Source organism: Gordonia sp. JH63 (assembly GCF_009856645.1).
In the GTDB taxonomy this organism is placed as follows: Bacteria; Actinomycetota; Actinomycetes; order Mycobacteriales; family Mycobacteriaceae; genus Gordonia; species Gordonia hongkongensis.
Window position 1 is genome coordinate 1,893,678 of the sequence record NZ_CP047235.1, and the last position, 115,343, is coordinate 2,009,020.

The window sequence follows — 115,343 nt, forward strand, 5'->3', positions numbered from 1 at the left end:
AGAACGCGACTGGCAGGCCGTTGAGGTAGAGCACCACATCGAAACGACGCTGGTGTTCTGAGTTGCGCACGGTCACCTGCTGGACCGCGAGCATCTCGTTGTCCTCCGGGCGGGCACCGATCAGGCGGATGGTTGGTGTCTGCTCGAGGCCCTCGTGGTCGACGTAGGAAATACCTCGGTAGCCTTTGACGAGAATCTCGTGCAGCCGACGGTTCTCGGCGAGCGGGTCTCCGGACTCAGGAGCCAGGATGCCCGCGCGGGCCTGAACCAGATACTCGTGAGGTACACCGGGATTCAGCTCCCGCATCTTCGCGAGGAGTCGCTCGGGGAGGACGATATCGTCCCACGACTTGCGACCATTCTCGGTGCCCGGTGCGATCTCGGAGCCGTGTGTCGGCTGCCACTCCTGGTCGGCCAGCCATTCGAGTGCCAACGTCTCCCATTCGGATTCGGGGAATACGCTCATCTGGTGATCCTTTGACTGTCAACTGGGGTGGCTGGCTCTGCTGTTATCGGTGTGCAGTGGTCAGACGACGTCTTCGATGTCGCCCTCGATGTCCTTGACCGTCACCTTGCCAGACATCAGGAGGGGGAGCAGTTTGTCGCGGGTGTGGGCGAGCGCCAGATTTTCCATATGAAGCGAAGAGATCTGGTATGACAACGCCTCGATTTGCGGACCGACGGAGTCGATACGGTCTTGATGGGGAATTCTCACCGGCTCATCGAGGTGTCGTCGTTGGATGTGCCCCATTGTCGTCGCTTTGTCGGCTGCGACTGCTCGGAACTCCTCTAGCTTTTCGCGAAGTGCGTGTTCGACTAACCACTGGGGACGTCCGTTGACCGGTATCACCTTGAAGATGTGCTGGTTGACGACGGCCTCTGGCCGGTGCCACCGGGCCACAGTCAACGAACCTGACCAGGCGAACAATAGGTCGCCGGGTCTGGCGATATTGTCCTGTGGTACTTCTATATCGTTGTAGACGGTCGACCTGCCGATTCCGGAGTTCAATTCCGCGATTCTGATGACTACGCGTCCGGTACCAGTCGCGTTCTTGGTGTATGCGCGGCCATTTACGAAGCGGGCGAGACTCGAGAGGGCAACAAGTTCGTGCTCGACTTTGTGGGTGGTGCTTCGCCATATCGATGTGGAGAGCTCAGCGCTGAGTGAGATCGTCCGCTCATTCGCTGTAATCTTGTCGTCGAGGGCGCCGAGGACTTCGGCAATCGCACGCTGGTCGTCGAGCGAAGGGATCTCGACTTCCCACTCCGGCATTGTTGCGAGGCCGATTCGAGGTACCGTCGCTCCGTGGATCGTGTGAGTCGCGATGATGTGCTGGAATCCCGGGCTGAGGTAGAGGTAGAGCAGATATCGTGGCACTATCAGCCCAGGGTCGGGGCGTAATAGCGCCATTCTTCTGCCAAGACATGCCTCAACTCCCGGTGGCATGAGCGCTGCCTCACCCAGCCGAGTCTCGTATGAGAACAACAGATCGTTCTCGCGTGGCGTTACTCGTCTCGTCCATTTGGCGAAGTCGTCGTCGGACACGTGATCCGACTCCGAGAGGTCGAGGCGGCCAGACTTCAGGCTAGAAATGTTGAGGAAATATGGCCCCGCACTCACTCGCGTAGGAGTCGCATGCGGTCCGTCGAAAAGCTGGCCAAGGTCGCCCCACTGAAAGCGTTTCGAATCACCCATCAACCCGCTCCATCTGCTGACGCACAACCTTCTCGAGTCTCGATGACTCATCGAGGGCTGCAAACAACTCGGTCTTCAGCCGGACGATCTTTTCGTCGATCGGCTCGCTGTCATCCTCGACTTCAGCCGCGCCCACGTACCGCCCCGGCGTGAGCGCATAGCCCGCTGCCTTGATCTCTTCAAGCGTCGCGGACTTGCAGAATCCGGGGATGTCCTCGTATTTCACCCCCTTCTTCGCCGCCGATGCCGATCCGCGCCACGCGTGGAATGTGTCGCCGATCTTGACGATCTCCTCGTCGGTCAACGCACGCTCGGCACGGTCGATCATGTATCCCATGTCCCGAGCGTCGATGAACAACACTTGCCCGCTTCTGTCTGCAGAACCCTGCTTGCCCTTCGTCTTGTCCTTCGCGAAGAACCAGAGGCACACCGGGATCCCGGTGCTGCGGAACAGCTGCGTCGGCAGAGCGATCATGCACGACACCAGGTCGGCATCCACGATCTGGGCGCGTATCTCGCCCTCTCCGTTGTTGTTCGACGACATCGAACCGTTTGCCAGAACCACGCCCGCCTTGCCGCCAGGAGCCAGCTTCGACAAAATGTGCTGCAACCACGCGTAGTTGGCGTTCTTCGCCGGCGGAACCCCGTACCGCCAGCGGGGATCCTCCTCGTTCCGGGACCAGTCCTTGATGTTGAACGGCGGATTGGCCATCACATAGTCCATCTGGAGATCAGCATGCTGGTCCCGAGCGAAGGTGTCGCCCCACCGGGCGCCGAGGCCATTGTTGTCGATGCCGTGGATCGCGAGGTTCATCTTCGCCATCCGCCAGGTCTCCTCGATGGCCTCCTGGCCATACACCGAAACCTGCTTGGGGTCACCGTCGTGTTCATAGATGAACTGCTCGGTCTGCACGAACATGCCACCCGAGCCGCAGCACGGGTCGTAGACGCGTCCCTTCGTTGGCTCGAGGACCTCGACGATCACCCGGACGACGCTGCGCGGGGTGAAGAACTCTCCGCCCCTCTTGCCCTCGGCGCGAGCGAAGTTGCCCAGGAAGTACTCGTAGACCTCACCCATCAGGTCGCGAGCCTTGTGCTCACCCTGGCGGCTGAACCGGGCGCTGTTGAACAGGTCGACAAGCTCGCCCAGACGACGCTGATCGATGTTGTCGCGGTTGTAGATCCGGGGGAGCGTACCCGCGAGCGACTTGTTGGCGGCGATGACCGCGTCCATCGCCTCGTCGATCAGTTGGCCGATGTTCTTGTCTGGCGAGCCGTCGTCGGAGGTCAGACCCTTCGCGTTGGCGGCCAAGAACGACCAGCGAGCGATTGGTGGGACCACGAAGACGCCAGCACCCTGGTACTCGCCGGCATCGTCGATGACATCCGCGATCTGCGACTCGTCGAAGCCGTCCGCGGCCAGCTCACGCCGGATGTCCTCTCGGCGTTCGTCGTACGCGTCCGAGACGTACTTGAGGAAGACCAAACCGAGGATCACGTCCTTGTACTGGCTCGCCGACAGCGAACCGCGGAGCTTGTCGGCCGCCTTCCACAGGGTGTCCTTGAGCTCTTTCATCGTCGACGGAGCCGACGGCTCTGCCTTGCGCCTCGCGGCCATTGGGTAATTCCTCTCTATCGAAGCTGTTGTGGGGCTGGGGAGATGGTCATCGACCGCCATCCGGATTCCGCTGTAGTTGTCACGGCTGCTATGCCAGGTGTGGTTTCTTCGGTGTCCAAGGAGATGTCGCCGGCGGCGACGCCGTCGATGAGTGCGACAGTCAGATCCTTGGCGGCCGCCACCTTTCGCTCGACGGCGCGCTGGTAGTCCGCGACGTCGGCGAGAGCTCGTTCGAGTTGGTCGGACTCGGTGGAGGTGAGCCCGGGTACACGCCAGGTCTGCCACTCGGAGCCGGGTTCGCATCGCGAATTGATGATCGCCGCGAGCGTGTGGGGACCGAGCGGCGCCCGCGGGTCGATTCGCAGGAGCTTCGCGGGAGCCTTCACCAGCGACCCGCCCACGTTGTCGATGACCGCGTGTGGGACGGGCTTCTCGACGAAGACGATGTCCCCTGGGTCGGTTCGTCGGGCGCGTGGGTAGCGTTGTGCTGCATCGAACGGATCGAGTCGGAGTGTTCCCTCGGGTAAGACCACCACGGTTCCATCAGGGTCGGCATCCGACTCGTCGAACCGGTTTCCTGAGCGCACCGTGATGAGCTTGCTCTCCTGCAACTCGGCGAGCGACTGATCGTGCGTGCGGAACCGCCCGGACTCTGCCTTGATGAGGACGTCCACCGTGCGTGCGGGAGTCGACGTCTGCAGCGTGGCGTGATGGACACGGTCAGCGTGGTCAGCGAGCGCGCGGGATCGGAGGCGAGGCGCACTGGTCCCGCGGGGAACGACCGTGCCGCTTCCCCGGATCGCGATCAATTCGCGCGACCGGAAATACCGGTGGGCGCGCCTGGCATCCCGGTCGAGGATCGCGGTGACGTCACTGGCGAGGTCGCCCAGGTCGTCGACGCTGAACCTGTCCAGTTCGGCGGTGCCGATGAGGTCCGAGTCCGTCCCGCCCCGACAGATCCACAAAGCCTGGCTCTGCCGATGTGCCTCGCGCCAGAGACCGCGCGGAAGGCGTAGTGCCGCAACGACGCTGCCGAGCTTGAGTGTCTCGGATCGGCGGATCTGCAAGTCGCCGGCGAGGTGATCGGTGAGCGCGGCCGCCGGTGCCATGAAAACCGCGACGTCGCCGTCCCGCAGATCGAGAAGGAGTGCATCCACAGCTTCGAGCACATCGGACACCTCGGACCCGATGAGCGAGGCGACAACTGCGCCTCGTGCCTGTACAGAGGTGCTCACGTCGACTCTCGCGATCGCCGCTCGCCGCCGGAGATCCCGAGCCTCGCTGTCGGTGCCCCGGACGACCAGCTCCGACGCCAGGTCGGCGCACGCGAGCGCCAGGGTCGGGTCGCCGGCCGGAACGATGGACACATCTGCGTCGAGGTGCGCCACTGCGGCGCCGACAACTCCGCGGACGAGACCCAGAGCGTCGGGGGTCAGGTCGCGTACGCCGCGTGCTCTGCCCAACCGCCCTCGCTCCAGACGCGTCAGCGCATCAGGTGTGCCGAGGGAGGCGTCGACGAGCTGCTCGGTGAACCGCACCGAATCCGATGTTGCCGTGAACGCGTCGATTTCGCGTCGGATCAGTTGATCGTCAGGGTCGACTCGCGCGGCCGCAGTGGTCAGTTCGCCGTGTGATGCATCCGCGAAGTCGACTCCTGACAACGCGTACAGAGCCAGTAGGCAAACGACATCGTCGAACCGGACGTGCTCCGGCACTGCCAGGGCGTCGACGTCCAGATGCTGTTCGGCGCGGTTCTTGCCACGACCCGTTCGGTCGAGCCACTCCACGATCTCGGTGCGGTCGAAATGTTCGATGCCACCGATCGTCGAGACCGCAGTAGGGAAGGGGAACGACTCGCCGCGCACGATCGGGCGTTTGCGCCACTGGCTGACTGCCGGCCGCGTTACTCTCGCCAGGTCGGCGATGTCCTGCATCGTCAGTGTGGTCATTGCGGTCACCTCCTCGCCCTTGTCGACTGCTCATCGTTTCCCCGGAGAACACTACCCAGCCGGCACTTGTACAGAGTTCGTTCTACTGTTAAGGCGGCTTAACAGTGAAATAGTATCGGCAAAGGTCGGCTCTGGCGCAGTCTGTGTTCGGCAGCCGATCCCCTTGGTCGGCCAGACCAGGAGGAGCTGAAATGACCGAACCGAAAGCACCCGCACACTTTGATGAACTGGCCGCAGCTGTCGTCATCGAAGGGGTGACACTCCGAGACAAAGACGTTGTCCGCGAAGCGCAGCGATGGACCACCGGCGAACGCGGGCCGATCGTCGAAGACCAGGCGACCCTCGTCGAGGCCGACCTCGGTGATTTCGTTGCCAAGGCGATCACCATTGGTTCTCACGCCCTGTCGGCGACCGGCGACGCCCAGGAATCGCGTGCCCTCGAGCGCATGATCACCGAACTCGGTGAGAGGGCTGCGTCGTCGACGGCAGAGGCCGCTTCGATGACCGACCGCAGCGTGAAAGCCGCGTCGGAGGCCGTCAGCAAGGCTGCCGCGGAAGCGCAGAAGACCCTTCGCGAGGCCGACGAGGCAACTCGCAAGTCACTCTCGGACGCCATTGCACTGATGCGCCGCGAGAGCGAAACCGAACTCAAACGGCTATTCGGAGGTACCGACCCGGAGGTCGTCGACCGCTTCGCGCCACTGCTCGAACGTTTTGCCGCGAACCTCGACAAACGAGCCGCCGAGAACACCAGCGAACTGCTCGCCAAGGCGGCCAAACAGTTCGATCCTGCCGACCCGACATCTCCCATGGCCAAGCACACCGCAGACCTCGCCAAGCGTCAGGACGCTCTGACTGCCCAACTCGCAGAACAGCACTCGGCGGTTGCCCTACGGCTCGACGAGGTGGTCACGGCGTTGAAGGTAGCCGAGGCGAAAGCGTCGGTCAGCAAGGTGTCCCCGATCAAGGGGAGCACCTACGAGGCCGAGATCCATCAGGTTCTCCACCAGGTCGCCGCCGGCCTGGGAGATGAGTACCTCGAAACCGGTGCCGTCGTCGGCTCGGTCGTTCGCTGCAAGAAGGGCGACGGCGTGCTGGTCGTCGACGGCGGAGACGCGCGCGTCGTCGTCGAGGTGACCGACTCGAAGCGGGATCATTGGGGGGCGTACTTCGACGAAGCCGAACGAAACCGGAACGCCACTGCCGCGATCGGCCTGGTCCGGTCCGTGGAACAGAACTGCGGTGAGACGATCCGCGTGCTCGGTCGGCGTCGAATCGTGCTCGCTTTCGACCCGACTGCCGATGACCCTGACCTCATGCGTGCGGTCGTCATGCTCCTGCGGACCGCATCCCTGGCTGCGGCCACCAGGTCGGGCGCGCAGGAGATCAACACCGCGGAGGAGAAGATCACCGCCGCAGTCAAACAACTCGAAAAGATCGACGAGATCAAGAAGTCTGCCGGTGCGATCGCGAACAACGTGCGCAAGATCGAGAACACCTGCGGGGCTGTCTACTCGGCCATCGACCGACTGCTGGCCGACGCCCTGAACGCGCTGGCGGGCGTGGATTCTGACGACTCGGCAATCGCCACCGAACGCGGCGTCGCGTGATGCCGGAGCCTGTCCGACTCCCCGACGCGATGGCGCCTCCGGCCGTTGACTGTTCCGTCAACACAGGGTGGTATCCGCTTCTGGTCCGTCTCCATCGTCAACTCACCGCCGTCACCGACGATTTCACCTACATGCAGATCAAGGAGAAGTTCGGGGTCCTGCGCTGCTACGTGAATTACGGAGACTCGGTCGACCAATTCACCCGCGGCGTCTGCGAGCTCCTCATCGACGCCAGCGAGGACGAGTCCAGCACGATCTGCGAACTGTGTGGCCGGCGCGGACGAATCCGAACCGGCATGGCCCGCGTCCGGACCGCATGCGAGACGTGCTTCCGAGGAGCAGATGTGCAGTAGGCCCGCACCGCCTGTCGGGCGACCGGACGAATGCCTGGTCCGCCCTGTCAATCACCCGGGTGAACTCCGGCCGACACGCACACAGCGCTGTGTCCGCGGCGTCACCTGGAACCATCGCTACACAAGGAGAAATGAAATGCGCAAGATCATCCGCACTGCCCTCATCAGCGTCGGAGCCGTCATCCCCGCACTCGCAATCGCGGTCCCTGCCGAGGCCGTGATCACCGACCAGTACGACCGCGTGAAGACCGTATTCTGCTCGTCCGAGCGGTACGGCAACGACGTCGAATACGACAACGGCAACCGCCACTACGATCAGCGGGTCCAGCTGTCGGAGCGAAACAACGGACTGTGGTGCGGGTCGTCGAGCTTCACCGAGTACAAGGAGTACGGCCAGTACATCTCGGCAGACATCCAGAACGACAACGCGAGCTACGTGTACTGCGCCATCTGGATCAACGGGCAGATCGCTGAACGCGACGAGGACCGCTCCGAGTACGGCGCTTGGGCCATGTGCTGATCGAAGCCTGCTCGACCGGGGCGCCCTTGTCTGGACGTGTAGTCCGTCCGTACCAATTTGAGCCGCGGGCCATCCGTTGAGCGCGCTGTCCGTATCGAGCCGTGGGACGATGCCGTGTCTGTCGGTACTGAGAAAGGGTCGCACATGCGTCGGATCGTGCTGGGAATCATCGGGATCGCCGCTCTGGGTGTGATCACAGGGTGTGCGGAGGAGCAGGCGCCTGCGCCGGAGACGGTGACCGCAACCGTCACCGCCACTCAGGCCACCAGCTCCACGACCGCGGTCTCCACCGGTGCCGCCGCATACTCGTCGGGGACCAGTGCTGAAGCGAGTGCCGACGTCGATGCGATCCGGTCTGTGAAGCTGGAGTTCTACAGCGGGGACAAAGTGGGAGACAAGATGATCCAGCTCAATCGACGCGGCGGTACGAGCTTCCCGGGAGTGAGCTGGACGTCGCGGTCGGAGGACGGCGACCTCGAGTCGGATGACTGTGCGGTGGTGATCGATGTGACCGGTCCAGGCGATGTCGATGAACGGTACCGGAGCGATGAATGCAGCGGCGGGCGGACGTTCAGCCAGATGCCATCGATCACCGTACCGGGCGACTACCGGATCACGGTGTCGGTGACCCCGCCCATTGGTGGACAGCCGATCGTGGCCACAGAGACGATCAAGGTGATCGGAGTCGGACAGTGAGGTGGGACAATTCACCGGTCCGGAGGACAGACCTGCTTGATCTTGCACCGTAGATTTCGTCCAATGCGTGGAGTCTTCGATCCGCGCACTTCGCGCATCGGAAGGGATGACCAATGAGAAAACGATTGACCGCCACGATGGTTGCGAGCGCTGCGGCACTGACACTCGCGGTGGGCGGAGCAAGTGAAGCATCCGCAGCGCCGACCCAGTGCACCAAGGGTGGGGGCTTCACCTACTCAGATGCGTTGTGCAAGGGCGGAAACGGTTCGTACCAGGCATATGCGGTCTGCTTCAACACAGTCAACCCCAAGCTGTTCGGGAAGAAGTTCGTGCAGAGTTCGTGGCAGAAGGCGAGAAGCGGTAAGACGGCCCGAGTGTGGTGCCCCGCGCCGTATGCCGTCGAGAGCCGTGGCATCGGGTTGCGTAACTGAGTGCACCGCGATCTATAGCCGCTCGGCGCGCACCGGAACCCGATCCCAACGGATCGCGATCCGATCGGGATCGGCCCGGTCCACGACGACCGGGATCGACTGACCAGACCGCGGGCATCGTTTCGCCTGCACGGTGCAGTCGAAGGTGACCAACCTCCCCGTCAGCTGTGGGGCGGTCACGGTGCCGATGATCCGCGCCGAATAGTAGGCGGACTCCACTGCGGTCTCTGGTTGGGCGCACACCTTGACGCGAAGCATCCCCGGCACGGGGTCGGTCATGCGCCGAATGCGCCACCACGTCGCCAGGCCCATGATGCCGCTCTCAGCGAACAACGCGCGAGAGCGGTTGCTCGACAACCAGACCGAGCGCATTCTCGGCAAACCTCGAGACCGGCCCGACGGCGGTGTCGAGCGCCTCGTCGTAGCCGTCGCGGGCCTGGCCCCACAGGCGGCCCGACGAGCCGTTCGGCGTGACCCCGATCAGGGCGATGAGCTCACCGGTGGTGGGGATGCAGATCGCCCAGACGAATCGTGTCTCCGACTCCCAGTCACGCTGCGCCGCAGCGACGAACGCGGCGGGGTCGTCGACCTCGAGATGAGACAACGCCGGGACGTCGGTGATCCGCTCGTCCGCACGAAGCGCACGCAGATACCACGTCCCGGCGTTGATCTCGACTGGTTGCATTGCCTTGTTGTACGCCCGCCCTTCGAGGCTCGTCGCTTGCGCTCCTCGCACCTCAGTATCTGCGGCCTGGCGGCCGTCGTGGGGGTCGAAGAGTTCGTGCTGGTCACCGGCGCGTGGGGGGTTGATAGTGGAGGGGTGGGATGCGGTGACCTTGAATTCCTCCCTTGTGCCGAAGAGCCAGTACCTCAGTGTGAGGCGCGGGGCCTGCCACGGGAATCGTGGATTGTTGCTACGAGCACGCGGATTAGACTCCTGCATTTGTTTGCCCCGTCCGCAGCCCACTTCCGAGGACTCGAAAGGAAACCGAGATGGAAGTGCTGCATCCCCGATGCGCCGGGATGGATGTCTCCAAAAAGGATGTGAAAGTCTGTGTCCGCCTGGCTAGTCCGGGCCGAAAGACCGTGCAAGATACCACGACCTGGTCGTCGATGAGCGGCGACATTCTGCGGCTGCGGGACTATCTGATCGCCGAGCAGGTGACGTGTGTGGTCATGGAAGCCACCGGCGACTACTGGAAACCGTTCTACTACCTCCTCGAAGACGCCCCGTTCGAGGTGATGCTGGTCAACGCCCACGACGCCAAGAACCTCCCGGGCCGCAAAACCGATGTGTCGGATGCGGCGTGGCTGGCGCAGCTGGCCGCCCACGGGCTGTTGCGGGCCTCGTTCGTGCCGCCCGAACCGATCCGACGGTTACGCGATCTGACCCGCACCCGCACCGCGATCACCCGCGAACGCGGCCGCGAGATTCAACGGTTGGAGAAAGTCCTCGAAGACGCCGGCATCAAACTGTCGGTGGTGGTCTCCGATATCAACGGGGTCTCGTCACGATTCATGTTGCAGGCGCTGGTCAAGGGTGAACGCGATCCCGCCGTGTTGGCGGAGTTGTCGGTGAAACAACTCCGCCGCAAAATCCCCGCGTTGACCCAGGCGTTGCAGGGCCGCTTCACCGACCACCACGCGTTCCTGGTCGAGTTGCATCTGGATTTCATCACCGAACACACCACCCGGATCGACGCGTTGACCGAGCGCATCGAGAAGGTGATGGCGCCGTTTCAAGCCAAACGCGACCTGATCTGCACGATCCCGGGTATCTCCACCACCACCGCCGATGTGATCATCGCCGAGACCGGCGGCCAGATGGCCCAGTTCCCCACACCAGGCCATTTGGCCTCGTGGGCGGGAGTCTGCCCCGGCCAGCACCAATCCGCCGGACGGGTCAAAAACGTCAAAACCCGCCCCGGTAACCGTCACCTCAAAGGTGCTCTCGGGGCTACAGCGTTATCGATCGCCAGCCACAAAGGCACGTTCCTCAACGCCAAGTACCGGCGCCTGGTCCGCTCTCGCGGCAAACCCAAAGCGATCGTCGCCCTCGAGCACACCCTGCTCACCGTGGTCTGGATCATGCTCACCGACAACGTCGTCTACGACGAACCCGGCCCCGACTACCACCAGCAACGCCACCCCGAACGCACCAAGAACCGCGCCATTTACGACCTACACAAACTCGGATACGACGTCACCATCACACCCCACGGAGCGGCCTGAGCAGCCACCTCACCTAACTCTTCGGATTAGGGAGCAGGGGCGCTCGCACCTCAGGCAGCGAGGGAGCGGTGTGTCTTACTTCAGCTCGAGCAGCACCGTGCCCTGGGTGACGGCAGCGCCGGCCTCGATGGTGAGGCCGGTGACGACGCCGTCCTTGTGGGCGGTGACCGGGTTCTCCATCTTCATGGCCTCGAGGACGACGACCAGATCGCCGGCGGCGACCTCCTGGCCCTCCTCGACGGCGACCTTGACGACGGTGCCCTGCATCGGAGCGGCCACGGCGTCGCCGGAAACGGCTGCGCCGCCGCCCTTCTTGCGCGAACGTGCCTTCGGCTTCTTGCGGACGACGCCGTTGGCCGAGCCGCCACCGCCACCGAGGGCGAGATCGCCGGGCAGCGACACCTCGACGCGACGGCCGCCGACCTCGACGACGACGTTCTGCCGCGGGGCGGCCTCGTCCTCTTCGATGGGCTCGCCGTCGGTGTACGGCTCGATCGGGTTGTCCCAATCGGTCTCGATCCACTTGGTGTAGACGTCGAACTTCTCGCCGTCGCCGATGAAGGCGGGATTGGAGACGATGTGCCGGTGGAACGGGATGACCGTCGCCAGGCCCTCGACCTCGAACTCGGCCAGTGCACGACGCGAACGCTCCAGCGCCTGCTCGCGGGTCTCGCCGGTGACGATCAGCTTGGCCAGCATCGAGTCGAACTGGCCGCCGATGACGTCACCCTCGACGACGCCGGAGTCGACGCGGACGCCGGGGCCGGTCGGCTCCTTGTAGACCGAGATCGGTCCCGGGGCGGGCAGGAAGTTGCGGCCGGCGTCCTCACCGTTGATGCGGAACTCGAAAGCGTGGCCGCGCGGGGTCGGGTCCTCGGTGAACTCCAGCTTCTCGCCGTTGGCGATGCGGAACTGCTGACGCACCAGGTCGATGCCCGCGGTCTCCTCGGTGACCGGGTGCTCCACCTGCAGGCGGGTGTTGACCTCGAGGAACGAGACCAGCCCGTCGCTGCCGACCAGGAACTCGACCGTGCCGGCGCCGTAGTAGCCGGCCTCGCGGCAGATGGCCTTGGCGGACTCGTGGATCTTGGTGCGCTGCTCGTCGGTCAGGAACGGGGCCGGGGCCTCCTCGACCAGCTTCTGGAATCGACGCTGCAGCGAGCAGTCGCGGGTGCCGGCGACGATGACGTTGCCGTGCTGGTCGGCGATGACCTGGGCCTCGACGTGGCGGGCCTTGTCGAGGTAGCGCTCGACGAAGCACTCGCCGCGACCGAACGCCGCGACGGCCTCGCGGGTGGCCGACTCGAACAGATGCGGGATCTCCTCGATCGTGTACGCGACCTTCATGCCACGTCCACCGCCGCCGAATGCCGCCTTGATGGCGACCGGCACGCCGTGCTCCTGGGCGAAGGCGACGACCTCGTCGGCGTCCTTCACCGGATCCTTGGTGCCGGGGGCCATCGGTGCGTCGGCCTTGAGCGCGATGTGGCGCGCGGTCACCTTGTCGCCGAGGTCGCGGATCGACTGCGGGGACGGACCGATCCAGATCAGCCCAGCGTCGATGACGGCCTGCGCGAAGTCGCCGTTCTCGGACAGGAAGCCGTAACCCGGGTGGATCGCGTCGGCGCCGGACTTCTTGGCCGCGTCGAGGATCTTGTCGAAGACCAGGTACGACTCCGCCGATGTCTGCCCGCCCAGTGCGAAAGCCTCGTCGGCGAGTTTGACGAACAGTGCGTTCGCGTCGGGCTCGGCGTACACCGCGACGCTCGCGATGCCTGCATCCCGGGCGGCGCGGATCACGCGGACAGCGATTTCGCCACGGTTGGCGATGAGGACCTTGCTGATTGCGGACGGAGTGTTCGCAGAGGTACTGGGCACTTGTTCTCCTGGGCCTTACTCGTACTCAGGTGCACGACGCGGTAGCGCACGCGACACGTTTGGCGGACGTCGGTCAAGTCTGGCGGCCCGCCGTCACCGGCCGGGATGTGGACGGCGAGGGCGATGCGACACCTTCGCGATGCAGGTGTCGCGACCTTCCGGGCAATACCCTAGCCCACCGAGCAATCGTTCGGTGGAGCCCTGGGTCACAACGCCGGAGAGAATGTGCTCGCATCACCGAGGCGTCGGACCAGTTCGGCGAAAGCACGCAGGTAGGCGTGGACGGGACCACCTGTCGAGTCGATCGCCCAACCGTCTTCGGAACGGGCCTTGGCGGCGGGAAATGTGACGTTTCCCTCATGTTGTGCACCCGGGGTGTTCGCCGAGGCGGCGACGCCGAGCTCACGCAGCGGCGACTCGCGCGGGAACCGGGCGGAGTACCGCAGCCCCGACGGGGTGCGGTTGATCCAGATGTACACCTCGTCGGGCGAGTAGCTGTGACTGCGGAGGACCTTCGCACGCCCCGCGTCGGCGGCCCCGGCGCCCGGCGCATAGCGCGTGTCGATGAACGAGATGACGAACCGCGGGCCACCCTCGTGCCCGATCAGATCGGCCACCCGCAGGAACGGCAGCGAAGCGCCCTGACGCCCGTGCTTGAGCGCGGCGGTGGATCGGACGACGGCCTGGTCGAACGTCGGGGAGTCGGACATGTCCAGACAGAAGGGAGCGACCCCGACGAACCAGCCGAGGGAGGTCAGCCAGCGGGCGTCGTCGCGCGTGTGCCGCGGCAGCACACACCGGAACTGCCGATCGCCGGTCAGTTCGTGGTGCACGACGGCGAAGGCCGCCAGCACTCCGGCGGTCAGCGTGCCGCCGGCCTCCGAGCAGATCGCGGTGAACCGGTTGGCCGTCGCGTCGTCGGCGATGACGCCCCACAGGGACTCCTGGGGGAGCGCTGTGTCCGCGGTGCGATGGTCAGCGGTCGCCTCGTCGGAGACGCGATCGTCGGGGGTGTGATCGTCTCGGATCGGTTCGGCCGTGTACAGGCCGGGCATGTCACCGTTGCCGGCGGCCAGGAAGGCCGACCACAGCCCGACGGCCGGGTGGTCGCGACCGGTCTGGTCTGCGAGCCGGCGCTCCTCGGCGCTGAAGTCGACATAGCTGCCGACCTCGGGCAGATTCGCGCCACGGTGCTCGCGGGCCGCCCGGTACATCGACACCAGTTCCTGCTGGGCCATGATCAGCGAGTACCCGTCGACCAGCGAGTGATCGGCGGCGAAGAGGAGCGTGAACGAGCGTTCGCGTCCGACCGTCGCGAACCGGTAGGCCGGCCAGTGCAGCGGTGCGGTGGCGCGATCGAACGAGCCCGCCAGTTGCTCGACGAGCGGACCCGACTCGGCGTACCAGCCGACCCGGCCCATCTTGAGTTTCACGGTTCCCGGCGCGGTGGTCAGCCGCTGCAGGCCGGAGCCCTTGATCACGACGTGACTACGCAGCACCTCGTGCCGGTCGATCCACTGGGTCAGCACCGACCGGATGGCTGGAATCGACAGCGGCTCGTCGAACTCGATGCTCAACCCGAGCCAGGCCTCACGTCCGCCCTCGCGACGCGTGCGGACCCGGTACTCGAACGCCGCCCGCAGATGCTGCTCGTGATTATGCGAGGTCAGGCGCGAGTCGTAGTCCCAATTACCCAGTCCGCCCGGCACATACGGCGTCCACTCGACGAGACCGCCGGGCGCGATGGGTTCGTCGCGGATCTGGATGAACTTCATGCCCCGGGCGTGTCGGGCACCTGGGCGCGAACCTGCGCCTTGATGCGGCCCAGCATGCCCGCCATACCCCGCAGGCGCAGCGGACTCACGGCGCTGCCGAGTCCCAGGTCGTAATAGAAATCCGATGGCACGTCGAGGATTTCGCGCGCCGACGCGGTGTCGAGTCCCTGATGCAGGATGGCGGCGAAACCGCGGGTCGTCGGCGCCTCGCGCGGAGCGCTGAAATACAGCCGCACCGACGACGGGTCCGCGGCGTCGACGGACAGAAAGACCGGCGACTGGCACTCGGGTACCGGTTCCATCGCATCCTGCTCGAGATGCGCCGGTATGTCCGGCAATTCGCCGGCGAACTCGAGCAGGAGCGTGACCTTGTCGGAGTCGCCGAGTGCGCCGAAGTCGTCGACGATCTCGGCCAGGGCTGGAGGCAGACTCATCGTGCGGTCGGGTTCACTCGGTGCCGGGAACGGCGCCCGGCTCCTCGCCGACGGCGATCGGCACGCGCACCGCGTTGCCCCACTCGGTCCACGATCCGTCGTAGTTGCGGACCGCGGTGTGCCCCAGCAGATGTGTCAGCACGAACCAGGTGTGGCTCGACCGCTCACCGATGCGGCAGTAGGCGATCGTGGGCGTCTTCGGGTCGAGCCCGGCGTAGATCTCGTCGAGTTCGGCGCGGCTGCGGAAACGGCCGTCGGGGGCGGCGGACTTCGCCCACGGGATCGAGATGGCGGTCGGGATGTGCCCGCCGCGCAGCGCGCCCTCCTCCGGGTAGTCCGGCATGTGCGTGCGCTCGCCGGTGTACTCCTGCGGAGAACGGACGTCGACGAGGGGCTCGGTGCCCAGGGCCTCCAGGACCTGCGGCGCGAACGCGCGGATCTTGGCGTCGTCGCGCTCGACCACCGGGTAGTCCGACCGCGGGTAATCAGGGACGTCGAAGGAGGTGTCACGGTCCTCGGCCATCCAGGCGTCGCGGCCACCGTCGAGCAGGCGGACGTCCTCGTGGCCGAACAAGGTGAAGACCCACAGCGCGTAGGCGGCCCACCAGTTGCTCTTGTCGCCGTAGATCACGACAGTGTCGTCGCGTTCGATTCCCTTGCTGCGCATCAGTTCCGCGAACTGCTCGCCGTTGATGTAGTCGCGCGTGACCGGGTCGTTGAGATGAAGGTGCCAGTCGATCTTCTGAGCGGTCGGGATGTGGCCGATGTCGTAGAGCAGCACATCCTCGTCGGACTCGATGATCTTGAGTCCTTTGGCGCCGAGATGCGCCGACAGCCACTGGGTCGTCACCAGCCGCTCGGGGTGGGCGTAGTCGGCGAAGGCCGGATTCGGGTCGGTGTCAACGCTCACGGTGCTCTCCAGCTCGCTGTTCGGACGTTCCGCGTGGATCACGCGCGGACCATCTGCGGTCCCGCTGATAAAGCGTAGGGCATCGGCCGGACCGTGCTTCGATCAGACGACAAACGCCAGGTGAAGCGGGTCCCGCCTGCTACGTTCGCCGAATGATCGATCGACGCGGGCCCCTCGCGATGCGGTGGGCGGTCGCTCTGGCCGCCGTGGTGACACTGACCGTCGGAAGCGGATGCGCACTCATCCCGTCCGAGGATTCCGGGGAGTCCCGTCCGTCGTCCGCGTCGACGAGCAGCGCACCGAGTCCGACGCCGTCGCGCTCACCGGACCCGACCGGCGACGCCGACGCGGCGCAGTGCCGGCCCGACGACTGCCCGAAGTTGCCGACGCCGACCGCGGAACTCATGACCAGCGGGGTCACCCCGGCCAACGTGGACACCGCGGTGCCCGACTACCTGACCACGCTCCTCGACGACCTCGACCAGACATGGGGTGGGTGGTTCGACGAACTGGGCTGGGGCGACCCGGCACCGGGACGGGTGCTGATCGAGTCCGGCACCTCCTTCGCCACGGAGTGCATTGCCGGCGACGAGGATTCGGACCCCGTACCGATCCCGTCCGACGAGGCGAACGCGTTCTTCTGTGGAGTGGACACCGAACCGAACGGAGAGGGCACCCCGACCGAGGGCAGCATCGTGCTCCCGGTCGACACCTTCGCGGCCATCTGGGACGGCAACGTCTTCGGGGTGCCGTCGCCGATCGTCGGCGACTTCACCGCGGCGATCGTGGTCGCGCACGAGTACGGCCACAACGTCGTGTTCCGGATGGCCGAGGCGTTCGACATCCCCGACAGCCGTCTCCCGGCCGGCAAGAACAGCGAGCTCATCGCCGACTGCCTGGCCGCGAACTGGGGTGCAACCGCCTACCAGCGTGATGCGCTCGGTGCGCGGGAGATCCTGCAGGTCGCGACGCTGCTGCCGATCATCGGCGACACCGGCGGCGCCTCCGGACACGGCTCGGCGCGCGAACGTGCGGTGGCGTTGACGGTCGGACTGACCGGCCCGCAGTTCAACCGCCAGGGTCAGCCGGTCGACTGCATCGAGCGGTACTGGCCGGAATTCTTCGAGGTGGAGTAGGGCCACCTCAGGGAGCGGGTCGTCGTCAGTGGCGCCAGAAGTCGGTGACCGAGAGCCCGACGTCGGCCAGGAGGGTGCGGACCAGCGGCAGGCCGATACCGATGACCGATGACGGGTCGCCCTCGATGCGCTCGACCAGCCAGCCACCGAGACCGTCGAGGGTGAAGGCGCCGGCCACCTGCAGGGGTTCACCGCTGGCGACATACCGCTCGATGACGTGGTCGTCGGCGGCGGCGAAATGGATCGTGGTGGAGCTCGTCCCGCCGGCGGTCGCGGGCCGGTCGAGGCGGATCAGGTGATGGCCGGTCAGCAGGTCCGCGCTACGACCGCCCATCTCCGACCACTGCGCGACGGCGCGTTCGGGGGTGTGCGGTTTGCCGAGCAGCCGGCCGCCCAGATGGAGCATCGAGTCGCAGCCGATGACGGCCACGGGGCTGCCGGACCCGGCGAGTTCGGCGATCTCCGGAAGTGCCGCAACGGCTTCCGCCTTCGCGCGGGCGAGTTCGGCGACCACCACACCGGCCGGTGTGGAATCGGGGAGCGCGGCGAGGAGCGCATCCTCGTCGACATCCGACACCCGCACGACCGGCTCGACGCCTGCCGCCCGAAGGATGCGGAGCCGGGCAGGGGAGGCCGAACCGAGTACGAAGATCGGGCCGGGAGTACCCGGCCCGATCTCGGATTCGGATGTCATCGTCAGTAACGCAGGTTGGTGAAGCTTCCCGGACCGCCCCACTGCGGACGCAGCCGGTCGATCGGGTGGCCCCAGTCGTTCCGGGTCTCGGGCTCGGCCGAACCGCCGCCCGAACCGGCGCCGGCGAGGACGGTCACCAGCACGGCGAGGTCCTCGTCGGTCGGATTGCCGCCGACGACCGTCAGGAACGGACGCTCGGACTTCGTGGAGTCTTCGCTCACGGAATTCTCGCTCTCGGAACTGACCGCTGGTGTCACAGGGGGATGTTGCCGTGCTTCTTGGGCGGCAGGTTGACCATCTTGCGCTCGAGCAGCTTGAGCGCGGTGGCGATCTGACCGCGGGTGTGGCTCGGCGGGATCACCGCGTCCACGTACCCGCGGGCGGCCGCGACATACGGGTTGACGAGGGTGTCCTCGTACTCCTCCTGCAGCTGCAGACGCAGTGCGTCGACGTCCTCGCCCTTGGCGGCCGCGTCCTTGAGCTGGCTGCGATACACGAACCCGACCGCACCCGAGGCGCCCATGACGGCAATCTGGGCGGTGGGCCACGCCAGGTTCACGTCGGCACCCATGTGCTTGGAGCCCATGACGTCGTACGCGCCGCCGTAGGCCTTCCGGGTGATGACGGTGATCTTGCCGACCGTCGCCTCGCCGTAGGCGTAGAGCAGCTTCGCGCCGCGACGGATGATGCCGCGGTACTCCTGATCGGTGCCGGGAAGGAAGCCCGGGACGTCGACCAGGGTGACGATGGGGATGTTGAAGGCGTCGCAGGTGCGCACGAACCGGGCGGCCTTCTCCGAGGCGTCGATGTCGAGGCAGCCGGCGAACTGCGTCGGCTGGTTGGCGACGATGCCGACGCTGCGGCCGTCCACCCGGCCGTAGCCGATGATGATGTTCGTCGCGTACTCGGCCTGCACCTCGAGGAACTCGTCGTCGTCGAGGATGCGACGGATGACCTCGTGCATGTCGTAGGGCTGGTTCGGCGAATCCGGGATCAGCGTGTCGAGCTCGAGGTCCTCTTCGGTGAGGGTGTCCTCGATGGAACCGGCGGCCGGCTGCGCGACGGGCAGACGCGGGGCATCGGCGCGGTTGTTGCTCGGCAGGTAGCTCAGGAGTTCCTTGACGTACTCCAGGGCGTCCTCTTCGTCGGAGGCGACGTAGTGCGCGGTGCCCGACTTCGACATGTGCGTGTGGGCGCCGCCGAGCTCCTCCATCGTCACCTCTTCACCGGTGACCGTCTTGATGACGTCCGGACCGGTGATGAACATCTGGCTGGTCTGGTCGACCATGACCACGAAGTCGGTGAGCGCGGGGGAGTACACGTGACCGCCGGCCGCGGCGCCCATGATCAGCGAGATCTGCGGGATGACACCGGAAGCACGCACGTTGCGGTGGAAGATCTCGCCGTAGAGGCCGAGCGAGACCACGCCCTCCTGGATGCGGGCGCCGGCGCCGTCGTTGATGCCGATCAGGGGGCGACCGGTCTTGATCGCGAGGTCCATGACCTTGACGATCTTCTCGCCGTAGACCTCGCCGAGGCTGCCGCCGAAGACGGTGGAATCCTGCGAGAAGACGCAGACCTCGCGACCGTCGATGGTGCCGTAACCCGAGACGACGCCGTCGCCGAGCGGGCGGCGCTCGGCGAGTCCGAAGTTGGTGCTGCGGTGCCGGGCGAGGGCGTCGAGTTCGACGAAGGACCCCTCGTCGAGCAGGTGGGTGATCCGTTCCCGCGCGGTGAGCTTGCCCTTGGCGTGGGTCTTCTCGACGGCGGCCTCACCCACCGGATGCTTGGTCTCCTCGAGACGATTGCGCAGATCGGCGAGCTTTCCCGCCGTCGTGTGGATGTCGGGAGCGGCGGCGTCGTCGCGCGAAGCAGTGGTCATGACTGACGATGCTAACTACCCGAGTGTGAGCCACGTCAACCGGATCAACGTGAGATATCCCTCAGGTTTACGAGCGATCGGTCGGTGGGCACTCGGGTCGACCGTGAAACCGGTGGTATCCGTTCGTGCGGAGGCGGCGGCCAGTAGTTTCGTCAGGTATGAGTCTCGACGCCGATCTGCTCCGCACCCGTCTCACCGGCACCCGCTGGCACCGGATCGAGGTGGTCGAGGCGACCGGTTCGACCAACGCCGACCTCGTCTCGCGCGCCGCCGGCGAATCCGTCGGGGGCACCGTGCGGATCACCACCGACCAGACCGCCGGACGTGGCCGCCACGCCCGCACCTGGACCGCGCCGGCCGGCACGCAGCTGGCCATGTCGGCCGCGCTCGACGTCGCCGACCACACCGAGGACCTGGGCTGGCTGTCGCTGCTGGCCGGACTCGCCGCGGTGCAGGGTGTCGACGACGCGATGGGGATTCGTCCGACGCTCAAATGGCCGAACGACGTGCTGATCGACGGCAAAAAGGTCGCGGGCATCCTCTCGGAATACACCCGCAGCGACCATGCCGCAGGTGGCCCGGGAGGCGTGGCGGTGATCGGCACCGGGCTCAACACCACGATGGCGGAGGACCAGCTGCCGGTCCCGACCGCCACCTCGCTCCGGCTCGCCACCGGCCGCGACGTCCCGCTGACCGAGCTCGCCGCGTCGTACCTGCGGGCGCTCTCCGAGCTGCTCGACCTGTGGCCGCACGACCTGGACGGGCTCGCGGCGCGGTACCGCGACGACAGCGACACCATCGGCCGTCGCGTACGACTGGTCCTGCCCGGCGATCGTGAGGTCGTCGGCACCGCGACCGGTGTCGACTCCTCCGGCCGGATCGTCGTCGACGCCGACGGTGAGCAGGTGGTGGCCGCCGCGGGGGACGTCACCCACCTGCGGCCGGAGTGACTTCGACTCGGCTCGTCGCTCCGCTCCTCGCCGGCTCAGCCGGCGGGGCGCTGGACGCTCTTGCCGGCCATCGCCGGGATGATCGTCAGCGAAGGCAGACCGATCACCAGATGCACGATCGCGGTCTCGATGCCCACCGAGATCTGGTTGTAGGTCAGGATCGGGATCAGCACGGCCGCCACCAGCAGCAGGCCGACGATCCACCGGTAGAACTGATCGGGTGACGGCGTGACCAGGTGCAGCACGTACCAGAGCGCACCCGCGGCGAGCGCGCACAGGAAGCCGACGACGCCGAACCAGAGCTCGCTGGCGGCGACCGGGTTCCACACGCCGAACTTGCCCGACTCGTTCACCTTCTCCACGAATGCGGAGATGATCCACGCTACGAGCCATGCCGCGAGGCCGGTCACCACGCCGGTCATGACCACACCGCCGGCGAACGTGACGGGGTTGATGTCCGGGCCACGACGGGGCTTGGCGGGCTGGCCGGGCCGGCCGTAGCCAGTCTGGCCCCCGTACGGATCCCCCGCATAGGGATCGGCGGCGTACGGATCGCGGGCATACGGATCGTTCTGGCTGCTGTAGGCACGCGACTCGGGTGTGTAACCGGACTCGTAGCGCGCGGTCCGCGGGTCGCGGGGATCCTGGTAGCTCATGGCGTTCTCCTCCCCGACCGGTCGTGGGAGCCGATGGTCGGATCTGGTGTCGGTCGGATCTGGTGTCAGGGCCCTGGCATGCTCACGGCACGAGGACGGCGGCGGTCGGCGTGATTGGCAGTCTACTGCGGCACCCGGCCGTTTATGCTGAGCCGCATGGCCTATCCGCGGGAGAATCTGGCGTCGGGGGAACGCGTCGTCCTCCATCGGCACCCGCACTGGAAATGCCTGCTCGGGCCGTTCCTGTTGTTCGGGCTCCTCACCGCCGCCGCCGGCGTACTCCTCGGCGTCATCACGTCGTCGGGGTTGCGGTCGACGCCGCAGACCGTGCTGCTCATCGCGGTCGCGGCGGTCTGGGCCATCGGCTTCTGCTGGTACTTCGTCCGCCCGCTGATGTATTGGAAGACAACGCATTTCGTGCTCACCGACCGGCGGGTGATGTTCCGCAACGGAATCATCACCCGGTCGGGCATCGACATCCCGATCCGCCGGATCAACACCGTCGAGTTCCGGCACGGCCTCGTCGACCGGATGTTGCGCACCGGCACGCTGGTCATCGAGTCGGCCTCCGACGAACCGCTGTCCTTCGACGACATCCCGCAGGTGGAGAGGGTGCACGCGCTGCTTTACCACGAGGTGCTCGACGTCCACGACGACGACGATCATCCGTGGGACGGACACCGGCGCGATTCCCACGACCAGCCCGCCGACGGTCCCGCGCACCCTGGTGACCGGGCGGAGAACCGGGGGGTCCGCGACCGATGACGACCGTGCTGCTCGCCGAGGACGACGCCGCGATCGCCGAACCGCTCGCGCGGGCGCTGTCGCGTGAGGGTTACGGCTGCGAGGTGGTCTCGACCGGGGCCGATGCCCTGGAGAAGGCCCTCGACACCCGCTTCGAGCTACTCATCCTCGACCTCGGGCTACCGGTGCTCGACGGTCTGGAGGTGTGCCGGCGGGTAAGGGCCCAGCGACCCGCGCTCGCGGTGCTGATGCTGACCGCACGCACCGACGAGGTGGATTTCGTGGTCGGCCTCGACGCCGGCGCCGACGACTACGTCGGCAAGCCGTTCCGCCTGGCCGAGCTGCTGGCGCGGGTGCGCGCCCTCCTGCGGCGTCGCCAGCCCGGCGACGTCGTCCTCGAGGGCGGTGCCCTGCGCCTGGACGCGCGGGCGCGCCGCGTCCTGGTGAACGGACACGACCTCACCCTGGCCAATCGCGAGTTCGACCTGCTGCGCTTCCTCATGGAACGCGCGGGCGAGGTGGTGACGCGCGAGGAGATCCTCACCGAGGTGTGGGGTTCGGCCGATCTGCGGTCGTCGAAGACCCTGGACATGCACATCTCGTGGCTGCGTCGGAAGATCGGCGACGACCGCCACGACCGTCCCCGCCACATCGTGACCGTGCGCGGCGTCGGATTCCGGTTCGACCCCTAGCCCATGCGCCGTCGCCTGCTCACGACCATGATCGCCGTCCTGCTGGCGGTCGGCGGGCTGCTGGGCATCCCGCTGAGTGTCGTCGCGTGGTGGTGGGTGGCCGACAACGCGCACCAGGACCTCGACAACCGGCTGAAGGTCATCGCAGACCAGTTGATCCGGCAGGAGGGGGCCGACGGCCGGATCCCGCCGGAGTCCCTCGACCGTGAGGCGTTCCGGCTGCTGCTGCCGCCGAACGGCAGCCTGATCGTCACCTTCCCCGACCCCACCGGCACCCTGCAGCGCACGGTGGTCGGGGCGGACATCAGCGAGCCCCGGCTCTCGGAGTCCATTGCCCTCGGCGCAGCCGGGACGCTGACCCTGTCCATCCCGCGCGACGAGGTGCGCAACGACCAGTTCACCGCGGCCTCGATCGTGGCCGTCATCGTCGTCGCGTCCGTCATCGGCGGCACGCTGGTCGCCGCGGTCACCGCGGGTCGGATCGTCGATCCGCTGACCGATCTCGCCGATCGGGCCGCGACCATGGGTCGGGGCGACTTCCGGACCCAGTGGAAGATGTACGGCATCGCCGAACTCGATCGGGTGTCGCGTGCTCTGGCCGACGCGAACGCCGAACTCGCCCTGCGCCTCGAGCGCGAGCGAGAGGTCGCCGGTGACGCCTCCCACCAGCTGCGCAGCCGCCTCACCGCGATCCAGCTGCGCCTGGAGGAACTCTCCCTGCACGACGACCCCGCGGTCGTCACCGAGGCCGAGGCCGCCCTCGATCAGATCGAGCGGCTCTCCGCCGAACTCGACGAGCTGGTCGAGGCGTCCCGAGCCGACGAACCCGCGCCCGAGTTCGTCGACGTGTCGGACATGCTGACGACGCTGGTCGGGGATTTCCGGCACGCCTTCGAGGCGAGGGGCCGCGAACTGCTGGCGACCTTCGACGGCGTCCCGCACGCGCTGACCGCGAACCCGGGTCGTCTCCGGGAGGCGGTCAGTGTGCTGGTCGACAACGCCCTGCAGCACGGCCGCGGGACCTGCCGGATCCACGTCGGCACCCTGCCCGCGGGCGATCTGGTGCGCATCACCGTCGCCGACGAGGGTGACGGGGTCGCCGACGAGATCGCCGCACACATCTTCCGTCGGGGTTTCTCGGCCGGGCGACGGCCCGGCGCGGGCCGGAGCGGGGTCGGCCTGTCACTCGCGCGGGCATTGATCGAATCCGACGGTGGCCGACTCGAACTGACCGTCCGGCGACCGCCGGTGTTCGCGATCGTCGTGCCCGCGCGGCTCGTCACCGGACGCGATCAGCTCGGCACCGACCGGGGCGACTCCGAACTCGCCGACGAGATCGACGAGAACTCCGGCCGGTCCCCGCGATCGGGCGTCAGGCGTGACCGAGTTCCTCATCGTTGAGCTCGGCGAGCGAGGGGTGCAGGTCGGTCGATCCGGCGTCCCCGCCGCGCAACTGTTCTTCGGGGAAGGCGAACTTGCGCAGTGCCCAGAACCGGAACGCCATCTGCATGAGGTTGCCGATGATGTAGCCGAGCACGAAGTCGATGACCACGATCTCGGACACGCTCAGGTTGGAGCGCATGTCGAAGATGTTGTTGGCGACGAACAGTGGAGCGGCCTGGAGGATGACGCCGATACCGCTGATGGCGAAGAACAGCATCGCCTCGTGGTGACGTTCGCGGCCGCCGCGGTTCTTGAACGCCCACTCGCGATTGAGGATGTAGCTCAGGATGGTGGCCAGGACGCCGGCGATGACCTTGGCGATGACCGGCTTGGTCTCCAGGACCGTGAGGCTCAGGCTGTAGAAGATGGCGAGGTCGAAGACGAAGGTGGTCCCGCCGACCATCGCGAACTTGATCAGTTCGTGGTGCCGCATCACGAGCCGACGGACCGGCGCTGGGAGGCGGGCGATCATCTCGTCGATCAATGGCACAAGATCCGAGTGTACGAAACGAAACCGCCGGGACACGTGCCGGGCGGTTGTGCGAATGATGCCGCATACATGCCACGATGGTGCGCGTGAATTCACGCGAGCAGGTCGGCGGGGCCGTGTCCCCGTCGTCGCAGGTGCCGCCGGTCCCTGAATCGGGGCGCCCGGGCGGCCGGGCGTCGGGGATGCCGACCGTGACGATGATCGGCGGCGGCCAACTCGCTCGGATGACCCACCAGGCCGCCATCGCCCTGGGCCAGTGCCTGCGGGTACTGGCGGCCTCGGAATCCGATCCGGCCGCCCAGGTGAGCGCCGACATCGTCCTGGGGTCGCACGACGACCTCGACGATCTGCGGCGCGCCGCGTCCGGGTCGGTCGCGGTGACCTTCGACCACGAGGGCGTCCCGCTGGCGCACCTGCAGGCACTCGAAGCCGACGGCGTCGCGGTGCTGCCGCCGTCGAAGGCGCTGCATTTCGCGCAGGACAAGCTCGCCATGCGGGTCCGGCTGGCCGAGCTCGGACTGCCCGTGCCCGACTTCGCCGACCTGTCCGGGGACCGGGCCGCGGCCCGGTCTCGTCTGATCGAGTTCGGCGAGGCCAACGACTGGGCCATCGTCGTCAAGGCGGTCCGCGGCGGTTACGACGGCCGCGGGGTGTGGCTCGTCGACGGCGCGGACGACGCTCTCGCGGTCTTCGACGAGTACCCCGACGACGCACCGGCGCTGCTCGCCGAACAGAAGGTGCCGATGCGACGAGAGTTGTCGGCGATGATCGCGCGGTCGCCGTTCGGTCAGGGTGGGGCGTGGCCGGTGGTCGAGACCATCCAGCGCCACGGGCAGTGCGCGGTCGTCCTGGCACCGGCTCCCGGGCTCGACGACGAGGTCGCCGCGCAGGCACAGCAGATGGCGTTGCGGCTGGCCGACGAGCTCGGTGTGGTCGGTGTGATGGCGATGGAACTCTTCGAGACCGTCGACGGCGAGCTGGTCGTCAACGAACTGGCGATGCGTCCGCACAACAGCGGGCACTGGACGATGGACGGCGCGGTGACCTCCCAGTTCGAGCAGCACCTGCGCGCCGTCCTCGACTATCCGCTGGGCAGTACGGCACCGAGTGCGCCGGTGACGGTGATGGCCAACATCCTCGGCGCGGCGGACGCACCGGCGATGTCGATGGACGAGCGGCTGCACCACCTCATGGCCCGGATGCCCGAGGCCAAGGTGCATCTCTACGGCAAGGGCGAGCGACCCGATCGCAAGATCGGGCATGTGAACATCGTCGGGCGCGAAGGGGATTCGCCGGAGTCGGTACGGGAGCGTGCCGAACGCGCGGCCCAGTGGATGTCGCGGGCGACGTGGACCGACGGATGGGATGAACATTCATGAGTGAGACGCAGGGCCCGCGGGTGGGCCTGATCATGGGCAGTGATTCGGACTGGCCGACGATGAAGGCGGCCGCCGAGGCGCTCGCCGAGTTCGACGTGCCGTTCCAGGTGGGTGTCGTCTCGGCTCACCGCACGCCGCAGCGCATGCTCGACTACGCGGCAGGCGCGGCGGGCCACGGCATCGAGGTGATCATCGCGGGCGCCGGTGGCGCCGCGCATCTTCCGGGCATGGTCGCGTCGGCGACCCCGCTGCCGGTGATCGGGGTACCGGTCCCGCTGCGGCATCTCGACGGACTGGATTCGCTGCTGTCGATCGTGCAGATGCCCGCCGGGGTCCCGGTGGCCACGGTGTCGGTCGGCGGCGCCCGCAACGCCGGGCTGCTCGCGGTCAGGATCCTCGCCGCCGCCGACGCCGACCTGCGCGCCCGGATGGTCGAATTCCAGCAGGGGCTCGAGCAGATGGTTCTCGACAAGGACGCGGCGCTCCAGCAGGAACTGTTGGGGGAGTAGGTCTTCCGCCGATCAGATCGTCGGCTGCAGGCCGAGTTTCGCGGTGAAGAAGTCGATGACCCGATCGTAGGCCTCGCGGGTCGGCTGCCCGGGCTCGTCGCGGAGGTCTTCGGTGAGCACCGAATGTGGCCGCGGCAGCATCGAATCCGGGTTCGCGGACTCGTCGGGTAGCTCGATGCCGATGAAGGCGTCGCCGAGGATCTCCCGGAGATACGCGAATCGGGCTCCCGGCACGAGACGGTCGCCCTGGAAACGAAGACCCATCACCTCGAGGCCGCGTGCGCACCGCGCTTGCACCAGAGCGAGATCCGACTCGCTCACGTCGATGGCCCGCGCGCGCCCCGGCAACACCGCGAACGGCAGTGAGGGCTGGGACAGCACCGGGGCGAGCATCCGCTCGTCGGTGGCCATCGCGAGTGCGAACCCGCCGGTGAAACACATCCCGACGGCACCGACCCCGGGGCCGCCGCACCGGTCGTGTTCGCGGGCGGCCAACGCCCGCAGCCACGACGCGACCGGTGACGTCTTGCCGGTGGCCAGGATCGTGAACTCGCGGGTGATGCAGGCCCGGGCGATGGTGCCGAGCATGTTCGTCGCCGAGCCGACCGCGCCGAGGTTGTCCGGGCGAGGATCACGGCCGTCGACGCCGAACAGCGACGGCAGCACCGCGGTGGCGCCCGCCCCGGCCACCCGGCGCGCGACGTCGGCGACCTTGGGGCTGATCCCCGGCATCTCGGCGATGACGATGACGGCGGGACCGCTGCCGAGGCGATGCACCCGGCGGGTGGTCCCGTACAGGGTCACGTCCTCGGCGTCGAAGTCGTCGAGCGGGTCGTCGGCCATCAGATCACGCCGCGTGCAGTGTGCCGAGGAGTGCGGAGTCAAAAAGTCGCGCCGGGATGCGGGCACCCCGGGCGATGTCCGGCGAGTCCGACGGCACCACCCGCGGACCGGTCACCCGGTAGTGCCGGTTCTTGCGGATCAGGCCGAAGGTCCCGGCGGCCCGCACATTGCGGACCCAGTCGGTGTGCCGCCCGTACGTGAGGATGATGGTGAGCCGATCGCCGTCGACCCACGCCATCACCGGGATCGAGTAGTGCCTGCCGGACTTGCGTCCGACGTGCTCGACCATCGCGTACGGAGCCAGTCTGGGCGCCCATTGTCGCTGGATGGGATTGGTCACTCGCTTGTTCAGCCGGGCCACCGCGCGGGGGATTCGCATGTCCCCACTGTGCCCGATCGACGGCGTGCCCGCGGGGTTCACGACAGGATCAGGGTGGCCTTTTCCATCTCGGCGATCGCCGCGAGCCGTTCCGGTGAGGCCGCGGAGACGTGGACGAGGCTGCCGCCCGCCAGCAGAGGTGCCAGGAGGTGGGCGATCACCCGGTCGCCGGAGTACCACGGCCGGGTGGACACCACGCGGGCGCCCGGTCCGATTCCCTCGCGCTCGGCCGTCGCCCGGGCGTCGTCGAGCGCCTCGCCGATGGCGGCGCCCTCGAGGGTGGCCGACGCCGGATAGCGGGAGACGAACTGATCGCCGTGGACGCGGACGACGCTGCCGTAGTCGCCGACGCCGGGCGGCAGGTCGCGCAGCGGCAGCGCGAACGGATCGAGCGAGGCGACCACGATCTCGTCGACGTCGGGATGGCTGTCCAGGCGATCACGGCTGGTGAACACGACCATCGGGTCTTCGGTGGAGTCGAAGTGCACCTCGGCGCCCGCCCAGAGCGCGCCCAGCAGGATGCCGGCCGTCTGCCAGTGCTCCGGGAGATCGACCGCGACGACATCGCCTTCGGCGACCCCGATCTCGTCGCGTAGGTAGTTCGCGGTCTTGGCCGCCCAGTTGCCGAGGGTCGCCGCCGAGAGCTCGGTGCGCTCGCCGGTCGCGTCGTCGTAGTAGGTCAGCAGCGGACGCGAATGATCGGCGACCGCGGCGAAGATCGCGTCGGTGAGAGTGTTCGGAGTCAGTTCACGCACATGGGCCCCTCGTTGCCCGCGGTGATCGGCGGGCGCTTGTTGCCGACGCGCTCGCTCGCCGGGGTGTTGTCGGTCTGGTCGCCGGTGTCGCTGATCGAGCCCGGACCGGCGTAGGTGTTGGTCAGCACCACCTTCAGCTGGTCGTCGGCGAGAGCGGGATCGGCGACGACCTGGGCGCCGCCGAGATCCTTGGCGAGGAGCCGAGCGGCGTCGCTCTCCTCCTTGGCGTACACGATCGAGTCCTTCGTGTCGGCCTTGCCGCTGGAGGTGGCTCCGACCCGGAAACCCTTGTTGGTCAGGATGTTCGCGACATTCGAGGCGAGCCCGTCGATGGTTCCTGCGTTGACCACGTCGACCGTGTAGTCGCCGCGCTGGATGCCCTGCGTCTGCTTCGGTGCCAGCAGGTCACCGGTGAAGGCCTGGACCTCGCGCGGGTCCACCTGGACGACGCTCTGCTGACCGTCCTCGCTCCAGCCCTGCTCGGTCACGATCGGGATGGTCGCGAACTTCACCCGGCCGCCGCTGAGGTCCTTGAGCTGTTCGGCGAACCGGATGATGTCCCAGTCGTCGTCGATGACCACCGACCGCGACACCGCGTTCTGCAGCTCCGACAACTTGCCCGGGTCGGTCAGGGTGTTCGCCGAGATGATCTTCTGCGTCAGCGACGCCATGAACGCCTGCTGGCGGGTGATGCGGTCGAGATCGCCGCGGGGGAGGCCGTGGCGCTGACGCACGAAGCTGAGCGCCTTGGGCCCGTCGAGAGTCTGACGGCCGGCGCGGAACCGCGCGCCCGTGAAGGGATCCCGGACCGCCTCGTTCAGGCAGACGTCGATGCCGCCGGCCGCGTTCGTCAGCAGCACGAAACCAAGCAGGCCCACCTCCGCGTAGTGGTCGACCTGCACGCCGGTCAGGTTGGCGACGGTGTCCACCAACGCCTTCCGGCCCGCCAGGGTGCCCTCGGACTCGGCCTCGCCCTCCGACTTGCCATCGGTGACCGCTTGCGCGCGAACGGTTTCGCGCGTCGTGCCGTAGGCGGCGTTGATCTTGCTCATCCCGACACCGGGCACGTCGACATACGAGTCGCGGGGGATCGAGATCGCGGTCGCCGACGAGCCGTCGTCGGGGATGCGGATCAGCAGGATGGTGTCGGTGTTGGTCGCCACCTCGTCTCCCGACCGCAGGAGTCGGAGTTCCTCCGGCGACAGCAGATTGCCCTTGGCGTCGGTCCGCGAATCGGTGCCCACGAGGAGGATGTCGACGGCCCCGTCTTCGGCGCCACCGCCGAGATCGAGTCCGCCGAGCTGGGTGATGCGGGTCTGCAGATCCGACATCGTGTTCCAGGCGTATCCGGTGCACAACAGCACCGCCACCGAGGCGACCGCGATGAGCGCACGACCCCAGCCGGCCCCCGGGGTCCGGGCACCTTTGCGTCGGCTGTCCGCCGGCGGCTTCGACGGTGGTTCCGGTGTCGACGACGTCGCCGCCGTGCGCCGGTCGCCGGACTTCGGTCCGGTCTGCTTCGGTCCGGCCGATTTCGGTCCGGTCGGCTTCGGGTCGGCGGACTGACGTGCGGTCGGCTTCCGCGGGCTCGTCTTGGGGTCGCCCGGCTTCCGCTCGGACGTCCGCTTCGCGGCCGGGGCCGGGCGGGTGTGGATCTCGCCGGAGGTGCGTCGGACGGGCCGCGGCTCGCCGGGGCGGCGCTGCCGGGTCGGGGTGGGTTCCACGGCTTCTGGCGTGGCTCGTCGACCGCCGGGGGCGCGACGTTCGGAGTTGCGGGGGTCGGCGGCCGGCCGACGCCGGGGGTCGCGGGGTTCGCGTGGATCGGCAGCGCGACGTCGCGGGTCCGGCGGGGGCTGGCGTCGCGCTCGGGGTGGGGGATTGCCCGGTTCACCGGGGAGCGGAGCGGCGCGGCGCGGGGATTCGCGTCCATCTGGTCCACCGTCGTACGGGGGCCGGGCCGGGCGCCTGCGCGCACCGGGCTCCGGGGCGCGCCGATCGCCGGGCATCGGCTGACGCCCGTCCGGACCCGGCCGTGCCGGACGGCGCGGCTGCGCGCGCCGACGCGGGCCGTCGGATGGTGAATCCACTGGTGAGCGGTCCCTTTCGAGGTCGGTACATCGGGTTCGGGGTCGACGCGGCGAGCGTTACGCCTGAGGATGTCGATGCTGATGTGCAAGGCGGGTCGGCTGTTGTGTGCTGTCGCCAGGCTACTGAAGTGATTCGCGAATTCGAGAACGCAACGCCGGTCGTGTGAGTAGCCGTCGTCACGTGTGCCGGCGAGCGCGTCGTCGCGTGGGTACCGCCGGACTCCGGCACGATGGTGCCCATGCGTGTGACGCCGAGCAACCCCACCGTGTACATCGTCGGCGCCGGCGGGCAGCTGGGGACCGCCCTGCAAGCACGGTCGAGCGAAGTTCCCGACGTCGTCGTGCGGTCGCTCACCTCAGCCGACGTCGACATCGCCGACCCGACCTCGGTGGCCGCCGCGCTGGGCGACCTCGGCCCCGACGACATCGTGGTGAACTGCGCGGCCTACACCGACGTCGACGGAGCCGAGGCCGACGCGGAGGGCTCGCGGCGGGTCAACACCACCGGGCCCGAGGTGCTCGCGCGCCGGACCGCCGACGCCGGCGCGTGGTTGGTGCACGTGTCGACCGACTACGTGTTCCCCGGTGCCGCCGCGGAGGGTTCCCGGCCGGTCGAGCGGAACGGATACGAACCCGACGACGTGAGCGGAACGCCCGCGACCGTGTACGGCCGCACCAAACTCGACGGCGAACGCGCCGCACTGTCGGCGGATCCGCGGGCCACCGTCGTGCGGACGGCATGGGTCTACACCGGCGGGCCCGACAGCCGCGACTTCGTCGGCACGATGCGGCGGCTCGAACAGTCGCGGGAGACGGTGTCGGTCGTCGACGACCAGCTCGGGTCCCCGACCTACTCGTACGACCTCGCCGACGGGCTCTGGGAACTCGTCGTCGCGGGCCCCCGCGACGAGGTCTGTGGCGCGGTCCTGCATGCGACGAACTCGGGCACGGCCACCTGGTTCGACGTCGCCCGCGGGGTCTTCGAAGAGGTCGGGGCGCAGCCCGACCGGGTCCTGCCCACGACGACCGCCGAGTTCCCGCGCCCGGCCCCGCGGCCGGCGTTCTCGGTGCTCTCCGGCCACTCCTGGGAGGCCGCCGGCCTCACCCCGCTCCGGCCGTGGCGACCCGCGCTGCACGCGGCGATCGCCGCGTCGGACGCCGACCCCGGTTCGTTACCCTGAGCGGCGTGCCAGTTCAGCCAGCCGTGGTGACGGTGACCTATTTCTCCGGCGATCACCTCGTGACCTTCCTGCGTAGCCTCGACGCGGTCACCGACGTCATGCCGCAGGTCATCATCGCCGACAACGGGTCCGACGACGGCGCGCCCGAGCGGGCCGAGCAGGAGTACGACACGGTCACGCTGGTCCGCACCGGCGGCAACATCGGCTACGGCGGTGCGATGAACCGCGGTGTCGCCGAACTCGACCCGGATGTCGAATTCGTGCTCATCTCCAATCCGGATGTCGAGTGGAAGCCCGGTGCCATCGACGAGCTGATGGCCGCCGCGCAGCGCTGGCCGCGAGCGGGTTCGCTCGGCCCGCTGATCCGCGAACCGGACGGCTCGATCTACCCCTCGGCGCGGCGCGTTCCCGACCTCGTGTCGGGCACCGGACACGCGATCCTCGGCACGGTGTGGAAGTCCAATCCGTGGACCGCGGCCTACCGCGCGGACGACGAGACACCGTCGGAACGCCCGGTGGGGTGGCTGTCGGGCTCGTGCCTGCTCGTTCGGCGCGAGGCCTTCGACGCCATCGGCGGCTTCGACGCCCGCTACTTCATGTACATGGAGGACGTCGATCTCGGCGACCGCCTCGGCAAGGCCGGGTGGCAGAACGTCTATGTGCCGAGCGCGGAGGTCGTGCACACCAAGGGGCACAGCGCCGGCCGGCATCCGGAGAAGATGCTGCCCGCCCACCACCGCAGCGCCTACCGGTTCCAGGCCGACCGCAATCCGGGACCGTGGCGGGCGCCGCTGCGCCTGGCGTTGCGCATCGGCCTGGAGGTCCGATCCCGGCTCGCCGTGCGCGCGGCGCGACGCGCGTCGGCGAGCGAGAACTCCCGATGAATGCTGAAGTGAACACCAGTCACCTCGAGGAAGGACCCGATCCAGTGGACAACTACACCGTGCGTGAGTCGGTGGAAAGACCGTCCGTGGGGGGATCGGACAACATCAGGGAGGACGTCGAGGCCGTCGTCCTCGTCGGCGGGAAGGGAACCCGCCTGCGCCCACTCACCCTGTCGGCGCCGAAACCGATGCTGCCCACCGCCGGGCTGCCGTTCCTGACCCATCTGCTGTCCCGCATCCGGGCGGCCGGTATCCGCGACATCGTGCTCAGCACCTCGTTCAAGGCCGAGGTCTTCAGCGAGTACTACGGCGACGGTTCGAAGCTGGGCCTGCGCATGCGCTATGTCACCGAAGACGAGCCGCTGGGCACCGGCGGTGGTATCCGCAACGTCCTCGACGAACTGACCGCGAGCACGATCGTGGTGTTCAACGGCGACGTCCTCGGTGGCACCGATGTCGGCGACGTCATCGACAGTCACCGCGCCGCCGACGCCGACGTCACCATCCACCTCGTGCGGGTCAGCGACCCCCGCGCGTTCGGCTGCGTCCCGACCGACGCCGACGGCCGGGTCACCGCGTTCCTGGAGAAGACCCAGGACCCGCCGACCGACCAGATCAATGCCGGCACCTATGTGTTCAAGCGCGAGGTCATCGAATCCATCCCGGCCGGCCTGCCGGTGTCGGTCGAGCGTGAGGTGTTCCCCCGGCTGCTCGCCGAGGGCAGTCACGTCCACGCACACGTCGATCACGCGTACTGGCGGGACATGGGTACGCCCGAGGACTTCGTCCGCGGCTCGGCCGACCTCGTCCGCGGAATCGCGCCGTCGCCCGCCCTGGGGGACCGTCGCGGCGAGTCCCTCGTGCACGAAGGCGCGGGAGTGGGCCCGGGTGCCCTTCTGATCGGCGGCACGGTGGTCGGCCGTGGCGCCGAGGTCGGCCCGCGCGCCCGTCTCGACGGCGCGGTCGTCTTCGACGGCGCCGTGATCGAGGCCGGCGCGGTCGTGGAACGGTCGATCATCGGCTTCGGTGCCCGCATCGGGCCGCGTGCGCTGGTCCGGGACACGGTCATCGGCGACGGTGCTGACATCGGCGCCCGTTGCGAGCTGCTGCGCGGCGCCCGGGTGTGGCCGGGAATCGAGATCCCCGACAACGGGATTCGATTCTCGACGGACGTCTAGTCCAGCAGGAGCGCGGCCGACTAGCGGATCTTCGCGGCGGCGAGCACGCCGGGCCCGAGCGGGATGACCACGGGAAGCAGCTGCTCGTCGTCGGCGATCAGCAGGGCCGCCTCGCGGGCCGCCGCCGTCGGCGGTTCGGTGCGGGCCGGGTCGCCGACCGTTCCGTGCGCGGTCGCGTTGTGGACGACCACGACACCTCCCGGTCGCAACATCCGGACGGCCTCGCGCACGAACCGCGGCAGGTCCAGGAGTGGTCCGTCCACGAAGACGAGGTCATAGGACGCGTCGGACAACCGCGGCAGCACCTCGACCGGCGTGCCGTTGATGAGCCGGGTGCGGCCCGGGGCGATGTCGGCGCCGGCGAACGATGCCCGCGCGGCCCGGTGATGTTCGGGCTCGGGATCGATCGTGGTCAGCACGCCGTCGGCCGACATGCCGTTGAGCAGCCAGAGGCCGCTCACCCCGGTGCCGGTCCCGATCTCCACGACGGCGCGCGCATCGGCCGCGCGGGCCAGCAGAGCCAGTAGCGCGCCGACCGCCGGGCTGACCGGTGTCGCGCCGAGCTCCTCGGCGCGAGCGCGGGCGGCGATGACGGCGTCGTCCTCGACGATGGCCGACTCGGCGTAGGCGATCAGGTCGGGGCGTGTGGACGGCGTTGACTCGGTCACGCGTCGAGGTTAGTCCGGGCCCGCGGCGGAACCCGATCCGGCACGCCAGACCTGGGCGAATCCGCTCGCGGCGAGACCGCCGATGCATCCTCAGGCAACACTCAGGCGCCTCATACGGCGGCCACACTCCGATAGGAGAGGGTGAGAGCTGTTCCGGTTGGGGCAGGTCCCGGGAGGTCGGTGTGAACTCCCTGGCAGCTCGGGAATACCCAGCCGGAATCATCCGTTCGTCTTCGGTGAGTGCTTGGGTCACCGGGTGCGTGTTTCACGAGAGAGGAACCGACCACCGACCATGACCGATCCCCGCGATCCTGCCGACGCCGTGCCCGCCGTTCCGGCGGGCACCGCAGGTTTCGACGCCACCGGCGACGAACTGCTCATGCCGTCCTGGGACGACCTGGTCCGCGAACACGCCGACCGCGTCTACCGTCTGGCCTACCGTCTGTCGGGGAATCAGCACGACGCCGAGGACCTCACGCAGGAGACCTTCATCCGGGTCTTCCGCTCGCTGTCGAACTACCGTCCCGGCACCTTCGAGGGCTGGTTGCACCGCATCACCACCAACCTGTTCCTCGACATGGTCCGTCGCCGCAGCAAGATCCGGATGGAAGCCCTGCCCGAGGAGTACGACCGGGTGCCGGCCGACACCCCGGATCCGCAGCAGGTCTTCGACGCGACGAACCTCGACCCCGACCTGCAGCGCGCCCTCGACTCGCTGGCTCCCGACTTCCGCGCGGCCGTGGTGCTGTGTGACATCGAGGGGCTGTCCTACGAGGAGATCTCCGCGACCCTCGGTGTCAAGCTCGGTACCGTCCGCAGCCGCATCCATCGCGGTCGGCAGAGCATCCGCGACGCCCTCGCGGCCCAGGGACACACCAGCAGCCGTTCGGTCGCGCTCGGCTCGCACGCCTGAGGTCGCTGCCGGGAACCCTGCTCCGCCGAGCATCGTTGAGAGTCTCGGATACGCTGAGACGTTGCCTGTGTCACGGGACACGATGCGATCGGAGTCCGCAGTCCGCGGACGCCGCGCGTTCGGGGGACGGCATCGGATGCCGCCGGTCGGTACCGTGGCAGACAGCAGCAGAGCCCAGTGGCAACACAGGATTCATCGTGCGGCGGTTTCGTCGTGGAGAGGGGTGAACGACGATGATGGACGGCGATCGCGGGCGTCCGACCGGAAGTGGCGGTGTCGAACCGCCGACTCCCAACCTTCGTCGCCGGCGGTCCTCCTGGACCCCAGCCAGGTGGAATACGAACACCTGGAGTCCGGCTCCCTCGTCGTTCCTGCCCAACCGCGGCTACCGCGCGCCGGGTACGGCCGGCGGACGCGGCTTCGCACCCACCGAGCACCTGGCCCCCGAGGCGGTTGCCGCCTTCGTCGACGGCGAGCTCGGGATGTCCGCGCATGCGCGGGCCGCTCATCATCTGGCGCTGTGCCCCGAGTGCGTCGCCGCGGTCGAGGCGCAGTCGTTGGCCCGCACCCGACTCCGCGAGTCTGGCCGCGTGTCGATCCCGGACTCCCTCCTCGGTCAGCTCTCCCAGATCCCCACGCGTGAGATCGATCTGAGCTCCGAGCCGCCCCGCCCGGCAGGGTTCGGGCCGACCGTGTCGCCCGATGCGCCGACCGACGGCATCCCCGCGGCCCGCGGCCGCGCCTTCCGTCGCCGGGGCCGGTGACCGTGGCCCCCGACGCCGATTCTCCTGATACCGGTGACGCACAGTTCGCGCGGCGCGCCGAACGGCCCGAGTCACAACGTCTGACGCCGTCGCGGACCCGACACTCGCCCGTGTCGCCGTCCACCGCGCAGGTGTTCGGCCGCCCGTTGGGTGTGCGCGGCTCGTTCGCCACCTCGGATGGCGACAAGCGGCCGCCCGAGCCACAGATCGCACCCCCGGACCCGGTGCTCGCCGAGGCCTTCGGCCGGCCGGCCGGATCGAGCGACACCCTGCAGCGGGATCCGCTCGCAACCTACGGCCAGACCGAGCAGCCGCAGGCGCCGGAGGACCCGTGGCGCGACCCGGAGAGCCCGGCGCGGCTCGACGCACCCGCGCTGGCATCCGCATCGTCGGACATCCCGACCGAGACCGGCCCCAAGCTCGGTGTCCGCGACATCCTGCTCGGCAATCGCCTGAGCTGGGTCGCCCTGGCCACGCTCGCGGTGATCGCGTTGCTGATCGGGCTCGTCGGCGGGCTGATGGGTCGGTACACCGCGGAGGTGGCCGCGCCGCTGACCAGTGACACGGTCGAGTTGTCCACCGAGGACACCGGCGGCGACGCCGGACCGCGGTCGTCCGTGGCCGAGGTGGCCCGGGCGGTGGAGAAGTCGGTCGTCGCCATCGACGTCCGCGCGGCGGGCGCCTACGCGACCGGGTCGGGATTCGTCATCGACAAAGAGGGTTACATCCTCACCAACAACCACGTCATCTCGATGGCCGCGAACGACAAGAGCGCCAAACTGGAGGTCGTGTTCTTCGACCGTCAGCGCGTCCCGGCGCGCATCGTCGGTCGCGATCCCAAGACCGATCTCGCCGTGCTGAAGGTCGACAACGTCGAGAACCCGACGGTCTCGGTACTCGGTACCTCAGGCGACCTGCAGATCGGCGAAGAGGTGGTCGCCTTCGGATCTCCCTTGGGGCTCAACCGAACCGTGACCAGCGGCATCGTCAGCGCGACCGACCGTGCCGTGGCGCTGACGCCCGACGCGGAGTCCGACACCGACGCCGTCATCGACGCCATCCAGACCGACGCGGCGATCAACCCGGGCAACTCGGGCGGTCCGCTGGTCAACGGCGAGGCCCAGGTGGTCGGCATCAACACCGCCGGACGCCTCGGCGCCGGGGGCGGCAACATCGGGCTCGGGTTCGCGATCCCCATCGACGAGGCCAAGCCCATCGCGGAGGCGCTGATCCGCGACGGCCGCGTGAACCACCCGCAGATCGGCGTCAACGCCAGTTCGGTGCGCAACGAGCGCGTGCTGGGCGCACAGGTCCGCAACGTGGTGGCCGGCAGCCCCGCCGAACGCGCGGGCGTACGGGAGAACGACGTGATCACCTCGTTCAACAATCGCGCGATCGAGAGCGCCGACGAGCTGAACGTCGCGATCCGGACCGCGAGCATCGGCGAGTCCGTCCCGTTCCAGTACTGGCGGGCGGGTCGCACGTTCAGCGGTACCATCACTCCGGCGAGCGACTAATCACACCACCGCACAGGTCAGGACGAGGCACATGTTCAGCAGCATCGGATGGGGCGAGATAGCGATCCTGGTGGTCGCGGCACTCGTCATCCTCGGCCCCGAGCGTCTCCCCGGTGCCGTCTCCAGGACGATGCAGTCGGCCAAGAAGGTCCGTGATTACGCGACCGGTGCGAGCAATCAGCTGAAGGACGAGCTGGGTCCCGAATTCGACGACCTGCGCAAGCCGCTCGCCGACCTCAACGAACTGCGGGGTATGACGCCGCGGTCCATCGTCACGAAACACCTTCTCGACGGCGATGATTCACTGTTCCGGCTGAACGAGAGCGCCACGACGGTCGACCGGAAGACCACCCCGGCGGCGCCGGAGATCAAGCCCGTGTCGGCGCCCCTGTCGTTCGAGAAGCAGGAGACCGGGAATCAGGACTCCGCCGGCCCGGCGGGGGCCGCGGCGTCGGACCGCCCGTCGCGGTCGGGGTCGCGTCCCGCCGCGGCCGACTGGGACGCGACCTGACCGGTCAGGAATTCCGGATGGTGTCGAGTCCCAGACTCATACCCGCCAGGCCGCGCTTACGCGCCGCGAGCTTGCCCGCGATGGCGCGCAGGGCGGAGCCGGACGCCGATTCGGGTGCCGACAGCACCACCGGGACACCGGCGTCGCCGCCTTCGCGTAAGGCCGTCTCGAGCGGTACCTGACCCAGCAGGTCGACCTGGGCGCCCACCGCGCGTGTGAGGCGTTGCGCCACCTGCTCGCCGCCGCCGGACCCGAACGGTTCCATGCGGCTGCCGTCGGGCAGTTCCAGCCACGACATGTTCTCGACGACGCCGAGGATCTTCTGCCGCGTCTGCAGGGCGATGGCCCCGGCGCGCTCGGCGACCTCGGCCGCGGCCTGCTGGGGTGTCGTCACCACCAGGATCTCCGCGCCCGGGATGAGCTGCGCGATCGAGATCGCGACGTCACCGGTGCCCGGCGGCAGGTCGAGGAGCAAGACGTCGAGATCGCCCCAGTAGACGTCCGCGAGGAACTGCTGCAGGGCTCGGTGCAGCATGGGACCGCGCCAGGTCACCGGCGTGTTGCCGTCGGTGAACTGTCCGATCGAGATGAAGCGGACGCCGTGGTTGCTCGGCGGCATGATCATGCGCTCGACCTGCGTGGGTTTGGCGTCGCTCCCGAGCATGCGGGGGACCGAGTGGCCATAGATGTCGGCGTCGAGAACGCCGACGGTGAGCCCGCGTTCGGCGAGCGCCGTGGCGAGGTTGACGGTGACGCTCGACTTGCCGACGCCGCCCTTACCCGACGCGACGGCGTAGACGCGGGTCAGTGAGCCGGGCTGGGCGAACGGGATGACCGGCTCGGCCTTGTCCCCGCGGAGCTTCTTGCGCAGCTCGGTGCGCTGCTCGTCGTCCATGACGTCGAGTTCGACGCGGATCGCGCCGACACCCGGGACGTCGGCGACGGCCGTTTCCACGCGCTGGGAGATCTCGGTGCGCATCGGGCACCCCGACGTCGTGAGGTACACCCCGACATCGACGCTCGCGTCGTCGTTGATCGTGACCGATTTGACCATCCCGATGTCGGTGATGGGCTTGCCGATCTCGGGATCCTTGACCTTGCCCAGAGCGGCGCGAACTGCCGATTCCGTGGGCGCGACTCCTGTTGTCATCTGGCCCAGACTACCGGCGGCGCCAGCGGTTCCGGGCGCAGGTCCTCCGGTGGCGCCGTCAGCGGACGGGAACGGGGGCGCTCGCCCCTCCCGGCCTGTTCGGGCCGGCGTTCCCCGCCGGTGCCTGTTGTACCGCCGGGGCCTCCCTCTTGGTGGGCGGGGGAGCGGGCTGGCCCGGGAACAGCGGCGGGATCGACGGCAGGCAGACGATGATGCATGGCGGTGGCGGAGGGCTCGGCCGCCTCGTGGTGGAGGAGGACGACGACGAGGACGACCCGGACTCCGGCCGGCTGGGCTTGCTGGACGAGCTCGAGCTGCTCGACGGCTTGCGCTTCATCTCCGGGATGGGGTCGGTCGGCATCACGCCCGTCGCGTAGGCCCCGGCCCAGCCGAGGACGTTGGCGACATATTCCATCGAGCGGTTGTACCGCAGCACCGCCGACACGCGGGTGCGCTCGTTCATGATGTCGGTGACCCCGGCGCAGAGATACCGGCCGGCCGAGTACGTGGCGTCGAAGATGTTGTTGGGGTCGGGTTTTCCGTCGCCGTTGGCGTCGGAGCCCCACGCTGCCCACGTGCTCGGGATGAACTGCATCGGGCCCATCGCGCGATCGTGTCCGGCGTCGCCGTCGATGCGTCCGCCGTCGGTGTCCTTGATGACCGCGTTGCCGGCCAGCGAGCCGTCGAGGACCGGCCCGGCGATCGGGTTGATCGTCGTGCCGTACTGATCGACCGAGCCGTTGCTCGCATGATTGGACTCGATGCGTCCGATGCCGGCCAGCAGGAACCACGGCAGCTTGCAGGCCGCGCTCTCGGCGGCGACGCGGTTGGCGGCCAGCTTGTAGGCCTGGAGTACGACGCCCGGGATCCCCAGTGGGCCCGAGGGGAGGTCGCTGGCGAGCCGGAACTGCGGCGCCGGCAGCGCGGTCGCGGGCTTCTCCGGCGGCGGCGCGAAGCCGAGGAGTGTGCCCGGCGAACCCGCGACGAGTTCGGCCACGATCACGGGGGCATCGGGCTCGACGACGGCCGACGCGACGTTGCCGCCGGAGGCGCTCGACGTCGCGGTCCCCAGGACCAGCGCACCGACCAGACCGCCGCCGACGACCAGCGTCGCGGCGCGTCGTGGGAACGAGGACGGACGGCGCGGACCACGGCGACGGCGGACGAGGTCGAGGGGCCTCACCGGAGGCCTCCTGCACATCGTGCGGCCCCGGGCCGCTGCCCGGTCCTGTTCACTCCGTTGTCAACACACACTTCTGCCCCCGAGAACGCGGCGATGCCCACCCGCGGCCCAGGTCCAGAGCCGCTCTCATGGATGTGTCGGAGGATCTCGTCGCGTCGTGACAGACGCCGAAATCCGGTCCGAACTGTGACCCACCATACATATGGGTCTGACGTCCCAGACACGAACCCGGCTTTTGGTGTCAGTGATCCTTGGAACCGCGGCGGCCGGATTCGTCGCCGGCGGGGGCGCCGAGCCGTTCGGTGAGTTCGTCGAGCAGGTCGTCGAGTTCTTTGCGCAGGTAGTCGCGCGTGACGGTGTCGCCCACCGCGAGACGGACCGCGGCGAGCTCCCGGGCCAGGAACTCGGTGTCGGCCTTCGTCTGGGCGGACCGCATCCGGTCCTCTTCCAGCGACACCCGGTCGCGGTTCTCCTGCCGGTTCTGGGCCAGCAGGATCAGCGGCGCCGCGTACGCCGCCTGCGTGGAGAACGCGAGGTTCAGCAGGATGAACGGGTACGGGTCCCACTGGATCGACACCGCGACCAGGTTCAGCACGATCCACACGATGACGATGACCGTCTGGATCGCCAGATATCGTCCGGTGCCCAGGAACCGGGCGATCCGCTCGCTGTACATCCCGACGACGTCGGAGTCGAGATTGAACGAGATCGTGCGGCGGGTGCTGGGGGTGTCGAGCTTGCGTCCCGGTTCGCTCATCGGATCCGCACCTGGGGGCCGCCGCCCGATGCCGGTTCCGGGCCGCTCCCGACGCCGTACCCGTCGGCCTCGACGACGTCCTCGGGTTCGGTCTCACGCCAGTCGCGCGGCAGGATCTCGTCGAGCAGGTCGTCGACGCTCACCGCGCCGAGCAGGTGGCCGGCCTCGTCCACGACGGGGCCGCAGACCAGGTTGTAGGTCGCGAAATATCTCGTCATCGTCTCCAGGGAGTCCTCGGGATGGAGTTGGGCGAGGTCGGTGTCCAGGATGCCGCCGACCAGATTCGCGGGCGGTTCCCGGAGCAGGGCCTGTAGATGCACGCATCCGAGGTATTTGCCGGTGGGCGTCGAGGTGGGCGGGCGGACGACGAACACCAGACTCGCCGCGGCCGGCGTCAGGTCGGGGTTGCGGACCCGGGCGAGGGCCTCGGCGATGGTGGTCGATGCGGTGACCACGATCGGCTCCGAGGTCATCACGCCGCCCGCGGTGTCGGGGGAGTGCAGCAGGAGTCGGCGGAGGGGCTCGGACTCCACGGGGTCCATCTCCTCGAGGAAGGCCTCGGCCTCGGTGTCGGGCAGTTCGCCGAGGAGGTCGGCGGCGTCGTCGGGGTCCATCGCCTCGAGGATGTCGACGGCGCGGTCGCGTCCGAGCGCGGCCAGCACCTCTTTCTGGTCGTCGGGCGGCAACTCCTGCAGCACGTCGGCGAGCCGTTCGTCGTCGAGGGCCGCTGCGATCTCGTCGCGACGTTTCGCGGGCAGTTCGCGCAGGGCGTTGGCCACGTCGGCCGGGCGCATGCCCTCGAACTGCAGGAGGGCCTGCGCGACTCCTTGTCCGGGCAGGTTCAGCGAGCTCTGGGTGATGCCCTGCACGCTGGACCACTCCACGACCTGAGTCTCGTGGCGCCGGCGCAGGCCGCGACGTCCCGCCCGGATCGCGACGCGGGAGACGACCCAATCGCGGGTCCGGGTCTTCTCGATCCCGAGGTCGATCACCGTCACGTCGGCGTCGGCGAGCTCGGGGAGATCCGGATCGACGACCCGGACGTGGGTGTCGAGGACCTGTCCGATGGCGAGTGCCTCGCCGGGCCGCAGGTGGAGCCGGCGCAGGCTGACGGTGCCGGTGTTGAGGGCCACGGCCTGGGGCTCGATCGCGGTCACCCGCAGCATCGGCACGAAAATCCTACGCCGAGTGGTCAATTCGACCGCGAGGCCGAGGACGCGCGGTTGCTGCCCGGACATGCGGATCGAGATCACCACGTCGCGGACGCGTCCGATGGACTCGCCGTCGGGACCAAGGACGGCCAACCCGACTAATCTGGCCACGAACACCTTGCTCACCGACGACATGGGAGTAAGGGTAGTGCCATCGGTGCAGCGGAGGCCGACGGCAGACACGAACGCCCACCGGTGGGAGACCAGTCCCACTGTCGGGTCTCACCGCGACGTCCAGCACTGGAGTCTGACAACAGGGAAGGCCCCGATATGACCAATCCCATGCGCCCGAGCCGCGAGACGCCGGGACTCCCCACCCCGCCCAAGGGCTGGCCGATCGGTTCGTACGGAACCTACGCCGAGGCCCAGCGCGCGGTGGACTTCCTCTCCGACGAGAACTTCACCGTCCAGGACGTCACCATCGTGGGCGTCGATCTGATGCAGGTCGAGCGGGTCATCGGCCGGCTGACGTGGGGCAAGGTGATCGGCGGCGGGTTGGTCTCGGGTGCCTGGCTCGGCTTCTTCTTCGGATGTCTGGTGGCGCTCGTCTTCGCCGGCTCGCCCATTGCGCCCATCCTGGTGGGCATCGTCGGCGGCATGGTCTTCGGTGTGATCTCCGCGACCATTCCGTACGCGGCGACCCGGGGCCAGCGGGATTTCGCGTCGACCATGCAGCTGGTCGCCGGCCGCTATGACGTGCTGTGCGACCCGAAAAGCGCAGAGAAGGCGCGCGACATGCTCGCCCGTCTCACCTTCTGACGTCGCCTCCCGCGGTCGGACACGGAGCGATCACAATCGCCCGCGGAATGGCACGCCCATGCCGAATGTGTTGCATGTCACGAATCCTCACGTATAGCGTTGCTCTTCGGACGCTCACGGCGGAGCACCGCTGCGGCGCCGCGTACGACATCGAGGAGGCTGCGTGCGGAGCAGGGTCAGCACGGACGGATCCATCAGCACCGACGGATCTACCAGGCGCGTGAGACGAAAGGTCCTCGCCGCGGCGGTGGCAGCGGTGGCCATGCTGCCCGTGCTGTCCGCATGTGGCTCGGGATATGAAGCGGGCGTACTCAATTTCTATCCGCCGGCCGACGGCGCGGACACCTTCGCCGAGATCGGCGACAAGTGCTCGGCGGATTCCGGTGGTGCGTACAAGGTCGTGACCACCCCGTTGCCCAAGGGCGCCGACGATCAGCGTTTGCAGCTCGCGCGGCGCCTCGCGGGCAACGACAGCGGGCTGGACCTGATGGGCATGGACGTGGTGTGGACGGCCGAATTCGCCGACGCGGGTTGGATGGTGCCGGTGCCGGACGCCATGGCCGCCGAGGTGTCGGCGCGCACCCTGGGTGGTCCGCTCGACACCGCGGTCTGGAAGACCGACGACGACGAGCGGGAACGGCTCTACGCCATCCCGTTCTCCACGAACACCCAATTGCTCTGGTACCGACCGGATGTGCTCGTCGAGGACGTCGACCGCCGGCGCCCGGCGTCGACGTGGAACGGCATGCTCGAGGACGCGCTCGTCAGCGGTCGCAACGGCGGACCGACCTACATCATGGTGCAGGGCAGGCAGTACGAAGGCCTGATGGTGTGGTTCAACTCGGTACTCGCCAGCGCCGGTGGGCAGATCGTCGACCCGGATGACCCCGACAAGGTCACCCTCAACGACACCCCCGAACACCGCGCCGCGACGGTCCGCGCACTGGAGACGCTGAAGCGGGTCGCCACCGCCCCCGGTGCCGATCCGTCGCTGACCAACTCCGACGAGGGCGCCGCGCGGCTCGGCATGGAGAGCGGTGAGGCCCTGTACCAGGTGAACTGGCCGTTCGTCTTCGCCGGGATGCGTGAGAACGCCGTGGCGGGCAGCGTCGCCTTCCTCGACCTCACCGAATACGCGAACCTGTACGCGGACACCGCGAATCCGCCGACCCCGGCGCAGGTGGTCCCGCTCAACCGCGAGATGCGGCGGGTCTTCGACTTCGCGCCCTATCCGGGCTTCGAGGGACTTCCCACGAAGACGACCCTGGGCGGCATCAACATCGCCGTCGCGAGCACCTCGCAACAGCAGGACCTCGCCTACCAGGCCGCCGAGTGCATCACCAGTGAGGCATCGCAGAAGGCGTTCTCGTTCAGTGCGGGTCCGCCGCCGGTCATCGAGTCCATCTACGACGACGCCGATTTCCGCCTCGCGTACCCGATGGCCGACGAGATCAAGCGGCAGCTCGAACCCGAGCACGCTGCTCTGCGGCCGAAATCGCCCGACTATCAAGCAATCTCGACGCTGCTGCAGGCCAAGTTGAGCCCGGTCGGCGCCTGGGAGCCGGAGGCCCTGGTCGACGAGCTCGCCGAAGCGGTCCAGAAGGCCATCGACGGGGAAGGGCTGGTCCCGTGAGCGACAACGACACTCCGCGCAACGACGCCGAGAACGCGGGCGGCAACCCCGACGACGCGGGGTTCCGCGCCGGGCGACACGCCCTCCCGGATGATGCCCCACCCCAAACCGGTCCGATCCCGATCGTCGGCGACACACCTCCGGTGCAGTCCGATCAGGTGTGGACCGCTCCGCCGGGAGGTCGGCACGAGGTGACCGCGGCGTCGTCGCACACCGACCGGCCCACCCCGGATCCCGCGCCCGCCTCGCTGTCGAAGCCGGCGACCGGGACGGGCGGGGGTACCGCGGTGATCGATCGGCCCCGGGCCGACACGCCGCCGGCCGCCCCGCGCAAGCGCAGCGAGGGCAAAACCGCCGAGCGCCGGCTGGCCTTCTGGCTCGTGGCGCCGGCCGCACTGATGATGCTCTTGGTCACCGGATACCCGATCGTGTACGCGGTCTGGCTGTCGCTGAACAAGATGAGCCTCTCGGCGCCGGGGGAACGCGAGTTCGTCTGGTTCGCCAACTACGCCACCGTCCTCACCGACAACTACTGGTGGACGGCCTTTGCCGTCACGGTCGGCATCACGGTCGTGTCGGTACTCATCGAGCTCGTGCTGGGCATGGCGATCGCGCTCGTCATGCACCGGACGATCTTCGGGCGGGGCACCATCCGCACCGTCGTCCTGATCCCGTACGGCATCGTCACCGTGGCGGCGGCGTTCTCCTGGTACTACGCGTGGACGCCGGGCACCGGATATCTCGCCAACCTGCTACCCGACGGCACCGCACCGCTCACCGAGCAGTGGCCGTCGCTGGCGATCATCGTCCTCGCCGAGGTCTGGAAGACGACGCCGTTCATGGCCCTGCTCCTGCTGGCCGGCCTCGCGCTCGTCCCGGACGATCTGCTCAAGGCGGCCCAGGTCGACGGTGCCGGGGCGTGGACGAGACTGTGGCGCATCATCCTTCCGCTGATGAAGCCGGCGATCCTGGTGGCGCTGCTGTTCCGCACACTCGACGCGTTCCGCGTGTTCGACAACATCTACGTCCTCACCAGCGGGTCCAACAACACCTACTCGGTGTCGATGCTGGGTTACGACAATTTGTTCGGCGCCTTCAATCTCGGCGTCGGCTCGGCGATCTCGATTCTGATCTTCATCTGTGTCGCGATCATCGCGTTCGTGTTCATCAAGGGGTTCGGCACCGCCGCACCGGGTTCCGACGACGAGGGGAGGTAAGCCGTTGAATGCGAGCGGAAAGTCCAAGGCCTGGTGGTCGATCGCCAACATCCTGGTGATCCTGTATGCACTCATCCCGCTGCTGTGGATCATCAGCCTGTCCTTCAAGCCGGCGAGCAGCGTGACCGACGGGAAGTTCTGGCCGAGTGAGTTCACCCTCGACAACTACAAGAGCATCTTCGAGACCAGCGCCTTCACCTCGGCGCTGATCAACTCGATCGGCGTGGGTCTGATCACCACGGTGATCGCGGTGCTGCTGGGGACGATGGCGGCCTATGCGGTGGCCCGCCTGGACTTCCCGGGCAAGAAGCTCCTGATCGGTGCCGCGCTGCTGATCGCGATGTTCCCCCAGATCTCGCTGGTGACACCGCTGTTCAACATCGAGCGGGCCATCGGGTTGTTCGACACCTGGCCCGGCCTGATCCTGCCCTACATCACCTTCGCGCTGCCGCTGGCGATCTACACCTTGTCCGCATTCTTCCGCGAGATCCCATGGGAGCTGGAGAAGGCCGCCAAGATGGACGGCGCCACCCCGTGGCAGGCCTTCCGCAAGGTCATCGCACCGCTCGCCGCCCCGGGCGTCGTGACGGCGGCGATCCTGGTGTTCATCTTCGCCTGGAACGACCTGCTCCTGGCCCTGTCGCTGACGTCGACCGAACGGGCGATCACCGCGCCGGTGGCGATCGCGAACTTCACCGGCAGTTCGCAGTTCGAGGAACCGACCGGGTCGATCTCGGCCGCCGCGGTGGTCATCACCATCCCCATCATCATCTTCGTGCTCTTCTTCCAACGTCGAATCGTGGCCGGCCTGACCTCCGGCGCCGTGAAGGGATAACCCATGGCAGACATCGTTCTGGACAACGTCTCCAAGCAGTATCCCGACGGCTCGACCGCCGTACACGGGGTCGACATCGAGATCGCCGACGGCGAGTTCGTGATCCTGGTGGGCCCGTCGGGATGCGGTAAGTCGACGACGCTCAACATGATCGCCGGACTCGAGGACATCTCCGGTGGCGAGCTGCGGATCGGCGGGGAGCGGGTCAACGAGCGCGCACCCAAGGACCGCGACATCGCGATGGTGTTCCAGAGTTACGCGCTGTACCCGCACATGACGGTGCGCGAGAACATCGCCTTCCCACTGACTCTCGCGAAGATGCCGAAGGATCAGGTGGCCGCGAAGGTCGACGAGGCAGCGCGCATCCTCGACCTCGGGCAGTACCTCGACCGCAAGCCGGCCAATCTCTCCGGCGGCCAGCGACAGCGCGTGGCGATGGGCCGGGCGATCGTGCGCTCCCCGAAGGCGTTCCTGATGGACGAGCCGCTGTCGAACCTCGATGCGAAGCTGCGCGTGCAGATGCGTACGGAGATCTCACAGCTGCAGCAGCGCCTGGGGACCACCACGGTCTACGTGACCCACGACCAGACCGAGGCGATGACCCTCGGTGACCGGGTCGTCGTGCTGCGCAACGGGTATGTGCAGCAGATCGGTACGCCGCAGGAGCTGTACAACAATCCGACCAACGTGTTCGTGGCCGGTTTCATCGGCTCCCCGGCGATGAACTTCCTGTCCGGTCGCCTCGGCAGCGAGGGTATCGAGACCGCGATCGGCACCATCGTCCTCGACGACCATCGTGCGGTGGTCTCCCGTGCCGGCGACGTCGGCAGTGGCGGCGACGTGCTCATCGGCATCCGGCCCGAGCACCTCGAAGACGCGTCGCTCGTCGACTCGACGACCCGTGGACACGGCGGGACCTTCACCGCGAACATCGACGTGCTCGAGTCGATGGGTTCCGACATCTACGCCTACTTCGGCGTCGGGTCGAGCCGGGCGTCGAGCGACGCCCTCGCGGAGTTGTCCGCCGATTCCGGAACCGATCTCGGCGGCAACCAGTTCATCGCCCGACTGTCCCCGGACTCGAAGGTGAGCCGCGGCGGTTCGGCGGAGCTGTTCTACGACGCGTCTAAGATCGCGGTGTTCGACCAGAGCTCGGGGCAGTCCCTGCGCGTCCGCTAGTGTCCCGCCGGTCCCTGCAGGCGTCGGCTCAGCGCCGGCGCCTGCGGGAGTGGTCGAGCAGTTCGTCGAAGACGTGTTCGTCCCAGATGTGCCTGCGCACAAGCCGATACCGTTCGCAGGCCACCCACATGTACAGCTCGGCGTCGCTGTCGAGGTCGGGCCGGATGCCCGCCCGGCGCGCCATCCGCACGACCGGCAGGAACTCCTCACCGAACCAGCGCCGGGCGGTCTCGGTGCGGTTGAGGAACTCGCCGATCTCCTGGCTCAGGCGGAAGCCCCACGCCTCGACGTTCTCGGCGAGTTCGGCGTAGTCGAACGGGAAGCTGAGTCGGATGGCCTCGGCCTGGGAGCCCTCGAGCGGCACGCGTGACAGGAAGATCCGACGATGGTCCTTGAGGACCAGGTCGGAGGTCGCGGTGATGCCCTCGGGGGAGATGCGCGTGTGGATCAGGGTGACGTAGGCGTCGATCGTGACCCAGTTCCGCGCGATCGCGATGGACACGCGGTGATGGCCGTCGATGACGAAGTGCATCGATCCGATCCGGTACAGCTGTACCGGAGGGACGGATTCGCCGCGGCGTTGCGCGGCCGCCAGCCGCTGCCAGCGCTCCCGGCCGCGCGACGAGGTGGGCCGGAAGTAGCGGTCGAAATCCTTGGTGCGGTCGACACTTCCGACGATCGAGGACACCTCGACGACCTGCAGTCCGAGTGAGGTCTCCCCGGTCCGTCCGAGCGCGGCGACGACCTCGTCGAACGGGAGGATGGTGTTCACGTCGGCGGGCTGACGCATGAACCACTGCGCGAGCCGCGCGCGTTCGGCCTGGCGTCGCATCCGGGCGAAGTCGTTCTCCGCGTCGGCGTCGGGAAATCCGGTGTCACGCGCCATGTCTGCGCCTCACGATCTCGACCTCCCGGGTGGCGGGATCGAAGTCGAACTGGCAGTAGCCGACGACGTTCATCGAGGTCGTCGAGGAGCCGATGGGCAGGTCAGCGGGTTGTTCGCCGTACGGATGGACGTGGCCGTGAACCAGCAGCGCCGGTTGCAGCGACCGGACCAGCGGGTGGAAGCAGTCGAAACCCCGGTGGGGCAGATCGTCGCGGTCGCCGACGCCGCGAGCAGGGCTGTGCGTGAGCAGGATGTCGGCACCGCGGGGAGGTGACAGGGCGGTGGTGCATCGTAACCGGAGGGACCGCAACCGCTGCTGGGTGTCGGTGTACTGGTTGGTGCCGTTGTTGTAGCGGCGACTGCCGCCGAGGCCGCTGATACGGAGTCCGGCGACCGTCACGGTCCGGCCGTCGGCGTTGATTGCACCGCACGGTCCGGGGTCCTCGACGGGGAGTCCGGCGCGCGTCCAGCCGGTGCGGCCGCGGCGGTACCCGCGCAGGTCCCGGTCGTGATTGCCGGGCACGAACACGCACGGCGCGTCGCACAGGGACGACAGGATCTCGAGGTACTCGAACGGGAGGTCACCCGCACCGAGGATGAGGTCGGGCCGGGACTCGATCCCCACCCCGAAGGTGAGGGAGTCCACCACCTCGTCGGCGACCGCCAGAACCCGGACCATTGCTCCAGGCTAGAGGAGCACCCCGGGCCCGTGCGCCGGAGTCGGTAGCCTGTCGGATGTGAGCGAAGCCGTGACTGAGGTCGTCGGACGATTTCTCGAAGACCGGCTGGGGGCGACCCCCCAACGTGCGTCGGTGACGTTCCTCGGTGTCGAACCGATCGACGTCCTGCGGTTCGTGCCCGACGAGGCCGGCGAGCGGGGCGAGGTGGTCTACGTGACGTCGGGGTGCGCACGGCACCCGATGTCCGATCCCACCGACCTGCACGCCGATCCGGTCCGCGGCCCCCGCGCCGAACTCGTCGTGCGCGTGTCGTCGGGAACGCCGCTGCCCGGTCTGCACAAGCGCCTGGCGACGCTGGCGGCCGCGCCGGCGGTCGAGGGCCTCGTCATCGCCGCCGATGCGCTGGTCGACCTCGGCGAACCCCTGTGGGACGGTTCGCCGTTCACCGCGGTCCTGCTCGAGGCGGACGAACTCGGGATGGTCGAGCTGCCCACGCCCATGGACCCGGTCAGCATGCTCCGGGCGGTGCCGATCACCGCCAACGAGGCCGCGTGGGTCCGACTGAAGGGTGCCGACGCACTCCGCGAGGCCTGGCGTGAGGCGGGTATCGATGTGCGGCGGCCGGATCGGGCCTCGGCAACCCCGGCCTGACCGGCCGGCGGATTCCCGGCGGACTCATCCGCGTCGAGGTTTCGGAACGTATGACAGAGGGAACATCTGACCAACTGAGTACGGTCCGTCTGAGAAGTGAGGGTGCATGGAGTCACGGGGAGCAGGGACCATCGGCACGACGGACGGGCGGTGCCCGGCGTGACCATCACCTCATCGTCGCTTCCCACAACGACCGCAGCGCGACCCGAGCTCGATGTCTACCTGCCACAGCAGGACACCCAGTTGCTGATCGACACCCTTCGTTCCCGCGGCGTCTCGGGGGCCCGCGTGCTCGATCTCTGCACCGGCAGCGGGGCCATCGCGATAGCGGCCGCCCGGGCGGGTGCGTCGCACGTGACCGCGGTGGACGCATCGGCGGACGCGGTCGCCTATGCCCGGCGCGCGGCAGCCGACGCCGGCGTCCGGATCGAGGTGGCGCACGGTGATCTCCGGCGTCATCAGGGTCACTACGACGTCGTCACCTGCAACCCCCCGTATGTTCCGACCCCGCCGGAGTCCGAGTCGGAACTGCATCCGGCCGGCCCGTCGCACGCCTGGGACGCCGGACTCGACGGCCGGGCCGTCCTCGACCCGCTGTGCGCACGCGTTCCCGAATTGCTGGTGCCCGGCGGCGCTTTCGTGTTGGTCCACTCGGAATTCGCGGACGAGGAAGCCTCGCTGCGCGCCCTGCGCGCCGGGGGACTGACCGCAGAAGTGGTGGCCGAGCGGGTCATCCCGTTCGGTCCGGTCCTCACCGCACGCGCGGGCTGGATGGAAGAGTGCGGCATGCTCGAACGCAACCGTCGCATCGAGCGTCTCGTCGCGATCGTCGCTGTCGCCCCGGGTGGTCCCGCCCCGGCCGGAGCGTCGCGGTGAGCGGGGACAAGAAGCCGAATGCGGTGCGGGTGATCCGAGGCGGACCCGTCCTGGTGTCCGGTCCCGTCGACATCGAACTCCCCGACGGCGCCCGGGTGCAGTCGGATCGGTTCATGGTCGCGGTGTGTGCGTGCGGGCGGAGCAAGAACTACCCCCTGTGCGACACCAGCCACCGCAAGAAGCGCCGCCGCGCGACCTGACGGCTCACGAGCGCCCGCCCGAACGAGCGCCTTGCCCGGATCAGATACCCGGGAAGGCGCTCTTTCCGTCGTCCCACGCGGACAGCACATGCCGGTCGAGGGCGTCCTCGACGAACAGGAAGGCGCGGATCCCGAAGATCACATCGGCTTCGGTGTCCGGCTCGGTGCGGATGAGATCGCCGACGACATCGGTACGCAGGATCTGCTCGTGCACGGCGTCGGCCTCGACGTGTTCGCGATAGAACCGCCGGCACGCCTCCGGAGCGTCGAGCTGCTCCAAACCGGCCAGCAGGCGCTGCGAACCGGGCGGCGAGGTGATCTCGGTGGCCGCCAGATGCCCGACCGCCGCGCCCCGGTAGCGCCGGTGAAGCCCGAACAGCGACATCAGATTGACCGGCGTGAGGGCGACGCCGGGAACGGTGTCGAGGTAGCCGAGGTAGTCGGCGCTGAGATCGGCAGCGCGGAGCAGATCGGCGAACAACTCCTGATGTACGGCGTCGCCGCGCCCGCCGCCGAACTCGTCGAACTCGACAGCGACGTAGGCGGCCTTGGCGTGCCCGCGCAGACGTGGGATGGCGAAGGCGTGCGGATCGGCCTCCTTGAGGTGGTACAGCGAGCGCAGGGCGAAGAGCTGCCGGTACTGCTCCCACGTCCCGGCGTCGCGGAGCCGGTAGGAGGCGCCGTCACCGTCGGGGTTCTCGATGCACAGCTCGTCCATCTCGTGCTCGGCGGAATCGTCGGCGGTCATCGCCGGTACGTCGCGATGCAGGGCGGCGAGGAATCGCTGCTCGAGGGTGGCCCGGACCGTGAGCAGGGCCGGACTCCATTCCCATCCGGCGTCGGCGTCGACGAACCCGACGTAGTGCATCTCGTAGCAGAGGTACAGCGCGAGCTGCAGATCGTCGCCGTAGGGGTTGGCATCGACGACCCTCGGGTCGTCGGCCGGCAGGTCGAGGACTGATGCGGACGTAGGGTCACCGCGGAGGAGATCGATCACGAGGGCCGAGAGCGGTCCGCGCGCACCAGGCAACAGGGGGCGTCGGAAGGCCGTGTCGTGCGCCGTCGGATCGTCGACCATCGGGTCAGCTGACACCTGGGAGTCCTCCTGTCGGGTACGGGCGTCGGGCACCGCGGTGCGCGGCGGACGCCGGCTCTCCTGGGTAACCGGATCGGGGACGGCACAAACCATCACCGGGTGGTTGTGACCGTCGTCCCAGCCTAGAGGCCCGGTTGTCGGATCCGGCGATCTCCGCGCGCAACTGCTCGTCGAGCGAGACACGCACCAGCGCCGCTGCCAGCACCTCGGGCCGGCCGTCGGCGAGATCGGCGAGCCGTGCCGGGTCCTCGGGTAGTCCGAGGTGGCGGGCGGCGGCGAGCGCGCGTTTGTCGAAACGCGGCGCGACCCACTCCCACACCGACTGCACCTCACGCAGGAAGATGTCGGCCCCGACCGGACCGATGCCGGTGAAATCCTGGAGCAGTTCTGCCGCCCGGGTGGGGTCGGAGTCGGCGTCGTCGGCGAGCCGACGGAGATCGCCGTGGTAGTCGTCGAGGACCTTCTGCGCCGCCTCGCCGAGGCGGGTGGCGGTGCTCTCGTCGTAGCGGACGTAGTGGCCGCGGCCGAGCGCGTCGACCAGCTTCTGCCAGTCGGCGCGGGCCATCTTCTCCGGGGTCCGGTAACCGGCGGTGAACAGTTCGCGCGCGGCGGCCACCGCGATGTCCGCGGAGATCCGCGTACTGAGGAGCAGGGTGAGCACCAACAGTTCGAAGAGCGGTGACGGCGTGTTCTTCAGCGTGATGCCGGCGTCCTGCGCGTAGGTGCGGCCGGCGCGGTCGATCAGTTGTCGCGCTGTGTCCTCGGCGTGGTCCGTGCGGGTCATCGAAGCCGGTTACCCACGCCGGTGCGTGGGCAATCCCAGTCGCGGGTCACAACCAGTGACTGCGGCGGAACACGACGAACAGCGTCGCGCAGAGGGCCACCAGACAGCCCAGCACGACGGGATAACCCCACTCCTGGTGCAGTTCGGGCATGTGGTCGAAGTTCATGCCGTAGATCCCGGCGACCATGGTCGGCACCGCGGCGATCGCGACCCATGCCGAGATCTTGCGCATGTCGGTCGACTGCTGGATGCCGACCTTCGCGGCCGCGGCCTGCAGGAGGGAGGTGAGCAGTTCGTCGTACTCGAGGACCCGGTCGATGACGGTGGTGAGATGGTCGGCGACGTCGCGGAACTGGCGCCGGATCTCCTTGGGCACCAGTGGATTACCGCTCGCCGTGAGACTCTGCAGCGGGGCCGCCAGCGGTGTCACCGCACGACGGAGTTCGAGCACCTCGCGCCGCAGGAGATAGACGGGATCGATGTCGAGTGCGTGACCCTGCCGACCGAACACGACCTCCTCGATCGCCGCGACATCGGCGTCCATCCGGTCGGTGACGGCGAGGTAGCTGTCGACGACCTTGTCGGCGACGGCGTGCAGCACCGCGGTCGGGCCGAGGGCCAGACGCTCGGGGTGCGTCTCCAGGCGACGGCGCAGTTCCGACAGTTCGGTGTGCTCACCGTGGCGCACGGTCAATACGAAGTCCGGCCCCGCGAAGACCATGATCTCGCCGGTCTCGACGACCTCGCTCGCCTTGGCCATCGTCTCGTGCTCGATGTACTGCACGGTGCGCAGGACGAGGAACTGGGTGTCGTCGTAGACCTCGAGCTTCGGCCGCTGGTGCGCGTGTACCGCATCTTCGACGACGAGTTCGTGAAGGCCGAACGTGGCGCCGACGTCGGCCATCTGAGCGTCGTCGGGGGCGTGGAGTCCGACCCAGACGAAGCCCTCGCCGGCGGCCCGCACACGGGCGAGACCCTCGGTGTAGCTCACCCGTCCCGGTTGCCGGTGGCCGTCGACGTAGACCGCGCAATCGACGATCGCCCGTGCGACGGGGACACGGATCTCGGGGAGCGGGCGGCGCTCGCGGCGCGGTGACAACCCGCGCGGACCAGGCCGGGGGATCGAGGGCACGAGTGCCGATGCTACCCGGCGGGCCCCGTACACTCTCCGAACGTGTCCTTCGACGTCACGGTGTACACGACGACGTTGATCACGCTGCTCGTCATCATGGACCCGCCTGGCCAGATCCCGCTGTTCCTCAGCCTGGTCGGTCAACGCTCGCCGGAGTACCGGCGCCGCGCGGCCTGGCAGGCGCCGCTCGTCAGCCTCCTGGTGATCAGTGTGTTCGCCGTCGCCGGCAAAGCCATCCTGAACTATCTCCACATCGGGATCCCGGCGCTGCAGGGCGCCGGCGGTTTGCTGTTGCTGCTCGTGGCGCTGCAATTGCTCACCGGCCTCGGCAACGCCGGTAAGCCCACGGCCGCCGACGACGTCAACGTCGCGCTGGTCCCGCTCGGCACCCCGCTGCTCGCCGGACCGGGTGCCATCGCCGCGGTCATCGTCGGTGTGAGCGGCGTCGACGCCGGATCGGGTGGTTATCTGGCCATCGCGGCAGCCATCGTCAGCGTTCACCTGGTGGTGATGCTGGTCCTGCGCTATTCGACGGCGCTCATCCGCCTCCTGGGCATCGGCGGCATCACGCTGCTCGCCAAGATCGCGGGCCTGCTCCTCGCCGCGATCGCCGTGCAGCTCATCGCCGACTCCGTCACGGGATTCATTGCCGAGGGAGCGTGAGCCGACCCGGGGACCCGCCTCGTTCGGACGTGGGACGTGCTGCGGATACGGTGGCGGGGTGACTGAACGTCGTGTCCGCAAACGTCTCATCACGGTGGCCGGCCTGATCGTCGTCCTGGCGGTGGTGATCGCCGGGTGCGCCGACGACTCGTCGTCTCCGCCGCGCGGGGTGGTGATCGGCTCGTCGGAGGACCCGGCGATGCGCGTGATGGCCGAGGTGTACGCGGGTGCGTTGCGCAATTCGGGGTCGGTGGTGTCCGGTGACCAGCTCCGCGGCGACGCGCCGGCGCTGCTGGACGAGATGGACCGCGCTGCGCTCGATCTCTTCCCGGCTTTCACCGGGGAACTGCTGACGTTGTTGTCCCCGTCGTCTACCGCGATCGGCGCCGAGGACGTCTACAACGACCTGAACCGCTCACTCCCGCAGGGGGTTTCGGTCGGCGATGAGACGCCGGTATCGGCGGCGCCGCAGATCTTCGTGTCGACGGCCCTCGCCGGGGACGTCGGCGCCACCGGACTCGAGGACTGCGGCCGACTGCCGGCGGGCCTGCCGGTCGTGGCCGTCGCCGAACCCGATGACTCGACGATGCGTGCCTTCGCCGACGCCGGTTGTGCCTTCGGTCCGGTCGAGGTCACCGCCACCGGAGAGGAGGTACTCCGACGTGCCGCCGACGGCGGCGCGGTCGGACTGCTGACCCCCCTCGAGATCGCCGGCGAGGACGCCGACGGGGCGTCGTCGGAGGTCCAGGCGCTCCGCACATCACCGGGTGGCGGCGACACCGCGGACGGTGCCGCGGCTGCCGAACCCGCGGACGAGTCGGGTCCGCGGGCGGAGGTGCTGGTCCCGGTGTTCCGTTCCGCGGCGCTGAACCGCGATCAGGTGAAGGCCATGAACAAGGTGGCGGGCGAGATCACGACCGCTGATCTCGCCACCATGGCGGCCGAGGTCGACGGCGGTGCGGACCCGCGTGAGGTCGCGCTGGCCTGGCTGGGCGAACACGGGCTGTAGCAGCGCGGCGAAGACGCCGTGCCGACACGACGGGTGACACCGACACGCCCCGACCGCGTGTCGGTGTCACGACCTGTGTGATCCGGCGTCTAGCGCGCCTTCGACAGCGCCCAACCGGTGAGCTTCGCCGACACCCACTGGTACTTCGAGGCGACGAGGCGCACCGACAGGTCCAGGATCTTGGCGTCGGTGCCGACCAGGATGCGTGCCTTGTTCTTCCGGACGCCCTCGATGATCACCTCGGCCGCATCCTCACTCGTCATCCGGGCGAGGTAGCGGTCGAAGAACGCGGCCGTGGCCTTCTGGTCGTGATCCCCGGACACGGTGGCGTTCCGGGCGATCGCGGTCTTGATCCCGCCGGGATGCACACACGACACCTGCACCGGGTGCTTGGCGATGATCATCTCCTGCCGCAGCGCCTCGGTGAATCCGCGCACCGCGAACTTGGCGGAGTTGTAGGCGGCCTGGCCTGGTTCGGCCAGCAAGCCGAACAACGACGAGGTGTTCACGATGTGCCCGTCCCCGGACGCGATCACGTGCGGCAGAAACGCCTTGGTGCCGTTGACGACTCCCCAGTAGTCGACGTCCATCACCCGTTCGATGTCCTTGAACTCGGTGCGCTCGATCTCGCCGTGGTGGGCGATGCCGGCGTTGTTGAACACGACATTGACCACGCCGAAGTGCTCGGCGACGGTGTCGGCGTAGGTGAGTACCGCTTCGCGCTCGGCGACGTTCAGCAGCTGCGAATGCACCTCGGCGCCTGCCTCTGTCACCAGCTTCTCGGTGACGGCCAGGCCGTCGGGGGTGACGTCGGAGATGGCCAGCCGCGCACCGCGACGCGCGAGCTTGACGGCGATGTCACGGCCCATTCCCGAACCGGCGCCGGTGATCACGACGACCTTGCCGCGAAAGTCCTTCATGTCTTGTCTCCTGTGGGTGGGTTCGGTCAGGCGTTGGCGGTGGCGGGCGACGCGATGTCGTCGCCGGTGGCAGAACCGGCCGGCACCGCGGGTGCGGCGGATCGCCGGGCACCGCGGGTCACATCGTAGGCGGCGACGTCGAAGGAACGGGTCGTCTGCCGGAACGCGAAGGTGAAGCCCGGCCACAGTGTGGTGATGTTGCCGTTGGCGTCCTTGTACCAGGAGGCACACCCGCCGTTCACCCACACGCTGTTGCGCAGCTTGTGCTGGATTCCGGCGTTGAACTCCTGCTGGGCGGAGAGCTTCACCTCGGTCCGGGTGATCCCCAGCGCGCGAGAGGTTTTCAGATAATCGACGAGGTAGTTCAGCTGCGACTCGATCATGTACACCATCGAGGTGTGGCCCAGCCCGGTCGACGGGCCCACCATCAGCATCATGTTCGGGAAGCCGTGGACGAACGAGCCCTTGTAGCCCTGCATGCCGATCTCGTTCCACACCTGCGCGAGGCTGCGGCCGTCCTTGCCGATGATCTTCTCGAACACCGGGGAGTCGGTGACGTGGAATCCGGTGGCGACGACGATCACGTCCACCTCGCGGACGGTGCCGTCCTTCGACACGATCCCGGTCGGGGTGATGCGGTCGATGCCGTCGGTCACGAGATCGACGTTCGGACGGGCGAGGGCCGGGTACCAGTCATTGGACCGCAGGATGCGCTTGCAGCCCACCTGGAAGGTCGGGGTGGCCTTGCGCCGCAGCTCGGCGTCGCGACCGATGCCGCGCAGGATGTTGGCGCGGCAGAGCAACTCGACCGGCTTGAGGGCCTTGGGGGAGTAGGTCAGACCGAACGCGACGACCTCGTTGGCGGCGTAGATGCCACCGCGGACCGCGGACTGGTACCCGGGGACGTTCTTGTAGGCCCAGTGCTCGACGGAGCTGTAGGCGCGCTCGGTGCGGGGGACGATCCACGGTGCGGTCCGCTGGTACACGTCGAGGCGTCCGGCGACCTTCGCGACCTCGGGAACCAGCTGGATCGCCGACGCACCGGTGCCGATCACCGCGACGCGCTGGCCGCCGAAGTCGTGGTCGTTGTCCCAGCGGGCGGAGTGCACGATCTTGCCCTCGAAGGACTCGATGCCCTCGATGTCGGGGAGGTTGGGCTCACAGAGCGGGCCGACACCGCCGACCAGGACTCGTGCCCGCACCTGGTCGGTCTTCCCGTCCTGAAGCGTGTCGATGATCCACCGGCCCTCGTCCTCGTTCCACTCGGTCCGGGTCACCTCGGTGCCGAAGCGGGCCTTCGCGGCGATGCCGAACCGGTCGGCGACCCCGTTGATGTAGTCGTGGATCTCAGGCTGGTGAGAGTAGGACCGCGACCAGGTGGGGTTCTTCGCGAACGAGAAGGAGTAGAGCTGCGAGGGCACGTCGCACGCTGCGCCCGGGTAGGTGTTGTCGCGCCAGGTCCCGCCGAAGTCGCTACCGCGATCGAGGAGCACGAAGTCGTCGAAGCCGTTCTGCTTGAGACGGACCGCGGCGCCCAGACCCGAGAAGCCGGCACCGATGATGGCGATCTCTACATCGTTCGTTGTCATGGTGTCACCATAAGGTGGTACTGAACACGTGTCAATAGTTATTGAACAACACTCAATAGAGGGTAGGCTGGCGGCGTGCCCAGTAGACGAGGACGTGCGCGGTGTCGGTGACCAACGGCAAGACGATCGGCGACGAGTCGATCGGCGACGACGGCGGTGACCGGCGCGTGCCGCACAAACGCACGCGCATGAGTCCCGAGGCACGTCGTGACCAGCTCATCGACTACGGGCTCGCGATGGTCAGGGAACGACCGCTGGAGGAGATCACGATCGACGCGATCGCCGAGGCCGCCGGGGTGTCGCGCGCCCTGCTGTTCCACTACTTCGCGTCGAAGCAGGAGTTCCACGTCGCGATCGCACAGGCCCAGGCCGACCGGATGCTCGCCCGCACCGAGCCGGACGAGTCCCTCGGCGACCCGATCGCGATCCTGACCGCGTCGATGGCGGCCTTCGTCGACTACGTGAGCGAGAACCGGACCGCCTACACCGCGCTGATCCGCGGCGCGTCGAGTTCGGACGCGGCGATGCGGGAGGTCGTCGACCGCACCCGCGAGGTGATGGTCGGCCGGGTTCTCGACCACGCGCCCGTGTTCGGGGTCGAGGTGACGCCGATCGTCGAGATGAGCGTGCACGGCTGGATCGCGTTCGTCGAGGAGACCACGATCCGCTGGCTCACCGCCGAACCGATCGACGCCGAAGCGCTCACCCGAGACGAACTGCTCGCCCTCATCACCGCCGCGCTGCCCGCCCTCGCGGCGGCGACGATCCAGTAGAGGCCGGCGACCGGGTTCAGATCCGCTGACCGCCGACCGGTCCCGTGCGGCGGGTGCCGGCCGGCACCGAACGACCGCGCAGGAGCAGGCCGAGACCAACCATCCCGACGCCGAGTACGAAGTGCAGCCAATTGTCGGCGGTGTTCACCGGGACGAAATTGGCGGCACTGTGCTGGTCGATCAGGAGTCCGTACACCCAGAGCACCAGGTACACCGCGCCGCCGGCCACGAGGTACAGAAACGACGACGACGCCGTCCGCGCCATCAGGATGCCCGCCACGCCGAAAAGCAGGTGGACGATGTTGTGCAAGATCGACACCTGGAAGATCCCCAGCAGGGCAGCCTCGGAATGGTGGCTCGCGAAGGTGAGGGTGTCGTAGCCGGTGGTGATGCCCGGGATGAAACCCAGGATGCCGACGAGAAGAAACACCGCACCGACAGCCAGTGCCGCGATCTGGATGGGTGACCGGGCGGTTCGCGCGTTCGCAGATGTCATGAGAGCCGACCTCCGGAAGAGACCTGGATCGTCGCGGCGGTTTCTTCACCACGGCAGGGGACGACTGGGGGATATCCACCTCGCGACCTCCCAAACCTGGTGGTCAGAGACCGACCACGTGCGCGGTGTCCGCGCCTCCGTCCAGCTCCTGGATGTCGTTGTCGTCGGCCCCCGCCAGTTCGACGCCCGCTCGCAGAGTACGGATCAGCTCGTCGGTGAACCGGCGGATGGTGCGGTGCGCGGTCAGCGTGTCGGGGTGCCGGGCCCGCAGCGCGAGTCCGTCGTCGGTGCGCGAGATCCAGAACTGCGCGTCGTCGGCGGTGGTCGCGTTCGAGATGTGGTGGGCGTCGATGGTCCGGTGTCGGTCGGCGCCGGGCAGCAGCCGGTAGTCGACATAGGACACCATGAAGATGTCCGAGCGTGTGCGACGGAGTCCGCCCATCGCCTCGATCACCTGTGGGACGGGAACCTCGCCGAGCGTGACCGCGCGACGGAGTTCGGGCCCGGTACGCCGGATCGTCTCCAGCAGATCGCCGGTGCCCACGACCCGCAGCGGGGCATTGGTGGTGAACCATCCGACTGCGTTGCGCCACCTCTCTTCCCGTCGCGTGTGCATCGGAAACAGAAGGGGCAGTTCGGGTCCGCCGCCGCAGCGGCGCACGGCGTCGGCCATCGCGGCCAGCGTCCCGCCGAACACGCTCGCGCCGCTGCGCCGGCACAACTCGGCGAACTGCTCCGTCGCCCGCCGGCCGAGGAGTGCGCGCACCTCGGTGGCCTGTGGCGCGGTGGCCCCGGGTTCGACCCCGAGATCCAGCGGGAAGGTGGGCAGTGTGCCGTCCCGGTCGTCGAAGAACCGGAGCCACCGGCGCATCCGCGGGTCGGACAGTGCGACCGGGGGCGCTTGTGACTCCGCGGCGCAGAAGTCGACGAAACTCCCGCTCATCGCCAGGGTGGAGGGATCGAAACGCTCGCCGTGCCAACGGTATCCGTCGTACAACCGGTGCAGGTCGTCGATGACGATGGAGATCGAGTAGGCATCCACATGGCAATGGTCGAATCCGCAGATGATCGTCGACGCGTCGTCGCGGTCGATCGCCGCGAACAGGAACGCGGGGTAACCGAAGGGATGGCACGCGCGATCGAGGGTGTCGCGAAGCCGGTCGCGCAGGACGGTGTCGGCGGTCGTGTCGACCACGCTGCCGAGGTGCAGGACCAGGTCGTCCGGATCGTATGCGCGTCGCCGGATTCCCGCGGGGCCCGCCGAGAACGACGACCGCAGGGTGCCGTGCCGGGCGATGAGCGCCCGGTAGGCGGACCCGAGCGCCGCACGGTCCACGCGCCCGCGGACGGTGAACGCGGCGGCCAGCCACGTACTCGAGTCACCGGCCGTGGCCAGGTGCACGGTCTGGTTGAACGACGGTGGAACGTCCGACATCTCGGGCCTGGCGGCCGAGACGTCCACGGTCCAGGTCAACAGCTCGCCGGCGGGCGGGCAGTAGCGATCGATGGTGGTGACGTGCACGCCCACTCACGCTCCTTTGCGTAACGCCGTGTCGGTGGGCGGGGCAGCTCGCCCGGAACCGGCCGCCGGTGCCTGGATTCGCCGATCGCCGGTCGCGGCGATGTCAGTCATGATGTCGCGTAGCCGCTCGTAGTAGGGGCGGGCCACCGACTCGGCGAAGCGCGTGCCCGGGATCTGGCTACCCAGGTAGAGCTCGTCGTGGTCGCGATTGATCCACGCCGACGCATTGGCCGTGCGCCCCTCCCCGGTGAACAGCGCACCGCGCCGGAAGGCCTCGCGCGAGGTGCCGGGGAACCAGCGGAAGTCGATGTACGACAACAGGTTCGGTGCGGTGATGATCGCGTCCGGGGTGGCCCCGGCGGCGGCGATGGCGGTCAGTGCGGCGGCGACCGGGACGGCGGCCAGGTCACGAGCGCGGCGACGGGCCGTATGGGCCGCCGGGATCAGTTCGGAGAACGTCGACGCGCCGGCGAGGGAGAACTCGACCGGGGCGAAGTTGCAGAACCATCCCTGCGACGTCGCGTACCCGTCGAGCGCGGCACGCGTGTTGAACACCGTCATGCCGTAGTAGTCGTCCGCGCCGGCCAGTTCGCGGTCGGCGACGGCGATGGCGGCGTAGATGCCGTCGACGAACCGACCCCCCGCCGCCCGGCAGACGGTGTCGAAGGCGACGATGCCGCCACGATCGAGCAGTGAGACCTCGACCCCGGCCACCTGCGCTGTTTCTCCCGGCCCCAGGCCGAGGTCCAGTGGGAAGCGCGGCATCTGCAGGTCGTGGCGTCGGAAGATGTCCTGCCACGCCCTGGTCTGGGGTGACCCGGCCAGATGCTCGGCGGTCACCTCCGCTTCCGCGGCCGCATAGGCGAAGTAGCTCCCGGCGGCCGGCGTCGCGGGGTCCGGCTCGGGGTGGCCGTGCCCGTTCGGCCGGATCAGTTCGGCGTAGATCTGCGCGATCTCGTCGAGGGCGAGGGCCTGTGAGGCGCCGTCGGAGAGCGCGTGATCGCACGCCAGGAAGATGGCGAAGCCGCCCGGGCGGCGGATGGCCCCGAAGGCGAAGCCGGGGAAGGAGTCGCTCGGGGTCTCGCGGTCGAATCGGTCGACGAGATAGGGGTGGATGTCCTCGGTGCTCGCCAGTTCGCGGTCGACGTGTGCCTCGAACTCGATGTCAGACGGGTCGACGACATGGGCGGTGACCTCTCCGTCGCGGCATTCGAACCAGGTGCGTAGCACCTCGTGTCGCCGGACGAAGAGCGTCAGGGCGGTCCCGAGTGCCGCGGTGTCGAGGTCGCCGTCGATCTCCGTGCCCGATCCCAGGTATCCGCGATGGGTACGGCCCGCGGCCCGGGCCACCGCAGCACCGCGGACGTGGTTCTGGGCCAGGAAGGTCACCGGAGCGGTGTGGGCGGGCGCCGCCGCCGCGGCCGCGCGGCACGCCTCGGTCGGATCGAATCGCACGGCGGTTCCGGGTTGTGGGCGCCAGTTGCCCATGGCCGTGATTCTCATCGGGTCCTCTCGTCGGTCATGCGGGGCGGGCGCCGTCGATCGCGGTGGCGCCGGCGAAGTTCGCGTGGGTGTAGGAGGACAGGGGCAGTCCGGTGCCGGTGGTGGCGAGTGCTCTCAGGACGGTCGCGTACGTCGTGAGGAGGTCGCGGATGCTCGAGTCGGCGGGGTCATGGCCGGGATGCCGGGCGGACAGGGTGATCCCGCCGGGTACACGCGCGATCCAGAGGTAGACCTCGCGGTCCGACCGTGAGCCGCCCCGCAGGATCTGCGCGCGAGCCGCCTCCCATTCGGCCGCCCCGGGGACGTGGCGGATGTCGAGATACGACACCACGAACTCGGGTTCGCCGCCGGTACCGAGCAGTTCGACGATGCGCTGGTAGGGGAAGGCCGGCAGATGGCGCACGGTGTCGATGGCGGCCGCGGTCGCGTCGAGCGCGTCGTCGAACGTGTGGGCGGCGGTGAGGTCGACCTCCAGAGGCGCCAGACCGACATACCAGCCGACCGACCCGGCATACCGTGCCTCGGATCGGGTGTGCATCGGCATCGTGAGCCGCAGCGTGTCTCGGCCGGTGAGTGCGCGGAGGGTGACCGCGAGGGCGGCGAACACCGCGGTCTGGGTGCCGTGTCCGCGCGCACGCGCCGCCGAGGTCATGAAGGTCGCCTGGTTGTCGGTGGCGACATACTCGGAGATGCCGCGCTGGCGCGGGGTGCGCGCACGGTCCCGGGTCTGCAGGTGCGGACGGACCAGCGGGAGGTCGAAGCCCGGGGTCTCGGCGGAGCTGTCCAGAAAGGCGCGCCATCGTGCGACGACGGGGTGATCGACGGTGATTCCGAGTCCCACCGCCCGATCGTGGACGCTGAAGTCGAGGTGGCTGCCGACCTCCGCCATCTCGGTGGACGAGCCGCGCCGCGGGGAGAGGTAGAGCCGGCGTATCTCGCTCATGCTCAACAGGATCGAGTACGCATCCATGACCACGTGGTCGGCGGCGAAGGCGACGGTGAAGCCGCGCTCGGACTCGATCGTGGCCACGATGCAGTGCGGCCACCGCGTCGGCGCGAGCCTGGTGTCGAAGACCGCGGTGAGCAGCTCGCGGACGTCGTCCCCCGAGTCGAATCCGCCGACGTCCTCGGCGTCGACGCCGAGGTGCGCTCCGCGGTAGGTACGCCGGCCGTGGTGCGGGTCGTCGGCCGTCGGGTCCGAGGTCGAGCGGAGGGCTTCGTGCCGGGTGATCCACCCGCGGAGGCACGCATCGAAGTGCTCGTCGTCGAGATCGTCGTCGATCTCGAAAACCGCCCCGAGCCAGGAGGTCTCGTCGGAGTCGCAGGCGGTCGACCGTCGTATCGAGGCGGACTGGTCGTAGGTGAACGGTCGCGGATCGGTGTGCCAGCCCGCGGAATCCGCGCGTGTGGTCGGTGTCCAGATCGTCACCGTCCCGGGCGGGACGGGATAGTCGGACAGTTCGGTGAACTTCATTCGCGGTCGTCCATGCGTCGGTCATCCGTTCTCGGGCCGCGACGCCATGCCACGCCTTCACCGGCATGGCCCCCCGGCCCATGAGTTCTGATCTGAGACAACAGGAATCGACCGTACCCCGATGCACGCGCACGACCTTGTCCGACGACGTCCCGGAGGCCTCTCCGGTCGAACGGACCGCATCACGGCCGCCTGTGTCTGAACCGAGCCTAAGCGGTCACATCGGACATGTGCAGCGGCAGGAGTCCGTGAGCTTCATCACGGGGACGGTGTCCAGGTGTGCGCGGACGCACCGCCGGTTTCGGAATCGCGCTGCGAGACAGCGGTTTTCGATCCGAGCTGGGTGTTCGGCCTTGCGGTCAAGGGCGTTTCGTTGCGTTCATGTAAAGAACTCATGACGAGCGGTTGCCGCACAGGGGTGGCATCGGAGGGAATGCGCGGTCAGGCCGGGTTGCGCCGAAATGCATTGCCGGGCAGCACGGTATGCCGTAACAGGTCACGTTGCGGCACCCGGGGAGCTCACCTACCGTGAGTGCCGAGCAGGGCGCCGGGAGCGGGCCCGTTCGAAGTCGACCACACGCATCGGGGGTGCCATGTCCACGACCGTCCCGGCCATCGAGGCCCACGGTCTGACCAAGCAGTACGGCGGGACGCGTGCGGTCGACGCCGTCGACCTCCACGTACCCGCGGGCGGGGTGTTCGCCCTGCTCGGAACCAACGGTGCGGGCAAGACCACCACCGTGCGCATGCTCGCGACCTTGCTGCGCCCGGATGCCGGCGACGCCCGGATCTTCGGGCATGACGTCGTCGCGCAGGCGACGGCGGTTCGATCGCTGATCGGGGTCACGGGGCAGTATGCCTCGGTCGACGAGGATCTCACCGCCCGCGAGAACCTGATGATCTTCGGTCGTCTGATCGGTTCGTCGCGCCGCCGCGCCCGGGTCCGTGCCGACGAACTGCTCGAGGAATTCGGGCTGGGTGCGGTCGCCACCCGCCGGGTGGGGCACTTCTCCGGCGGGATGCGCCGGCGCCTCGATCTCGCGGCTTCGCTGATCACCCGGCCTCGCCTGCTGTTCCTCGACGAGCCGACCACCGGACTCGACCCGCGGACGCGGGCGCAGATGTGGCAGACGGTTCGTGAGATGGTGTCGCGCGGTTCGACCGTATTGCTGACCACCCAATATCTCGACGAGGCCGATGAACTCGCCGATCACATCGCGGTCATGGATCGCGGCCGAGTGGTCGCCGACGGGACCGCCGACGAATTGAAAGCCGGAGTCGGCGACATGAGTGTGAAACTCGAATTGGCCGATGCGGACGATCTGATCGCCGCGGCAGAGGTGTGCGCGCCGTTCACCGCGAACGGCGAGGCGACGATCGCGCGCGGCCAGGGCATCCTCGTACTGCCCATGTCCGACATCGACCCCCTCGCCGACATCCTCGGTGCGCTCCGCGCGCGCGGGCTCGGGTTGACGTCGGTCAACGTCGTGCGCCCGACCCTCGACGAGGTGTTCTTCGCGCTGACCGACGGGGGCGACCCCACGCGATCGGCACCGATGGCGGCACAGGCGGATTCGGCGGGAGCCCGCGCATGACCACCGGTTCCCTGCAGCCGAGCGCACTCGCCGCCGGCGACGCCCCGGCCGAACCCCACGACCGGGTTCGGCCGACCGCCGCGGTGATGCAGTCACTCACCATGACCCATCGTGGCCTGCTGAAGATCAAACACAACCCGCAGCAGCTGTTCGACGTCATCGTGCTGCCCATCGTGTTCACGGTCATGTTCTCCTCGATCTTCGGCGGCGCGATCGCCGGGAACGTGGTGGGCTACCTGCCGCTGCTCATTCCCGGCGTACTGGTTCAGGTGTGTGTCGCGGCGTCGGTGGTCACCGGCGTCCAGCTGCGCGAGGACCTCGATCGCGGGGTGTTCGACCGGTTCAAGTCGCTGCCGATCGCGCGCATCGCGCCGCTGGCCGGCGCCCTGGTGGCCAACACGTTGCGGTACGTGGTGGCCTCGGCCATCACGGTCTGCGTCGGGGTGATCATGGGGTACCGGCCGGCGAGCCCCGTGGGGGTCGCCATCGCCTGTGTCCTGATCGTGGTGGTGGCATTCTCGCTGAGCTGGATCTTCGCGCTGCTCGGCGTCCTGCTCGACAAGGCGTCGACCGTCCAGGGCGTCTCGATGCTCGTGCTGATGCCGATCACCTTCGTGTCGAACGCCCTCGTCCCGATCGACACCATGCCCGGATGGATGCAGGCCTGTGCGTCGGCGAATCCGGTGTCCCATCTCGTCACGGCAGCGCGCGGACTGGCCGCGGGCGAAGACGTGGGAACCGACATCGCCTACACGCTCGTGGGCGCGGCGGCCGTCCTCGCCGTCGTGGTGCCGGTGACCCTGCGGACCTACATGCGGCGGACCTGAGTGTCCGCACCGAACCGATCAGCGCAAGGAGTAGCCATCATGGGCACGCCGCTCACCTTCTCGGTGGTCGTCCCGGTCTTCGACGAGGAGGACACGATCGGCGACTGTTTGACCCGCCTGGCCGCACAGTTCGACCAGATCACCGAGATCGTGGTGGTGGACAACAACTCGACCGACGGCGGCCGGGCGGTGATCGATGCCTGGTGTTCGGCTGATCCCCGTGTCCGGGTGATCGACGAAGCACGACAGGGGTTGGTCTACGCGCGCAACGCCGGACTCGACGCCGCGACCGGTGATCTCATCGCCCGCATCGACGCCGACACCCGGGTGCCGCCGGACTGGGCGCGGACGATCGTGGAGTTCTTCACCGCGGATGTCCGCGGTGACTGGGCGGCCCTGTGCGGGCGCGGGGAGGCCTACGACGTGCCGCTCGCCGGCAGGTTCGACCGGTGGAAGACCCGGCTGCACCCGCTGAACAAGTTGCGGAGCGAGAAGTCCGTGTCCGAGGTGCCTGTCCTGTACGGCTCGAACATGGTGGTGCGCCGTGCGACCTGGGTGCGGATCCGGGACCGTGTCAGCATGCGACGCAACATCTTCGAAGACGTCGACATGGGACTGTGTGTCGGTGACGCCGGGGGCCGTAACGCGTTTCTCCGCTCGCTGACCGTCGGGGTGTCACCGCGCCGGATGGAGACCGGCATGGTGCCGTTCGTCCGCTACATGAGTTTCCTGCCGCGAACGTTCCTGCTGCACCGTCGCGTCGGGTTGGCAGCGGGTTCGGCGGCGGTGTACGTGCCCGCTATCACGGTCGCGCACGCGCTACGACTTGTCGTGTTGCGGTCCTACGACTCCCGGACCGGGCGCGTCGACCCGCGAAACCTGTTGCGGGGCGGTGGTTCCGATCGAGTCCTCCCGTAGGGTCGGGCGGTCGGTCGGCGTTCCGGGATCAGCCGGCGCCGCGCACCGTCGTGACGCGCACCGTGTCCTCGACGATGTCGGCCGCCGTGTGTACGGCCTCGTCGGGGGCGATGAGCCGACTGCGGAGCTCGGCGGACCGTCCCCGGACCTCGGTGTCCAGGATCGTGTCGAGGGCGCCGATCAGCGACTCCGCTGTCACCCGAGCCATCGGCAGCGTGGCCCCGACCGCGGCCTTGCTCACCGCCCGGCCCCAGATCGGCTGATCGGCGCCGACCCACGTGATCAGCGTCGGCAGGCCGGCACGCAACCCGGCGGCCACCGAACCCGCGCCGCCGTGGTGGACCGCGGCCCGACACCGCGGCAGCACGGTGTCGTGATCGACGTGTCCGACGACGCGGATCGCATCCGTGAGTCCCGATGCCTCGGATTCGGATGTGGCAGAGCCGGATTCGGTCGACATGAAACCGCTCCAGCCGCCCGACACCAGCAGGCGGATCCCGAGTCGCCGCGCTGCGGTCCGGAATGCATCGGCCAGACCGTCGGGGTCGGCGGGCAGCATGCTGCCGAAGCCGACGTACACCGGGGCGTCGCCGGCGTCGAGCCAGTCGGCCAGCGTCCCCGCTCCCGAGGCCCCGTCGAGTCCGGCGTCGCCCACCCCGGCGCGTTGCGCGGCCGCAAGGGTGAAGAACCCGACCAGCGGCCGGCGCCGGCCCCACTGGGTCGCGAGTCCGTCGAAGAGGGCCGGATCGTAGGCCTGGATCTCGGGAACGCCGGTACGGCCGATGAGTTCGGAATACGGGTGGTTCAGCGGCGACAGTCCGAGATCGGCCCGCAGCGTGGTCTCCGCCGAGCGGGTGGCGAGCCACAGGGCGCGTTCGGCGACGCGCCAGCTCAGGTCGTTGACGATCGCCGGGGCGTCGATGCCCAGGTGCGCGAGCAACGACACCGAGCTGTTGCGCCGGATGGGGCAGTAGTGCAACGGGATGTGGGGGATGCCGAGGACCGCCGAGACATTGTGGGCGCGTTCCTGACCGGCGCTGCTCGCGATGATCGCATCCGCGCCGTCGGCGAGTTCGAGCAACCGCTGCTGCATCGCCCGGCCGTCCCGCACCGACATCGCCGACACCGCACGCAACCGGGTCCGGGGGTTCTTCGACCGCATGTCCTCCCGGACCATCTCCGAGTCGAGCAGGGCACGGGTGCTCGACCCGTACGACTCGGTGGGAACCCCTGCGCCGCTGCCGAAGTCGACCAGGTCGGGTGGCAGCGCGAGAGTCGCCGTATGGCCCCGGCCCACGAGCTCGGCGGCCAGGGCGACGGCCGGCTGGGCATCGCCGCGACTGCCGTTGACTGCGATCACGAACCTCAACGTCGAACCCTCACGTCTGGGTGCGGTCGGATGGGCGACCCGTGCTCGGCGGTGGCGGATCGGGACCGATTCTAAACACGGTCGGCCACCGCGGCGCGCGGCCGGAGACCGGGATCACCACCCGGCCGGGAACCAGGATCACCGGGCGGTCGGCATGAGGATCTCGTTCGTGATCAACGGAACCCGCGGGGACGTCCAACCGGCGACGGTGCTGGCCTGCGCGCTCGCGCGGCGCGGACACGACGTCCGTCTCGGGGTGCCGCCCAACATGATCGGGGCGGCTCTGGACTGGGCAGACGGCATCACCGGGCTCGAGGTCGTGCGTCTCGGCGTGGACACCCGGGCCCACCTCGAGTCGGTGGCGCGAGCCCGGAAGCAGGCCGGCCGTCATCCGCTGCGACGGCTGCGCGTGCTGCTGTCGCTCCGGAACGCCGGGTGGGACCAGCTCGTCTCCGACATGGCCGAGGTCGTCGACGGTGCCGATGTCATCGTCACGGGATTGATCACCGAACAGCCCGCTCTCGCCTTCGCCGAGTCCGCCGGCGTCCCCCTGATCTCCCTTCATCACGCGCCGGTGCGGCGTAACAGTCGGGTCGCACCGGTGCCCGGTCACCTCCCGGGCGGACCGCGTGCCGTCCGGACGCAATGGGCCGCCTACGACGCCGCGTTCGCCGTCCTCACCCGACGGCGTGAGCGCCGGCTGCGCATGCACCTCGGGTCGCCCGGGTCGTCGGCGTCCTACGCCGCCCGACTACGGGCAGCGCCCGGCCTCGAATTGCAGGCCTACGACCCGATGTTCGGCGTAGAGCACGAACGCAGATGGACCGCCGACTCCGCGGTTCGTCGTCGTCCGACGGTCGGTTTCCTCGGATCGCCGGCAGACCAGCCCGTCGCCGGGTCCGACGCGCTCACGTCCTGGCTCGACGCCGGGGACGCCCCGATCTATGTCGGATTCGGGAGCATGCCGCTGCGGGGAGACGCGGCCACCTTGCGCGTCGTCACCGAACTCGGTCGGCGGCTCGGTCGACGAGTCCTGGTGTGCGCCGGCTGGACCGAACTGGACGCCGAGGTCCGGGCCGAGATCGCATCCGAGGCGGTGCGGATCGAGTCCCAGGTCGATCACCGCACGGTCTTCGGCCGATGCGCGGTGGTGGTCCACCACGGCGGCGCCGGAACCACGGCGGCCGTTCTGCGCGCGGGCCGGCCGTCGGTCGTCTGCTGGTACGGCGCGGATCAGCCGTTCTGGGGCGCCGAACTCGAACGCCTGGGGGTCGGCGTGGCGATGCCCATGGCCCGCGCGGGACGGGACCTGGACGTGGACCGGTTGACCGACGCCGTCGCGTCGATGCTCGATCCCGCAGCCGCCGAGCGGTCCGGACGGCTCCGCGACGCCCTGGTGGCCGAGGATGTGGCGCTCGGGGACGCCGTGCGCGAGATCGAGCGTTCGGTGACAAGCTCGAGCACGGGGCCACGGCTCCTACAGGGACCACACAGTCAAAGCACAACGAAGGTGGACGTATGACGACGACGAAGTCGCCCATGGCCGAACAACCCGACGCCGGGCGGGCGCCGGGTCTGCGTGGCCTCGCAGCCCGGCTCCGCGACGAGCGGGCGGCGATCCGAGGCGAGCGTCTGACCTCCGAGGACGCCCCGTTCTGGTTCGTCACGCCGGCACTCGGCTGGTCGGTGGTGCTCCAGCTCGTGTGGGTGTTCGACGAGGAGGTCTCGATCGAGACGCTGACCGCGATGAACGCCGCCTTCGCGCGGGGCCGCCTCAACCGCATGCTCGTCGTACCGGATGTCGTCGGAGCCCGCCCGCGGTGGGTTGCCGCGCCCGACGCACCCGGGCTGGCCGCCGACAGCCGACCGGTGCCGGAGGCGGAGATCGACGACTGGGCGACCGCCGAGATGTCCTCGGTTCCCCTCGACGCCGAGGGTGGACGGTGCTGGCGCCTGCGGTCGGCGCCCACCGCGTCGGGTGGGACGGTGGTGTCCCTCTGTGCCCTGCACGTCGTCACCGACGGTCGCGGCATGCTCGCGGCGGCCGCCGAGGCCGCCTCGGCGTCGGAGGTGCCACTGGCTCGCGACGCGGACCGGGCGTCCGGGGCCGATCCGGCGGCGACGACGCGTCCGCCGGTCTCGTGGCGGCGGCAGCGGATCGGCGACCTCGCCGACGCCGGGTCGCAGGCCGGCGCGGTCCTTGCCGGGCTCGTGCGGGCGGCACTCGAGCGGCGCAAGGCCGGTGGCCCCGAACCCGACCCGCGTCCGGTCCGCGCGCCGATAGCCGAACGGTCGCCGGCCGCCGACTTCACCTGGGCGACCGCGACGGTCCCCGCGACGGACTTCGACCGGGTCGCCGCCGAGCACGACGGCACCGCGAACACGCTGTTCATCGCGGTGGTCACCGGCTTGCTGCGCTCCAGTGGCCATGCGCCGCTGCCGAATCCGATCAAGGTCGGGGTCCCCGTCGACCGTCGTGAGAGCGAGGCGGACACCCGGTCCAACCCGATCGCCGGTGTGTCGGTGTACCTCACCGACGAGCCGGTCGCCGGTGGCGATCTCGGCGGCATCCGGGCGGCGTGCAAGGCGGCTTTCGTCCGGCTGTCGGAGGGTCGCCGGGCACCGCACATCCACCTGCGGCCGTTGGCCTGGTTCCTGCCGCCCGCGGTCATCGTGAAGCTGGTCAGCGCGGGCAACGGGATCCCCGACGCGGTGATCTCCAACCTCGGCGACATCCCCCCGGAGGCAACGGTGCTCGGCGGGCGGTCGGCGCGCAAGGTCGCATTCCGCGGCATGGCTCAGGGCGTCGACGCCTCGGTCGGCCAGCGCTTCGGTGACGGCGTCCAGTCGTGGCTGGTCCGCACCCGTGATCAGGTGACCTTCACCGTGCTCGGTTGCGACGAGACGAGTTTTCCCTCCGATGCCGTGGTCGCGGACCTGCTCGACCGGGAACTGACGGCCTGGGGTCTGCCCCATGAGATCTGGTGATCATGACACCTCGTGAAGCTGAGGAGCACACGTGACGGCAACGGCAACCGACACCCGTCCCGCCGAGGTACTCCGCGTGACCGGCCCCGACGAGTCGTACCTGCTCGTCGCGGAACTGTTCGGGATGGGTGCGCCCATCCAGATCACCTGGGTCTTCGACGACGACCCGGGGGACGCGGCGATCGAGTCGTTGTGCGCCGGACTCGCGGCCGGGCCGCTGCATCGTGCGGTGTCGCGCCGTCGGGTCCCGTTCGCCCGGCACCGCTGGGTGCGATCGACGATGCCGGTCCGACCCGGGCCGGTGGCGGTCGTCGAGGCCGACGCCGTCGGGGAGTGGGCCGACGCCGTCCTCCGCGCGAGCCGTCTCGATCCCGTGCGGGGAACCGGTTGGCAGCTCGACTCGGCCCGGATCCGCGGCGGCGGGCGCGCGGTGTCCCTGCTCGCCTCCCACATGATCACCGACGGTCACGGCCTCTACCGGCTGGTGGCCGACGCCGCGGCGGGCCGCACCGCCGGTCTGCCCGCTCCCGTCAGCGGACACTCCTGGGAGGCGGTCCGCGCCGACGCCGCCGACGCCGCCGAGTCGGTGCGCGCAGCCGCCCGATCAGCGCGAATCCTGATCCGCGAGGCCCGGGCGGCGCGAGGCACCGACACCGGATCCGCCGACACCCGATCCGCGCCGGGATCGTCGCGTACCACGCGTCCGGCGAGACCACGGTCCGCGCCCGAGCCGGACACGACGCTGGCGACGGTCGACGTCTCGGCAACCGAATGGGCCGCGCGCGCCACCGAGCACGGCGGTACCGGCAACTCCCTGTTCACCGCCTTGCTCGCCGGTATCGTGCACCGTTCGGGTCGCCCGCTCGACGGTCCGATGAAGGTGTGCATCGCGGTCAGCAAGCGGGACGGCGACGACGACAACCGCGCCAATGCGTCGGGCGGGGTGTGGATCCGCCTTGCCGACCCCGTCGAACCGGACACCGACCTCACCGCCATCCGGTCATCGAGCAAACGGGCCTTCGTCGACTACGCCGAGTCCGGGGCCGATCAGGCCGCCGACAACCTGCAGCCGATCGTGCGCATCCTGCCGAGACGACTCATCGGTCGGTTGATGCGCGGAATCCCCGGACCCGACACCACCGTGTCGAATCTCGGGGCCACGCCCGACTCGGCGATGCGGATCGGCGGTCACACGGCTTCCCGGTTCGCCATCCGCGCGGTGATGCAGGGGATGCCCGCCCAGGAGCGGCGCGAACGCGGCCCGGCGGTCGCCGCCTGGGCGGTCACCTACGGCGACACCGTCACGCTCACGTTCTTCGGCATCGACCCCGACGATTTCGGCGATCCCGTCCGGCTGCGCACACTGATCGCCGACGAGTTGACCGCCTGGCGGATCGGACATCGATTCTGGTGACGCCGGCACACATCGCGATCGTTCTGTACGGCAGCCGGGGCGACATCCAGCCCGGTATCTGCCTCGCCCTCGAACTCCAGGTGCGCGGCCACCGCGTGAGCGCCCTCGTCCCACCGAACCTGGCCGGTCTCGCGCGGGCAACGGGCGTGCGGGACGTCCACGAGATCGGCCTCGACTCCGGCACCGCGTGGTCGTCGGAGGACGCGCGGTCAGCGCGCAACAGTCGTAACCCATTGGCGCGGATGGCGTTTGCGCTGCGGACGGTCCGCGGCGGATTCGACGCCCTGGACGCCGCCCTCGAGCGACTCTTCATCGCGGGTACGGCGCCGCTGCGCGACACCGACCTCCTCGTCGTCGCGCCGCTGTGCCAGGACCGCGGGCTGGCGGTCGCCGAACATCTGGGCATCCCGCTGACCGTGCTGAGATACGGCCCGATGTCGGAGAACGGACTCCTCGGCGCCGTACCGGGACTCACCGACAGATGGTCGCCGGAGTGGAAGCGGCGCTCCTGGCGCCTCGCCGACCGGTTGACCTGGGCCGCGACCGGATGGAACGAGAATCGGTTCCGGCGCCGGCTCGGGCTCGACCGGGCTCGGCGACCGCTGCCGGTGCGGCTGAACGCCTCCGGGATCCCCCAGATCCAGGCCTACGATGCGGAGATGGTTCCGGGCCTCGCCGCGGAGTGGGACGATCGCAAACCCGTCGTCGGATTCTTCGACCTGCCCGCGGGAAGCCGGGCGGGTATCTCCGAGATCGACGCCGGGGCAACCGATCTCGGCCGATGGCTGGCCGCCGGCGAAGCTCCGCTGTTCGTGACGTTCGGCAGCATGCCGATCCTCGACCCGGAGGCTCTGATCGCCCGCTGGCGGACAGCCGCCCGTGCCCAGGGGGTGCGCTGCCTCATCGCCATGGGAGATCCGACCGGAGTCGATCCCGACGACCCGGACGTGTTCTACGTCGCGGGTGTCGACCACGCGTCGGTCCTGCCGCGATGCGCGGCCGCAGTCCATCACGGCGGCGCCGGCACCACCGCGGCGAGTCTGCGGGCCGGCCTCCCCACCCTGGTTTGCGCGGTCACCGCCGATCAGCCGTTCTGGGGTGAACGGGTCCGTGCCCTGGGCGTCGGGGCGGCCGTCCGGCTGTCGAGTTTCACCGACGACGACGCGCGCGCGGGTCTCGCGGTCCTGTTCGACGACGGAACCCGTTCGGCCGCTGCTGCTCTCGCCCGCCGGGTGACGCCCGCCGACAAGGCCGTCGCGGCGGCCGCCGACATCTGCGAAGCCCGGCTGACCTAGAACCGGCACCCACGACCGCTCAGACGACTGCGGCCACCGACCCTCTCGGGTCGGTGGCCGCAGTCGTCGTCTGGCAGGTTACTCGCCGAAGGCCTCGTCGAGGATCTCCTGCTGCTCCACCGCGTGGACCTTACTCGATCCCGACGACGGCGCGGACATCGCGCGGCGCGAGACCCGGCGCAGTCCGCCGAGCACATCCGGCAGCACCTCGGGCAGCCAGAGGCCGAGGAACGGCCACGGACCCTGATTCGCGGGCTCTTCCTGGACCCACCGGAACTCACTCGCGTTGCCGTACTGCTCGAGCGTCTTGCGCAGGCGGCGGTGCGGCACCGGGTAGAGCTGCTCGATGCGCACGACCGCGATGTCGTCGCGCCTCTCCTTGTCGCGTCGCGCGGCGAGTTCGTAGTAGAGCTTGCCGCTCACCAACAGGACGCGCTTCACCTTGCTGCGGTCCGCGCCGTCCTTGAGGAAGTGCGGGTCGTCGATCACCGAACGGAACTTGTCCTCGGTGAAGTCCTCGACCGGGCTCACCGCGGCCTTGTTGCGCAGCATCGACTTCGGGGTGAAGACGATGAGCGGACGGCTGATGCCGTCGAGCACGTGGCGGCGCAGCAGGTGGAAGTAGCTCGCCGGCGTCGACGGCAGGGCCACCGTCATCGAACCCTCGGCGCACAGCTGCAGGAACCGTTCGATGCGGCCCGAGGTGTGGTCGGGTCCCTGTCCCTCGTGGCCGTGCGGCAGCAGCAGCACGACGTCGGAGAGCTGGCCCCACTTGGCCTCACCCGACGAGATGAACTCGTCGATGATGGACTGCGCGCCGTTGACGAAGTCGCCGAACTGCGCTTCCCACACCACGAGGGCGTCCGGGTTGCCGACCGAGTAGCCGTACTCGAACCCGACGACCGCGAACTCCGAGAGCGGGGAGTCGTAGACCATGAACCGGCCGCCGTTGCTCTCCTCGTCTGCGGGCTGCAGGTGGTTGAGGGGGGTGTACTCCGAGCCGGTGCTGCGGTCGATGAGCACCGAGTGGCGCTGGGTGAAGGTGCCACGGCGCGAATCCTGGCCGGACAGACGCACGGTGCGCCCCTCCATGACCAGCGACCCGAACGCCAGCAGCTCGGCGAACGCCCAGTCGATGTTGCCCTTGCGGGCGGCCTCGGCGCGACGCTCCAGGACCGGCTTCACACGCGGGTGCGGGGTGAAACCGTCGGGCACGTTGACGAACGCGTCGCCGATGAGCTCGAGCGTCTTGCTGTCGACCGCGGTCACCAACTTCGTCGGCAGCGTCTGGTCGGCCTCGACCGAGGGCGACGGCTCGACACTGAACTTCTCGAGTTCCTTGACTTCGTTGAAGACGCGCTCGAGCTGTCCCTGGTAGTCGCGCAGAGCGTCCTCGGCCTCCTTGGTCGAGATGTCACCGCGGCCGATGAGGGCTTCGGTGTAGCTCTTGCGGACGCCGCGCTTGGTGTCGATCACCTCGTACATCGCCGGCTGCGTCATCGACGGGTCATCGCCCTCGTTGTGTCCGCGACGGCGGAAGCACACGAGGTCGATGACGACGTCCTTGTGGAACGCCTGGCGGTAGTCGACGGCGAGCTTCGCGGCCCAGACGCAGGCCTCGGGGTCGTCGCTGTTGACGTGGAAGATCGGTGCGCCGATCATCTTCGCCACGTCGGTGCAGTACTCGGTCGAGCGCGAGTGTTCCGGTGCGGTGGTGAAGCCGACCTGGTTGTTCACCACGATGTGCACGGTGCCGCCGGTGCGGTAACCGGGCAGCATCGCCATGTTGAGCGTCTCGGCGACCACACCCTGACCGGCGAACGCCGCGTCGCCGTGCAGCATGAGGGGGAGGATCGGGAAGCGATCGTCCTCGTCCATGAGGTCCTGCTTGGCGCGGACCAGACCCTCCAGCACCGGGTCGACTGCCTCGAGGTGGCTGGGGTTGGCGGTCAGCGACACGTTGATCTCGTTGTCGCCGAACATCTGGTAGTACTTGCCCTCGGCGCCGAGGTGGTACTTCACGTCGCCCGATCCGTGCGCCTGCGACGGGTTCAGGTTGCCCTCGAACTCGGTGAAGATCTTCGAGTACGGCTTGCCGACGATGTTGGCGAGCACGTTCAGACGGCCGCGGTGCGGCATGCCGATGACCACCTCGGAGAGGCTGTGCTCGGCGCTCTGGTCGATGACCGCGTCCATCATCGGGATGACCGACTCGGCGCCCTCGAGCGAGAAGCGCTTCTGCCCGACGTACTTGGTCTGCAGGAACGTCTCGAACGCCTCGGCGGCGTTGAGCTTGCTCAGGATGTACTTCTGTTCACCGACCGGCGGCTTGACGTGCTTGATCTCGACGCGTTCCTGCAGCCACTTCTGCTGCTCGGGCTCGAGGATGTGGGTGTACTCGACACCGACGTGCCGGCAGTACGCGTCGCGCAGGATCGACAGCACGTCCCGCAGCTTCATCTTCTCCTGGCCGTGGAACCCGCCGACCTTGAAGCTGCGGTCGAGATCCCACAGCGTCAGCCCGTAGTTCTGGATGTCCAGATCCGGATGGCTGCTGCGCGCATCGCTGTCCATCATGAGGGGATCGATGTCGGCCATCAGGTGGCCGCGGCTGCGGTAGGCCGCGATCAGCTCGAGGACGCGGGTGCTCTTGTCGACGAGGCCGGCGGGCAGGTCGCGACGCCAGCGGATCGGTTCGTAGGGCACGTGGAACGCGGTGAAGATCTCGTCGTAGAAGGCGTCGTCGATCAGCAGCTCGTGGATGGTGCGGAGGAAATCGCCCGACTCCGCGCCCTGGATGATCCGGTGATCGTAGGTCGACGTCAGGGTCATCAGCTTGCCGACGCCGAGTTCGGCGATCTGCTCGTCGCTCGCGCCCTGGAACTCCGCCGGGTACTCCATCGCGCCGGCGCCGATGATGGCGCCCTGGCCCTTCATCAGGCGCGGCACCGAGTGCACGGTGCCGATCGTGCCCGGGTTGGTGAGCGAGATGGTGACGCCGGAGAAGTCGGCCGCGCCGAGCTTGCCGTCGCGGGCGCGACGGACGATGTCCTGGTACGCCGTGTAGAACTCGGCGAAGCCCATCGTCTCGCATTCCTTGATCGCGGCGACGACCAAGGTGCGGTTGCCATCCTTGCCGACCAGGTCGATGGCCAGGCCGAGGTTGGTGTGCGCGGGTGTGACGACGTTCGGCTTGCCGTCGATCTCGGCGAAGTGCCGGTTCATGTTCGGGAACGCCTTGATGGCCTGCACGATCGCGTAACCCAGGATGTGGGTGAAGCTGATCTTGCCGCCTCGGGTGCGCGCTAGGTGATTGTTGACGACGATCCGGTTGTCGATCATCGCCTTGGCGGGCACCGCACGGACGCTGGTGGCCGTCGGGATCTCCAACGACAGCGCCATGTTCTTCGCGATGGCCGCGGCCGGACCGCGCAGGACCTTGTTGCCGTCGGCGCTCTCGGACTTCTGGGCGTCCGACTTCGCGGACCCGGACTTCTGTGCCTCGGGCGCGGCGGCCTTGCCCGCCTCGGGCTTGGGCTGCGAGCGGGCGGAACCGTCACGGCTGGCGACGCTGTGCCCCGACGCCGCCTTCGTGGCGGTCGACTCCTTGGCGGGGGTGGGTTTGCGCGGTGCCGTGCGCGCCGGGGTCTGATCCAGGGTGACCTGCTTGCGCGGCGTGGTCTCGGTGGCCGGCGCGGAGGTGTTGCGTGCCGACCCGTTGGTCGACGCACTCGTGGTCGAGGAGGAGGACGAGGCGGCCGCTGTGGAGGCCGAAGTCTTTGCGGCAGTGGGCTTTGCGGAATTCGAGGGCGGAGCGGCGGCCGGGGCGGAGCCACCGTTGTCGCCGGGTTCGTAGTTCTTCAGTAGTTCGTGCCAACTCGGGTCGACCGAGTTCGGGTCTTCTTGGTATTGCTGGTACATTTCCTCGACCAGCCACGTGTTCTGTCCGAAGTCTGAAATCGAACTGCTGCTCACAGCGGTATCTCGCCTCAATTCCCTGAAGGTGCCGGGTTCTCTGCCACGCGTCGTCTCTTGTGGAGACTATCGGTGAACCACCTGACGATGCTACGCGTCGTCGACTCGCTCACACCTACCGACCTGTTACTACGGAGTCAGTTCCGAGGTGGCCCGCGTGACCGTCGTGGCGGCCCTCCGTGCGCTGGTTGGAGCGGGTGAGTCGGGGCGGGGCACCGCCGGCTCGTCGGGATCGACACCGGCATCCCAGAAGCCGCGGTACCTCTGTCCCAACGCGAGCAGCTCCTCGTGTGTTCCGAGTTCGACGATCCGTCCGCCGTCCACCACCGCGATGGTGTCGGCGCGGGCGGCCGTGGCCAGTCGGTGGGCGACGATCACCGACGTGCGGTGCCGGGTCACCGCCCGACCGGCGGCGAGGACCTGCGACTCGGTGGCCTGGTCGAGGGTCGCGGTCGCCTCGTCGAGCAGCAGCAGATCGGGCTCGACGAGTTCGGCCCGGGCCAGTGCGATGAGTTGGCGCTGGCCCGAGCTCAGCCCCTGGCCGCGTTCCCCGATGGAATGGTTCATCCGGCCGGGCAGGGCGGTGATCATGCGCAGTGCGCCGACCGCGGCGGCGGCGTCGACGATCGCGGCCCGATCGGCGTCGGGCCGGCCGTAGGCGATGTTCTCGGCGACGGTGCCGGTGAACAGGTGCGGCTCCTGCGGGACGAGGCCGAGCCGCCGCCGATATCCGGCGAGTTCGTAGTCACCGATGTCGGTGCCGTCGACCAGGACGCGTCCGGTGGTCGGATCGTAGAAGCGCGCCAGCAGCTTGACGATCGTCGACTTGCCGGCACCCGTCCGGCCGACCAGGGCGAGCGACGACCCGGCCGGGATGTGCAGGTCGACGGCGGACAGCGCATCCGTCGTCGAACCCTGGTAGCGGAATCCGACCCGGTCGAAGTCGACGACGCCGTCGAACCCGCCGTGTGGCGGGGACTCGGCGCTTGCCGAGGTGCGCAGCGAACTCGGCGTGCGCAACAGGTCGCCGATCCGGCGGAGCCCCACGGCCGCCTGCTGGTAGCCGTCGAAGACCTGCGAGAGCTGTTGCACCGGACCGAACAGCATCGTCAGGTAGAGGACGAAGGCGACGAGTGTGCCCGCCGAGAGCGAGCCCGACGCCACCTGCCCGGCGCCGACGCCGAGCGCGATCGCGGTCGCGATGTCGGACATGAGCTGGATGAGCGGGAAGTACGAGGCGATCGCCCGCTGCGAGACCATCCGGGCCTCGACCCATTCTCCGGAGCGACGCGCGAACCGGGCCTGGGCGTCGTCGGTGCGCAGGTAGGTCTGCGTGGTCTTGATGCCGGCGATGTTCTCCTGGAAGTCCGCATTGACGACGCTGATCAGTTCGCGCGAGCGCGTGTAGGCGCGGCTTGCGACGCGGCGGAAGACGACCGTCGCGGCGATCAGGAGGGGGAAGACGGGCAGCACCAGGAGTCCGAGCAGCGGGCCGGTGATCAGGAGCGCGACACCGACGCCGACGAGCGTCAGCACCGCCACGATCGCCGAGGTCAGTCCGGTCTGCAGGAACGTCGACAAGGCGTCGATGTCGGTCGTCATCCGGGTCATGATCCGGCCCGACAGCTCGCGCTCGTAGTAGTCGAGTCCGAGGCGCTGGATGTGGGCATAACTGCGGATCCGCAGTCCGAACAGCACCCGTTCGCCGGCCCTGGTCGAGGTGATCGCCATCGACGACGCGGCGACCCAGCCGACTCCGACCAGTACGACGCCGCCGACCGCGGCCCACATCAGGGTCGACCCCTCGGTGTGTCCGGTCGAGTCGATGACCGCCCGGGCGATGCTCGGGAAGGCCAGGCCGACGAGCGTGTCGATGGCGATGGCGAGCAGTGCGGCGGCGAGCAGCCACCGGACCGGCGCGAGGAGTCCGCGCAGGGTGAAGACCGGGTTCTCGCGTCGGGCGGCGGCGACGTCGACCTCTGGCCGCTCGACCGCAGGCGGGAGCGCGTCCACCGAGGCCTGGAGCTGGGGGGTGGCCGGCATCGAACCGAGAGCGCTGGCCACGCCGCCGCCGCGACCGGTCCGTGAGCCCGCCCCCATCGCCGGAGAGGTCCGGGCCGCGACGTCGATCGAGTCGGAAGCGACTTCGGGCCACAGGCTCTCGATCTCGGTCAGGCCCGGTCCGCGCAGCGGTGGCGCGGTGTCGGCGACCGCGCCGGGGATGTCGTCGTGGACGCCGTCGGGCGCCGGTTGCGTGGTGCTCGACATCAGCTCGCGGAAGCGCGGTGAGGTCGCCTCGAGTTCGGCGAGCGTCCCCAGCGCGGTGATCCGGCCGTCGTCGAGCACCGCGACGCGATCGGCGAGGACGAGCGTCGAACGTCGATGGGCGAGGACCAGCATCGTGGCGCGGCGGTCGCGGAGCCCGCCCAGGATGCGCGCCTCGGTGGTCGCGTCCACTGCGGACGTCGCGTCGTCGAGCACGAGGATGCGGGGGTCGGCGAACAGGGCGCGGGCCAGAGCGATGCGCTGACGCTGCCCGCCCGACAGAGTGAGCCCGCGTTCGCCGATGACGGTGTCGTATCCGTCGGGGAGCGCCTCGACGAATTCCGCGGCGTCGGCCGCGGCGGCTGCCGCCCGAACCCGGTCGGCGGCGTCGGCCCCGGCGGCTGCCGGGCCCATCGCGATGTTCGCGGTGATGGTGTCGGAGAACAGGAACGGCTCGTCGAACACGACGGCGACGGCACGGTGGAGTGCCTCGGGCGCGAGGTCGTCGATCCGGTACCGGGTCCGGGACGGCTCGTCACCGGTGCTGTCGCCGAGCAGCGAGATCGTCCCGGAGTCGGGTCGTTCGAACCGGCTGACCAGGTCGGCGATGGTCGACTTGCCGGAACCGGGCGGACCCACGATCGCCACACATTCACCCGGATCGATCCGCAGGTCGATACCGGACAACACGGCGGGCGGGTCGTCGGCGTCGTGGGTGTGGTGGGCGAACCCCACACCGTCCAGTTCGACGCCCAGGGGGCCGTCGGGCAGCGTGCCGGTCGCGGTGTCGCCCGGATCGTGGGGATGGTCGATGACGTCGTAGACGCGTTCGACGGCCGCCCGCGCCAGCTGGGCGTTGACGATCAGGTTCGTCAGCAGTCGGGCGATGCCGGTCATGGTGGCGACGTACGTGCTGAACGCGACGAAGGTGCCGGCCGTGATCGCGCCGGTCATCGTGAGGTAGCCGCCCACGACGATCACCCCGACCATGCCCAGCTGCGGGATGGCGGCCAGGGTCGGGGCGAATCGAGCATTGATCCGGGCGGCGCGGAGTCGGCGAGCGAACACCGTCCGGCACCGGGTGACGAGGTCGTCGACCGCGCGTTCCTCCTGGCCGAAACCCTTCACGACCCGCACGCCGGTGACGGTCTCCTCCACGTGCTGGGCGACGTCGGCGGCGGCCTGCTGCGCCGACCACGTCGCCGCGAACAGCCGACGCCGGGTACGCCACACCTCGAGGGCGATGAGCGGGGCGATCAGCAACGCCACCCCGGTCAGGAGCGGCGACAGGTACGCCATGATGGCCAGGGCCACGACCATCTGCACCGCGGCGCCCAACGACAGTGGCGCCATGGCCAGCAGACTCTGGACGACCTGGATGTCGGAGATCGAGCGGGACACGATCTGTCCGGTGCGGATCTGGTGCTGGCTGCGGCCGTCGAGGTGCAGCAGGGTGTCGAGGAGTCGGAGTCGCAGCGTGTTCTGCACGTTCACCGCGAGCCGTCCCGCGAACACCCGCCGGCCGAGATGGCAGGCGTAACGGACGACGGCGAAGACGACCAGCGCGACGATCACGGTCTGTAGCGAGAGGCCGTCGTCGACGACGCCGGTGGCGTGGTCGATCGCGGCCTTGGTCAGCAGCGGCATCAGCACGTCCACCCCGACGGCGACCAGGGTGAAGATCATCGTGACGACGGCGACGCGTCGGTATCGCCAGGACTCGCCGACGAGCCGGCGGATCCAGCCGGGCGTGGCTGCCGACTGCGGGGACGGTGCGGCCGCCGCGGTCACCACGAACCGGGTGGGAGCGGATCCGGGGTGGGTGCCTCACTGAAGTCGACGTCGATGACCCACGTCCGGGGTGCCGGCCCGAACGCCTCGCGCGCGTTGTGGACGACCTTCCGGCCGAGGGCGCGACTCCCCACACCACCGATGACCGCACCGATACCGGCGGGCATGAGCTTGCCGAAGATCAGCGGCGCCCGGCGGATCGCGTACTTCTTGACGAGTTTGTTCACCAGGGTCTTGTTCAGTTTGGTGATCGCACCGGATGGCAGGGCGGCTCCACCGAGTCGGCGCAGCGCACCGCCTCCGGTGCCGACCACGCGACCGAGGGCCAGCACACCCTCTTCGCCCAGCGCGACGGTCATGACCAGGGCCTTGCGACGCTCGGACTCGTGCACCGGGATGCCGTGCACCTCGGCGATCGACAGCGCGAGCAGGGCCGACGCCTCGAGGAAGAACGCCGTGTCCCCGGTCATCGCCCCGAACGCGGTCATCGTGCCGACACCGGGCACCGCGGCCGCCGCGCCGACGGCGCCGCCGGAACCGGTGACCGCGTTCAGGTAACGCTTCTCGAGCCGCTCGATGATCTGCGCGGGTGAGTCGTCGGGGTACTTCCGCCGCAGTGAATCGACGTACTTCTTCACCGCGGGTGCCTGCAGTCGCTGTGCCCGGTCCAGGATTCCGCCGGTCACCTCGACGGCCTTGCCGGGGGGCGTACGGCCGTAGTCTGCCGAAAGTCCCTGTGACGCCTTGTCTTTCATTCGGCCGCCGCTCGTTCCGTCGGTACCCAGTCCGCTGCGGGCACGACCTCGGCCGGTGGTGGGGGACCGGGGGGTGTGCCGTCACCGAACGGGCGACCGCCCAGGTCGTCGCGATGGTGTGCGGTGAGCCAGCCGCGGAGGTCCGGGCCCTTCGGCACGATCTGCGTGGGATTCACGTCGGTGTGGACGATGTAGTAGTGCTGTTTGATCTGGGTGAAGTCGGTGGTGTCGCCGAAGCCGGGCGTCTGGAACAGGTCCCGGGCGTAGGCCCACAGCACCGGCATCTCGCTCAACTTGCTCCGATTGCACTTGAAGTGGCCGTGATACACCGCGTCGAATCGCGCCAGGGTGGTGAAGAGCCGGACGTCGGCCTCGGTGATGGTGTCGCCGACCAGGTAGCGCTGCGTCGACAACCGCTCGGACAACTCGCCGAGTTTGGTGAACAACCGGTCGTACGCCGCGTCGTAGGCTTCTTGGCTGCCGGCGAATCCGCAGCGGTAGACGCCGTTGTTGACCTCCGTGTAGATGCCGTGGCTGACCTCGTCGATCTCGTCGCGCAGACGCTCCGGGTAGAGCTCCGGCGCGCCGTCGCGATGGAAGGCGGTCCATTCCAGCGAGAAGTCGATGGTGATCTGCGGGAAGTCGTTGGTGACGACCTCGCCGGTCGGCACGTCGACCATCGCCGGCACGGTGATCCCCTTCGGGTAGCCGGGGATCCGCTTCTCGTAGGCGTCCTTGAGTCGCGGGATCTGCAGGACCGGGTCCACTCCGCCGGGGTCGAGGTCGAAGGTCCACGAGTTCTTGTCGTGCGTGGGACCGCACAGCCCGAGCGAGATGGCGTCCTCGAGGCCGAGTAGCCGCCGCACGATGAGGGTCCGGTTGGCCCACGGGCAGGCCCTGGCTGCGACGAGCCGGTACCGACCGGCCTCCACCGGATAGCCGTCCCGGCCGTCGGCGGTGATGCGGGTCTCGATGTACTTCGTGTCCCGGACGAACTCCTCGCCGGTCATCACGTACGAACCCTGTTCGCCCTCGGACGCGGTGCTCTGCTCGGACTCTGTGCTCATGGCTCCACAGTAATGATCCGGAGCGACATCCCGCCCCGAGCTGCCGCGAATCCCGTGATCGCGCGGGCCGTTCACGAATCGGACAGGGTGAGTGGTGTGTCTCGGAAACAGGCGACTGGTCTCCGGCGTTCGATCGGCGCCTGGCTGCGTTGTCGTCGGTCGAGATAGCTCCGCTATCGCTCCCTCCTCCGCCTTGCCAGCTCACCGATCGCTCCACCGGATACCGGCCACCTCTTTCCGAGACACACCACTAGCATCGGGAAATGCAGTCGAGCGACGCCACCCGCGGCCAGAACGCGGGCACCGACGAGATGGTCACCGCCCGCCCGTGGGCCGCGATGCTGGCGCTCTGCGTGGGCTTCTTCATGATCCTCGTCGACATGACGATCGTGGCCGTGGCCCAGCCGCGTATCCAGGCCGACCTCGACACGAACGTCAACGGCGTCGTCTGGGTCACCAGTGCGTACCTGCTCACCTACGCGGTGCCGCTGCTGATCACCGGTCGCCTGGGTGACAAGTTCGGCCCCAAGACGATGTACCAGCTCGGTCTGGCGGTCTTCACCGCGGCCAGCCTCTGGTGCGGCCTGTCGTCGTCGATCGGTGAGCTGATCGCGGCCCGCGGTCTGCAGGGTGTCGGCGCCGCCCTCATCACCCCGCAGACGATGGCGCTGATCACCCGCATCTTCCCGGCCGAGAAGCGCGGCGCCGCAATGGGGGTGTGGGGCACGGTCGCCGGCGTGGCGACCCTCGTCGGTCCGTTGCTCGGCGGCGTGCTGACCGACGCGTTCGGCTGGGAGTGGATCTTCTTCATCAACCTGCCCGTCGGCCTCGCCGGTCTCGTCCTCGCGGCCGTTCTCGTCCCGCGGGTGAGCACGAACGACCACCAGTTCGACTGGATCGGGGTCGGCCTGTCCGCGGTGGGTCTGTCCGCGTTGGTATTCGGCATCCAGGAGGGGGAGACCTTCGACTGGGACACCTGGATCTGGCTGCTCATCGTCGGCGGAGTCGTGGTCCTGGGGGTCTTCGTCTACTGGCAGTCCCGCATCCGCACCGAGCCCCTGGTCCCGTTGTCGCTGTTCCGCGACCGTAACTTCTCGCTGTCGACCATCGGCATCGCGTCGATGGGCTTCGCCGTGTCGGCGATGATGATCCCCCTGACGTTCTTCCTCCAGCTCGTCGGCGGGATGTCGCCGACGGAGTCGGCGGTCGTCCTGGTGCCGATGGCGGTGCTGACCGGTGTCCTGGCTCCGATCGTGGGCCGGGTGGTCGATCGCGTCCACCCACGCACGATCGTGTCCTCGGCACTGCTGCTGAACGCGATCGCCATCGCGTGGCTGGGCTTCGTCGCCCGCCCGGAGACCCCGGTCTGGCTGATCGTCGTCCCGTTGTGCCTGATGGGTGTGGCCTCGGCCGGTATCTGGGCGCCGCTGGCCGCGACCGCCACCCGCAATTTGCCGTGGCATCAGGCCGGGGCCGGTGCCGGCGTCTACAACACGCTGCGGGTCATCGGTTCGGTTCTCGGCTCCGCCATGATCGGAGCGCTTCTGCAGACCCGGCTGGCGGCCGAGCTGCCCGGCGTCGACGCCGAGAACGCCCAGGACGGTGCGGCCGGGCAACTGCCGGAGTTCCTGCGTGAAGGGTTCGCGACCGCCATGGGGCAGTCGCTCTACCTGCCCGCGGCCGCGCTGCTGATCGGCGTCGTGGCGACCTTCTTCTTCGTCCGGCCCGCGCATCAGACGGTCCCACCGCAGGTCGTCGACCCGCACGCGGTGGGCGCCGACGCCGGTCGGTCCGACTCGGTGCCGGGGTCGACGGCGTAGGCGAGCGCGCGTCCCACGATCTGTCGGCACCCGACCGTAAGGTTGCGCCCATGCGGATCGTGCACACCTCCGACTGGCACCTGGGCCGGACGTTCCACGGGGTCGAGCTGCTCGCCGACCAGCGGCGCGCACTGTCGCATCTGGCCGCACTGGTCGCCGCGGAGTCGGCCGACGCCGTCATCGTCGCCGGTGACGTCTACGACCGGTCCGTTCCGTCCGCCGACGCGGTCCGCGTGTACGACGAGGGCCTGGCCGAGATCGCCGCTGCGGGAGCGCAGATCGTCGTCACCTCGGGCAATCACGACTCGCCCACCCGCCTCGGTGCGGGGTCGGGATTCGCCGCCGCCGGTGGCCTGCATCTGCGGACCTCGATCGCCGACATCGACCGTCCGGTCATCCTGTCGGACGCCCACGGAGACGTCGCGTTCTACGGCATCCCCTATCTCGAACCCGACACCGCGCGACGCCACCTCGGGGTCGAGTCGATCGGCGGGCACACCGCTGTCCTCGGCGCCGCCATGACTCGCGTGCGCACCGATCTGGCCGCGCGCCGGGTTCGGTCCGTGGTCGTCGCCCACGCCTTCGTCAACGGGGCCGCGGCCTCCGGTTCGGAGCGCTCGATCAGTGTCGGCGGGGTGGAAACGGTTCCCGCCGAGACGTTCTCGGGCGCCGACTACGTCGCCCTCGGGCATCTGCACTCGCCGCAACGTGTCACCGACACGGTCCGGTACAGCGGTTCGCTGCTGCCGTACTCCTTCGGTGAGCGAACCCACCGGAAGGCGGCGCTGGTGGTGGAGCTCGACGCCGACGGCGTCGCCGAGGTCCGCGCACACGAGCTGCCCGTCGTCCGCGAACTGAGCTCTCTCACCGGCGTTCTCGGCGACCTGCTGACCGACGAACGGTACGCCGCGGCGCAGGACCACTACGTCGAGGTGACGCTGACCGACCCGGTCCGCCCGACCGACGCGATGCGTCGGCTGCGCGAGCGGTTTCCGTTCGCGGTCCATGTGCAGTGGGAGCGGCCGCATTCCGGCTCCGGCGTCGACTACCGTTCCCGCGTGCGCGGCCGGACCGACGCCGAAATCGTCGCGTCGTTCATCTCCGACGTGCGCGACGAGCCGACCAAGGGGGAGCGGGTGCTCCTCGAACGCGCACTCCGCGCCGTGGTCGGTGAACCCGAGTCCGACGCGGCCGAACTGACCCTGTTCGACATCGAGGCGATCGTCGCGGAGTCCGCATGAGGCTGCACCGTCTGCGCGTCCGGGCCTTCGGTCCGTTCGCCGACGAGATCACGGTCGACTTCGACGACCTCGGCGGTGACGGACTGTTCCTGCTGCATGGCCAGACCGGTGCCGGCAAGACCACGGTCCTCGACGCGGTTGCCTTCGCGCTGTTCGGCCGGGTACCGGGCGTGCGCGACACCAACCGGCGCCTGCACTCGGATCACGCTGCGGCCGAGGACATCCCGGAGGTCGAACTCGAGGCGACCATCGCGTCCCGCCGACTCCGGATCACGCGGTCGCCCGAGCACGAACGACCCAAGAAGCGCGGCGACGGCACCCGCAAGGTGAATGCCCGGGCGACTCTCGTGTGGGTCGACGGATCCGGACCCGACCTGACCCGCATCCCCGAGATCGGCGACGCCGTGGTCCGGCTGCTCGGGATGAGTGCCGATCAGTTCTTCCAGGTGGTCCTGCTGCCGCAGGGCGACTTCGCCCGGTTCCTGCGCGCCCACTCCGATGAGCGGGAAGCGCTGCTGGAGCGGCTGTTCGACACCGAGCGGTTCGGCGACCTCGAGGAGTGGTTGCGTGACCGGGCGCGGGAGAGCGCGGCGAAGCTGACCGAACAGACCGCCGTGCTCGACCGGGTCGCCGGTCAGATCGTGGCAGTGGGCGGGGTCGAACCGACCGCCGAACCCGACTTCGACTGGGCGCAGGAGTGTCTCGAGCGTGCGCGCACCGCCGCGGAGCGCACGCGCCTCGAGTCAGGTGCGGCGCAGGCCGCGGCCGACCAGACGCAGGCCGCTTACGAGAGCGGGAGCCGGCTCGCCGAGCTGCGTCGCCGGGGGCGTGCGGCCACCGAGCGACTCGCCCGGCTCGCGGACGGCGAAGCCGCTCTGAGCGCGGCGGCACAGGCTCGTCGGCAGGCCCTGCAGGCGGCGCCCATCGTGCCGCTCGCCGACGACGCCGACCGTGTCACCCGCGAACTCACGGTCACCGAGCAGGCCGTCACGCGTGCGCACGCAGAGCTGTGCGCGCTGCCGGAGGGTGAGTCGCTGTGCGCCGGCGGGTCAGACGAGGATCTCGACGCACGCCTGGATGCTGCGATCGATCGCTGGACCGAGGAGTCGGGGCGGTGGGAGCCCCTCGCCGAACGCGTCGCGCAGCGGCCGGCTCTGGTCGGCGAGATCCAGACCCTGGACTCGGCGATCGTCGAGGCGGACCGCCGCACTGCCCAGACCCGGACCCTGCTCGACGCCGCGCCGGGCCGTCGCGCCGAGGCCCTTGCCGCGCTGGCGGAAGCGGGGGAGTTGCGGATGCAGGCCCCGACACTGCGGGCCGAGCGCGACGCACTCCGCCGTGTACGCGACGCACTCACCGACCGGGACGAGGTGCTGGCCCGGCTCGCGACCGCGGAGAAGGAGTTGCTCGACGCCCGCGACGCCCATGCCGCTGCGCGGGAGCGCGTGCTCGACGCCCGCGAGCGTCGCCTCGCCGGGATGGCAGTGGAACTGGCGGGCGGACTCGCCGAGGGTGAACCCTGCGTCGTGTGTGGTTCTGTCACACACCCTCGACCGGCCACCGACGACGGCGGCGCCCCGGCGTCCGAGGTCGCGGTCGACGAAGACGCGGCAGCGGCCGCCGAGGAGCGGGCGAGCGCGATCAAGGCCATCGCGCAATCCGCGGTGGCGGCTCTCGCGGAACGCCGTACGCATCTCGATGCCGTCATCGGTGGTGCTCGGGCCGACGCCGTCGACGCCGACCTCGCCCGGGTGGGCACCGAACTGGCTGCCGCGGAACGTGCCGCGTCGCGACTCCCAGCGCTGCAGACAGCGGTCGATCGGATCGACGCCGAGGTCGATGGGTGGCGCACCACCCTCGCCGACGACGAGTCGGCCCAGTCCGCCCGTCGCGAGCGGGCGACCGCGTTGCGGCAGAACCTCAACGAGCTCGATGAGGCCGTCCGGGAGGCAACCGGCGGCCGCGGCGGGGTCGCCGAGCGGCGCCGTGAACTCGCCGAGCTGGTCCGTCGCACACGTCGTCACCGGAACGCCCGGCAAGAAGCTGCGCGAGCGCGGGACCGGGTCGCCGAGGCGACCGATCGATTGTCCGCGGCGTGTGCCGACGCCGGGTTCGACGATGTCGCCGCCGTCCGAGCGGCGTTCGCCCCGGACAAGCAGATCGCGGCGTGGGACACGTTGCTGCAGGAGGCCGCGAGTCTGCGCGCCGCTGCCGAGGAGACTCTCGCCGACGAGGATGTGCGCGCCGCGATGTCGGCTCCGGAGCCGGATGTCGAACAGCTCACCGCAGACCGTGATGCCGCCCGCCGCCGCCTGGACACCGCCGCGAAGGAACACGCCGTGGCCGGCCGGCAGGCGGCCGACCTCCAGGAGTACGTCACCCACTTCTGGGAGGCCATCGACGCCCTGGCGCCTCTGCAGGCACGCCACGCCGAACTCCAGGGACTCGCCGAATTGGTCAGCGGGCGCGGACAGAACGCGCGCCGGTTGTCGCTGCGGTCCTACGTGCTGGCCGCACGTCTCGACGAGGTCCTCGTCGCCGCGTCGGGTCGTCTCCGCGAGATGTCCTCGGGGCGTTACGAGTTCGTCCACACCGACGCCGCGGGTGTCCGGGGCCGGCGTGGCGGCCTCGGTATCGAGGTCCGCGACGAGTACACCGGCGCGCTCCGCCCGACGACGACGCTGTCCGGCGGCGAGACCTTCTTCGCATCGCTGGCCCTCGCACTCGGACTCGCCGATGTCGTCTCCGCGGAGTCGGGCGGCCGCGTGCTCGACACCATCTTCATCGACGAGGGATTCGGCACCCTCGATCCCGAGGCGCTCGACCTCGTCATGGGGGTCCTGGATGACTTGCGGGCCGGCGGGCGTGTCGTCGGCGTGGTGAGTCACGTCGACGAACTCCGCGCACGAATTCCGGCCCAGCTGCACGTCCTCCGCGGCGAGCACGGGTCGTCGGTCCGAGTGCAGAGCCCGCTCGGCGTGTCCTGAGCTGCCGATTGGGATGTCGACGGATCGGTGCGCTAGGCTGAGTCCCGCCCGATGAGCCCCCGTAGCTCAGGGGATAGAGCGTCTGCCTCCGGAGCAGAAGGCCATAGGTTCGAATCCTATCGGGGGCACCAGTAGCACTGGCCGGCGTAGCCGTTCTTCCCGGGAGTCTCCGGGGCCCGATCCCATAATCCCTGGCCTCCGCGCTGAACAGGTGGGCTTGGCGGGGTATGTGCCATTGTCAGGCGGCTTCTGCCGCGTTCAGCAATAGGTATCGGATACCGATACCTATTGCTGAACCGAGCAGCCCGGAGGATGTTCCCTCACACGTACGGCTCTCCCGGCGCCTCCATGCCTGATGCGGTCCGCCACCGGCACGCGGCGCTGGGCAGCAGCGTGCCACAGCCCCGGCGTGATCGCCACAGTTCCACGCGCACGCGGTGCTGATCTGCCTCAACTCGCCGGCAACTCGATGCGCCGCAACGGATCACCGCCGTCGACAAGCAGCACTCCGCCCGGACGCAGCGCCCGGGCCACGGCCCGCACGGCCGCGTCGTAGAGATCGGGGTGTCGCCCGTCGAGTGCGCCGACCCGCAGTGCGAACGCCACGTCGAACGGGATCCGCGCACCGAGGTCGAAGTCCTCGATGGCGCTGCAGTCGAAGTCGAGTCGGTCCGGACCGAAGCCGCCGGCGATCGCGGCCCGGCGGGCGGCGTTCACGGCTTGAGGCGACCGATCGATGCCGAGTACGAAGCCGTCGGGTCCCACCCGCCTCGCCACCTCGCGTGCTGCCGGCCCGGGCCCGCAGCCGATCTCGAGGACGCGCAGACCAGGGGCCAGTGGCAACGCGTCGACGGCGGCCGCGAGTCGTGCGGAGAGCATGCCGCCATCATCCCCGTTGGGAGTGCCGCGTGGCCCGACCGAACTTGCTCACCTCACCGGCGTGCCCGCCGTGCGGGGCGCTCAGTTCAGCGGAAGTGGTTGTGCGCCACGCAGGGCCAGCATCTGGGTGATGATGGCGATCTCCTTGTCCTGGGTCCGCTTCATGCTCGACGCCAGGTCGCGGACGTAGGCCTGCTCGACGTTGGCCGGGTCGGCCGCGTACTCCATCATGTGCAGACCGCCCTCGTGGTGACGCAGCATCAGCTGGAGGAACCGGATGTCGACCTCGGGACCCCGCATCGCGCGGAACTGTTCCATCTCCGCCGACGTCGCCATCCCGGGCATCGGCGGCTGTTCGGCGTCGGATTCCGCGGCACCTGAGGCGGGTGCGGACATGTCCCCGTGATCCATGTCTCCGTGGTCCATGTCCCCGTGGTCCGAACTTCCGTCACCACCGTGGCCGTGATCGTGGCCGCCGGCGGAGTGATCCGCGGGATCGGAGTGGTCGTGTCCGTCGGCCTCGGAACCGCCGTGGCCCATCCACGCCATGGTCGCGCCGGGGTTGGTGACGGGCTGACCCCAACGGGTCAGCCAGGACTGCATCTGGCCGATCTCATTGCTCTGGGCGGTGAGGATGTCGAACGCCATGCTTCGCACCTCGGGGTCGGTGCCGTGTTCGAGTTCGATCGCGGCCAGTTCCACGCCCTGCTCGTGGTGGCGGGTCATGTCCTGCGCGAAGCCGACGGCCGCCGAGTTCGCAGCCGGGGAATCGTCGCCGGTGGAGTCGTCGGCGAGGCTCGCCTGGATCAGCAGTCCAAGGCCGAGACCGAACAGTAGGAGGGCGGCGCCGCCCAGGGCGAGCAGGATCCGAGGCCGCGACGACGGCTCGGCGGTGTCGTCCGGGCCCTCGGGAGTCGTTGTCTCGTCCCGGGATTCGGGCCGGTCGCTGTTGTCGGTCATCGCTGGTCCTCGCCGATCTCGTCGGGGCGTGCGGCCCGGTCCGTTACCTGGTCTGCTGCTCGGAGGGAACCCGCGTCAGCCCGCGGGCTGCGGGTTGCCGCTGCCGCCATCCATCGGGACGGCGTCGGGGCCGGGCTCACCCTCGTCGGCCGGCGGGGGGTTCGACGGATCGAACCCGGGGATGGCGGTGCAGGTGGCCTGGGTCTCGGGGTATGCGGCGGTCTGCGGGTTCTCCGGGTAGACACCGGGCATCATGTTGCGGCGCAACGCGGTGATGAACTGGTTGACGCGCGGATCGCGGGCGGATTCGAGCTTGAGCTGGTGTCCCCAGCTCTGCAGCGACACCGGCTGGTCGAGTCCGGGGTAGGGCGAGACGAACAGGTACTGCTCACCGCGGACGAGCTGCTTGAGGTAGTCGAGATCCTCCGGTGAGATCGTGTCCGGGTTGTAGGTGATCCAGACCGCGCCGTGTTCGAGGGCGTGGACGGCGTTCTCCGACCGCAACGGGTTCGGGTAGACGACGCCGGTGCAGGTCGCCCAGATCTCGTCATGCGGTCCGCCGAACGGAGGCGACTGGTCGTAGGCGACCCGCTGGGTCGCGGTGACGTGCCGGGCGGCCTCGTAGTAGCGCTTCGTCACACCCGGGATGTTCACCGACGGATCGGGATTCTGCGGTGAGGGCACGAACTCGGACACCGTTTCCACGGCGAAGTCGTCCTTCTGTTCGGCGCGCCGCTCGTTGAACTTGGGGACGAGGTAGATCGCGAGTCCGGCGATGAGGCCGATGACCACCACGACGGCGCCGATCAGCATCCAGTCGACCTGACGTCCCGTCGCCGAGGGAACGGATCCTGCTCGCTTGCGAGACTTGGGGACGTTGGCCCCTGGTTTGCGCGCCATTGACTTCTTTCCTCATCCGACTGCGGGGGCCGAGCGAACCCGCGGCAGACCCGACCCGCGCTCGGCGCACACGAGTGTACTGGTGGGCCCGATGGGTGGAGCAGGGTGCGATTGTGGGTGTAGTGGCCGCGGCCAATAGGATGGTGTCCTGTGACTCCCGCCGACCTGGCCGCGCTGCTGCGCGACGTGACCCTGACCGTGGTCCGCGACCGCGGACTGGACGAGAACCTGGTGCCCGACTCCATCGTCGTCGAGCGCCCCCGTCACGCTGACCACGGCGACTATTCCACCAACGTCGCCCTGCAGATGGGCAAGCGGCTCGGCGTGAACCCGCGGGAACTCGCCGGCTGGCTCGCGGAGGCGTTCGCCGCGGCCGAGGGTGTCGCGAAGGCCGAGATCGCCGGTCCCGGGTTCGTGAACCTCTGGCTCGGGGCCGCCGCGCAGAACACCGTCGTCGCGGCGGTGCTGGCCCGGGGTGCGGACTACGGCCGCGGAAACGAACTCGCCGGCTCGGTCATCAACCTCGAATTCGTGTCGGCCAATCCGACCGGGCCGATCCACCTGGGCGGTACCCGCTGGGCGGCCGTCGGCGACGCGCTCGGCCGCGTGCTGGCCGCTCGCGGTGGTGCGGTCACGCGCGAGTACTACTTCAACGACCACGGTGCCCAGATCGACCGGTTCGCCCGGTCGCTGGAGGCCGCGGCACTGGGCAACCCGACCCCGGAGGACGGCTACGCGGGCGATTACATCGCCGACATCGCCGCGAAGGTCGTCGAGACGGTCCCCGAGGTGCTGTCGCAGCCCGACGCCGACCGCCTCGAGACGTTCCGTTCGGTCGGGGTGGACCTGATGTTCACCCACATCAAGCAGAGCCTCCACGACTTCGGCACCGACTTCGACGTCTTCACCCATGAGGACAAGATGTTCGCCACCGGCCTCGTCGACGAGTGCATCGGCGAGCTCAAGGCCAACGGCAACCTGTACGAGAAGGACGGCGCGTGGTGGCTGCGGTCCACCGAGTTCGGTGACGACAAGGACCGTGTGGTCCTCAAGAGCGACGGCAACGCCGCCTACATCGCGGGCGACATCGCCTACTACCGTGACAAGCGCAACCGCGGCTTCAACCTCTGCATCTACATGCTCGGCGCCGATCACCACGGGTACATCAGCCGGCTCAAGGCCGCGGCGGCGGCGCTCGGCGACGACCCGGCCACCGTCGAGGTGCTGATCGGCCAGATGGTCAACCTCGTGCGCGACGGCACGCCGGTTCGTATGAGCAAGCGTGCCGGCACGGTCATCACGCTCGACGACCTCGTCGACGCCGTCGGCGTCGACGGCGCGCGCTATTCGCTGATCCGCTCGTCGGTCGACGTCAACATCGACATCGATCTCGACCTGCTCACCAAACAGTCCAACGACAACCCGGTGTACTACGTGCAGTACGCCCACGCGCGGATGTCCGCACTGGCCCGCAACGCCGCTGACCTCGGGGTCGTGTCGTCGCTGGACCATCTGGACCTGCTCGACGATCCCGCCGAGGGCGAATTGATCCGCACCATCGGCGATTTCGACGATGTCGTCGCGACCGCCGCCACGTTGCGCGAGCCGCACCGGGTCTGTCGCTACCTCGAGGTCCTCGCCGGCACCTACCACCGGTTCTATGCCAAGTGCCGTGTCCTGCCGCAGGGTGACGAGAAACCGGCGGACATCCACCGGGCCCGGCTCGCCCTGTGCGAGGCCACCCGTCAGGTCCTGGCCAACGGGCTGGGTCTCGTCGGCGTCACCGCGCCGGAGCAGATGTGAACGCCCACCCCGCCGGCCCCCGGCACGCCGAACTGCTGGCCGCGCCCCATCTCGCCGAGCGTCCGAACGACCCGGCCGTGCTCGCCGAGATCCCCGCACAGGTGTGGCCGCGCAACGCATCCCGCGACGAATCGGGCGAGCTGCGGTTGGCCGGCGTGCCGGTGAGTCAGCTCGCCGAAGAGTTCGGGACGCCGGCGTTCGTCGTGGACGAGGCCGACTTCCGGTCGCGCTGCCGGGACATGATGGCGGCGTTCGGCCCGTACGGGCGAGTGCACTACGCGTCGAAGGCGTTCCTGAGCACCGAGATCGCGCGCTGGGTCGACGACGAGGGGCTGTCCCTGGACGTCTGCAGCGGTGGTGAACTCGCCATCGCACTGCGCGCCGGTTTCCCGCCGGAGCGAATCGCACTGCACGGCAACAACAAGAGCGTCGACGAGCTGCGCGCTGCGGTCGACGCCGGAATCGGGCACGTCGTCCTCGACTCGATGATCGAGATCGATCGGCTCGACGCGATCGCCGGCGAACGCGGTGTCGTCGCCGACGTGCTGGTGCGCGTGACCGTCGGTGTCGAGGCGCACACCCACGAGTTCATCTCGACCGCACACGAGGACCAGAAGTTCGGATTCTCCCTCGCCGGTGGGATCGCGATGGGAGCCATCCGGCGGGTCTTCGCGACCGACAACCTCAGGCTCGTGGGTCTGCACAGCCACATCGGGTCGCAGATCTTCGACATGGACGGATTCGAGCTGGCCGCCCACCGGGTGCTCGGACTGCTCCGCGACGTCGTCGGCGAGTTCGGTGTCGAGAAGACCGCGCAGATGTCGGTCGTCGATCTCGGTGGCGGACTGGGGATCTCGTACCTCCCTGAGGAACGCCCGCTGCCGGTGCAGAAGGTGGCGGAGACGCTCGCGGCGATCGTCGAGCGGGAGTCGGCAGCACTCGGGCTGCCCATGCCGACCATCGCCGTCGAACCGGGCCGCGCCATCGCCGGTCCCGGCACGATCACGCTGTATCGCGTCGGCACCGTGAAGGACGTCGCACTGGGCGGCGGCGCCGTACGACGCTACGTCTCCGTCGACGGCGGCATGAGCGACAACATCCGCACCGTTCTCTACGACGCCGAATACGACGTGCGGCTCGTGTCCCGGGTGTCGGAGGCCCGTGCGGTGGTGTGCCGGGTGGTGGGAAAGCATTGCGAGAGCGGCGACATCGTGATCAAGGACTGTTGGCTGCCGGAGGATCTCGGCCCCGGCGACCTGATCGCGGTGGCGGCCACCGGTGCCTACTGCTACTCGATGTCGAGCCGCTACAACATGACCATGAGACCGCCCGTGGTGGCGGTGGCCGACGGGAACGCCCGGCTGCTGCTGCGCCGGGAGACCATCGACGACTTCCTCAGCCTGGAGGTGGGCCTGTGACCGGATCCGTGCAGAACGCAAGTGGCGCAACCGATGCGGACTCGCGCACCATCGGTGTCGCGGTGCTCGGCATGGGCAATGTCGGTGCCGAGGTGGTGCGCATCATCACCGACAACGCCGACGACCTCCGGGCGCGCGTCGGGGCTCCCGTGGAGATCCGCGGCGTCGCGGTGCGGGATCTCGGCCGTCCCCGCAAGATCGCGCAGGATCTCCTGACCGACGACCCGGCGGCACTCGTCGCGCGCGACGACGTCGACATCGTCGTCGAGTTGATGGGCGGCATCGACCCGGCCCGCGGTCTGATCCGGTCGGCGCTCGAGAGCGGCAAGTCGGTGGTGACGGCGAACAAGGCGCTCCTCGCCGAGTACACCGGCGAACTCGCGACCGCCGCGGCGGATGCCAAGGTGGACCTCTACTTCGAGGCCGCGGTCGCCGGCGCCATCCCGGTCATCCGTCCGCTGATGCAGTCCCTGGCCGGCGACACCGTCGAGCGGGTCAACGGAATCGTCAACGGGACCACCAACTTCATCCTCTCCGCGATGGACGAGACGGGCGCCGACTACGCCGACACCCTTGCCGAGGCCGGCCGCCTCGGATATGCCGAAGCCGATCCGACGGCCGACGTCGAGGGCTACGACGCCGCGGCCAAGGCGGCGATCCTCGCCTCGATCGCCTTCCACACGCGGGTCACGGCGGCCGATGTGCACCGCGAGGGCATCTCCTCGGTCACGTCCGCCGACCTGATCGCGGCCAAGAAGTTCGACTGCACGATCAAACTGCTCTCGATCTGCGAGCGCGTCCGTGACGCCAATGGCGCGCAACGGATCTCGGCACGCGTGTACCCCGCGCTGATTCCGCTGACCCACCCGCTGGCGACCGTGAACGGCGCGTTCAACGCCGTCGTCGTGGAAGCCGAGAACGCCGGGCGGCTGATGTTCTACGGTCAGGGTGCCGGGGGATCACCGACGGCATCGGCCGTTCTCGGCGACATGGTCATGGCCGCCCGCAACCGCGTGCACGGCGGGCGCGGACCGCTCGAGTCGACCTACGCCTCCCTGCCCGTCGCCCCGATCGACGACGTGTTCACGCGGTATTACGTCTCGATGCGGGTGGCCGACAAGCCCGGCGTGCTGGCGCAGGTCGCGGGGGAGTTCTCGAAGCGGTCGGTCAGCATCGCTGCGGTGCGCCAGGAGGGCGCGGGCGACGACGCCCGCCTGATCCTGGTCACCCACCGCGCCCCCGACCGAGCTCAATCGGATTGTGTTGCGGCGCTTGAAGACATGGACGCCGTCATCAAGGTGTCGAGTGTGTTGCGATTGGAAGGTACCGATGACTGAAGCGACTTCTACGCCTGTGCACCGCGCGTGGCCGGGCCTCATCGAGGCCTACCGGTCGCGGTTGCCCGTCGCCGACGACTGGAAGGTCGTCACGCTGCTCGAGGGTGGCACCCCGCTGATCAGTGCGCCGCATCTGTCGTCGCTGACCGGTTGCGAGGTCTACCTCAAGGTGGAGGGCCTCAACCCCACCGGTTCGTTCAAGGACCGCGGCATGACGATGGCCGTCAGCAACGCGGTCAACAACGGCAAGACCGCGGTCCTGTGCGCATCCACGGGCAACACCTCGGCATCGGCCGCCGCATACGCCACCCGGGCCGGGATCACCTGCGCCGTCCTGATCCCGCAGGGCAAGATCGCGATGGGCAAGCTCGCTCAGGCGGTCATGCACGGCGCCAAGATCATCCAGGTCGAGGGCAACTTCGACGACTGTCTCGAACTCGCGCGCAAGGCGACCGCCGAGTTCACCGAGATCGAACTCGTGAACTCGGTCAACCCGGCGCGGATCGAGGGTCAGAAGACCGCCGCCTTCGAGATCGTCGACGTGCTGGGCCGTGCCCCCGACGTCCACGCTCTGCCGGTCGGGAACGCGGGCAACATCACCGCGTACTGGAAGGGCTACAAGGAGTATCGCGCCGACGGAGTCTCGTCGTCGGTGCCGCGCATGCTCGGTGTCCAGGCCGCGGGCGCCGCGCCGCTGGTGAACGGCGCGCCGGTGAAGGACCCGGAGACCGTCGCCACCGCCATCCGCATCGGTTCCCCGGCCAGCTGGAACCAGGCCGTCGCCGCGAAGGACGAGTCGACCGGGCAGTTCCTGGCGGCCACCGACGAGAAGCTGCTCGAGGCCTACCGACTCGTCGCCGGCAAGGAGGGCGTGTTCGTCGAGCCGGCGTCGGCCGCCAGCGTCGCGGGCCTGCTCGCCGCGAGTGCCGACGGCTGGATCGAGCGGGGCTCGACCGTGGTGTGCACGGTCACCGGCAACGGTCTGAAGGACCCCGACACCGCGCTGGCGGGCATCCCGGCGGTCGAGGCCATTCCGGTGGACCCGGTGGCGGTCGCGAATGCTCTCGGTGTCGGCTGACGGGGCCGGGTCCGCGGCGGCTGCTGCGGGAACGGTGCCGGTAGGGCTCTCGACGAGGGTCCGCGTGCCCGCCTCCAGTGCCAACCTGGGGCCCGGATTCGACTGTCTCGGAATAGCTCTCGGAATCTACGACGAGGTGATCGTCGAGACGGTCCCGGATGGCGTCACCCTCGAGGTCGAGGGTGAGGGCGCCGACGCCGTGCCCCGCGACGACTCGCACCTCGTGGTGCGGGCGCTCACGCACGGACTGGCACACGCCGGGCTGCGGGCCCCCGGTCTGACATTGCGCTGCGTCAACCGGATCCCGCATTCCCGGGGTCTGGGTTCGTCCGCCGCCGCCGCGGTGTCGGGTCTCGCCGCCGCGTCGGGCCTGATCTCGGCCGCCGGCCTCGGTCCGGGGCTCTCGGCCGACGAACTGGTACAACTGTCCAGCGAATTCGAGGGTCACCCCGACAACGCGGCCGCGAGCGTGCTCGGCTCGGCGGTCGTCACGTGGACCGAATCAGCCGACGGCGTCGCCTCGTATCACGCGCACCGTCTCCCGGTGCACCCCGACATCTACGCAACGGTCTTCGTGCCCGACACCGAGTCGTCGACGTCGTTCACCCGCGGGCTGCTCCCGGATTCGGTTCCGCGCGCCGACGCCGTGTTCAACCTGAGCCGGTCGGCCCTCGCCGTCGTCGCGCTGACCACCGATCCGCGCAACCTCATGGCCGCGTCCCAGGATCGGTTGCACCAGCCGTACCGGGCGTCGGCGATGGCGCCGACGCACGATCTGGTCAGCGCGCTGCGTGCTCGGGGACATGCTGCGACGGTGTCCGGAGCGGGACCGACCGTCCTGGTGCTCGGTACGGCGCCGGTGCCCGCCGAGATCCGTCAGCTGGCGCAGGGCCTCGGGTTCGACGCCCGGTCGGTCGCCGTCGCCGGCGGCGTCGAGATCACCGTCGGCTGATCGGCGTCGTCCGCACGACCGCCGGAGTGAAAGCGCATTCATTTGGCGCTTCCGGCGTGTTGCCCCTATCATGCGAACGGGGTTACCATATTCTGGTCTAGCCGCGCAGGCTTGTCCTGCCGCTTCTCATCCTTCACCGATCGGAGATGACCGGCTGTGTATCCGGGCCGGGGTCATGGATCTCTGTCGACGGTGCCGAAGCGCAGGTGTTTCCGGGCACGCTCGCAGCGGACCACACATTCTCACCGTCCACCGCGGACGGACTCCCTAGCGCACAGAAGCAGGGAAACGTAGACCTCACGCAGTTCTCGTCTGCGGGAGGAACGAAAGGACTTCCGTGACCGATACGGACCTGATCACCGCACCTGCCGAGCAGGAATCCGCGGGTTCGGCCGGCCCCGACTCGGGACGACCGGCCACCAAGACACGTGCACGAACCGGCCTGTCCGGCATGGTGCTCAGCGAACTGCGGACGGTCGCCGGTGAACTCGGCATCAAGGGCACCTCCGGGATGCGCAAGGGCGATCTGATCGCCGCGATCAAGGAGCGCCAAGCGGGTGGCGACGCCCCGGCCGCGAAGAGCGCTCCCGCCCGGTCGAAGGCCGGCACGTCGAAGCCGGCGACGAACGACGACCAGCTGACCATCGGCGACTCCCCGGCCGCGACCGGGGCGGACACGACCGAGAAGAACGACGCCCCCCGGAGCGGCGCGCGCACCCAGCGCGGCGCCGGCCGCAAGGCCGCTGCCGCGGACGCACCGGCCGAGGCGTCGTCCACCGAGACCGCGAACGCCGACGCTTCGGGAACAACGAACAACCCGGCTGCCACCCAGGCCGACGGCTCGCGGAACGGCGCCGACGCGGCGAAGTCCGAGGCCCAGGCCGGGGATGCACCCAAGGGCGGCAGCGCTTCCGAGACCGACTCGTCGGAGACCGGTGCGGGACGCGAGCGACGCCGCGGCCGTGACGGCTCGGGCGAGGCCGCGGGTGACTCCGACGGCAACGACCAGCGCACTCGGCGCAACCGCAACCAGAACCGCGACAACCAGAATCGCGACGGGGGCCAGAACCGCGACGGGGGCCAGAATCGCGACAAGCAGAACCGCGACGGCAACCAGAACCGCGACGGCAACCAGAACCGCGACGGAAATCAGAATCGTGACGGGGGCCAGAACCGCGACGGGGGTCAGGACGACGACGGCGAGGGCGGCGGTCGCCGTCGGGGTCGCCGGTTCCGTGAGCGTCGTCGCGGCCAGAATCGCGACACCCCGAACGAGCCGCAGGTGTCCGACGATGACGTGTTGCAGCCCGTCGCCGGCATCCTCGACGTGCTCGACAACTACGCCTTCGTGCGCACCTCGGGGTACCTCGCCGGTCCGAACGACGTCTACGTCTCGATGAACCTGGTCCGCAAGAACGGACTTCGACGCGGCGACGCGATCACCGGTGCGGTCAAGGTGCCGCGCGAGGGCGACCAGCAGAACCAGCGCCAGAAGTTCAACCCGCTGGTGCGGCTGGACACCGTCAACGGCGGAGACGTCGAGACGGCCAAGCGTCGCCCCGAGTTCAACAAGCTCACGCCGCTGTACCCGAACCAGCGCCTGCGGCTGGAGACCACCCCCGAACGACTCGACACCCGTGTGATCGATCTGATCATGCCGATCGGCAAGGGGCAGCGCGCCCTGATCGTGTCGCCGCCGAAGGCCGGTAAGACGACGATCCTGCAGGACATCGCCAACGCGATCGCGACCAACAATCCCGAATGCCACCTCATGGTCGTCCTCGTCGACGAGCGTCCCGAGGAGGTCACGGACATGCAGCGTTCGGTGCGGGGTGAGGTCATCGCCTCGACCTTCGATCGGCCGCCGTCAGACCACACCTCGGTGTCCGAGCTCGCGATCGAGCGCGCCAAGCGACTCGTCGAGAGCGGGAAAGACGTTGTGGTGCTGCTGGACTCGATCACCCGTCTGGGTCGTGCGTACAACAACGCGTCGCCCGCGTCGGGTCGGATCCTGTCCGGTGGTGTCGATTCGACCGCGCTGTACCCGCCGAAGCGGTTCCTCGGCGCGGCGCGCAACATCGAGAACGGCGGATCGCTGACGATCATCGCCTCGGCGCTCGTCGAGACCGGCTCCACCGGCGACACGGTGATCTTCGAGGAGTTCAAGGGCACCGGCAACGCCGAGCTCAAGCTCGACCGCAAGATCTCCGAGCGCCGGGTGTTCCCGGCGGTGGACGTCAACCTGTCGAGTACTCGTAAGGACGAGCTGCTGCTGTCGCCGGAGGAATTCTCCATCGTGCACAAGCTGCGTCGCGTGCTCTCGGGTCTCGACTCGCAGCAGGCCATCGACCTGCTGATCAGTCAGCTCAAGAAGACCAAGACGAACATCGAGTTCCTGATGACGGTGCAGAAGACCGCGCCGGGCGGGAACAACGACGACTGAGTTCTGCGACTGCAAACGAGCCACGAAGGTCACCGGACCTTCGTGGCTCGTCGTTTTCGCTCCTCGGGAACTGCGGCCTGGCGGCCGTCGTGGACTACGACACAACACTCGCGAGCATCTGAACCTCATGCTCCCTGAGGTGCGAGCGAAGCGAGCCACGAAGGGTGTAGCAACGTGTCTCGCCAGCCCTTCGTGACTCGTCGACCTCGACGCGCTCCTTCGTCGCTTGCTCGGCCCGGCGGCTTGCGCTTCTCGCACCTCAGGGAGCAGGGGTTTTGTAGTCTCTTCGGATCAGCGAGCGATGGGGGTTCGCTTCTCTCGGATTGGGGAGCGGTGGGAGACGGACGGGGTTGCGCGACTCGCGCGGTGTCCTCTCAGCCGGCGAGGTCGGCCGCCAGGTGTTGCCACGCCTGCGCACTCGGCGGTGCGACGGCCCCGGTCTGGGTCACGATGAGCGCGCACTCGCCTCCGCGGCTGTAGATCTCGAGTGATCCCGTGCGGTCCCACACCCCGCGGGGCCACGTCACCCAGCATTCGCCGACGAGGTCGAAGTTGATCATCACGCGGGTGCTGCCGGATGCCAGCACCATCTGGCCCCGATGCTCGCGGGCTCCGTCGAGACGGTCCTGGCGCATCTGGATGCATCCCGGCGCCGCCGTCGCGAAGGTCACGGTCATCCCCAGTCCCGCTGCGTGCTCGAGTGCGGCGATCACCGCACGTGTCTCGACGCGGACGGTACGCGCGCAGTCGAGATGGGGGAGGGCCGCCAGGCGGGCGACACCTCCGTCGGTGAGTACCGCGTCGAATTGTGCGACCTGATCGTCGTCGATCGAGGCGGACGGGTCCACGCACTGTGGCGCAGGCGAATCCACGAAGGGCCCATCAAGGACCGCGGCCGCGCCGGTGCAGGTCATCGCCTCGAACGCCAGCCGGTCGGAGTTCTCCGTCAGGTACGTGGCGTGAGCGGTGTTGCCGCGGTGGTCGAACAGTCGCAGGGTCGGCGGAACGTGGGCGGCGGGATCGCTGAGCAACGCCGACGACAAGCGAGAGGGGTTGAGCCGCAGTGCGATCTGCTGCGAGTCGACACGTAGCGGACCGCCCACGGCCGTCGGGAGGTCATGGACGCCGACCGCGTTCATGATCACCGGACCGGCAACGGTCACGCCGACGACCTGGGCCAGGCCGGGCAGGCGCGCGGCGACCGCGGGGACGTCGTGATTCACCGAGGATCCCGCGAATCCGGCTGTCCGCAGCAGGATCTCGAGATCGCTGCGGGCGTGCGGATGGTCCCCGGCGGAGTGGGTCATCTCAGTAGACGTCGCGAGAGTAGCGATTCTCCGCGCGCAGGCGATCGACGTACGCCACGGCCTGGTCGGGCTCGAGACCACCGTGTTCGGCGACGATCTCGTGCAGCGCCGCATCGACGTCGTCGGCCATCGTCGTGGCGTCGCCGCACACGTACAGATGCGCGCCGGCCTCGAGCCACGCGAACAGCTCACCGCCGTGTTCGCGCATCCGGTCCTGGACGTAGACCTTGTGTTCCTGATCGCGGGAGAAGGCTAGGTCGAGCCGGTCGAGAAGCCCGTCGGTGACGAACCGGTCGAGCTCGTCGGCATAGAGGTAGTCGTGGCCGCGATGCTGGTCACCGAAGAACAGCCAGTTGCCGCCGGGTGCGCCGGCCGCGGCCCGCTCGTGCAGGAAACCGCGGAACGGGGCGATGCCGGTGCCCGGGCCGATCATGACGGCCGAGACGTCGTCGGCGGGCAGCCGGAACTTCTTGTTCGGGGAGATGAAGACGGGCACGGTGTCGCCGGGCGCGCAGCGGTCGGCCAGGTGGGTCGAGCACACACCTCCGCGATCCCGGTCGGCGACGCGGTAGCGCACCGTGGCCATCGTGATGTGGACGGTGTCGCCGTGGACCCGCGGGCTCGACGAGATCGAGTACTCGCGGTGCGCGAGGGGACTCAACTCCTCGAGCAGTTCCTCGGGAGTCGGGGTGAAGGTCGGGTCCAGATCCACCAGATCGAGGACGTCGAGGCCGTGGAGCCACGCGTCGAGTGCCTGCGGGTCACCGGCGTCGAGAAGTCGGGCGAGTTCGGGGTGTCCGGTGCGTTCGGCGACGACCCGGACGAGGTACTTCGACGGCGCGCCGATCTCGTACCTGCTGGTCAGTGCCTCGCGCAGGGTGTAGGTCGCCTTGCGGTCGGCGATGATCTCGTCGCCCTCCGCGCGCAGCCGGGCGAGCAGGAGATCGACCAACGCGGGATCGTTCGTCGGAGCGATCCCGATGCCGTCGCCGGGCTCGTAGGTGATGCCGCTGTCGCCGAGATCGAGTTCGAGATGCCGGACCTCCTTGGCCGATCCGGGACCGGAGAGGAGCTCGTTCCGCACGACCGTCGCCGGGTAGGGATGGCGCCGGTTCCACGGCGATCGCGCCGTCTTGCCGGTACGACGGGCGGGGGAGGTCCGTGCGGTGTCGACTGCGAGGCTGCTGCCGGTGGAGGCGGCGTCGTACATCGAGGAATCCTTCGGGGACGAGGTGCGGGGGAGCGTGTGCCGCCGACAGGGCGGGCGACGCCACGGTACTACACTTAGGCAACCCTTACGAGGATCGCGATCTGCGTCACGTGTAGCGAAGTGCCGGTGGCCGTGTCGGGAATGGATCCGAGTGGCCTGCCGTTGAGGCACCTGCGACCGTGGTGACCGGGATTTTTCCCGGGTGATGCCCCCGTGGCATACTGGTCGGTCGAGTCCGGTTCCGGTTCACACCGTCGACAAGCGACGGTGACCCGGCGACCTCAGAAAGGGACAGTCAGACATGAAGCAGGGAATCCACCCCGAGTACGCGACGACCACCGTCGTCTGCGGCTGCGGCAACACCTTCGAGACCCGCAGCACCGCTGCCAACGGTCGGATCAACGTCGAGGTCTGCTCGCAGTGCCACCCGTTCTACACGGGCAAGCAGAAGATCCTCGACACCGGCGGCCGCGTTGCCCGGTTCGAGAAGCGCTACGGCAAGCGCGCCAAGTAGACCACGCTGCGACGCCCGCCCGACGATGTCGGGACGGGCGTCGCTGTGTTTTCCGGTCAGAGTTCTTCCCGGTGTCGCCGATCATCCGTTGTGGCGCCGGTCGACAAGTGAGGTCGCCTTCATGAGTACGCAGAGTCCCTCGGCCATCGACGACATCCTGGCCGAGCACTCGGGTCTCGAACGTCAACTGGCCGATCCTGCCCTGCACGACGATCCCGCCGCGGCCCGTCGCGTCGGCAAGCGATTCGCCGAGCTCGCGCCGGTCATGGCGACCTACACACGGTTGAAGACGGCACGCGAGGATCTGGAGGCCGCACGTGAACTGGCCGCCGACGATGCGTCGTTCGCGGCCGAGATCCCCTCTCTCGAAGAGGCCGTCGAGGAACTCGACGCGACGTTGACCGACCTGCTCGCCCCGCGCGACCCCCACGACGCCGACGACGTGGTCCTGGAGATCAAATCCGGTGCGGGCGGCGAGGAATCGGCACTGTTCGCGGCGGACCTGGCCCGGATGTACCTCAAGTACTGCGAGCGTCACGGCTGGAAGGCGCAGGTGCTCGGCGTGACCGAGTCCGATCTCGGCGGCTACAAAGAGGCCACCTTCTCGATCAAGTCGAAAGAGGCCGTGCGCGACGGGGTCTGGTCGCGACTGAAGTTCGAGGGCGGTGTGCACCGCGTCCAGCGGGTGCCGGTCACCGAGTCGCAGGGCCGCATCCACACGTCGGCGGCCGGGGTGCTGATCTACCCCGAGCCCGAAGAGGTGGCCGAGGTGACGATCGACGAATCGGAACTGCGCATCGACGTCTACCGCTCGTCCGGCAAGGGCGGCCAAGGCGTGAACACCACCGATTCGGCGGTCCGGATCACCCACCTGCCCACCGGAATCGTCGTCACATGCCAGAACGAACGTTCGCAGTTGCAGAACAAGGCGCGCGCGATGCAGGTCCTCGCCGCCCGGCTGCAGTCCGCAGCCGAGGAAGAAGCGGAGGCCGCCGCCGCGCAGGGTCGTGCGGCCCAGATCCGCACCGTGGACCGGTCCGAGCGGATCCGGACCTACAACTTCCCCGAGAACCGCATCACCGATCACCGCATCGGTTACAAGGCCAGCAATCTCGACGCGGTCCTCGCCGGTGACATGGACAACCTGCTCGACGCGCTCGTCGCCGCGGACCGGCAGGCCCGCATGGAAGCGGAATAGACGTTGTGACCGGCAGGCCGACCCCGTTGTCGGACGAACTGCGTGCCGCGACCGCCCGTCTCGCCGCGTCCGGGATCGACTCCGCACGCCGTGACGCCGAATGGCTGATGGCCCACGTGCTCGGGATCGATGCGGGCCGACTGGTGCTGGTGGACACGATCGACGACGCGCCGGCCCGCGCGTTCCGGTCGGCGATCGACCAGCGGTCGCAGCGGATTCCCTTGCAGCACATCATCGGGACCGCCGCCTTCGGCCCCGTCGAGCTGGCCGTCGGCCCCGGGGTGTTCATCCCCCGGCCGGAGACCGAGTACCTCCTCGAATGGGCGGTCGACCGACTCCGCGCCACCCCCGGATCGCATTTCGCGGCTGATTTCTGCAGCGGCAGTGGGGCACTGGCGATCGGCATCGCCGCGATGAGTCCGGCGACCCGGGTCGTGGCGATCGAGGCCGACGAGGATGCGCTGGTGTGGTTGCGTCGCAACGTCGCCGACGCGACACCGGCCGTCGGGTCACGGGTCGACGTCGTCGCCGCGGACGTCACCGATCCGGATCAGGTCGCGGGAGCCATCCCGGCCGGCAGCGTGTCGGTCCTGGTCACGAACCCGCCCTACGTGCCGCTCGACGCCGTGGTCGGACCCGAGGTCGCCCACGACCCGGCTCGCGCGGTCTTCGGCGGCGCGGACGGGATGTCGGTCATCGTGCCGATGGTGCCGGTCATCGCCCGCACGCTGACGCCGGGTGGCGTCGTCGGGATCGAACACGACGACACGACCGCCGACGCCGTCGTGTCGTGCCTGCACGCGCACGGCGACTTCGAGGAAGTCACCCGGCACACGGATCTCACGGGCCGGCCGAGGTTCGTGATGGCGCGCCGACGGCAGGCCGGGTCCGTCGGACGCGGCATGGCAGGATGATCGCGTGAGCACTGTTTTCGACTGCAACGATCCACAGAACCGCTCGTCGGGGATTCGGGCGGCGGTCGGGGCGGCGAAGGCCGGACGGCTGATCGTGATGCCCACCGACACGCTCTACGGAGTCGGTTGCGACGCCTTCGATTCCGACGCCGTCGGTGCGCTCCTCGCAGCCAAGCACCGGGGACGCGACATGCCCGTGCCGGTCCTGGTCGGTTCCTGGCACTCGATCGACGGCCTGGTCCTGTCCGTCCCGCAGCCCGCACGCGACCTGATCGAGGCCTTCTGGCCGGGCGGCCTGAGTCTGGTTGTCCGACAAGCACCCTCGCTGGCGTGGGACCTCGGCGACACCGACGGCACCGTCATGCTGCGGATGCCGCTGCACCCGGTCGCGATCGACGTGCTGCGCGAGGTGGGGCCGATGGCGGTCTCGAGCGCAAACGTCTCGGGACGTCCGCCGGCGACCACCGCCGACGAGGCGCGCGAACAACTCGGCGACGAGATCGCCGTGTATCTCGACGGTGGGCCGGCACCGGCCGCGCAGGCGTCGACGATCGTCGATGTCTCCGGGCCGAGTCCGCGCATCCTGCGCGAGGGCGCGGTCCCGACGGACGCCGTCGCCGACGTACTCGACACGGACCCGGCCGCACTGCTCGCGGAGCGATGAGCCCCGACGCGCCGAGGTCCGGACCACCCGGCGTCGAGGCGGGCGGCGCACCGACCGGCGACGCCGCGGTCGACGCCCTGGTGAGCCGCGAGGTCGGACGGCGCCGCGACACCGTGCAGCTGCTCGCCAGCGAGACCGATCCGACGCCCGGGGTGCGGGCCGCGATGGCGTCGGTCTTCGACGCGAAGTATGCCGAAGGGTATCCCGGGGCGCGCTACCACGGTGGTTGTGACGTGGCCGACGAGCTCGAGGAGCTCGCCGTCGGCCGGGCCCGTGCGCTGTTCGGCGCCGAGTACGTCAATGTCCAGCCGCTGTCGGGCAGTGCGGCCAACCTCGCCGTCTATGCCGCCTTCGCCCAGCCCGGAGACCCGGTGCTCGCGCTGCGCCTCGAACACGGCGGCCACCAGACGCACGGTTCTCGGGCGAACTTCTCCGGGCGGTGGTTCTCGCCGTTGCACTACGAGGTCCGCCGCGACGACGAACTCGTCGACTACGACCAGGTCAGGGATCTCGCGCTGGTGCACCGCCCCCGCATCCTCGTCGCCGGCGCCGCGTCCTACTCGCGGACGTTCGACTTCCCGACCCTGCGCCGGATCGCCGACGAGGCCGAGTGCATCCTCTGGGTCGACGCCGCACATCTCGCCGGGCACATCGCGGCCGGCCTGCTGCCCTCGCCGGTGCCGCACGCCGACATCGTCACCCTGTCCACCAACAAGGTGATCCGCGGTCCGCGCGGCGGGGTCATCCTCGCGCGGGCCGAACACGGCGAGGCCCTGCGCAAGGCGGTCTTCCCGTTCGTGCAGGGCGGTCCCGCGATGCACGCCGTCGCCGCGAAGGCGGTCGCCTGCGCGGAATCCGGTACCGACGAGTTCGCCGGCTACGTCCGTCGTGCGGTGGACAACGCCCGCGGTCTCGCCACGGAACTGGCCTCTCGGGGCGCCCGGGTGGTGTCCGGCGGCACCGACATCCACCTCGCGGTCGTCGACGTCAGCGGCTTCGGCATCTCCGGGATGGAGGCGCAGCACCGGCTCGGCGCGGCCGGGATCGTCGTCGACAAGGCGGTCCTCCCGTTCGACACCCGCCCCGTCTCCGAGGGATCGGCGATCCGGATCGGTACGCCGGTGGCCACCGAGCGCGGCATGACCGCCGCGATGCATCCGATCGTCGCCGACGCGATGGCCGCCGCGATGTCGACGCGCGACCGTGAGACACACCAGCGGATCCGTCGCGAGATCGCCGCACTGGCCTACGGGTAGCGTGGTCGCAATGTCGGAGACCCTTGCCCGTCTGACACCGGTGGTGGCGCGATGACCGGTGCCGCACCGGTGTTGCTCGCCGCCGCCGCGGACGGGGGAGGGACGGGCGTTCCTCTGCGCGAGCTCCTGCTCGTGGGGCTCACGGCCGCGGCCATGACCTACCTCCTGACCTCGGCGGTCCGCGTCTTCGCGATCCGCGCCGGCGCGGTCGCCGTGCCGCGGGTCCGCGACGTGCACGTGATCCCGACACCTCGCCTCGGCGGGCTCGGGATGTTCGGTGGGGTGGTCGCCGGGATCGCGCTCGCCGCGAACCTCCCCGCGCTCAATCGCGGTTTCGCCTACACCACGGACATGACGGCGGTGATCGCCGCCGGCACGGTGATCGTCCTCGTCGGCGTCGTCGACGACCGGTGGGGCCTGGACGCGCTGACCAAATTCGTCGGTCAGCTCACCGCCGCCGGCGTCCTGGTGCTGCTCGGCATCAGCTGGCTGCAGCTCTACATCCCGTTCGCCGACATCGGCACGCTGGTGCTCGACCCGCTGCAGGCCGGTCTCCTCACGGTCGCGATCACGGTCGCGACGATCAACGCGATCAACTTCGTCGACGGCCTCGACGGTCTGGCCGCGGGATTGGGACTCATCGCCGCGGCGGCGATCTGCATGTTCTCGCTCGGTCTGCTGCGCGACCAGGGCGGCGACGTCAGCTACTACCCCCCGGCCCTCATCTCGGTGGCACTGGCCGGCGCGTGCCTCGGATTCCTGCCGCACAACTTCTCGCCCGCACGGATCTTCATGGGTGACTCGGGTGCGATGCTGATCGGTCTGCTGCTCGCCGCGGCCTCCACGAGCGCCTCGGGCCGTATCGCCGTGAACGCCTACGGACCGGCCGACATCTTCACGCTGCTGTCCCCGCTGATCCTGGTCGCCGCCGTCGTCTTCATCCCGATGCTCGACATGCTGCTGGCGGTGATCCGGCGGACCCGGGCCGGCGTCGGTTTCTACACCCCGGACAAGATGCACCTGCACCACCGGCTGCTCGAACTCGGGCACTCGCAGCGCCGGGTCGCGCTGATCATCTATCTGTGGGTCGGGGTTCTCGCGTTCTCGGCGGCGGCCAGCACGCTGTTCCCGCTGTCGGTCGTCGCGCCGGCCTTCGGTGCGGGCCTCGTCGTCGCGATGCTGGTGACGATGGCGCCGCGCCTGCATCGACGCCTCGCCGAACTGCGAACGTCGACGAAGGCGTACCACTGACCGGTGTCCGGCGACCCTGTGGTTACCGTGATGGCGGTACCTCGGCCTAAGGTAAGGAAACCGTAAATTTTCGTGTACTATCGCCCGTAGTAGTCAACATGTGCGCAGGCCCGGACACAAAGCCCCGGTTCTGTCTCACACGACGCAATACCCCCCGGTGAGACACCAAGAACGGTGTTGGTAGGGTCACAACGAAACGCGAGCTGACGCCCAGCGGCCATGTGCTGCTGCACGTACGCGGGTGATCCGTGCCATCGGTATGGAGTAGGAGAGCTGAGGAGGGACATGACCGCATCTGCCCCTGATTCGGCCCCCGTCTATCCCCAGGCGCCGACCGGACTCCGCCGCCCCGCGCTCATCGCGGGCGGGTTCATCGTGGTGGTGGCTGCCGTCTCGCTCGCCGTCGGACATCCGCTCTTCGCGGTGTTCTTCCTTCTCGGTGTCGCCGGGATCTTCGTCAACGCGATCCTCGTCCGACGTGCCGTCGACGTCGTGGTCGCCGACGAGAACCCGCGCAAGACCGCCCTTGCACTCAACTCCGCCATGCGACTCGGTGCCATCACGGCGCTCGCGCTGCTGGCGGCTTTCCTGGTCCAACCCGACGGGTTGGGCGCGATGTTCGGACTCGCCATCGGCCAAGTGGTCTTGGTGCTGAACACGGTCATTCCGGTGATGAAAGGACTTCGTAGCCAACCATGACGACCGCCTTCAACCTTGCCGCAGAGGATGGCGAACCGGCCATTCAGGTGGGTCATTACACCAAATTCGAGATGTTCGGACTGACCTTCAACCTGGAGACCATCATCGCGACGGCGCTGGCCGCGGCGATTCTGCTCGCGCTGGCGTTCTACCTGAAGTCGAAGGTCACCTCGACCGGCGTGCCGTCGGGTGTGCAGCTGTTCTGGGAGGCCATCACCATCCAGATGCGTGGGCAGGTCGAGAGTGCCATCGGCATGAAGATCGCCCCCTACGTTCTCCCGCTCGCGGTCTCGCTCTTCACCTTCATCCTGATCTCCAACTGGCTGTCCATCCTGCCGGTCCAGGTCGGTCACCACGAGATCCTCAAGCCGCCGGCCGCGGACGTGAACTTCGCCTACGCCCTTGCGCTCTTCGTCTTCGTCTGGTACCAGATCGCCGGCTTCCGGAAGCGCGGCCTGCTGGGTCACCCGAAGCGGATCATCAAGGGCCACGTCGCATTCCTCGCGCCGATCAACGTCATCGAGGAGTTCACCAAGCCGATCTCGCTCTCGCTGCGACTCTTCGGCAACGTCTTCGCCGGCAGCATGATGGTCGCCCTGATCGCACTCTTCCCGCCGTACATCATGTGGGCGCCCAACGCGATCTGGAAGTCCTTCGAGCTCTTCGTCGGTCTGATCCAGGCGTTCATCTTCGCGCTGCTGACGATCCTCTACTTCTCGCAGTCGATGGAGACCGAGGATCACTGACCCGCCCGAACCAGGGCACCGCGCGGAGACGGACACGGCCGCGCCCACAACCGAACATGACGACCTGCTCCGGCACCTGTCGGCGCAACTCCAGACCTGACACACCAGATGTCAGCAACGAAAGGGAAATATCACAATGGATCCAATGATTGGCCTCGGCGCACTCATCGGTGGCGGCCTGATCATGGCCGGTGGCGCCGTCGGTGCCGGTATCGGTAACGGTCTGGCCGGTAGCCAGCTGATCGCCGGTATCGCTCGCCAGCCCGAGGCACAGGGTCGCCTGTTCACCCCGTTCTTCATCACCGTCGGTCTGGTCGAGGCGGCCTACTTCATCAACCTGGCCTTCATGGCGCTCTTCGTGTTCGCCACCCCGATCAGCGCCGGCTGATCGTCGCTCTCCCTTTTGTCGCCGAGTAGAAACGACACCTCACCACAATGACGCTTGCTGCAGAGAACTTCCTGCTCCCGAATGGAACGTTCTTCGTTGTCCTGCTCATCTTCGTGATTTTGCTGCTGGTCATCCGCAAGTTCGTGGTTCCGCCGATCCAGCAGGTCCTCGAGGAGCGGGACGCGATGATCCACCGCACCGTGGAGGACAACCGGACCGCCGCCGCCGAATTCGAGGATGCGGACGTCCAGTTCCGTTCGCTCCTCAAGGAAGCGCGCGGTGAGGCCACCGCCAAGCGCGACGATGCTCGCGCCCAGGGGCGGGAACAGCTGAACGAGATGAAGCAGCGAGCGACCGCCGAGGCCGACGCCGCCCTGCAGTCGACCAGCTCCGAGCTGGCGACGCAGGGTGAGCAGGCCGCCTCGACGGCTGCAGCTGATGTGGACGCACTCGCCAAGACGCTTGCGGCGCGTGTGCTCGGTGTCGACTCGGCAACTCTTTCCGATACCCGATCGACGAGCGGAGCGGTGAACTGATCATGGCTGCCAACACTGAGACCGAATCCGACCAGGGCCCCATCGGCACCTGGCTGCACGACATCGGTGCTGCGTTCGACCCCGCGATCTTCATCGCTCAGCTCTTCGGCTTCGCGGTCATCCTCTTCCTCCTGTGGAAGTACGTCCGGCCGCCGGTGGCGAAGATGATGCGGGATCGACAGGAGACCGTGCGTCAGCAGCTCGCCGAGAGCGAGGCCGCTGCCAAGCGCGTCGCCGACGGCAAGCAGGCCCGCGAGAAGGCGGTCGCCGAGGCCAAGGCCGAGGCGGAACAGATGCAGAAGGACGCCGCGGCCGACGCCGAGGCGATCACCTCCGACATCCGCGCACAGGCCGACCACGAGGTCAAGCGCATCTCCGAGCACGGCCGCAACCAGGTCGCCCTGGTGCGCGCCAACCTCGTTCGTCAGCTGCGCACCGATCTCGGACTCACCGCGGTCGACAAGGCCGGCGAACTGGTGCGCAACCATCTCGCCGACGACTCGGCCCAGGCGGCCAGCGTCGATCGGGTCATCGACGAACTCCAGGAGATGTCGTCGGGTTCGGCGAACGCGGTTCCCTCGAGCGCCTCGCTCGTCGGTCTGCACGCGATGCGTGCCGCCAGCCGCGACGCCGCTCTCGCCGTGTCGGAGCACTTCGATTCGGCGGCAATCGATCTCGACGGTTCGGCACTGGCCGACGCCTCGGGTGACCTCACCGCGGCCATCAACTTCCTCGGCGAGAACCCGGTGCTGCGCAAGCGCCTGGTCGAGGACGACGAGAACCCCGAGGGCAAGAAGGCCATGGTGCACCGTCTGTTCGACGGCAAGCTCGCCCCGGTCGTCGTCGAGGTGCTCGCGACCGCGTCGAGTCAGCGGTGGTCGTCGTCGAGCGACTTCGTCGTCGGTCTGCGTCGTCAGAACTCCCTGATCGTCCTCACCGCCGCCGAACGCGACGGGGTCATCGAGCAGGTCGAGGACGAGCTCTTCCGGGTGAGCCGAGTCCTCGAGGCCAACCCGCAGCTGTCCTCGCTGCTGTCCGACCACGGCAAGGACGCCGACAAGCGCGTCGACCTGCTGAAGAAGCTGGTCGGCGACAAGGTCGGCACCCACACCTGGACGCTGCTGTCCTCGACCGTGCGCCTGCTGCACGGCCAGGCCGCCGACGTCGCTGTCGATCAGCTCGCCGAGCTGGCCGCCGCCCGTCGCGGCGAGTCGGTCGCCCACGTGGTGTCCGCCTCACCGCTGTCCGATGCCCAGATCGATCGACTGTCGGGCGTGCTCGGCGGAATCTACGGTCGGACCATCTCGGTGCAGACCGATATCGCCCCGGAACTGCTCGGCGGTCTCCGGATCAGTGTCGGCGACGAGGTCATCGACGCCGATGTCGCGACACGGCTGGCCAAGGCCGCCGAGACGCTGCCGCGCTGACGACCACCCCGACACACCCGAACCCACGAAGCCCAGAGCTCAGAGCCTTCGAGACTCAGAGCCACATCAAGGAAAGACGAGAACCCATGGCGGAGTTGACGATCTCACCAGACGAGATCAAGGGAGCGATCGAGCAGTACGTCTCGTCGTTCGAAGCCGAAGCGTCGCGTGACGAGGTCGGCATCATCACCGATACCTCGGACGGCATCGCCCACGTCAGCGGCCTTCCGAGCGCAATGGCCAACGAGCTCCTCGAGTTCCCCGGCGGCGTCCTCGGCGTCGCACTGAACCTCGACGAGGACGAGATCGGCGCCGTGATCCTGGGTGACTACGAGTCCCTGGAAGAAGGCCAGCAGGTCAGCCGCACCGGCGACGTGCTCTCCGTCCCCGTCGGTGATGCGTTCCTGGGACGCGTCATCAACCCGCTGGGTGCCCCGATCGACGGCCAGGGCGACATCGAGGCCGACGAGCAGCGCGTCCTCGAGTTGCAGGCCGCCACCGTGCTCGAGCGCCAGCCGGTCGAGGAGTCCCTCGCCACCGGCATCAAGGCCATCGACGCCATGACCGCCATCGGCCGCGGACAGCGTCAGCTCGTCATCGGCGACCGCAAGACCGGCAAGA

103 protein-coding genes, 1 tRNA gene and 1 pseudogene (2 of these 105 cut by a window edge) are annotated in these 115,343 nt (G+C 68.8%); 60 read left to right on the forward strand and 45 right to left on the reverse strand.

Annotated features, from left to right (window positions below; genetic code table 11):
• The 4 genes from GR168_RS08545 to GR168_RS08560 form a co-directional block, all read right to left on the reverse strand.
• Positions 1-466, reverse strand: the 5' end (the start) of a protein-coding gene (locus GR168_RS08545; protein ID WP_159370527.1) for a type I restriction endonuclease subunit R. Its footprint begins 2,735 nt before the window's first position; only the first 466 of its 3,201 coding nucleotides appear in the window; its start codon is at positions 464-466; its stop codon lies off the left edge, out of view.
• 60 nt (positions 467-526) lie between these two features.
• Positions 527-1,546, reverse strand: a complete 1,020-nt coding sequence (locus GR168_RS08550) for a restriction endonuclease subunit S (RefSeq protein ID WP_159370528.1) — start codon at positions 1,544-1,546, stop codon at positions 527-529.
• 142 nt (positions 1,547-1,688) lie between these two features.
• Positions 1,689-3,314 carry a class I SAM-dependent DNA methyltransferase gene (locus GR168_RS08555; RefSeq protein WP_159370529.1) on the reverse strand — a complete coding sequence of 542 codons (1,626 nt, stop codon included), beginning with the start codon at positions 3,312-3,314 and terminating at the stop codon, positions 1,689-1,691.
• Between the two features lie 14 nt (positions 3,315-3,328).
• Positions 3,329-5,263 carry a hypothetical protein gene (locus tag GR168_RS08560; protein WP_159370530.1) on the reverse strand — a complete coding sequence of 645 codons (1,935 nt, stop codon included), beginning with the start codon at positions 5,261-5,263 and terminating at the stop codon, positions 3,329-3,331.
• A gap of 191 nt (positions 5,264-5,454) precedes the next feature.
• Here GR168_RS08560 and GR168_RS08565 point away from each other — a divergent pair, with 191 nt between their 5' ends.
• The 5 genes from GR168_RS08565 (at position 5,455) to GR168_RS08585 (ending at position 8,873) form a co-directional block, all read left to right on the forward strand.
• Positions 5,455-6,873 (forward strand): Fis family transcriptional regulator, encoded by a 1,419-nt coding sequence (locus tag GR168_RS08565; protein WP_159370531.1) that lies wholly within the window; start codon positions 5,455-5,457, stop codon positions 6,871-6,873.
• Positions 6,873-7,226 (forward strand): hypothetical protein, encoded by a 354-nt coding sequence (locus GR168_RS08570; RefSeq protein ID WP_159370532.1) that lies wholly within the window; start codon positions 6,873-6,875, stop codon positions 7,224-7,226. Before GR168_RS08565 ends, GR168_RS08570 begins: the two co-directional genes overlap by 1 nt.
• 136 nt (positions 7,227-7,362) lie before the next feature.
• A complete protein-coding gene (locus GR168_RS08575; RefSeq protein WP_159370533.1) occupies positions 7,363-7,746 on the forward strand; it encodes a hypothetical protein in 384 nt (127 codons plus the stop codon).
• A 144-nt stretch (positions 7,747-7,890) separates the two neighbouring features.
• Positions 7,891-8,442: a hypothetical protein gene (locus GR168_RS08580; protein WP_065632781.1), complete on the forward strand. Its 552-nt coding sequence runs from the start codon at positions 7,891-7,893 to the stop codon at positions 8,440-8,442.
• A gap of 113 nt (positions 8,443-8,555) precedes the next feature.
• On the forward strand, positions 8,556-8,873 hold the full coding sequence (locus GR168_RS08585) for a hypothetical protein (RefSeq protein ID WP_083207517.1): 318 nt from the start codon (positions 8,556-8,558) through the stop codon (positions 8,871-8,873).
• Between the two features lie 12 nt (positions 8,874-8,885).
• Here GR168_RS08585 and GR168_RS08590 read toward each other — a convergent pair whose 3' ends face one another.
• Both GR168_RS08590 and GR168_RS08595 read right to left on the reverse strand, forming a co-directional pair.
• Positions 8,886-9,152 carry a hypothetical protein gene (locus tag GR168_RS08590; protein WP_065632782.1) on the reverse strand — a complete coding sequence of 89 codons (267 nt, stop codon included), beginning with the start codon at positions 9,150-9,152 and terminating at the stop codon, positions 8,886-8,888.
• A gap of 43 nt (positions 9,153-9,195) precedes the next feature.
• Complete coding sequence (locus tag GR168_RS08595) at positions 9,196-9,558, reverse strand: hypothetical protein (protein WP_065632783.1); 363 nt, start codon at positions 9,556-9,558, stop codon at positions 9,196-9,198.
• A 308-nt stretch (positions 9,559-9,866) separates the two neighbouring features.
• Here GR168_RS08595 and GR168_RS08600 point away from each other — a divergent pair, with 308 nt between their 5' ends.
• Positions 9,867-11,105 carry an IS110 family transposase gene (locus tag GR168_RS08600; RefSeq protein ID WP_137808541.1) on the forward strand — a complete coding sequence of 413 codons (1,239 nt, stop codon included), beginning with the start codon at positions 9,867-9,869 and terminating at the stop codon, positions 11,103-11,105.
• A 75-nt stretch (positions 11,106-11,180) separates the two neighbouring features.
• Here the strand turns inward: GR168_RS08600 and GR168_RS08605 are convergent, their stop codons facing one another.
• The 4 genes from GR168_RS08605 to GR168_RS08620 all read right to left on the reverse strand — a co-directional run bounded on the left by GR168_RS08605 (position 11,181) and on the right by GR168_RS08620 (position 16,102).
• Positions 11,181-12,983, reverse strand: a complete 1,803-nt coding sequence (locus tag GR168_RS08605; protein WP_159370534.1) for an acetyl/propionyl/methylcrotonyl-CoA carboxylase subunit alpha — start codon at positions 12,981-12,983, stop codon at positions 11,181-11,183.
• A 206-nt stretch (positions 12,984-13,189) separates the two neighbouring features.
• A complete protein-coding gene (locus tag GR168_RS08610) occupies positions 13,190-14,758 on the reverse strand; it encodes a condensation domain-containing protein (protein WP_159370535.1) in 1,569 nt (522 codons plus the stop codon).
• Entirely contained in the window at positions 14,755-15,192 is a 438-nt protein-coding gene (locus GR168_RS08615; RefSeq protein WP_058252692.1) for a SufE family protein, read from the reverse strand. The genes GR168_RS08610 and GR168_RS08615 overlap by 4 nt, the downstream gene beginning before the upstream one ends.
• A 13-nt stretch (positions 15,193-15,205) precedes the next feature.
• Entirely contained in the window at positions 15,206-16,102 is an 897-nt protein-coding gene (locus GR168_RS08620) for a sulfurtransferase (RefSeq protein WP_055475116.1), read from the reverse strand.
• A gap of 152 nt (positions 16,103-16,254) precedes the next feature.
• Between GR168_RS08620 and GR168_RS08625 the strand changes: the two genes are divergently transcribed.
• Positions 16,255-17,238 carry a metalloprotease gene (locus GR168_RS08625; RefSeq protein ID WP_223258870.1) on the forward strand — a complete coding sequence of 328 codons (984 nt, stop codon included), beginning with the start codon at positions 16,255-16,257 and terminating at the stop codon, positions 17,236-17,238.
• A gap of 25 nt (positions 17,239-17,263) precedes the next feature.
• Here GR168_RS08625 and GR168_RS08630 read toward each other — a convergent pair whose 3' ends face one another.
• The 3 genes from GR168_RS08630 to GR168_RS08640 are packed head-to-tail and all read right to left on the reverse strand — an operon-like array spanning position 17,264 to position 19,814.
• Complete coding sequence (locus GR168_RS08630) at positions 17,264-17,932, reverse strand: Maf family nucleotide pyrophosphatase (protein WP_065632787.1); 669 nt, start codon at positions 17,930-17,932, stop codon at positions 17,264-17,266.
• 2 nt (positions 17,933-17,934) lie between these two features.
• Positions 17,935-18,153 carry an acyl-CoA carboxylase subunit epsilon gene (locus GR168_RS08635; RefSeq protein WP_171011626.1) on the reverse strand — a complete coding sequence of 73 codons (219 nt, stop codon included), beginning with the start codon at positions 18,151-18,153 and terminating at the stop codon, positions 17,935-17,937.
• 32 nt (positions 18,154-18,185) lie between these two features.
• The gene (locus tag GR168_RS08640) at positions 18,186-19,814 is read right to left on the reverse strand and encodes an acyl-CoA carboxylase subunit beta (RefSeq protein WP_055475049.1); all 1,629 of its coding nucleotides are present in this window, start codon (positions 19,812-19,814) and stop codon (positions 18,186-18,188) included.
• Positions 19,815-19,972: 158 nt separating this feature from the next.
• On the opposite strand from GR168_RS08640, the gene GR168_RS08645 reads away from it, so the two are divergent.
• Positions 19,973-20,764 carry a biotin--[acetyl-CoA-carboxylase] ligase gene (locus GR168_RS08645; RefSeq protein WP_159370536.1) on the forward strand — a complete coding sequence of 264 codons (792 nt, stop codon included), beginning with the start codon at positions 19,973-19,975 and terminating at the stop codon, positions 20,762-20,764.
• Between the two features lie 35 nt (positions 20,765-20,799).
• Here GR168_RS08645 and GR168_RS08650 read toward each other — a convergent pair whose 3' ends face one another.
• Complete coding sequence (locus GR168_RS08650; RefSeq protein WP_159370537.1) at positions 20,800-21,420, reverse strand: hypothetical protein; 621 nt, start codon at positions 21,418-21,420, stop codon at positions 20,800-20,802.
• Between the two features lie 156 nt (positions 21,421-21,576).
• On the opposite strand from GR168_RS08650, the gene GR168_RS08655 reads away from it, so the two are divergent.
• The 3 genes from GR168_RS08655 to GR168_RS08665 are packed head-to-tail and all read left to right on the forward strand — an operon-like array spanning position 21,577 to position 24,257.
• A complete protein-coding gene (locus tag GR168_RS08655) occupies positions 21,577-22,185 on the forward strand; it encodes a PH domain-containing protein (protein ID WP_238995054.1) in 609 nt (202 codons plus the stop codon).
• Positions 22,182-22,856, forward strand: coding sequence for a response regulator transcription factor (locus GR168_RS08660; RefSeq protein ID WP_159370539.1), 675 nt, complete (start codon positions 22,182-22,184; stop codon positions 22,854-22,856). Before GR168_RS08655 ends, GR168_RS08660 begins: the two co-directional genes overlap by 4 nt.
• A gap of 3 nt (positions 22,857-22,859) precedes the next feature.
• A complete protein-coding gene (locus tag GR168_RS08665) occupies positions 22,860-24,257 on the forward strand; it encodes a HAMP domain-containing sensor histidine kinase (protein ID WP_159370540.1) in 1,398 nt (465 codons plus the stop codon).
• Here GR168_RS08665 and GR168_RS08670 read toward each other — a convergent pair.
• Positions 24,229-24,789, reverse strand: a complete 561-nt coding sequence (locus tag GR168_RS08670; RefSeq protein ID WP_197282748.1) for a GtrA family protein — start codon at positions 24,787-24,789, stop codon at positions 24,229-24,231. The two genes, GR168_RS08665 and GR168_RS08670, sit on opposite strands and share 29 nt — an antisense overlap.
• 77 nt (positions 24,790-24,866) lie before the next feature.
• On the opposite strand from GR168_RS08670, the gene GR168_RS08675 reads away from it, so the two are divergent.
• Together GR168_RS08675 and purE are read left to right on the forward strand one after the other, a co-directional pair.
• Positions 24,867-26,168, forward strand: a complete 1,302-nt coding sequence (locus GR168_RS08675) for a 5-(carboxyamino)imidazole ribonucleotide synthase (RefSeq protein WP_055475044.1) — start codon at positions 24,867-24,869, stop codon at positions 26,166-26,168.
• On the forward strand, positions 26,165-26,677 hold the full coding sequence (purE, locus tag GR168_RS08680) for a 5-(carboxyamino)imidazole ribonucleotide mutase (RefSeq protein WP_065632794.1): 513 nt from the start codon (positions 26,165-26,167) through the stop codon (positions 26,675-26,677). Before GR168_RS08675 ends, purE begins: the two co-directional genes overlap by 4 nt.
• A gap of 12 nt (positions 26,678-26,689) precedes the next feature.
• Here the strand turns inward: purE and GR168_RS08685 are convergent, their stop codons facing one another.
• From GR168_RS08685 to GR168_RS08700, 4 genes are read right to left on the reverse strand one after another with little or no spacing between them, the layout of a single operon-like run.
• Positions 26,690-27,520 carry a dienelactone hydrolase family protein gene (locus GR168_RS08685; protein ID WP_159370541.1) on the reverse strand — a complete coding sequence of 277 codons (831 nt, stop codon included), beginning with the start codon at positions 27,518-27,520 and terminating at the stop codon, positions 26,690-26,692.
• A gap of 4 nt (positions 27,521-27,524) precedes the next feature.
• A complete protein-coding gene (locus GR168_RS08690) occupies positions 27,525-27,899 on the reverse strand; it encodes a nitroreductase family deazaflavin-dependent oxidoreductase (protein WP_065632795.1) in 375 nt (124 codons plus the stop codon).
• Positions 27,900-27,937: 38 nt separating this feature from the next.
• Positions 27,938-28,654, reverse strand: coding sequence for a TIGR03089 family protein (locus GR168_RS08695; RefSeq protein WP_159370542.1), 717 nt, complete (start codon positions 28,652-28,654; stop codon positions 27,938-27,940).
• Positions 28,642-30,741, reverse strand: a complete 2,100-nt coding sequence (locus GR168_RS08700; RefSeq protein ID WP_238995055.1) for an LCP family protein — start codon at positions 30,739-30,741, stop codon at positions 28,642-28,644. The genes GR168_RS08695 and GR168_RS08700 overlap by 13 nt, the downstream gene beginning before the upstream one ends.
• 230 nt (positions 30,742-30,971) lie before the next feature.
• On the opposite strand from GR168_RS08700, the gene rfbD reads away from it, so the two are divergent.
• From rfbD to GR168_RS08715, 3 genes are read left to right on the forward strand one after another with little or no spacing between them, the layout of a single operon-like run.
• A complete protein-coding gene (rfbD, locus tag GR168_RS08705; protein WP_159370543.1) occupies positions 30,972-31,922 on the forward strand; it encodes a dTDP-4-dehydrorhamnose reductase in 951 nt (316 codons plus the stop codon).
• A gap of 5 nt (positions 31,923-31,927) precedes the next feature.
• Positions 31,928-32,806, forward strand: coding sequence for a glycosyltransferase family 2 protein (locus GR168_RS08710; protein ID WP_203235915.1), 879 nt, complete (start codon positions 31,928-31,930; stop codon positions 32,804-32,806).
• 44 nt (positions 32,807-32,850) lie between these two features.
• A complete protein-coding gene (locus tag GR168_RS08715; protein ID WP_055475036.1) occupies positions 32,851-33,984 on the forward strand; it encodes an NDP-sugar synthase in 1,134 nt (377 codons plus the stop codon).
• Positions 33,985-34,004: 20 nt separating this feature from the next.
• On the opposite strand, the gene GR168_RS08720 is transcribed toward GR168_RS08715, so the two are convergent.
• Complete coding sequence (locus GR168_RS08720; protein ID WP_055475035.1) at positions 34,005-34,652, reverse strand: O-methyltransferase; 648 nt, start codon at positions 34,650-34,652, stop codon at positions 34,005-34,007.
• Between the two features lie 292 nt (positions 34,653-34,944).
• Between GR168_RS08720 and sigE the strand changes: the two genes are divergently transcribed.
• The 4 genes from sigE (at position 34,945) to tatB (ending at position 38,357) form a co-directional block, all read left to right on the forward strand.
• Complete coding sequence (gene sigE, locus GR168_RS08725; RefSeq protein ID WP_055475034.1) at positions 34,945-35,565, forward strand: RNA polymerase sigma factor SigE; 621 nt, start codon at positions 34,945-34,947, stop codon at positions 35,563-35,565.
• Between the two features lie 233 nt (positions 35,566-35,798).
• On the forward strand, positions 35,799-36,329 hold the full coding sequence (locus GR168_RS08730) for a hypothetical protein (protein ID WP_159370544.1): 531 nt from the start codon (positions 35,799-35,801) through the stop codon (positions 36,327-36,329).
• The gene (locus tag GR168_RS08735) at positions 36,326-37,846 is read left to right on the forward strand and encodes a trypsin-like peptidase domain-containing protein (protein WP_159370545.1); all 1,521 of its coding nucleotides are present in this window, start codon (positions 36,326-36,328) and stop codon (positions 37,844-37,846) included. The genes GR168_RS08730 and GR168_RS08735 overlap by 4 nt, the downstream gene beginning before the upstream one ends.
• A 31-nt stretch (positions 37,847-37,877) precedes the next feature.
• Positions 37,878-38,357 carry a Sec-independent protein translocase protein TatB gene (tatB, locus tag GR168_RS08740; protein ID WP_159370546.1) on the forward strand — a complete coding sequence of 160 codons (480 nt, stop codon included), beginning with the start codon at positions 37,878-37,880 and terminating at the stop codon, positions 38,355-38,357.
• Positions 38,358-38,361: 4 nt separating this feature from the next.
• Here tatB and GR168_RS08745 read toward each other — a convergent pair whose 3' ends face one another.
• The 4 genes from GR168_RS08745 to GR168_RS08760 all read right to left on the reverse strand — a co-directional run bounded on the left by GR168_RS08745 (position 38,362) and on the right by GR168_RS08760 (position 42,793).
• Positions 38,362-39,507: an Mrp/NBP35 family ATP-binding protein gene (locus GR168_RS08745; protein ID WP_055475030.1), complete on the reverse strand. Its 1,146-nt coding sequence runs from the start codon at positions 39,505-39,507 to the stop codon at positions 38,362-38,364.
• A gap of 58 nt (positions 39,508-39,565) precedes the next feature.
• Positions 39,566-40,690 carry a lytic murein transglycosylase gene (locus tag GR168_RS08750; RefSeq protein ID WP_159370547.1) on the reverse strand — a complete coding sequence of 375 codons (1,125 nt, stop codon included), beginning with the start codon at positions 40,688-40,690 and terminating at the stop codon, positions 39,566-39,568.
• Between the two features lie 241 nt (positions 40,691-40,931).
• Complete coding sequence (locus tag GR168_RS08755) at positions 40,932-41,447, reverse strand: DUF1003 domain-containing protein (RefSeq protein WP_055475028.1); 516 nt, start codon at positions 41,445-41,447, stop codon at positions 40,932-40,934.
• Entirely contained in the window at positions 41,444-42,793 is a 1,350-nt protein-coding gene (locus tag GR168_RS08760; protein ID WP_238995056.1) for a CBS domain-containing protein, read from the reverse strand. Before GR168_RS08760 ends, GR168_RS08755 begins: the two co-directional genes overlap by 4 nt.
• A gap of 135 nt (positions 42,794-42,928) precedes the next feature.
• Between GR168_RS08760 and GR168_RS08765 the strand changes: the two genes are divergently transcribed.
• The 5 genes from GR168_RS08765 to ugpC all read left to right on the forward strand — a co-directional run bounded on the left by GR168_RS08765 (position 42,929) and on the right by ugpC (position 48,281).
• The gene (locus GR168_RS08765; protein ID WP_055475026.1) at positions 42,929-43,417 is read left to right on the forward strand and encodes a general stress protein; all 489 of its coding nucleotides are present in this window, start codon (positions 42,929-42,931) and stop codon (positions 43,415-43,417) included.
• A gap of 220 nt (positions 43,418-43,637) precedes the next feature.
• Positions 43,638-45,050, forward strand: coding sequence for an extracellular solute-binding protein (locus GR168_RS08770; protein ID WP_175404349.1), 1,413 nt, complete (start codon positions 43,638-43,640; stop codon positions 45,048-45,050).
• Positions 45,047-46,267 (forward strand): sugar ABC transporter permease, encoded by a 1,221-nt coding sequence (locus GR168_RS08775; protein ID WP_082652962.1) that lies wholly within the window; start codon positions 45,047-45,049, stop codon positions 46,265-46,267. Before GR168_RS08770 ends, GR168_RS08775 begins: the two co-directional genes overlap by 4 nt.
• 4 nt (positions 46,268-46,271) lie before the next feature.
• The gene (locus GR168_RS08780) at positions 46,272-47,102 is read left to right on the forward strand and encodes a carbohydrate ABC transporter permease (protein WP_055475025.1); all 831 of its coding nucleotides are present in this window, start codon (positions 46,272-46,274) and stop codon (positions 47,100-47,102) included.
• Between the two features lie 3 nt (positions 47,103-47,105).
• Positions 47,106-48,281 carry a sn-glycerol-3-phosphate ABC transporter ATP-binding protein UgpC gene (gene ugpC, locus GR168_RS08785; RefSeq protein WP_159370548.1) on the forward strand — a complete coding sequence of 392 codons (1,176 nt, stop codon included), beginning with the start codon at positions 47,106-47,108 and terminating at the stop codon, positions 48,279-48,281.
• 28 nt (positions 48,282-48,309) lie between these two features.
• Here the strand turns inward: ugpC and GR168_RS08790 are convergent, their stop codons facing one another.
• Complete coding sequence (locus GR168_RS08790; RefSeq protein WP_055475023.1) at positions 48,310-49,167, reverse strand: hypothetical protein; 858 nt, start codon at positions 49,165-49,167, stop codon at positions 48,310-48,312.
• A complete protein-coding gene (locus tag GR168_RS08795; protein WP_159370549.1) occupies positions 49,157-49,846 on the reverse strand; it encodes a metallophosphoesterase in 690 nt (229 codons plus the stop codon). Before GR168_RS08795 ends, GR168_RS08790 begins: the two co-directional genes overlap by 11 nt.
• Positions 49,847-49,904: 58 nt before the next feature.
• On the opposite strand from GR168_RS08795, the gene GR168_RS08800 reads away from it, so the two are divergent.
• The 3 genes from GR168_RS08800 to GR168_RS08810 all read left to right on the forward strand — a co-directional run bounded on the left by GR168_RS08800 (position 49,905) and on the right by GR168_RS08810 (position 51,574).
• Positions 49,905-50,498: a suppressor of fused domain protein gene (locus GR168_RS08800; protein ID WP_203235916.1), complete on the forward strand. Its 594-nt coding sequence runs from the start codon at positions 49,905-49,907 to the stop codon at positions 50,496-50,498.
• A gap of 159 nt (positions 50,499-50,657) precedes the next feature.
• Positions 50,658-51,374: a HemK2/MTQ2 family protein methyltransferase gene (locus GR168_RS08805; RefSeq protein WP_159370550.1), complete on the forward strand. Its 717-nt coding sequence runs from the start codon at positions 50,658-50,660 to the stop codon at positions 51,372-51,374.
• Positions 51,371-51,574: a CDGSH iron-sulfur domain-containing protein gene (locus GR168_RS08810; protein ID WP_058252716.1), complete on the forward strand. Its 204-nt coding sequence runs from the start codon at positions 51,371-51,373 to the stop codon at positions 51,572-51,574. The genes GR168_RS08805 and GR168_RS08810 overlap by 4 nt, the downstream gene beginning before the upstream one ends.
• 40 nt (positions 51,575-51,614) lie before the next feature.
• Here the strand turns inward: GR168_RS08810 and GR168_RS08815 are convergent, their stop codons facing one another.
• The 3 genes and pseudogenes from GR168_RS08815 to GR168_RS08825 all read right to left on the reverse strand — a co-directional run bounded on the left by GR168_RS08815 (position 51,615) and on the right by GR168_RS08825 (position 54,586).
• Positions 51,615-52,652: an iron-containing redox enzyme family protein gene (locus GR168_RS08815; RefSeq protein ID WP_159371879.1), complete on the reverse strand. Its 1,038-nt coding sequence runs from the start codon at positions 52,650-52,652 to the stop codon at positions 51,615-51,617.
• A gap of 166 nt (positions 52,653-52,818) precedes the next feature.
• Positions 52,819-53,454: pseudogene (locus GR168_RS08820) on the reverse strand (endonuclease); the annotation flags it as partial.
• A gap of 46 nt (positions 53,455-53,500) precedes the next feature.
• A complete protein-coding gene (locus GR168_RS08825) occupies positions 53,501-54,586 on the reverse strand; it encodes a magnesium and cobalt transport protein CorA (RefSeq protein WP_058252770.1) in 1,086 nt (361 codons plus the stop codon).
• A 42-nt stretch (positions 54,587-54,628) separates the two neighbouring features.
• On the opposite strand from GR168_RS08825, the gene GR168_RS08830 reads away from it, so the two are divergent.
• Positions 54,629-55,249, forward strand: a complete 621-nt coding sequence (locus GR168_RS08830) for a MarC family protein (RefSeq protein ID WP_159370551.1) — start codon at positions 54,629-54,631, stop codon at positions 55,247-55,249.
• A gap of 58 nt (positions 55,250-55,307) precedes the next feature.
• The gene (locus GR168_RS08835) at positions 55,308-56,258 is read left to right on the forward strand and encodes a glycine betaine ABC transporter substrate-binding protein (RefSeq protein ID WP_159370552.1); all 951 of its coding nucleotides are present in this window, start codon (positions 55,308-55,310) and stop codon (positions 56,256-56,258) included.
• An 89-nt stretch (positions 56,259-56,347) separates the two neighbouring features.
• On the opposite strand, the gene GR168_RS08840 is transcribed toward GR168_RS08835, so the two are convergent.
• Positions 56,348-57,178, reverse strand: a complete 831-nt coding sequence (locus GR168_RS08840; protein WP_068969927.1) for an SDR family oxidoreductase — start codon at positions 57,176-57,178, stop codon at positions 56,348-56,350.
• Positions 57,179-57,204: 26 nt separating this feature from the next.
• On the reverse strand, positions 57,205-58,767 hold the full coding sequence (locus GR168_RS08845; RefSeq protein WP_159370553.1) for an NAD(P)/FAD-dependent oxidoreductase: 1,563 nt from the start codon (positions 58,765-58,767) through the stop codon (positions 57,205-57,207).
• Between the two features lie 188 nt (positions 58,768-58,955).
• On the opposite strand from GR168_RS08845, the gene GR168_RS08850 reads away from it, so the two are divergent.
• The gene (locus GR168_RS08850) at positions 58,956-59,540 is read left to right on the forward strand and encodes a TetR/AcrR family transcriptional regulator (protein WP_226514402.1); all 585 of its coding nucleotides are present in this window, start codon (positions 58,956-58,958) and stop codon (positions 59,538-59,540) included.
• A 16-nt stretch (positions 59,541-59,556) separates the two neighbouring features.
• Here GR168_RS08850 and GR168_RS08855 read toward each other — a convergent pair whose 3' ends face one another.
• The 4 genes from GR168_RS08855 to GR168_RS08870 form a co-directional block, all read right to left on the reverse strand.
• On the reverse strand, positions 59,557-60,036 hold the full coding sequence (locus GR168_RS08855; protein ID WP_159370554.1) for a DUF4383 domain-containing protein: 480 nt from the start codon (positions 60,034-60,036) through the stop codon (positions 59,557-59,559).
• Between the two features lie 103 nt (positions 60,037-60,139).
• Positions 60,140-61,564 (reverse strand): condensation domain-containing protein, encoded by a 1,425-nt coding sequence (locus tag GR168_RS08860; RefSeq protein ID WP_238995057.1) that lies wholly within the window; start codon positions 61,562-61,564, stop codon positions 60,140-60,142.
• Positions 61,565-63,061 carry a condensation domain-containing protein gene (locus GR168_RS08865; RefSeq protein ID WP_159370555.1) on the reverse strand — a complete coding sequence of 499 codons (1,497 nt, stop codon included), beginning with the start codon at positions 63,059-63,061 and terminating at the stop codon, positions 61,565-61,567.
• Positions 63,062-63,077: 16 nt separating this feature from the next.
• A complete protein-coding gene (locus GR168_RS08870) occupies positions 63,078-64,535 on the reverse strand; it encodes a condensation domain-containing protein (protein ID WP_159370556.1) in 1,458 nt (485 codons plus the stop codon).
• 593 nt (positions 64,536-65,128) lie between these two features.
• Here GR168_RS08870 and GR168_RS08875 point away from each other — a divergent pair.
• Genes GR168_RS08875 through GR168_RS08885 form a run of 3 tightly spaced genes read left to right on the forward strand, consistent with a single transcriptional unit; the run spans position 65,129 to position 67,875 of the window.
• Positions 65,129-66,130 (forward strand): ATP-binding cassette domain-containing protein, encoded by a 1,002-nt coding sequence (locus tag GR168_RS08875; protein WP_159370557.1) that lies wholly within the window; start codon positions 65,129-65,131, stop codon positions 66,128-66,130.
• Entirely contained in the window at positions 66,127-66,957 is an 831-nt protein-coding gene (locus GR168_RS08880; RefSeq protein ID WP_159370558.1) for an ABC transporter permease, read from the forward strand. The genes GR168_RS08875 and GR168_RS08880 overlap by 4 nt, the downstream gene beginning before the upstream one ends.
• Before the next feature lie 39 nt (positions 66,958-66,996).
• Positions 66,997-67,875: a glycosyltransferase family 2 protein gene (locus GR168_RS08885; RefSeq protein WP_159370559.1), complete on the forward strand. Its 879-nt coding sequence runs from the start codon at positions 66,997-66,999 to the stop codon at positions 67,873-67,875.
• A gap of 28 nt (positions 67,876-67,903) precedes the next feature.
• On the opposite strand, the gene GR168_RS08890 is transcribed toward GR168_RS08885, so the two are convergent.
• Positions 67,904-69,235 carry a glycosyltransferase gene (locus GR168_RS08890; RefSeq protein WP_231742518.1) on the reverse strand — a complete coding sequence of 444 codons (1,332 nt, stop codon included), beginning with the start codon at positions 69,233-69,235 and terminating at the stop codon, positions 67,904-67,906.
• A 178-nt stretch (positions 69,236-69,413) separates the two neighbouring features.
• Between GR168_RS08890 and GR168_RS08895 the strand changes: the two genes are divergently transcribed.
• From GR168_RS08895 to GR168_RS08910, 4 genes are read left to right on the forward strand one after another with little or no spacing between them, the layout of a single operon-like run.
• Positions 69,414-70,766, forward strand: coding sequence for a glycosyltransferase (locus GR168_RS08895; RefSeq protein WP_238995058.1), 1,353 nt, complete (start codon positions 69,414-69,416; stop codon positions 70,764-70,766).
• Positions 70,763-72,232 carry a hypothetical protein gene (locus GR168_RS08900; protein WP_159370561.1) on the forward strand — a complete coding sequence of 490 codons (1,470 nt, stop codon included), beginning with the start codon at positions 70,763-70,765 and terminating at the stop codon, positions 72,230-72,232. The genes GR168_RS08895 and GR168_RS08900 overlap by 4 nt, the downstream gene beginning before the upstream one ends.
• Positions 72,233-72,263: 31 nt before the next feature.
• The gene (locus GR168_RS08905; RefSeq protein WP_068969921.1) at positions 72,264-73,646 is read left to right on the forward strand and encodes a hypothetical protein; all 1,383 of its coding nucleotides are present in this window, start codon (positions 72,264-72,266) and stop codon (positions 73,644-73,646) included.
• Positions 73,643-74,941, forward strand: coding sequence for a nucleotide disphospho-sugar-binding domain-containing protein (locus tag GR168_RS08910; RefSeq protein ID WP_159370562.1), 1,299 nt, complete (start codon positions 73,643-73,645; stop codon positions 74,939-74,941). The genes GR168_RS08905 and GR168_RS08910 overlap by 4 nt, the downstream gene beginning before the upstream one ends.
• 78 nt (positions 74,942-75,019) lie before the next feature.
• Here the strand turns inward: GR168_RS08910 and GR168_RS08915 are convergent, their stop codons facing one another.
• From GR168_RS08915 to GR168_RS08930, 4 genes are all read right to left on the reverse strand, one after another.
• On the reverse strand, positions 75,020-78,916 hold the full coding sequence (locus tag GR168_RS08915; protein WP_159370563.1) for a multifunctional oxoglutarate decarboxylase/oxoglutarate dehydrogenase thiamine pyrophosphate-binding subunit/dihydrolipoyllysine-residue succinyltransferase subunit: 3,897 nt from the start codon (positions 78,914-78,916) through the stop codon (positions 75,020-75,022).
• A 129-nt stretch (positions 78,917-79,045) separates the two neighbouring features.
• Positions 79,046-82,975 carry an ABC transporter ATP-binding protein gene (locus GR168_RS08920; RefSeq protein ID WP_159370564.1) on the reverse strand — a complete coding sequence of 1,310 codons (3,930 nt, stop codon included), beginning with the start codon at positions 82,973-82,975 and terminating at the stop codon, positions 79,046-79,048.
• Positions 82,969-83,727 (reverse strand): hypothetical protein, encoded by a 759-nt coding sequence (locus GR168_RS08925; RefSeq protein ID WP_159370565.1) that lies wholly within the window; start codon positions 83,725-83,727, stop codon positions 82,969-82,971. The genes GR168_RS08920 and GR168_RS08925 overlap by 7 nt, the downstream gene beginning before the upstream one ends.
• Positions 83,724-84,794: a glutathione S-transferase C-terminal domain-containing protein gene (locus GR168_RS08930; RefSeq protein ID WP_065632829.1), complete on the reverse strand. Its 1,071-nt coding sequence runs from the start codon at positions 84,792-84,794 to the stop codon at positions 83,724-83,726. The genes GR168_RS08925 and GR168_RS08930 overlap by 4 nt, the downstream gene beginning before the upstream one ends.
• A 263-nt stretch (positions 84,795-85,057) precedes the next feature.
• On the opposite strand from GR168_RS08930, the gene GR168_RS08935 reads away from it, so the two are divergent.
• The 4 genes from GR168_RS08935 (at position 85,058) to GR168_RS08950 (ending at position 90,973) form a co-directional block, all read left to right on the forward strand.
• Positions 85,058-86,614: an MFS transporter gene (locus tag GR168_RS08935; RefSeq protein ID WP_159370566.1), complete on the forward strand. Its 1,557-nt coding sequence runs from the start codon at positions 85,058-85,060 to the stop codon at positions 86,612-86,614.
• A 50-nt stretch (positions 86,615-86,664) separates the two neighbouring features.
• Positions 86,665-87,855, forward strand: coding sequence for an exonuclease SbcCD subunit D (locus GR168_RS08940; RefSeq protein WP_159370567.1), 1,191 nt, complete (start codon positions 86,665-86,667; stop codon positions 87,853-87,855).
• Positions 87,852-90,842, forward strand: coding sequence for an SMC family ATPase (locus tag GR168_RS08945; RefSeq protein ID WP_159370568.1), 2,991 nt, complete (start codon positions 87,852-87,854; stop codon positions 90,840-90,842). The genes GR168_RS08940 and GR168_RS08945 overlap by 4 nt, the downstream gene beginning before the upstream one ends.
• Positions 90,843-90,897: 55 nt before the next feature.
• Positions 90,898-90,973, forward strand: a tRNA-Arg gene (locus tag GR168_RS08950).
• A gap of 319 nt (positions 90,974-91,292) precedes the next feature.
• Here the strand turns inward: GR168_RS08950 and GR168_RS08955 are convergent.
• The 3 genes from GR168_RS08955 to GR168_RS08965 form a co-directional block, all read right to left on the reverse strand.
• Positions 91,293-91,721 carry a methyltransferase domain-containing protein gene (locus tag GR168_RS08955; RefSeq protein WP_159370569.1) on the reverse strand — a complete coding sequence of 143 codons (429 nt, stop codon included), beginning with the start codon at positions 91,719-91,721 and terminating at the stop codon, positions 91,293-91,295.
• 81 nt (positions 91,722-91,802) lie between these two features.
• Entirely contained in the window at positions 91,803-92,681 is an 879-nt protein-coding gene (locus GR168_RS08960) for a DUF305 domain-containing protein (protein WP_159370570.1), read from the reverse strand.
• A gap of 75 nt (positions 92,682-92,756) precedes the next feature.
• The gene (locus GR168_RS08965) at positions 92,757-93,581 is read right to left on the reverse strand and encodes a DUF3105 domain-containing protein (protein WP_159370571.1); all 825 of its coding nucleotides are present in this window, start codon (positions 93,579-93,581) and stop codon (positions 92,757-92,759) included.
• A 150-nt stretch (positions 93,582-93,731) separates the two neighbouring features.
• Here GR168_RS08965 and argS point away from each other — a divergent pair, with 150 nt between their 5' ends.
• The 6 genes from argS to rho all read left to right on the forward strand — a co-directional run bounded on the left by argS (position 93,732) and on the right by rho (position 102,612).
• Positions 93,732-95,384: an arginine--tRNA ligase gene (gene argS / locus GR168_RS08970; RefSeq protein WP_058252745.1), complete on the forward strand. Its 1,653-nt coding sequence runs from the start codon at positions 93,732-93,734 to the stop codon at positions 95,382-95,384.
• Positions 95,381-96,802, forward strand: a complete 1,422-nt coding sequence (gene lysA, locus GR168_RS08975; protein WP_159370572.1) for a diaminopimelate decarboxylase — start codon at positions 95,381-95,383, stop codon at positions 96,800-96,802. Before argS ends, lysA begins: the two co-directional genes overlap by 4 nt.
• Positions 96,799-98,139, forward strand: coding sequence for a homoserine dehydrogenase (locus GR168_RS08980; protein ID WP_159370573.1), 1,341 nt, complete (start codon positions 96,799-96,801; stop codon positions 98,137-98,139). The genes lysA and GR168_RS08980 overlap by 4 nt, the downstream gene beginning before the upstream one ends.
• Positions 98,132-99,217, forward strand: coding sequence for a threonine synthase (gene thrC, locus GR168_RS08985; protein ID WP_159370574.1), 1,086 nt, complete (start codon positions 98,132-98,134; stop codon positions 99,215-99,217). The genes GR168_RS08980 and thrC overlap by 8 nt, the downstream gene beginning before the upstream one ends.
• Complete coding sequence (thrB, locus tag GR168_RS08990) at positions 99,198-100,169, forward strand: homoserine kinase (RefSeq protein ID WP_068969915.1); 972 nt, start codon at positions 99,198-99,200, stop codon at positions 100,167-100,169. Before thrC ends, thrB begins: the two co-directional genes overlap by 20 nt.
• 337 nt (positions 100,170-100,506) lie before the next feature.
• A complete protein-coding gene (rho, locus tag GR168_RS08995; RefSeq protein ID WP_159370575.1) occupies positions 100,507-102,612 on the forward strand; it encodes a transcription termination factor Rho in 2,106 nt (701 codons plus the stop codon).
• A 374-nt stretch (positions 102,613-102,986) separates the two neighbouring features.
• Here rho and GR168_RS09000 read toward each other — a convergent pair whose 3' ends face one another.
• Both GR168_RS09000 and GR168_RS09005 read right to left on the reverse strand, forming a co-directional pair.
• A complete protein-coding gene (locus GR168_RS09000; RefSeq protein WP_068969913.1) occupies positions 102,987-103,919 on the reverse strand; it encodes a heme transporter in 933 nt (310 codons plus the stop codon).
• Position 103,920: 1 nt separating this feature from the next.
• Positions 103,921-105,129 carry a sulfite reductase subunit alpha gene (locus tag GR168_RS09005; RefSeq protein WP_159370576.1) on the reverse strand — a complete coding sequence of 403 codons (1,209 nt, stop codon included), beginning with the start codon at positions 105,127-105,129 and terminating at the stop codon, positions 103,921-103,923.
• 301 nt (positions 105,130-105,430) lie between these two features.
• Here GR168_RS09005 and rpmE point away from each other — a divergent pair, with 301 nt between their 5' ends.
• From rpmE to atpA, 12 genes are all read left to right on the forward strand, one after another.
• Positions 105,431-105,643 carry a 50S ribosomal protein L31 gene (gene rpmE, locus GR168_RS09010; RefSeq protein ID WP_010842972.1) on the forward strand — a complete coding sequence of 71 codons (213 nt, stop codon included), beginning with the start codon at positions 105,431-105,433 and terminating at the stop codon, positions 105,641-105,643.
• 121 nt (positions 105,644-105,764) lie between these two features.
• Positions 105,765-106,841, forward strand: a complete 1,077-nt coding sequence (prfA, locus tag GR168_RS09015; protein ID WP_159370577.1) for a peptide chain release factor 1 — start codon at positions 105,765-105,767, stop codon at positions 106,839-106,841.
• Between the two features lie 5 nt (positions 106,842-106,846).
• Positions 106,847-107,755, forward strand: coding sequence for a HemK/PrmC family methyltransferase (locus GR168_RS09020; protein ID WP_065632842.1), 909 nt, complete (start codon positions 106,847-106,849; stop codon positions 107,753-107,755).
• Positions 107,756-107,759: 4 nt separating this feature from the next.
• Positions 107,760-108,419, forward strand: a complete 660-nt coding sequence (locus tag GR168_RS09025; protein ID WP_065632843.1) for an L-threonylcarbamoyladenylate synthase — start codon at positions 107,760-107,762, stop codon at positions 108,417-108,419.
• Positions 108,416-109,675 (forward strand): serine hydroxymethyltransferase, encoded by a 1,260-nt coding sequence (locus GR168_RS09030; protein WP_159370578.1) that lies wholly within the window; start codon positions 108,416-108,418, stop codon positions 109,673-109,675. The genes GR168_RS09025 and GR168_RS09030 overlap by 4 nt, the downstream gene beginning before the upstream one ends.
• Positions 109,676-109,726: 51 nt before the next feature.
• Complete coding sequence (locus GR168_RS09035) at positions 109,727-110,926, forward strand: MraY family glycosyltransferase (RefSeq protein ID WP_055474993.1); 1,200 nt, start codon at positions 109,727-109,729, stop codon at positions 110,924-110,926.
• Between the two features lie 285 nt (positions 110,927-111,211).
• On the forward strand, positions 111,212-111,625 hold the full coding sequence (locus GR168_RS09040) for a hypothetical protein (RefSeq protein ID WP_004021250.1): 414 nt from the start codon (positions 111,212-111,214) through the stop codon (positions 111,623-111,625).
• Positions 111,622-112,371, forward strand: a complete 750-nt coding sequence (gene atpB / locus GR168_RS09045; RefSeq protein ID WP_159370579.1) for a F0F1 ATP synthase subunit A — start codon at positions 111,622-111,624, stop codon at positions 112,369-112,371. Before GR168_RS09040 ends, atpB begins: the two co-directional genes overlap by 4 nt.
• Before the next feature lie 136 nt (positions 112,372-112,507).
• Positions 112,508-112,759, forward strand: a complete 252-nt coding sequence (locus tag GR168_RS09050) for a F0F1 ATP synthase subunit C (RefSeq protein ID WP_004021252.1) — start codon at positions 112,508-112,510, stop codon at positions 112,757-112,759.
• A 47-nt stretch (positions 112,760-112,806) separates the two neighbouring features.
• A complete protein-coding gene (locus tag GR168_RS09055) occupies positions 112,807-113,295 on the forward strand; it encodes a F0F1 ATP synthase subunit B (protein ID WP_055474991.1) in 489 nt (162 codons plus the stop codon).
• Positions 113,296-113,297: 2 nt separating this feature from the next.
• Entirely contained in the window at positions 113,298-114,722 is a 1,425-nt protein-coding gene (locus GR168_RS09060) for a F0F1 ATP synthase subunit B/delta (RefSeq protein ID WP_159370580.1), read from the forward strand.
• Between the two features lie 86 nt (positions 114,723-114,808).
• A protein-coding gene (atpA, locus tag GR168_RS09065) for a F0F1 ATP synthase subunit alpha (protein ID WP_055474989.1) crosses the window boundary here: on the forward strand, positions 114,809-115,343 show its 5' portion. It continues 1,094 nt past the right edge of the window; the window shows 535 of its 1,629 coding nt (coding positions 1-535); the start codon lies at positions 114,809-114,811; its stop codon lies beyond the right edge, outside the window.

What these genes read in the sequence shown, in the direction of transcription:
- GR168_RS08610 (WP_159370535.1), bottom strand. Translation starts at nt 14,758, where the DNA reads ATGAAGTTCATCCAGATCCGCGACGAACCCATCGCGCCCGGCGGTCTC.
- GR168_RS08865 (WP_159370555.1), bottom strand. Translation starts at nt 63,061, where the DNA reads ATGAGAATCACGGCCATGGGCAACTGGCGCCCACAACCCGGAACCGCC.
- GR168_RS08840 (WP_068969927.1), bottom strand. Translation starts at nt 57,178, where the DNA reads ATGAAGGACTTTCGCGGCAAGGTCGTCGTGATCACCGGCGCCGGTTCG.
- GR168_RS08665 (WP_159370540.1), top strand. Translation starts at nt 22,860, where the DNA reads ATGCGCCGTCGCCTGCTCACGACCATGATCGCCGTCCTGCTGGCGGTC.
- GR168_RS08570 (WP_159370532.1), top strand. Translation starts at nt 6,873, where the DNA reads ATGCCGGAGCCTGTCCGACTCCCCGACGCGATGGCGCCTCCGGCCGTT.
- purE (WP_065632794.1), top strand. Translation starts at nt 26,165, where the DNA reads ATGAGTGAGACGCAGGGCCCGCGGGTGGGCCTGATCATGGGCAGTGAT.
- GR168_RS08850 (WP_226514402.1), top strand. Translation starts at nt 58,956, where the DNA reads ATGAGTCCCGAGGCACGTCGTGACCAGCTCATCGACTACGGGCTCGCG.
- GR168_RS08900 (WP_159370561.1), top strand. Translation starts at nt 70,763, where the DNA reads ATGACGACGACGAAGTCGCCCATGGCCGAACAACCCGACGCCGGGCGG.
- GR168_RS08565 (WP_159370531.1), top strand. Translation starts at nt 5,455, where the DNA reads ATGACCGAACCGAAAGCACCCGCACACTTTGATGAACTGGCCGCAGCT.
- GR168_RS08765 (WP_055475026.1), top strand. Translation starts at nt 42,929, where the DNA reads ATGACCAATCCCATGCGCCCGAGCCGCGAGACGCCGGGACTCCCCACC.
- atpB (WP_159370579.1), top strand. Translation starts at nt 111,622, where the DNA reads ATGACGACCGCCTTCAACCTTGCCGCAGAGGATGGCGAACCGGCCATT.
- GR168_RS09060 (WP_159370580.1), top strand. Translation starts at nt 113,298, where the DNA reads ATGGCTGCCAACACTGAGACCGAATCCGACCAGGGCCCCATCGGCACC.
- GR168_RS09005 (WP_159370576.1), bottom strand. Translation starts at nt 105,129, where the DNA reads ATGTACGACGCCGCCTCCACCGGCAGCAGCCTCGCAGTCGACACCGCA.
- GR168_RS08925 (WP_159370565.1), bottom strand. Translation starts at nt 83,727, where the DNA reads ATGAAAGACAAGGCGTCACAGGGACTTTCGGCAGACTACGGCCGTACG.
- GR168_RS08855 (WP_159370554.1), bottom strand. Translation starts at nt 60,036, where the DNA reads ATGACATCTGCGAACGCGCGAACCGCCCGGTCACCCATCCAGATCGCG.
- GR168_RS08655 (WP_238995054.1), top strand. Translation starts at nt 21,577, where the DNA reads ATGGCCTATCCGCGGGAGAATCTGGCGTCGGGGGAACGCGTCGTCCTC.
- GR168_RS08945 (WP_159370568.1), top strand. Translation starts at nt 87,852, where the DNA reads ATGAGGCTGCACCGTCTGCGCGTCCGGGCCTTCGGTCCGTTCGCCGAC.
- GR168_RS08790 (WP_055475023.1), bottom strand. Translation starts at nt 49,167, where the DNA reads ATGGCGCGTGACACCGGATTTCCCGACGCCGACGCGGAGAACGACTTC.
- GR168_RS09030 (WP_159370578.1), top strand. Translation starts at nt 108,416, where the DNA reads ATGAGCCCCGACGCGCCGAGGTCCGGACCACCCGGCGTCGAGGCGGGC.
- GR168_RS09040 (WP_004021250.1), top strand. Translation starts at nt 111,212, where the DNA reads ATGACCGCATCTGCCCCTGATTCGGCCCCCGTCTATCCCCAGGCGCCG.
- GR168_RS09035 (WP_055474993.1), top strand. Translation starts at nt 109,727, where the DNA reads ATGACCGGTGCCGCACCGGTGTTGCTCGCCGCCGCCGCGGACGGGGGA.
- prfA (WP_159370577.1), top strand. Translation starts at nt 105,765, where the DNA reads ATGAGTACGCAGAGTCCCTCGGCCATCGACGACATCCTGGCCGAGCAC.
- GR168_RS08585 (WP_083207517.1), top strand. Translation starts at nt 8,556, where the DNA reads ATGAGAAAACGATTGACCGCCACGATGGTTGCGAGCGCTGCGGCACTG.
- GR168_RS08660 (WP_159370539.1), top strand. Translation starts at nt 22,182, where the DNA reads ATGACGACCGTGCTGCTCGCCGAGGACGACGCCGCGATCGCCGAACCG.
- GR168_RS08675 (WP_055475044.1), top strand. Translation starts at nt 24,867, where the DNA reads ATGGTGCGCGTGAATTCACGCGAGCAGGTCGGCGGGGCCGTGTCCCCG.
- GR168_RS08625 (WP_223258870.1), top strand. Translation starts at nt 16,255, where the DNA reads ATGATCGATCGACGCGGGCCCCTCGCGATGCGGTGGGCGGTCGCTCTG.
- GR168_RS08870 (WP_159370556.1), bottom strand. Translation starts at nt 64,535, where the DNA reads ATGAAGTTCACCGAACTGTCCGACTATCCCGTCCCGCCCGGGACGGTG.
- GR168_RS09000 (WP_068969913.1), bottom strand. Translation starts at nt 103,919, where the DNA reads ATGACCCACTCCGCCGGGGACCATCCGCACGCCCGCAGCGATCTCGAG.
- thrB (WP_068969915.1), top strand. Translation starts at nt 99,198, where the DNA reads ATGCTCTCGGTGTCGGCTGACGGGGCCGGGTCCGCGGCGGCTGCTGCG.
- GR168_RS09055 (WP_055474991.1), top strand. Translation starts at nt 112,807, where the DNA reads ATGACGCTTGCTGCAGAGAACTTCCTGCTCCCGAATGGAACGTTCTTC.
- GR168_RS08685 (WP_159370541.1), bottom strand. Translation starts at nt 27,520, where the DNA reads ATGGCCGACGACCCGCTCGACGACTTCGACGCCGAGGACGTGACCCTG.
- GR168_RS08760 (WP_238995056.1), bottom strand. Translation starts at nt 42,793, where the DNA reads ATGTCGTCGGTGAGCAAGGTGTTCGTGGCCAGATTAGTCGGGTTGGCC.
- GR168_RS08630 (WP_065632787.1), bottom strand. Translation starts at nt 17,932, where the DNA reads ATGACATCCGAATCCGAGATCGGGCCGGGTACTCCCGGCCCGATCTTC.
- GR168_RS08640 (WP_055475049.1), bottom strand. Translation starts at nt 19,814, where the DNA reads ATGACCACTGCTTCGCGCGACGACGCCGCCGCTCCCGACATCCACACG.
- ugpC (WP_159370548.1), top strand. Translation starts at nt 47,106, where the DNA reads ATGGCAGACATCGTTCTGGACAACGTCTCCAAGCAGTATCCCGACGGC.
- GR168_RS08650 (WP_159370537.1), bottom strand. Translation starts at nt 21,420, where the DNA reads ATGAGCTACCAGGATCCCCGCGACCCGCGGACCGCGCGCTACGAGTCC.
- GR168_RS08560 (WP_159370530.1), bottom strand. Translation starts at nt 5,263, where the DNA reads ATGACCACACTGACGATGCAGGACATCGCCGACCTGGCGAGAGTAACG.
- GR168_RS08955 (WP_159370569.1), bottom strand. Translation starts at nt 91,721, where the DNA reads ATGCTCTCCGCACGACTCGCGGCCGCCGTCGACGCGTTGCCACTGGCC.
- rfbD (WP_159370543.1), top strand. Translation starts at nt 30,972, where the DNA reads ATGGTGCCCATGCGTGTGACGCCGAGCAACCCCACCGTGTACATCGTC.
- GR168_RS08575 (WP_159370533.1), top strand. Translation starts at nt 7,363, where the DNA reads ATGCGCAAGATCATCCGCACTGCCCTCATCAGCGTCGGAGCCGTCATC.
- GR168_RS08965 (WP_159370571.1), bottom strand. Translation starts at nt 93,581, where the DNA reads ATGGCGCGCAAACCAGGGGCCAACGTCCCCAAGTCTCGCAAGCGAGCA.
- GR168_RS08645 (WP_159370536.1), top strand. Translation starts at nt 19,973, where the DNA reads ATGAGTCTCGACGCCGATCTGCTCCGCACCCGTCTCACCGGCACCCGC.
- GR168_RS08600 (WP_137808541.1), top strand. Translation starts at nt 9,867, where the DNA reads ATGGAAGTGCTGCATCCCCGATGCGCCGGGATGGATGTCTCCAAAAAG.
- GR168_RS08930 (WP_065632829.1), bottom strand. Translation starts at nt 84,794, where the DNA reads ATGAGCACAGAGTCCGAGCAGAGCACCGCGTCCGAGGGCGAACAGGGT.
- GR168_RS08730 (WP_159370544.1), top strand. Translation starts at nt 35,799, where the DNA reads ATGATGGACGGCGATCGCGGGCGTCCGACCGGAAGTGGCGGTGTCGAA.
- GR168_RS08755 (WP_055475028.1), bottom strand. Translation starts at nt 41,447, where the DNA reads ATGAGCGAACCGGGACGCAAGCTCGACACCCCCAGCACCCGCCGCACG.
- thrC (WP_159370574.1), top strand. Translation starts at nt 98,132, where the DNA reads ATGACTGAAGCGACTTCTACGCCTGTGCACCGCGCGTGGCCGGGCCTC.
- GR168_RS08595 (WP_065632783.1), bottom strand. Translation starts at nt 9,558, where the DNA reads ATGCAACCAGTCGAGATCAACGCCGGGACGTGGTATCTGCGTGCGCTT.
- GR168_RS08885 (WP_159370559.1), top strand. Translation starts at nt 66,997, where the DNA reads ATGGGCACGCCGCTCACCTTCTCGGTGGTCGTCCCGGTCTTCGACGAG.
- tatB (WP_159370546.1), top strand. Translation starts at nt 37,878, where the DNA reads ATGTTCAGCAGCATCGGATGGGGCGAGATAGCGATCCTGGTGGTCGCG.
- sigE (WP_055475034.1), top strand. Translation starts at nt 34,945, where the DNA reads ATGACCGATCCCCGCGATCCTGCCGACGCCGTGCCCGCCGTTCCGGCG.
- GR168_RS08690 (WP_065632795.1), bottom strand. Translation starts at nt 27,899, where the DNA reads ATGCGAATCCCCCGCGCGGTGGCCCGGCTGAACAAGCGAGTGACCAAT.
- GR168_RS08580 (WP_065632781.1), top strand. Translation starts at nt 7,891, where the DNA reads ATGCGTCGGATCGTGCTGGGAATCATCGGGATCGCCGCTCTGGGTGTG.
- GR168_RS08935 (WP_159370566.1), top strand. Translation starts at nt 85,058, where the DNA reads ATGCAGTCGAGCGACGCCACCCGCGGCCAGAACGCGGGCACCGACGAG.
- GR168_RS08745 (WP_055475030.1), bottom strand. Translation starts at nt 39,507, where the DNA reads ATGACAACAGGAGTCGCGCCCACGGAATCGGCAGTTCGCGCCGCTCTG.
- GR168_RS08960 (WP_159370570.1), bottom strand. Translation starts at nt 92,681, where the DNA reads ATGACCGACAACAGCGACCGGCCCGAATCCCGGGACGAGACAACGACT.
- GR168_RS08555 (WP_159370529.1), bottom strand. Translation starts at nt 3,314, where the DNA reads ATGGCCGCGAGGCGCAAGGCAGAGCCGTCGGCTCCGTCGACGATGAAA.
- rpmE (WP_010842972.1), top strand. Translation starts at nt 105,431, where the DNA reads ATGAAGCAGGGAATCCACCCCGAGTACGCGACGACCACCGTCGTCTGC.
- GR168_RS08795 (WP_159370549.1), bottom strand. Translation starts at nt 49,846, where the DNA reads ATGGTCCGGGTTCTGGCGGTCGCCGACGAGGTGGTGGACTCCCTCACC.
- GR168_RS08590 (WP_065632782.1), bottom strand. Translation starts at nt 9,152, where the DNA reads ATGACCGACCCCGTGCCGGGGATGCTTCGCGTCAAGGTGTGCGCCCAA.
- GR168_RS08940 (WP_159370567.1), top strand. Translation starts at nt 86,665, where the DNA reads ATGCGGATCGTGCACACCTCCGACTGGCACCTGGGCCGGACGTTCCAC.
- GR168_RS08615 (WP_058252692.1), bottom strand. Translation starts at nt 15,192, where the DNA reads ATGAGTCTGCCTCCAGCCCTGGCCGAGATCGTCGACGACTTCGGCGCA.
- GR168_RS09050 (WP_004021252.1), top strand. Translation starts at nt 112,508, where the DNA reads ATGGATCCAATGATTGGCCTCGGCGCACTCATCGGTGGCGGCCTGATC.
- GR168_RS08880 (WP_159370558.1), top strand. Translation starts at nt 66,127, where the DNA reads ATGACCACCGGTTCCCTGCAGCCGAGCGCACTCGCCGCCGGCGACGCC.
- GR168_RS08845 (WP_159370553.1), bottom strand. Translation starts at nt 58,767, where the DNA reads ATGACAACGAACGATGTAGAGATCGCCATCATCGGTGCCGGCTTCTCG.
- GR168_RS08875 (WP_159370557.1), top strand. Translation starts at nt 65,129, where the DNA reads ATGTCCACGACCGTCCCGGCCATCGAGGCCCACGGTCTGACCAAGCAG.
- GR168_RS08815 (WP_159371879.1), bottom strand. Translation starts at nt 52,652, where the DNA reads ATGGTCGACGATCCGACGGCGCACGACACGGCCTTCCGACGCCCCCTG.